The 115343-nt window shown below is 69.9% G+C and carries 99 protein-coding genes and 9 pseudogenes (2 of these 108 only partly in view); 53 read left to right on the forward strand and 55 right to left on the reverse strand.

The features are described 5' to 3' along the window. A protein-coding gene (locus ACN20J_RS01975; RefSeq protein WP_419664986.1) for a fatty acid desaturase family protein crosses the window boundary here: on the forward strand, nucleotides 1-45 show its end. Its footprint begins 1074 nt before the window's first position; 45 of the gene's 1119 nt are visible here — the last part of the coding sequence; its start codon lies off the left edge, out of view; its stop codon occupies nucleotides 43-45. A gap of 286 nt (nucleotides 46-331) precedes the next feature. Here the strand turns inward: ACN20J_RS01975 and ACN20J_RS01980 are convergent, their stop codons facing one another. Together ACN20J_RS01980 and ACN20J_RS01985 are read right to left on the reverse strand one after the other, a co-directional pair. Next, on the reverse strand, nucleotides 332-523 hold the full coding sequence (locus tag ACN20J_RS01980) for a helix-turn-helix transcriptional regulator (RefSeq protein WP_189845163.1): 192 nt from the start codon (nucleotides 521-523) through the stop codon (nucleotides 332-334). Next, a complete protein-coding gene (locus ACN20J_RS01985) occupies nucleotides 520-918 on the reverse strand; it encodes a hypothetical protein (protein WP_419664987.1) in 399 nt (132 codons plus the stop codon). Before ACN20J_RS01985 ends, ACN20J_RS01980 begins: the two co-directional genes overlap by 4 nt. Nucleotides 919-1402: 484 nt before the next feature. Between ACN20J_RS01985 and ACN20J_RS01990 the strand changes: the two genes are divergently transcribed. From ACN20J_RS01990 to ACN20J_RS02000, 3 genes are all read left to right on the forward strand, one after another. After that, nucleotides 1403-2581, forward strand: coding sequence for an NAD(P)/FAD-dependent oxidoreductase (locus tag ACN20J_RS01990; protein ID WP_419664988.1), 1179 nt, complete (start codon nucleotides 1403-1405; stop codon nucleotides 2579-2581). A gap of 72 nt (nucleotides 2582-2653) precedes the next feature. Continuing rightward, nucleotides 2654-3547: an RNA polymerase sigma-70 factor gene (locus ACN20J_RS01995; protein WP_362302783.1), complete on the forward strand. Its 894-nt coding sequence runs from the start codon at nucleotides 2654-2656 to the stop codon at nucleotides 3545-3547. A 290-nt stretch (nucleotides 3548-3837) separates the two neighbouring features. Next, the gene (locus ACN20J_RS02000; protein WP_419664989.1) at nucleotides 3838-4020 is read left to right on the forward strand and encodes a hypothetical protein; all 183 of its coding nucleotides are present in this window, start codon (nucleotides 3838-3840) and stop codon (nucleotides 4018-4020) included. Between the two features lie 745 nt (nucleotides 4021-4765). Here the strand turns inward: ACN20J_RS02000 and ACN20J_RS02005 are convergent. Together ACN20J_RS02005 and ACN20J_RS02010 are read right to left on the reverse strand one after the other, a co-directional pair. Continuing rightward, a complete protein-coding gene (locus tag ACN20J_RS02005) occupies nucleotides 4766-5389 on the reverse strand; it encodes a hypothetical protein (protein ID WP_419664990.1) in 624 nt (207 codons plus the stop codon). A gap of 385 nt (nucleotides 5390-5774) precedes the next feature. Continuing rightward, nucleotides 5775-6138 (reverse strand): annotated as a pseudogene (locus tag ACN20J_RS02010) (IS481 family transposase); the annotation flags it as partial. Between ACN20J_RS02010 and ACN20J_RS02015 the strand changes: the two are divergent. Continuing rightward, nucleotides 6119-6301 (forward strand): annotated as a pseudogene (locus ACN20J_RS02015) (ISL3 family transposase); the annotation flags it as partial. The pseudogenes ACN20J_RS02010 and ACN20J_RS02015 overlap by 20 nt on opposite strands. Nucleotides 6302-6512: 211 nt before the next feature. Here ACN20J_RS02015 and ACN20J_RS02020 read toward each other — a convergent pair. After that, nucleotides 6513-6875, reverse strand: a pseudogene (locus ACN20J_RS02020) (ABC transporter ATP-binding protein); the annotation flags it as partial. A 197-nt stretch (nucleotides 6876-7072) separates the two neighbouring features. On the opposite strand from ACN20J_RS02020, the gene ACN20J_RS02025 reads away from it, so the two are divergent. The 3 genes and pseudogenes from ACN20J_RS02025 to ACN20J_RS02035 all read left to right on the forward strand — a co-directional run bounded on the left by ACN20J_RS02025 (nucleotide 7073) and on the right by ACN20J_RS02035 (nucleotide 9330). Beyond that, the gene (locus ACN20J_RS02025) at nucleotides 7073-7339 is read left to right on the forward strand and encodes a hypothetical protein (RefSeq protein ID WP_419664991.1); all 267 of its coding nucleotides are present in this window, start codon (nucleotides 7073-7075) and stop codon (nucleotides 7337-7339) included. 452 nt (nucleotides 7340-7791) lie between these two features. Then, nucleotides 7792-7947, forward strand: a pseudogene (locus tag ACN20J_RS02030) (Fic family protein); the annotation flags it as partial. A gap of 162 nt (nucleotides 7948-8109) precedes the next feature. After that, the gene (locus tag ACN20J_RS02035) at nucleotides 8110-9330 is read left to right on the forward strand and encodes a metallophosphoesterase (RefSeq protein ID WP_419668814.1); all 1221 of its coding nucleotides are present in this window, start codon (nucleotides 8110-8112) and stop codon (nucleotides 9328-9330) included. Between the two features lie 197 nt (nucleotides 9331-9527). Here ACN20J_RS02035 and ACN20J_RS02040 read toward each other — a convergent pair whose 3' ends face one another. Beyond that, nucleotides 9528-9782, reverse strand: a complete 255-nt coding sequence (locus tag ACN20J_RS02040) for an IS110 family transposase (RefSeq protein ID WP_259334229.1) — start codon at nucleotides 9780-9782, stop codon at nucleotides 9528-9530. Between the two features lie 421 nt (nucleotides 9783-10203). Here ACN20J_RS02040 and ACN20J_RS02045 point away from each other — a divergent pair, with 421 nt between their 5' ends. Further along, a complete protein-coding gene (locus tag ACN20J_RS02045) occupies nucleotides 10204-10335 on the forward strand; it encodes a hypothetical protein (protein ID WP_259334228.1) in 132 nt (43 codons plus the stop codon). A 104-nt stretch (nucleotides 10336-10439) separates the two neighbouring features. Further along, nucleotides 10440-11807: a hypothetical protein gene (locus ACN20J_RS02050; protein WP_419664992.1), complete on the forward strand. Its 1368-nt coding sequence runs from the start codon at nucleotides 10440-10442 to the stop codon at nucleotides 11805-11807. Here the strand turns inward: ACN20J_RS02050 and ACN20J_RS02055 are convergent. Continuing rightward, on the reverse strand, nucleotides 11789-11959 hold the full coding sequence (locus ACN20J_RS02055) for a GAF domain-containing protein (protein WP_362302715.1): 171 nt from the start codon (nucleotides 11957-11959) through the stop codon (nucleotides 11789-11791). The genes ACN20J_RS02050 and ACN20J_RS02055 overlap by 19 nt on opposite strands. 48 nt (nucleotides 11960-12007) lie before the next feature. Continuing rightward, entirely contained in the window at nucleotides 12008-12469 is a 462-nt protein-coding gene (locus ACN20J_RS02060; RefSeq protein WP_419664993.1) for a hypothetical protein, read from the reverse strand. 332 nt (nucleotides 12470-12801) lie between these two features. Between ACN20J_RS02060 and ACN20J_RS02065 the strand changes: the two genes are divergently transcribed. Further along, nucleotides 12802-13071 (forward strand): hypothetical protein, encoded by a 270-nt coding sequence (locus ACN20J_RS02065; protein WP_419664994.1) that lies wholly within the window; start codon nucleotides 12802-12804, stop codon nucleotides 13069-13071. An 80-nt stretch (nucleotides 13072-13151) separates the two neighbouring features. On the opposite strand, the gene ACN20J_RS02070 is transcribed toward ACN20J_RS02065, so the two are convergent. From ACN20J_RS02070 to ACN20J_RS02080, 3 genes are all read right to left on the reverse strand, one after another. Then, a complete protein-coding gene (locus ACN20J_RS02070; RefSeq protein ID WP_361922951.1) occupies nucleotides 13152-13799 on the reverse strand; it encodes a DUF6338 family protein in 648 nt (215 codons plus the stop codon). Between the two features lie 7 nt (nucleotides 13800-13806). Continuing rightward, on the reverse strand, nucleotides 13807-14052 hold the full coding sequence (locus tag ACN20J_RS02075) for a hypothetical protein (RefSeq protein WP_419664995.1): 246 nt from the start codon (nucleotides 14050-14052) through the stop codon (nucleotides 13807-13809). Nucleotides 14053-14152: 100 nt separating this feature from the next. Continuing rightward, the gene (locus ACN20J_RS02080) at nucleotides 14153-16831 is read right to left on the reverse strand and encodes a CHAT domain-containing protein (RefSeq protein ID WP_419664996.1); all 2679 of its coding nucleotides are present in this window, start codon (nucleotides 16829-16831) and stop codon (nucleotides 14153-14155) included. 415 nt (nucleotides 16832-17246) lie between these two features. Between ACN20J_RS02080 and ACN20J_RS02085 the strand changes: the two genes are divergently transcribed. The 10 genes and pseudogenes from ACN20J_RS02085 to ACN20J_RS02130 all read left to right on the forward strand — a co-directional run. Then, nucleotides 17247-18962, forward strand: a complete 1716-nt coding sequence (locus ACN20J_RS02085) for a dynamin family protein (RefSeq protein ID WP_419664997.1) — start codon at nucleotides 17247-17249, stop codon at nucleotides 18960-18962. After that, nucleotides 18959-19768: a C39 family peptidase gene (locus ACN20J_RS02090; protein WP_419664998.1), complete on the forward strand. Its 810-nt coding sequence runs from the start codon at nucleotides 18959-18961 to the stop codon at nucleotides 19766-19768. The genes ACN20J_RS02085 and ACN20J_RS02090 overlap by 4 nt, the downstream gene beginning before the upstream one ends. 2 nt (nucleotides 19769-19770) lie before the next feature. Beyond that, complete coding sequence (locus ACN20J_RS02095) at nucleotides 19771-20442, forward strand: hypothetical protein (RefSeq protein WP_419664999.1); 672 nt, start codon at nucleotides 19771-19773, stop codon at nucleotides 20440-20442. After that, entirely contained in the window at nucleotides 20426-21022 is a 597-nt protein-coding gene (locus ACN20J_RS02100; RefSeq protein WP_419665000.1) for a hypothetical protein, read from the forward strand. Before ACN20J_RS02095 ends, ACN20J_RS02100 begins: the two co-directional genes overlap by 17 nt. A gap of 6 nt (nucleotides 21023-21028) precedes the next feature. Beyond that, complete coding sequence (locus ACN20J_RS02105) at nucleotides 21029-23341, forward strand: dynamin family protein (RefSeq protein ID WP_419665001.1); 2313 nt, start codon at nucleotides 21029-21031, stop codon at nucleotides 23339-23341. Next, entirely contained in the window at nucleotides 23338-24555 is a 1218-nt protein-coding gene (locus ACN20J_RS02110) for an Hsp70 family protein (protein ID WP_419665002.1), read from the forward strand. Before ACN20J_RS02105 ends, ACN20J_RS02110 begins: the two co-directional genes overlap by 4 nt. Continuing rightward, the gene (locus tag ACN20J_RS02115) at nucleotides 24548-25009 is read left to right on the forward strand and encodes a hypothetical protein (protein ID WP_419665003.1); all 462 of its coding nucleotides are present in this window, start codon (nucleotides 24548-24550) and stop codon (nucleotides 25007-25009) included. Before ACN20J_RS02110 ends, ACN20J_RS02115 begins: the two co-directional genes overlap by 8 nt. Nucleotides 25010-25189: 180 nt before the next feature. After that, complete coding sequence (locus ACN20J_RS02120) at nucleotides 25190-26824, forward strand: serine/threonine-protein kinase (protein WP_419665004.1); 1635 nt, start codon at nucleotides 25190-25192, stop codon at nucleotides 26822-26824. Continuing rightward, on the forward strand, nucleotides 26821-27519 hold the full coding sequence (locus ACN20J_RS02125; protein ID WP_419665005.1) for a hypothetical protein: 699 nt from the start codon (nucleotides 26821-26823) through the stop codon (nucleotides 27517-27519). The genes ACN20J_RS02120 and ACN20J_RS02125 overlap by 4 nt, the downstream gene beginning before the upstream one ends. 90 nt (nucleotides 27520-27609) lie before the next feature. After that, nucleotides 27610-27897 (forward strand): annotated as a pseudogene (locus ACN20J_RS02130) (IS5/IS1182 family transposase); the annotation flags it as partial. A 111-nt stretch (nucleotides 27898-28008) separates the two neighbouring features. On the opposite strand, the gene ACN20J_RS02135 reads toward ACN20J_RS02130, so the two are convergent. From ACN20J_RS02135 to ACN20J_RS02145, 3 genes and pseudogenes are all read right to left on the reverse strand, one after another. Then, on the reverse strand, nucleotides 28009-28746 hold the full coding sequence (locus ACN20J_RS02135) for a dienelactone hydrolase family protein (protein WP_419665006.1): 738 nt from the start codon (nucleotides 28744-28746) through the stop codon (nucleotides 28009-28011). A gap of 229 nt (nucleotides 28747-28975) precedes the next feature. Next, entirely contained in the window at nucleotides 28976-29965 is a 990-nt protein-coding gene (locus ACN20J_RS02140; protein WP_419665007.1) for a DUF6215 domain-containing protein, read from the reverse strand. 73 nt (nucleotides 29966-30038) lie between these two features. Next, a pseudogene (locus ACN20J_RS02145) lies at nucleotides 30039-30226 on the reverse strand (IS5/IS1182 family transposase); the annotation flags it as partial. Between the two features lie 123 nt (nucleotides 30227-30349). Here ACN20J_RS02145 and ACN20J_RS02150 point away from each other — a divergent pair. After that, nucleotides 30350-30958 (forward strand): DJ-1/PfpI family protein, encoded by a 609-nt coding sequence (locus ACN20J_RS02150; RefSeq protein ID WP_419665008.1) that lies wholly within the window; start codon nucleotides 30350-30352, stop codon nucleotides 30956-30958. A gap of 147 nt (nucleotides 30959-31105) precedes the next feature. Here the strand turns inward: ACN20J_RS02150 and ACN20J_RS02155 are convergent, their stop codons facing one another. From ACN20J_RS02155 to ACN20J_RS02170, 4 genes and pseudogenes are all read right to left on the reverse strand, one after another. After that, the gene (locus ACN20J_RS02155; protein ID WP_361902680.1) at nucleotides 31106-31459 is read right to left on the reverse strand and encodes a hypothetical protein; all 354 of its coding nucleotides are present in this window, start codon (nucleotides 31457-31459) and stop codon (nucleotides 31106-31108) included. A 42-nt stretch (nucleotides 31460-31501) separates the two neighbouring features. Continuing rightward, nucleotides 31502-32299 carry a maleylpyruvate isomerase family mycothiol-dependent enzyme gene (locus ACN20J_RS02160; protein WP_419665009.1) on the reverse strand — a complete coding sequence of 266 codons (798 nt, stop codon included), beginning with the start codon at nucleotides 32297-32299 and terminating at the stop codon, nucleotides 31502-31504. Nucleotides 32300-32622: 323 nt separating this feature from the next. Next, nucleotides 32623-33489 carry a GNAT family N-acetyltransferase gene (locus tag ACN20J_RS02165; protein WP_419665010.1) on the reverse strand — a complete coding sequence of 289 codons (867 nt, stop codon included), beginning with the start codon at nucleotides 33487-33489 and terminating at the stop codon, nucleotides 32623-32625. 58 nt (nucleotides 33490-33547) lie between these two features. After that, nucleotides 33548-33899: pseudogene (locus ACN20J_RS02170) on the reverse strand (IS630 family transposase); the annotation flags it as partial. On the opposite strand from ACN20J_RS02170, the gene ACN20J_RS02175 reads away from it, so the two are divergent. Further along, complete coding sequence (locus tag ACN20J_RS02175; protein WP_419669103.1) at nucleotides 33861-34070, forward strand: hypothetical protein; 210 nt, start codon at nucleotides 33861-33863, stop codon at nucleotides 34068-34070. The pseudogene ACN20J_RS02170 and the gene ACN20J_RS02175 sit on opposite strands and share 39 nt — an antisense overlap. Nucleotides 34071-34328: 258 nt before the next feature. Further along, entirely contained in the window at nucleotides 34329-35231 is a 903-nt protein-coding gene (locus tag ACN20J_RS02180) for a phosphotransferase family protein (protein WP_419665011.1), read from the forward strand. A gap of 356 nt (nucleotides 35232-35587) precedes the next feature. Here ACN20J_RS02180 and ACN20J_RS02185 read toward each other — a convergent pair whose 3' ends face one another. From ACN20J_RS02185 to ACN20J_RS02195, 3 genes are all read right to left on the reverse strand, one after another. Further along, nucleotides 35588-36400, reverse strand: coding sequence for a DUF2461 family protein (locus ACN20J_RS02185; RefSeq protein ID WP_419665012.1), 813 nt, complete (start codon nucleotides 36398-36400; stop codon nucleotides 35588-35590). Between the two features lie 395 nt (nucleotides 36401-36795). Further along, nucleotides 36796-37629, reverse strand: a complete 834-nt coding sequence (locus ACN20J_RS02190) for a PIG-L family deacetylase (RefSeq protein WP_361922906.1) — start codon at nucleotides 37627-37629, stop codon at nucleotides 36796-36798. Between the two features lie 659 nt (nucleotides 37630-38288). Continuing rightward, entirely contained in the window at nucleotides 38289-38657 is a 369-nt protein-coding gene (locus ACN20J_RS02195) for a VOC family protein (protein ID WP_189845834.1), read from the reverse strand. A 63-nt stretch (nucleotides 38658-38720) separates the two neighbouring features. On the opposite strand from ACN20J_RS02195, the gene ACN20J_RS02200 reads away from it, so the two are divergent. Together ACN20J_RS02200 and ACN20J_RS02205 are read left to right on the forward strand one after the other, a co-directional pair. Then, complete coding sequence (locus tag ACN20J_RS02200) at nucleotides 38721-39173, forward strand: MarR family winged helix-turn-helix transcriptional regulator (protein WP_419665013.1); 453 nt, start codon at nucleotides 38721-38723, stop codon at nucleotides 39171-39173. A 159-nt stretch (nucleotides 39174-39332) separates the two neighbouring features. Further along, nucleotides 39333-39953 carry a hypothetical protein gene (locus tag ACN20J_RS02205; protein ID WP_419669105.1) on the forward strand — a complete coding sequence of 207 codons (621 nt, stop codon included), beginning with the start codon at nucleotides 39333-39335 and terminating at the stop codon, nucleotides 39951-39953. A 10-nt stretch (nucleotides 39954-39963) separates the two neighbouring features. On the opposite strand, the pseudogene ACN20J_RS02210 reads toward ACN20J_RS02205, so the two are convergent. The 4 genes and pseudogenes from ACN20J_RS02210 to ACN20J_RS02225 all read right to left on the reverse strand — a co-directional run. After that, a pseudogene (locus ACN20J_RS02210) lies at nucleotides 39964-40163 on the reverse strand (hypothetical protein); the annotation flags it as partial. Nucleotides 40164-40195: 32 nt separating this feature from the next. Further along, a pseudogene (locus ACN20J_RS02215) lies at nucleotides 40196-40320 on the reverse strand (IS5/IS1182 family transposase); the annotation flags it as partial. A gap of 185 nt (nucleotides 40321-40505) precedes the next feature. Next, nucleotides 40506-41129, reverse strand: coding sequence for an NADPH-dependent F420 reductase (locus ACN20J_RS02220; protein WP_419665014.1), 624 nt, complete (start codon nucleotides 41127-41129; stop codon nucleotides 40506-40508). A 35-nt stretch (nucleotides 41130-41164) separates the two neighbouring features. Next, nucleotides 41165-41899, reverse strand: coding sequence for an SDR family NAD(P)-dependent oxidoreductase (locus ACN20J_RS02225; protein ID WP_419665015.1), 735 nt, complete (start codon nucleotides 41897-41899; stop codon nucleotides 41165-41167). Nucleotides 41900-42042: 143 nt separating this feature from the next. Between ACN20J_RS02225 and ACN20J_RS02230 the strand changes: the two genes are divergently transcribed. After that, on the forward strand, nucleotides 42043-42654 hold the full coding sequence (locus tag ACN20J_RS02230; RefSeq protein WP_419665016.1) for a TetR/AcrR family transcriptional regulator: 612 nt from the start codon (nucleotides 42043-42045) through the stop codon (nucleotides 42652-42654). A gap of 104 nt (nucleotides 42655-42758) precedes the next feature. Here ACN20J_RS02230 and ACN20J_RS02235 read toward each other — a convergent pair whose 3' ends face one another. After that, nucleotides 42759-43256 (reverse strand): hypothetical protein, encoded by a 498-nt coding sequence (locus ACN20J_RS02235; protein WP_419665017.1) that lies wholly within the window; start codon nucleotides 43254-43256, stop codon nucleotides 42759-42761. Between the two features lie 715 nt (nucleotides 43257-43971). Here ACN20J_RS02235 and ACN20J_RS02240 point away from each other — a divergent pair. Next, complete coding sequence (locus ACN20J_RS02240; protein WP_419665018.1) at nucleotides 43972-44469, forward strand: peptidylprolyl isomerase; 498 nt, start codon at nucleotides 43972-43974, stop codon at nucleotides 44467-44469. A gap of 98 nt (nucleotides 44470-44567) precedes the next feature. Here the strand turns inward: ACN20J_RS02240 and ACN20J_RS02245 are convergent, their stop codons facing one another. After that, a complete protein-coding gene (locus ACN20J_RS02245) occupies nucleotides 44568-44963 on the reverse strand; it encodes a VOC family protein (RefSeq protein ID WP_419665019.1) in 396 nt (131 codons plus the stop codon). 322 nt (nucleotides 44964-45285) lie between these two features. Here ACN20J_RS02245 and ACN20J_RS02250 point away from each other — a divergent pair, with 322 nt between their 5' ends. Beyond that, nucleotides 45286-45588 carry a hypothetical protein gene (locus ACN20J_RS02250; RefSeq protein ID WP_419665020.1) on the forward strand — a complete coding sequence of 101 codons (303 nt, stop codon included), beginning with the start codon at nucleotides 45286-45288 and terminating at the stop codon, nucleotides 45586-45588. Between the two features lie 75 nt (nucleotides 45589-45663). Beyond that, nucleotides 45664-46098 (forward strand): hypothetical protein, encoded by a 435-nt coding sequence (locus ACN20J_RS02255; RefSeq protein ID WP_419665021.1) that lies wholly within the window; start codon nucleotides 45664-45666, stop codon nucleotides 46096-46098. Between the two features lie 182 nt (nucleotides 46099-46280). On the opposite strand, the gene ACN20J_RS02260 is transcribed toward ACN20J_RS02255, so the two are convergent. Next, nucleotides 46281-47057 carry an IclR family transcriptional regulator gene (locus ACN20J_RS02260; protein WP_362000430.1) on the reverse strand — a complete coding sequence of 259 codons (777 nt, stop codon included), beginning with the start codon at nucleotides 47055-47057 and terminating at the stop codon, nucleotides 46281-46283. A gap of 388 nt (nucleotides 47058-47445) precedes the next feature. Here ACN20J_RS02260 and ACN20J_RS02265 point away from each other — a divergent pair, with 388 nt between their 5' ends. The 6 genes from ACN20J_RS02265 (at nucleotide 47446) to ACN20J_RS02290 (ending at nucleotide 64259) form a co-directional block, all read left to right on the forward strand. After that, nucleotides 47446-50385: a BTAD domain-containing putative transcriptional regulator gene (locus tag ACN20J_RS02265; protein WP_419665022.1), complete on the forward strand. Its 2940-nt coding sequence runs from the start codon at nucleotides 47446-47448 to the stop codon at nucleotides 50383-50385. Between the two features lie 647 nt (nucleotides 50386-51032). Next, on the forward strand, nucleotides 51033-53024 hold the full coding sequence (locus tag ACN20J_RS02270) for a S8 family serine peptidase (RefSeq protein WP_419665023.1): 1992 nt from the start codon (nucleotides 51033-51035) through the stop codon (nucleotides 53022-53024). A 1-nt stretch (nucleotide 53025) separates the two neighbouring features. Continuing rightward, the gene (locus ACN20J_RS02275; RefSeq protein ID WP_419665024.1) at nucleotides 53026-55041 is read left to right on the forward strand and encodes a S8 family serine peptidase; all 2016 of its coding nucleotides are present in this window, start codon (nucleotides 53026-53028) and stop codon (nucleotides 55039-55041) included. Beyond that, on the forward strand, nucleotides 55032-59648 hold the full coding sequence (locus ACN20J_RS02280; RefSeq protein ID WP_419665025.1) for a DUF6603 domain-containing protein: 4617 nt from the start codon (nucleotides 55032-55034) through the stop codon (nucleotides 59646-59648). Before ACN20J_RS02275 ends, ACN20J_RS02280 begins: the two co-directional genes overlap by 10 nt. Nucleotides 59649-59778: 130 nt before the next feature. After that, nucleotides 59779-60975, forward strand: coding sequence for a Kelch repeat-containing protein (locus ACN20J_RS02285; protein WP_419665026.1), 1197 nt, complete (start codon nucleotides 59779-59781; stop codon nucleotides 60973-60975). Beyond that, nucleotides 60972-64259: a hypothetical protein gene (locus tag ACN20J_RS02290; protein WP_419665027.1), complete on the forward strand. Its 3288-nt coding sequence runs from the start codon at nucleotides 60972-60974 to the stop codon at nucleotides 64257-64259. Before ACN20J_RS02285 ends, ACN20J_RS02290 begins: the two co-directional genes overlap by 4 nt. 26 nt (nucleotides 64260-64285) lie before the next feature. On the opposite strand, the gene ACN20J_RS02295 is transcribed toward ACN20J_RS02290, so the two are convergent. Beyond that, nucleotides 64286-65479, reverse strand: coding sequence for an RNA-guided endonuclease InsQ/TnpB family protein (locus ACN20J_RS02295; RefSeq protein ID WP_419665028.1), 1194 nt, complete (start codon nucleotides 65477-65479; stop codon nucleotides 64286-64288). A gap of 152 nt (nucleotides 65480-65631) precedes the next feature. Between ACN20J_RS02295 and ACN20J_RS02300 the strand changes: the two genes are divergently transcribed. Together ACN20J_RS02300 and ACN20J_RS02305 are read left to right on the forward strand one after the other, a co-directional pair. Then, nucleotides 65632-70917 carry a hypothetical protein gene (locus ACN20J_RS02300; protein ID WP_419665029.1) on the forward strand — a complete coding sequence of 1762 codons (5286 nt, stop codon included), beginning with the start codon at nucleotides 65632-65634 and terminating at the stop codon, nucleotides 70915-70917. Next, nucleotides 70910-72781, forward strand: a complete 1872-nt coding sequence (locus ACN20J_RS02305; protein WP_419665030.1) for a hypothetical protein — start codon at nucleotides 70910-70912, stop codon at nucleotides 72779-72781. The genes ACN20J_RS02300 and ACN20J_RS02305 overlap by 8 nt, the downstream gene beginning before the upstream one ends. A 699-nt stretch (nucleotides 72782-73480) precedes the next feature. Here ACN20J_RS02305 and ACN20J_RS02310 read toward each other — a convergent pair. After that, entirely contained in the window at nucleotides 73481-74446 is a 966-nt protein-coding gene (locus ACN20J_RS02310) for a hypothetical protein (RefSeq protein ID WP_419665031.1), read from the reverse strand. A 102-nt stretch (nucleotides 74447-74548) separates the two neighbouring features. On the opposite strand from ACN20J_RS02310, the gene ACN20J_RS02315 reads away from it, so the two are divergent. After that, on the forward strand, nucleotides 74549-75085 hold the full coding sequence (locus tag ACN20J_RS02315; protein WP_419665032.1) for a hypothetical protein: 537 nt from the start codon (nucleotides 74549-74551) through the stop codon (nucleotides 75083-75085). A 93-nt stretch (nucleotides 75086-75178) separates the two neighbouring features. Here the strand turns inward: ACN20J_RS02315 and ACN20J_RS02320 are convergent, their stop codons facing one another. The 5 genes from ACN20J_RS02320 to ACN20J_RS02340 form a co-directional block, all read right to left on the reverse strand. Next, on the reverse strand, nucleotides 75179-76252 hold the full coding sequence (locus ACN20J_RS02320) for a hypothetical protein (RefSeq protein ID WP_419665033.1): 1074 nt from the start codon (nucleotides 76250-76252) through the stop codon (nucleotides 75179-75181). 264 nt (nucleotides 76253-76516) lie between these two features. After that, entirely contained in the window at nucleotides 76517-77359 is an 843-nt protein-coding gene (locus tag ACN20J_RS02325) for a DUF6461 domain-containing protein (RefSeq protein ID WP_419665034.1), read from the reverse strand. A gap of 334 nt (nucleotides 77360-77693) precedes the next feature. Further along, nucleotides 77694-78638, reverse strand: a complete 945-nt coding sequence (locus ACN20J_RS02330; RefSeq protein ID WP_419665035.1) for an NADP-dependent oxidoreductase — start codon at nucleotides 78636-78638, stop codon at nucleotides 77694-77696. Nucleotides 78639-78735: 97 nt separating this feature from the next. Continuing rightward, nucleotides 78736-79311: an NAD(P)H-dependent oxidoreductase gene (locus ACN20J_RS02335; RefSeq protein ID WP_419665036.1), complete on the reverse strand. Its 576-nt coding sequence runs from the start codon at nucleotides 79309-79311 to the stop codon at nucleotides 78736-78738. A 49-nt stretch (nucleotides 79312-79360) separates the two neighbouring features. Continuing rightward, complete coding sequence (locus ACN20J_RS02340; RefSeq protein ID WP_419665037.1) at nucleotides 79361-79828, reverse strand: cupin domain-containing protein; 468 nt, start codon at nucleotides 79826-79828, stop codon at nucleotides 79361-79363. Nucleotides 79829-80112: 284 nt separating this feature from the next. Between ACN20J_RS02340 and ACN20J_RS02345 the strand changes: the two genes are divergently transcribed. The 4 genes from ACN20J_RS02345 (at nucleotide 80113) to ACN20J_RS02360 (ending at nucleotide 82146) form a co-directional block, all read left to right on the forward strand. Continuing rightward, nucleotides 80113-80616: a MarR family winged helix-turn-helix transcriptional regulator gene (locus ACN20J_RS02345; RefSeq protein ID WP_361902482.1), complete on the forward strand. Its 504-nt coding sequence runs from the start codon at nucleotides 80113-80115 to the stop codon at nucleotides 80614-80616. Between the two features lie 340 nt (nucleotides 80617-80956). After that, nucleotides 80957-81124, forward strand: a complete 168-nt coding sequence (locus ACN20J_RS02350; protein ID WP_419665038.1) for a hypothetical protein — start codon at nucleotides 80957-80959, stop codon at nucleotides 81122-81124. Nucleotides 81125-81192: 68 nt separating this feature from the next. Continuing rightward, nucleotides 81193-81774 (forward strand): YdeI/OmpD-associated family protein, encoded by a 582-nt coding sequence (locus ACN20J_RS02355; protein WP_419665039.1) that lies wholly within the window; start codon nucleotides 81193-81195, stop codon nucleotides 81772-81774. A 69-nt stretch (nucleotides 81775-81843) separates the two neighbouring features. Further along, complete coding sequence (locus tag ACN20J_RS02360) at nucleotides 81844-82146, forward strand: hypothetical protein (protein ID WP_419668815.1); 303 nt, start codon at nucleotides 81844-81846, stop codon at nucleotides 82144-82146. Between the two features lie 186 nt (nucleotides 82147-82332). Here ACN20J_RS02360 and ACN20J_RS02365 read toward each other — a convergent pair whose 3' ends face one another. The 5 genes from ACN20J_RS02365 to ACN20J_RS02385 all read right to left on the reverse strand — a co-directional run bounded on the left by ACN20J_RS02365 (nucleotide 82333) and on the right by ACN20J_RS02385 (nucleotide 84820). Beyond that, nucleotides 82333-82938: a dihydrofolate reductase family protein gene (locus tag ACN20J_RS02365; RefSeq protein ID WP_419665040.1), complete on the reverse strand. Its 606-nt coding sequence runs from the start codon at nucleotides 82936-82938 to the stop codon at nucleotides 82333-82335. A gap of 149 nt (nucleotides 82939-83087) precedes the next feature. Then, nucleotides 83088-83465 carry a fic family toxin-antitoxin system, toxin component gene (locus ACN20J_RS02370; protein WP_362303023.1) on the reverse strand — a complete coding sequence of 126 codons (378 nt, stop codon included), beginning with the start codon at nucleotides 83463-83465 and terminating at the stop codon, nucleotides 83088-83090. Beyond that, a complete protein-coding gene (locus tag ACN20J_RS02375; protein ID WP_189844351.1) occupies nucleotides 83465-83704 on the reverse strand; it encodes a hypothetical protein in 240 nt (79 codons plus the stop codon). The genes ACN20J_RS02370 and ACN20J_RS02375 overlap by 1 nt, the downstream gene beginning before the upstream one ends. Nucleotides 83705-83801: 97 nt before the next feature. After that, nucleotides 83802-84203, reverse strand: a complete 402-nt coding sequence (locus ACN20J_RS02380; RefSeq protein ID WP_419665041.1) for a PPOX class F420-dependent oxidoreductase — start codon at nucleotides 84201-84203, stop codon at nucleotides 83802-83804. 14 nt (nucleotides 84204-84217) lie between these two features. Beyond that, a complete protein-coding gene (locus ACN20J_RS02385; RefSeq protein WP_419665042.1) occupies nucleotides 84218-84820 on the reverse strand; it encodes a TetR/AcrR family transcriptional regulator in 603 nt (200 codons plus the stop codon). Between the two features lie 110 nt (nucleotides 84821-84930). Here ACN20J_RS02385 and ACN20J_RS02390 point away from each other — a divergent pair, with 110 nt between their 5' ends. After that, nucleotides 84931-85869 (forward strand): oxidoreductase, encoded by a 939-nt coding sequence (locus ACN20J_RS02390; RefSeq protein WP_419665043.1) that lies wholly within the window; start codon nucleotides 84931-84933, stop codon nucleotides 85867-85869. A 5-nt stretch (nucleotides 85870-85874) separates the two neighbouring features. Here ACN20J_RS02390 and ACN20J_RS02395 read toward each other — a convergent pair whose 3' ends face one another. Genes ACN20J_RS02395 through ACN20J_RS02405 form a run of 3 tightly spaced genes read right to left on the reverse strand, consistent with a single transcriptional unit; the run spans nucleotide 85875 to nucleotide 92906 of the window. Beyond that, on the reverse strand, nucleotides 85875-86822 hold the full coding sequence (locus ACN20J_RS02395; protein ID WP_419665044.1) for an ABC transporter ATP-binding protein: 948 nt from the start codon (nucleotides 86820-86822) through the stop codon (nucleotides 85875-85877). Continuing rightward, entirely contained in the window at nucleotides 86815-89694 is a 2880-nt protein-coding gene (locus tag ACN20J_RS02400) for a hypothetical protein (RefSeq protein ID WP_419665045.1), read from the reverse strand. Before ACN20J_RS02400 ends, ACN20J_RS02395 begins: the two co-directional genes overlap by 8 nt. Continuing rightward, nucleotides 89691-92906: an FtsX-like permease family protein gene (locus ACN20J_RS02405; RefSeq protein WP_419665046.1), complete on the reverse strand. Its 3216-nt coding sequence runs from the start codon at nucleotides 92904-92906 to the stop codon at nucleotides 89691-89693. Before ACN20J_RS02405 ends, ACN20J_RS02400 begins: the two co-directional genes overlap by 4 nt. A gap of 264 nt (nucleotides 92907-93170) precedes the next feature. Here ACN20J_RS02405 and ACN20J_RS02410 point away from each other — a divergent pair, with 264 nt between their 5' ends. Both ACN20J_RS02410 and ACN20J_RS02415 read left to right on the forward strand, forming a co-directional pair. Then, nucleotides 93171-93566, forward strand: a complete 396-nt coding sequence (locus tag ACN20J_RS02410) for a GNAT family N-acetyltransferase (RefSeq protein ID WP_419665047.1) — start codon at nucleotides 93171-93173, stop codon at nucleotides 93564-93566. A gap of 173 nt (nucleotides 93567-93739) precedes the next feature. Further along, nucleotides 93740-94804, forward strand: coding sequence for a LacI family DNA-binding transcriptional regulator (locus ACN20J_RS02415; protein WP_419668816.1), 1065 nt, complete (start codon nucleotides 93740-93742; stop codon nucleotides 94802-94804). Here the strand turns inward: ACN20J_RS02415 and ACN20J_RS02420 are convergent. From ACN20J_RS02420 to ACN20J_RS02435, 4 genes are read right to left on the reverse strand one after another with little or no spacing between them, the layout of a single operon-like run. Further along, nucleotides 94767-96158 carry a glycoside hydrolase family 32 protein gene (locus ACN20J_RS02420; protein ID WP_419665048.1) on the reverse strand — a complete coding sequence of 464 codons (1392 nt, stop codon included), beginning with the start codon at nucleotides 96156-96158 and terminating at the stop codon, nucleotides 94767-94769. The two genes, ACN20J_RS02415 and ACN20J_RS02420, sit on opposite strands and share 38 nt — an antisense overlap. After that, complete coding sequence (locus ACN20J_RS02425) at nucleotides 96155-97036, reverse strand: carbohydrate ABC transporter permease (protein WP_419665049.1); 882 nt, start codon at nucleotides 97034-97036, stop codon at nucleotides 96155-96157. Before ACN20J_RS02425 ends, ACN20J_RS02420 begins: the two co-directional genes overlap by 4 nt. Before the next feature lie 13 nt (nucleotides 97037-97049). Beyond that, a complete protein-coding gene (locus tag ACN20J_RS02430) occupies nucleotides 97050-98045 on the reverse strand; it encodes a carbohydrate ABC transporter permease (RefSeq protein ID WP_419665050.1) in 996 nt (331 codons plus the stop codon). Next, entirely contained in the window at nucleotides 98042-99451 is a 1410-nt protein-coding gene (locus tag ACN20J_RS02435) for an extracellular solute-binding protein (protein ID WP_419665051.1), read from the reverse strand. Before ACN20J_RS02435 ends, ACN20J_RS02430 begins: the two co-directional genes overlap by 4 nt. Nucleotides 99452-99674: 223 nt before the next feature. Between ACN20J_RS02435 and ACN20J_RS02440 the strand changes: the two genes are divergently transcribed. Then, nucleotides 99675-101264 (forward strand): glycoside hydrolase family 32 protein, encoded by a 1590-nt coding sequence (locus ACN20J_RS02440; RefSeq protein ID WP_419665052.1) that lies wholly within the window; start codon nucleotides 99675-99677, stop codon nucleotides 101262-101264. A 308-nt stretch (nucleotides 101265-101572) separates the two neighbouring features. On the opposite strand, the gene ACN20J_RS02445 is transcribed toward ACN20J_RS02440, so the two are convergent. Then, on the reverse strand, nucleotides 101573-101728 hold the full coding sequence (locus tag ACN20J_RS02445) for a hypothetical protein (protein WP_361996445.1): 156 nt from the start codon (nucleotides 101726-101728) through the stop codon (nucleotides 101573-101575). Nucleotides 101729-102369: 641 nt separating this feature from the next. Here ACN20J_RS02445 and ACN20J_RS02450 point away from each other — a divergent pair. After that, nucleotides 102370-103275, forward strand: a complete 906-nt coding sequence (locus tag ACN20J_RS02450; protein WP_419665053.1) for a hypothetical protein — start codon at nucleotides 102370-102372, stop codon at nucleotides 103273-103275. 73 nt (nucleotides 103276-103348) lie between these two features. Then, nucleotides 103349-103831, forward strand: coding sequence for a hypothetical protein (locus ACN20J_RS02455; RefSeq protein WP_189844338.1), 483 nt, complete (start codon nucleotides 103349-103351; stop codon nucleotides 103829-103831). 404 nt (nucleotides 103832-104235) lie between these two features. Here ACN20J_RS02455 and ACN20J_RS02460 read toward each other — a convergent pair whose 3' ends face one another. Together ACN20J_RS02460 and ACN20J_RS02465 are read right to left on the reverse strand one after the other, a co-directional pair. Beyond that, a complete protein-coding gene (locus tag ACN20J_RS02460) occupies nucleotides 104236-104778 on the reverse strand; it encodes a pyridoxamine 5'-phosphate oxidase family protein (protein WP_361917832.1) in 543 nt (180 codons plus the stop codon). A 227-nt stretch (nucleotides 104779-105005) separates the two neighbouring features. Then, the gene (locus ACN20J_RS02465) at nucleotides 105006-105545 is read right to left on the reverse strand and encodes a GNAT family N-acetyltransferase (RefSeq protein ID WP_419665054.1); all 540 of its coding nucleotides are present in this window, start codon (nucleotides 105543-105545) and stop codon (nucleotides 105006-105008) included. 326 nt (nucleotides 105546-105871) lie between these two features. On the opposite strand from ACN20J_RS02465, the gene ACN20J_RS02470 reads away from it, so the two are divergent. Further along, on the forward strand, nucleotides 105872-106558 hold the full coding sequence (locus tag ACN20J_RS02470) for a DNA alkylation repair protein (RefSeq protein ID WP_419665055.1): 687 nt from the start codon (nucleotides 105872-105874) through the stop codon (nucleotides 106556-106558). Nucleotides 106559-106757: 199 nt separating this feature from the next. Here ACN20J_RS02470 and ACN20J_RS02475 read toward each other — a convergent pair whose 3' ends face one another. Continuing rightward, nucleotides 106758-107486, reverse strand: a complete 729-nt coding sequence (locus tag ACN20J_RS02475; RefSeq protein WP_189844334.1) for a TetR/AcrR family transcriptional regulator C-terminal domain-containing protein — start codon at nucleotides 107484-107486, stop codon at nucleotides 106758-106760. Between the two features lie 90 nt (nucleotides 107487-107576). On the opposite strand from ACN20J_RS02475, the gene ACN20J_RS02480 reads away from it, so the two are divergent. Then, complete coding sequence (locus tag ACN20J_RS02480) at nucleotides 107577-109166, forward strand: MFS transporter (protein WP_419665056.1); 1590 nt, start codon at nucleotides 107577-107579, stop codon at nucleotides 109164-109166. 592 nt (nucleotides 109167-109758) lie between these two features. Beyond that, nucleotides 109759-110379, forward strand: coding sequence for a response regulator transcription factor (locus ACN20J_RS02485; RefSeq protein ID WP_361996454.1), 621 nt, complete (start codon nucleotides 109759-109761; stop codon nucleotides 110377-110379). A 207-nt stretch (nucleotides 110380-110586) separates the two neighbouring features. Here the strand turns inward: ACN20J_RS02485 and ACN20J_RS02490 are convergent, their stop codons facing one another. Beyond that, entirely contained in the window at nucleotides 110587-111369 is a 783-nt protein-coding gene (locus ACN20J_RS02490) for a crotonase/enoyl-CoA hydratase family protein (RefSeq protein WP_419665057.1), read from the reverse strand. 208 nt (nucleotides 111370-111577) lie between these two features. On the opposite strand from ACN20J_RS02490, the gene ccrA reads away from it, so the two are divergent. Further along, a complete protein-coding gene (gene ccrA / locus ACN20J_RS02495; protein WP_419665058.1) occupies nucleotides 111578-112924 on the forward strand; it encodes a crotonyl-CoA carboxylase/reductase in 1347 nt (448 codons plus the stop codon). A gap of 66 nt (nucleotides 112925-112990) precedes the next feature. On the opposite strand, the gene ACN20J_RS02500 is transcribed toward ccrA, so the two are convergent. The 3 genes in view from ACN20J_RS02500 to ACN20J_RS02510 are tightly spaced (at most 57 nt apart) and all read right to left on the reverse strand, a layout consistent with a single transcriptional unit that may run on beyond the window. Beyond that, complete coding sequence (locus ACN20J_RS02500) at nucleotides 112991-113788, reverse strand: class I SAM-dependent DNA methyltransferase (protein ID WP_189844329.1); 798 nt, start codon at nucleotides 113786-113788, stop codon at nucleotides 112991-112993. Between the two features lie 14 nt (nucleotides 113789-113802). Then, the gene (locus tag ACN20J_RS02505) at nucleotides 113803-115149 is read right to left on the reverse strand and encodes an aspartate aminotransferase family protein (protein ID WP_189844328.1); all 1347 of its coding nucleotides are present in this window, start codon (nucleotides 115147-115149) and stop codon (nucleotides 113803-113805) included. A gap of 57 nt (nucleotides 115150-115206) precedes the next feature. Next, nucleotides 115207-115343, reverse strand: partial view of an amidohydrolase family protein gene (locus tag ACN20J_RS02510; protein ID WP_419665059.1) — the 3' end only. Its footprint extends 850 nt past the window's final position; the window shows 137 of its 987 coding nt (coding positions 851-987); the start codon falls outside the window, past its right edge; the stop codon is at nucleotides 115207-115209.

Here is a 115343-nt window from a genome sequence, read left to right on the forward strand (position 1 = left end):
AAGGTCAAGACGCCGGACCGCGAGCAGGAGCTCGTCGCGGCCTGAGTCCCGGTATCGGTTCAGATCTCCCGGCCGTACCGGCGGCACCGCCAGGTCCGGTGGGACCCGCTACGGACGTGGGCCGGCCGCGGCATCAGACCGTACGACACGCGATCCGGGCAGCCCGGTGTCCGGCTGCGCTGCCTGGACGTGTACCAAGAGCCCGGCACACAGCCCACCGCGAGGTGCTGCAGTGCGCCGACTCACCCAGCAGGCCCTCACCATCCGCGAACGCAAGTCCGCCAGTTTCCGGGTGGCCCCCGACGTCCTATTGATCCGAAACGCTTTGGGTTCATTCGTCGAGGAAGAGCTCTTCGATCCTCAGGTCGAAGAGCTTGGCGAGACGGAAGGCGAGGGGAAGGCTTGGGTCGAACCTCCCTGTTTCGATGGCGTTGATCGTCTGCCTGGACACGCCGGCATGCTGAGCCAGGTCGGCCTGCGTCCAACCCCGTTCGGAGCGAAGGTCCGTGATGCGGTTCTTCATCGGTATCGGATCTTGCCGACGGCGAAGGCGATCATAAAGACGACTCCCATGAGCGCGGGGAGGACGGCGATATCGACATCGCGGGCGACGAGGCTGGCAGCGTCCGCAACGACGTAGGAGAATCCGACGACCCAGCCCACGCCGAGGGTGACCGCCAGCGCATCCTGCATGATCTTCCGTTGCAGCTCATCGAGCGCGCGGAGAAAGCCCGTGAAGGCGACGATCCAGCCGACGCCGACGGCGAGATTGACGGCAACGGCGGCCCAGCTCGCCACCTGCTGTGGCGGATCCCATAGGAGTCGCGGGCCGAACTTGGCCAGGGCAACCGTCGCCGCCCAGGCGAGTGTCCAGAGCACGAGCCGAGCGCTCGCCTTGATCTCGTTGCGCGCTTGCACGGGAGCCCCCTTCGGCGCGATGTCAAGTGTACTTGACACGCTAGGAGGCGCCCCGCCGTGATGTCAAGTGTGCTTGACATCGAGCGCCGTCTGGCTGGCCGTACTGATCAGAAGCGCACTGGGTTCATTCGTCGAGGATGTAGCGCACGCGTGGGCTCGGAAGTGGCCTGGACGCCTGCCAGTCTGCGACGTCGAGGACCTGGCGCTGGAGTTGCTCGCGGAGTCCGGCTTCCTCGGGGTGAGCGGGGTGTCGGAGCGTCGGATGCGCGCCGGCTTGAGCGGCAGTCGGAGCCTGTACTCTCCGGCGTCCTGCACTGCCTCGGCCGACCCGGTACAGCGAGGCAACCGACGGGTTCTTGGCGGCACACCAACGGCGCACCTGGTGTGATGTGGTTCACATTGGCGACCTGTCACGTCCGGTGCGGGCTGCTTGTCCCATGGGCGTCACCGACACAGAAGTCGGTGCCCGACCTTGGGAGACGCCATGAACACCAGCCACCGCATCGTCGTCCTCGGCGCCGGCTACACGGGCTTGTTCAGCGCCATCCGGCTGGCCCACCGCACCCGCCGGACCCGCGTGAAGATCACCCTGGTCAACCCCTCCGGCCGGTTCGTCGAGCGGCTGCGGATGCACCAGATCGCCGCCGGACAGGAGCTGGCCGACCATCGGATCCCCGATCTGCTAGCCGGGACCGGCGTCACGTTCGTCCAGGGCGCCGCCACCGCCATCGACCCCGAGGCCCGGCAGATCGCCGTCGACGGCGCCGAGACCCTCGGGTACGACACGCTCGTCTACGCGCTGGGCAGCTCGACCGACACCGGCAAGGTCCCCGGCGCCGACACCCACGCGTTCACCCTCAACACACCGGAGACCGCCGGTCGGTTCGCCACGCGCCTCACCGAGGTCGCCGTGTCCGGCGGCACGGTCACCGTCTGCGGCGGCGGCCTGACCGGCGTCGAGGCGGCCACCGAGATCGCCGAGAGCCACCCCGGCCTGGACGTCACGCTGATCAGCCTGGACGAGCCCGGCGCCATGATGGGTGCCAAGGCCCGCGCCTACCTCTACGGCGCGCTGGACCGCCTCGGCGTCACTCTTGAGACCGGCGCCCGCGTCACCAAGGTGCTGCCCGACGCCGTCGAACTGGCCGACGGCCGGCTCGTCCGCTCCGACGCCTGCCTGTGGACCACCGGCGTCAAGGTGGCGCCGCTCGCCGCCGACGCCCAGATCGCCACCGACGACCGCGGCCTCATCCTGGTCGATGCCACCCTGCGTTCGGTCTCGCACCCGGAGATCCACGCCATCGGCGACGCCGCCGCCGTCCGGCTGGCCTGGGGACAGATCCACGGCACCTGCCAGAGCGGCCTGCCCACCGCCCAGTACACCGCCGACACCATCGCGCGGCTCGTACGCGGCAAGGCCGTCAAGCCGTTCCGCTTCGGCTATTTCCACCAGCCGGTCAGTCTCGGCCGCCGTGATGCCGTCATCCAGTTCACCAAGGCCGACGACACCCCCCGCCGCATGCACCTCACCGGCCGGAGCGCCGCCGCGTACAAGGAGATGGTCAGCGGCAGCCCGCTCACGACCTACCGGTTCAGCAAGCGCATGAACGTCACCACCATCGTCTCCAAGGGAGGCCGCGCCACCCGCAAGCCCGCGGCATGACGGGCGCATCGGCTGCCGGCGCCATGATCTCTGGCCTTGCCGCCCTGGTTACGGCGCTGGCAGCATGAGCCGATGGTCGACGCCAGAGACGAGCAGGACCCGTATCTCGAACACCGCAGGCTGCTGTTCGCCACCGCCTACCGCATGCTGGGCAGCGTCACCGACGCCGAGGACGTCCTCCAGGACACCTGGCTGAGTTGGAACACCGCGGACCGCGACACGGTCCGCCACCCCAAGGCCTACCTGGTGCGCACGGTCACCAACCTCTCACTGAACCGCCTCACCTCCGCACGGGCGACCCGCGAGACCTACGTCGGGCCATGGCTCCCCGAGCCCCTGCTGACCTCCCCCGACATCGCAGCGGAGTCGGAACTGGCCGACAGCGTCTCCACCGCGATGCTCGTCGTCCTGGAAACCCTCAGCCCCGTCGAACGCGCCGTCTTCCTGCTCCGCGAAGTCTTCGGCTACTCGCACGCCGAGATCGCCGAGACCCTCGAACGTCCCGAGCCGACGGTCCGCCAGATCGCCCACCGCGCACGGGAACACGTCCAGGCCCGCCGCCCCCGCTTCGACGCCGACCAGACCCGGCGCCGCCAGGTCACCGCCCAGTTCCTGGCGGCCTGCTCGGGCGGCGACCTGAACGCCGTCATGGAGCTGCTCGCCCCCGATGTCACCGCCTGGTCCGACGGCGGCGGCAAGGTCACCGCCGCCCGCCGCCCCCTCCACGGCACCGACCGCGTCGCGCGCTGGATCGTGGGTTTCCTGGCCAAGCCCGAACTGGCCGCCCTGACCATGGAACCGGCCGTCATCAACGGCGAGCTCGGCGTCCTGGCCACCCTCGGCGGACACACAGTCGGCGCCCTCTCGTTCGACCTCGTCGACGGCCGCATCCAGAACCTGCGCTTCCAGGTCAACCCCGAAAAGCTCAGCGGCCTGACCCCCGACAACAGCTTGGCGCTCCCCTGAAGCGTTCGAGCCTGGAGCATTACCGCCGGGACCCTGGACCGGGACGAACCGTCCAGCGAGAGCGCAGCCCGTCGCTCACGACGCCGAAGGCGCCCTTGACGGAGCCGAGTCCTCCCGAACCCCTTCACCAGCGGGCGAATCGGCCCCAGTGGACAAAGGCAAACGGCCTGGGCAGTGCAGAGCATCGCCGGCCGTTTTCAGGACTCTGTCCACGGCTCCGTGAAGTTCATGGCTGGGTGAGGATCCGGGTGCGGAGGAGTTCGAACGAGGCTCGGCTGTACATAGCTCGCTTGGGTGTTTCATCAGCCCGGGCTACGGTCCTGCAGCAGGGCGAGGGGCTGAGCGTGGCGCAGGTCGCGGAAAAGGTCGCGGAAGCGGAACGGCGTGAGCGGGAAACCAGACAGCAGCTGGACTCCCCCGCCGCCAACCGCGGCCCGTACGACGGCGACCCGCAGAACCTCGCCGAACGGTGAGTGGCGCACCATACCGAATGGCGCCGCATCACCGCCCTGATGGACGGTCAGGACTGACCGGTCTATTCCCCCTCTACTCCCCGGAACGGGACGTCCAGGGCAGCACGTGGGCTCAGGAGCGCGACGCGCAGCTGGAGAGCGCCCTCGCCCGTCGTGCCGAAGGGCAGAAGGAGCAGCAGGACGCGCGATGAGCTGAACGGCGCGGGGGTGGCTGCCCGCCGACACCAGCCGACGACTACGCGCGATGGCCGCCCGCACCGGCCTTGAGCCCGAGCAGGTCCTCGCCCAACTCGCCCACCGAGTCCGCATGAACGACGACAGCACCCTGACCGTCGACACCTTCACCCCACACTGACTGAGCCACCCCTATGTCGCGAGTTGGCGAGTGCGAGTCAGTCTGGGCAATGGTCGCCTGACGGCGCGAGACCGGCCGCGCTCACACGGCCGGTCTCCACTGGCTCTGCCGGGTGTCCCGCCGACCTGGTCGGTTGTCATCACCCACAAGCGTGACACCGCGCCGTCAGGCTCCGGGAGATCCCGCGCTGGGAAGCCGGACAGGTTCGCATGGGCCCGGACCGGTTGGTGAAGACCGGCGCAGGCCCACCACCTCAACTGCGTATCTGTTGACCGTGAGCGTCGTTGCAGGGCACGACGGCCCCCGCCCCGGGGCCTGCCCGGTACGGGGCCGTCCTTCCGACCTCCGTGGCGAAAAAAACGGCCCCGGCCCTTTCCCGGGGCCGCCCGGTCAGTACAGCTTGTTGACGGCCGTGGTCGTGGTCTTCTTGAAGGCGGTCACGGGCGCATTCTTGAAGTCGCCCATCTGCCCCCACTGAACGACGGTGACGGTCCTGCCGTCCCGCCCGACCGACAACAGGGCGATGTCGTTGGCGCCCTGGGATGTCTCGGTGTGCAGGCCGCGGACGCGGGCGCCCTCCTCTACCGGCAGCTTGCCGTAGTCCCGGCTCTCGGCCTCGACGTCGGGCGAGGAGGCCTCGATGCGGTCGGCGCAGGTGCGGATCAGGTCGTCGTAGTGCTTCGCCAGGGCCTTGGCCAGGGCGGCCGTGCCCGTCACGACGGTCAACTGCACGGCGCTGGTGTCCAGGTCGGTCCGGAACTCCCGGTGCCGGTAGTCGTAGTCGAGCACGCCCTCCGTGCTCACGCAGACGCCGAGTGCCTCCGGGAACCCCTCGGTGACCGGCCCGGCGGTCCAGGACGACGTCGGGTGCGGCGGCAGCTGGGACGCCGAGAGGAGCTTGGGCACGGCGGCCTTGGGCGAGGCGCCTGCGGCCGGTGCCGTGAGGACCGTGCCCGCCGCGAGGGCGGCGACGGTGAGTGCGGTCAGAGCGCTCGTTCGGATGCGCATGGACATGAGGGTTCCCCCGTGAATGAGTGCGTGGACGTGGATGCCGCGGCGAGGCCGGCTGGTCAGCCCGGGCCTGGTCGGTGCGACACCAAGAGCATCAGCCGTCACAGCGGCCGAGCGCAACAACTCACGGCCGATCAGACACGATGGAACCATCCCAGCCCATCTGACCTGCAGATACATGGGGTGCCTGGGATACCGTCCCGGGCACGGTGAGGTCGTACGAGGACGAAAAAGGCCTGAGTCGGCATACGACGACGGCGAAACCACCGGCGAAGTGACCGAGTTCGCGGCGCTGCCGCGGGGGCCGAAAGGAGCGCACGACCCGGAGCCATGGCTCACTCGCCCGCCGTCCGAGCATGAACACCTCGACGCTGCTCCCGGACGACAGGCCGCCGCCGTCGGGGATGCGGCCGAGTTTCTTGACGTCGACGTGGATCAGTTCACCGGGCCGGTCACGTTCGTAGCGGCGGATGGTTTGTCCGGTGGGGCCGTCCAGGAAGCCGCCGAATCGGCTCAGGCCGTGCCGGGTGAGGATGCGGTGCACGGTCGAGGCGGGCGGGCGGGCGGGCGGGCCAAGGATCGGGTCCAGGCGTGCGGGTCCGATTGTGCGGGTGTGCCTCAGCCGGCAGACGCGGGCTCCCGGTTGCGGCAGTGGTGCCGTGTGGTGTCGTGCGCGGGCGGCTGGAGCAGTCGAGGAGTCTGCTCTCGCCCTCGGGTCGCCGGCGCCGGATCCACTTGTGTAAAGCCGCCCTCAGCGAGGTGAAGGCACACAGCACCTGCTGGTCCGCAGTGCTGGACGCGCCGATCCACGACGGGCGCCGCGCCCAATCCACCTTGGAACGCTGGCACCAGGTGCACGGCCTGCTCGAGAAGGGGGTGGGCCTGCTCGAATGCGCCCGCCGGTTGCAACTCGCCCCAACACTGTCGACCACCGAGAATGAGACGGGACCCTTCACTGGACAGACCCCGTCCGCGACTACCTGCAGCAGCGCCGCCCCGGCCCCGACCGAGCGCCTCGGCTGGCCGTCCGTCAGGTCACCGCCTGGCTGACCCGCCACCCCGACCGGCTCACCCGGGACGACAAACTGCGCGGACTGCGGCGAATCCTGGCCTGGTCATGCAGTTGTCACTGCGCGGCCTCCCAGGGCGCGGCCTCCCAGGCCGTCCACAATCCGGCGTACACACCACCGGCATCAACCAGCTCTCCGTGGGTGCCGGTCTCGATGATCCGACCGCGCTCCATCACCATGATCCGGTCGCAGGTTGCTGCTTGGGAGAGACGGTGCGCGACCACGACTGCGGTGCGCCCGGCGAGGACAGCATCAGCAGCGCGGTCGAGCTGTCCGGCGTAGGCGGAGCCGGCCTCGGCGGTCGCTTCGTCGAGGATCACCAGATCGGCGTCGGCGAGCAGCAGGGGGGCGAGGGCGAGTTGCTGCGCCTGTGCGTCGGTGAGCGGGTGTCCGCCGACACCCCGCAGAGTGTCCAACCCCGCACCGGTCGCAACATGGCCGACAACCTCCTCGGCGTCGCACGGGCACTGTCCGTGTCGCCGTTGCGGGCCGTGGTTGAGGAAGGCACCGATGACCACCGAGGCCCTCACCTCCGCCCGCGGCCTCCGCTGCGGCTGCCGACTCCGCCCCGGCCCGGCCCGAAGGCCAAGCTCGCGCCTGATACGACCACCGGTACGTGTGGATCCGCGACCAGAGCTACGCCCGGCAGGCGGCCGCCGTCGACGCCCCCGACCTGCTCGATGCGGCCGTCCGGCTCATCAGCGAGCAGCTCTCGCCGACGGTCCGCGTCTGGCCCCCGCCTACACCGTGCACGGCAACGCGGTGCCGGAGCAAGGGGAGTTGGACGGTCGTCGCTGAGCGTCTGTGCGCTGGGATCCTCCGTATCAGCGGCTATGCCGACATCGAGCCGCAGGGCCCTCTGGGCAGTCCGGACGGGAAGTAGGACGTCGTCGTGCGGCGGGACGGCTGGAGGTACGTCGCAGCCGTCTACTTCCCCACGACGGCGAGTGCCTTCGCTGCGACCAGAAGAAGGTACAAAGAAGATCTCCGTGGCGTTAGGGCGAACATGCGGATGGATTCATCTTCCCTGTGAACCAGCATCTGAGCGTCAGCGAGCGCGCGGAGCTCCCCGCGCTCGGCGGGCCCTACGACGAGATCTTCAACGTAGAACGCATACGGGCCGCCCTCGATGACCCCCCGGGGGGTTACTGGCTGCGCTTGGAGTTCCTGAGGCTTCCCATGAGTCCCGAGGAACAGGTCGCGTTCTTCAACACCGACCAGCAAGACCGGATCCAGCGCTTGCTGCGCAACGAGCTGCAGGACGAGGAGATCGCTGCACGGCTCCCGACCGTGGCCAGGCTCGACAGCTCACTACTCGCGCTGCTCCACGCCGCCATGTTCGAAGATCTCCTCTTCCCGGAGAGAGGCAGCCTGCTCGTCGGGCCGCGGAGCCGTGGCAGCCGGGAGGTCGTTCTCCGCACGCCGGCCGGGTTCCACCACGAGTTCGTCTCGATCATGCCGTTCCCGGACGGCAACGGTCGTCTGGCCAGGACTATCCTCGATCAGGCGGCCTTCGAACTCTGTCGCAGAGGCGTCGCCTCCGACCTCACAGCCGATCGGCCCGCCTACTTCAAGGCGCTGCGAGCCACCGACACGGCTGACGAACCCCCTGGTGGAACGTTTGCGTGCGGCTCTGACTTAAGGAGGGGAAGCGTGACCGACACCAGCGAAGTCCGATCCGACGACAGGGCAGCGCACGAGACCCAGCGAACCCGGCTGCACCGTCTGATGCGCTACCTCCCCCTGATCGCCCCCGTCCTGCTGTGGGCCGTGCCCTGCTGGGTGCTCCTGTACAGCGGCCAGCACTGGCCACTGCCCGTCGCGCTGGTCGGCACCGCCCTGTTCGTCCTCGGCCTCGTGGCCATGCCACTGGCGATGGGGCGCGGCCACGGCCGGCGCCAGCAGGACTGGGCGGCGATCATCGGGGACACCCTGCTGGGCGCCAGCTGGGTGCTGTTCACCTGGTCCGTTCTGCTCGGTGTCCTGTTGCGGATCGCCCTGACCGTCGCAGGCGTCGGCGAGAGTCAGGACCGGGCCCGGATCGTCACGTGGGCCGTCCTCGGCACCACCGCCGTACTGCTCGCCTGGGGCTACGCCGAAGCCCGACGCGTGCCACGCGTGCGCCGCCTCGACGTCCAACTCCCGCGCCTGGGTGCCGGGTTGGACGGCACCCGTGTCGCCCTCATCACCGACACCCACTACGGCCCACTCGACCGCGCCCGCTGGTCGGCGCGAGTGTGCGAGACGGTGAACTCACTGGAAGCCGACCTGGTCTGCCACACCGGCGACATCGCGGACGGCACGGCCGAACGCCGCCGCGCCCAGGCCGTCCCGCTAGGTAACGTGCGGGCCACCCAGGCCCGGGTCTACGTCACCGGCAACCACGAGTACTACAGCGAGGCCCAAGGCTGGGTCGACCTGATGGACGAGTTGGGCTGGGAGCCACTGCGCAACCGCCACCTGCTGCTCGAACGCGGAGGCGACACCCTGGTAGTCGCCGGCGTGGACGACGTCACCGCCGAATCCTCCGGCCTGGCAGGCCACCGCGCCCACCTCGCCGGAGCCCTGAACGGCGCCGAGCCCGACCTGCCCGTCCTACTCCTTGCCCACCAGCCCAAGTTCGTCGACCGGGCGGCAGCCGCCGGCATCGACCTCCAGCTCTCCGGCCACACCCACGGCGGCCAGATCTGGCCCTTCCACCACCTGGTCCGCATCGACCAGCCCGCCCACGCCGGCCTGAGCCACCACGGCACCCGCACCCTCCTCTACACCAGCCGCGGCACCGGCTTCTGGGGCCCGCCGTTCCGCGTCTTCGCCCCCAGCGAGATCACCCTGCTCGTACTCCGCTCCCCACACCTGCCCACCTCGCCGTAGCACCGGATGGGCCGGCACTCTCGCCTGGAGTTGCTACTCTCTCGACAGCTTCGCTCCACTGACGCGACGGAGATCGTGACGGGCAACCGGGTCTCGAAAGCGACCATGTCCGCTATCACACACAGCACTTATGAGCGGGGTCCTGGCCCTAGCTGTCCGAGGAGGTGGAAGACCACCCGGCCCGCATAGCGCTTGAGTCAACGGACGATTTCGCGGCGGGGCTTACCCTCCTTGATCCGGCGCTCGTAATAGTCCTGGGTTCGCCGGTCGACCCGCAGCCGGGTGAACACGAGGCGATGCAGCGCGGCATGGGCCTGACGGTCGCCACCACGGTTGAGGCGACGGTACTGCTGACGTCCCGAGGAACGCGCGACAGGACTCACCCCGCACAACGCGGCGAAGGACTCCTCACTGTCCAGGCGTTCCGGGTTGTCCTCCACCGTGATCAGCAAGGTGACGGCCGTGTCCGGACCGATCCCCCCACATCGATCAGTTGCGGGGCATGACATTTCACGAGGCGGACCAGACGAGCGTCCACATCCCGGATCTGCTCGGAGAGCTCACCAACCCGGCAAGCCAGCAGACCCAGCGTGATCCGAGAGTCCCTTCCAACCTCACGGTGCTGACCGCGAGTTGGACAGTCCTGTGCCCCGACGAAGCTCCTGTCAGACGGGTTCTCGACCAAGATCACCAGTGTCCGCCAGGAGCTTCGTGTGCTTGTCCACCCGTCCTCGATTGATCTGTCGCGTCGAATCTTGCGGTTGTCGGCCGGACAATTGTCAGCGCGCCGGGTGGAGATCGGGACGTGGTGCCGGAGCCTGCCAGCCGGCCGCCAGGCCGTGCCAGCCGTGGCTCACCTGCGGGGCGCGGCAGATGTGCGAGGCGATGGACCTGGAGATCACGCCCAACAGCATCAACAACACCCGCCTGAAGCTCAAGCGGCTGACCGAGCGCGGAATCCTGGTCGAGACCGAGCAGGGCTTGTTCACCCAACCCTGGCCGTAGCCGCCCGGCGGCCCCCGACGAGCCTGACTACTCCCGTTGAAACGCGGCCTACCTCACACGTGCGGCCGGCTAAGGGCTGGGTTGCCGTCGGGCATGCTTCGGCCATGGACATGCCCGACAATCTGTCTGAGTCCGAGCAGCGTGTCGTGGCGGGGGCCCGCCAGGAGATGGTGGTCGACTTCCGAACCGACGACGCTTACGGCCTAAACGAGGCGGATCAGTGGAGCGAGGACCGTCGGGTCCGCGCCGTAGTGATTGCTGCCCTGGTGTCCGGCGCGGACGCACTCAGCCGATTCACCCTGTGCGGGGTAAGGATCACCGGCGACCTCGACCTGGCCAACGCACGACTCCAGACCTCGCTCCTGTTCGAGCACTGCGTGTTCGACGGCAAACTGTTGCTGGCCGAGGCAACCACCCGCAGCGTCAGGCTACGCGGCTGCTCGCTCTCCCACGTAAACGCGGCTCGTATCATTCTCGACGGGGAACTGGAGGTCGCGGGCTGCCGACTGGACAAGCTGTCGCTCTACGGAGCGCGAACGGGAGACGTGGAAATCTCCGGCTCGACGTTCACCTCCCCGAACGTCGCGGTACAGGGTGATCTCGCCGCGATCGACGGCGCCTTCTACTGCCACGATGCCGTCATCGACGGACAATTACGGTTGCCCGGTGCTCACATAAAGGGCTACGCGGAGCTGGACGGCTCCACAATCCGCGGCGGGGTCCTCGCCAGAAACCTCGAAGCCGAAAGCGGCATGTACTGCCGCCTCGGCTACAACGCCGACCGTGCCGTGTGCGCAATCGAAGGCGATTTCGACTTACGTGGCGCACGGATCAAGCGCGAACTGCGACTCGACAACACCCGCCTCACCGTGCTGGATCTACGCCAGGCACAGGTCGACAGCCTGTGTGACGACCCGGCGCACTGGCCACGGGAAACCAGGCTCGACGGTCTGCGATACGAGGACCTGGCGCCTCGCCTCCCGGCACCGGCACGACTTGACTGGCTCTCCCGGGGCCGGAACAACTACCAGCCCCAGCCCCTCGAACAACTCGCGGCGCACTACCGGCGAATCGGCCACGACGAGGACGCCCGGCGTGTCCTGCTGCACAAGCAGCGCGAGCGCCGCAGGACGCTCGCACCACCTGGCCGTACGTGGGGCCTGATCCAGGACCTGCTCGTCGGCTACGGATACCGACCATGGCTGGCCGGCCTCTGGCTCCTGGTGCTGCTGGCCGCGGGCAGCGCGTTCTTCGCGGTCACGCCTCTGAGTGCCGCCCGCGACGACCCGCCGCCCTTCTCGGCACCTGCCTACACGTTGGATCTCCTACTGCCGGTGGTGAACCTCGGCCAGGAGACCGCGTGGAGCCCGCATGGCCCGGGGCAGACAGTCGCCTACGGCCTAATCGTCGCCGGCTGGATCCTCGCCACCGCGGTGATTGCTGGCATCACACGTCAGCTGGTCCGCCCTTGACGGCTACGCAGCTTGCCGATCGGCCTGAGCAGGTTGACCTCGTAGCGTGCGAAGCGGCGCTCGGTGCGGTCGGCCGCGTAGAGCACTCCGATGACGGTCCCGCGCAGACGCAGGGACACACAGAGGATGGCGACCAGGCCCTCCTCGGTCACCGCCTCGTCGATCTCGCGCGTATGCCGGAACCGGCGTCACCCAGGTAACTACTGCTGAAGTAGGGGCGAGGCGGTCTGTACCACGAGGCCGCCGAGTCCCGCTCCAAGGGGCATGAGCAGATGCTGGAACTCCGCCGACACCGAACCATTCGTCTCGCGCACGTACGCGTGGCCGCGCTCCGGGTCATACAGGGCGAGGTAGGCGGTGTCGGTGTCGAGCAGTTTGCGTGCCCGGCGCACGATCGCCTCAAGGACGGCGTCGACGTCACGCAGGGCCACCAGGTCGCCCACCGTCTCGTACAGGGCGGAGAGTTCGGCTTCCCGGCGACGGCTCCTGTCCAGTGCCGCCCGCACCCGTAGCGCCAGAAGTATCGACCGCTCAAGGGCGGCGACGGTCTCGGCGCTCGCCCCCAACGCCCGGTCAGCGATGATCGGTTCCTCGAACTCGGCCGAAGGCGCGTCGCGCGCGAGGAACTCCAGGAACGTCCGGTCGCTCTCCTCCGAGGTCACGTCGCGAACGTACTGCCACGCGTGCGGCGCGGGACGGCGGTACCGCACGTGAAGCAGCCGGGTGCCGTGTAGGTCATCCACATTGCCTTTCGGCCAGGCGGGATTGACGATCGTCGGCATCGCATAGCTGGGTGACCAGCCCTGAACGCCCATACGCCTGTACGCAGATACGAGGCGACGTGATGGCAACGGCGCCGCCGCAGGATGAGGACCGGACAGCGAGCAGGGAGAACTGGCTGGCGCGCATGGCGCTGCGTTTCACCGCCTTCACGGAGAAGTGACTGCCCGATGCGCTGGGCTTCGTCCTCATGGGCCTCAGCACGGGGCCGTTCTTGTCCGTCGACTTCGCCCTGTCCGTGCGTGTCCTGCCCGACAAGGACGACGCGGCCAAGGATCTCGCGATCTTCAACGTCGCCAGCAAGCTACCCGAGTCACTGGTCCCGTTCATGGGCCCCGCGCTGCTGGCGCTCGGGGGCTACACCGCACTGTTCCTCTTTCTGGGTGCTGCCGGCCTGCTCGGCGCCCTCGCATGCTTCCGGCTTCCCGAAGTCGGACGAGAACACGAGACAAGCCGCTGGAGCGCACCGATCACCCGCAGCTGAACCAACCATCAGCAGATCAACTGCATCCTCCTGATCGACCAGACCCGCAGGCGAAATCCTGGCCACCGAGGAACTCGGCACTAACTCCTGCCCTGGGTGCGTGCCGTGGTGATCTGGATCAGCCGGATGTGGCCGCCGGGGATGATGATGTAGTCCGCTTCGCACGGCTCGGGTTGGCCCTCGTCGGCCGGGTGGATCGAGATGGGGTGGTGGAGGGCGACGTCGCGATAGTAGGTGTCCTTCTCATGGGAGACCATGTGACAGCAGCCGTTGACCCGTGTGCCGTCGTCCATCAGGACCTCGACCTCGGGGTCGGCCTCTCCACGCGGTGACTTCAGGAGCTCGGACCACACTGTGCCCGGGGTGTTGGACCAGTTGCTGCCCCCGCTTCGTCGCCCGCGCAGTTCTCCCAGCGCGAGGCAGACCAGCGCGCTGAGGGCGAGGGTCAGAATGCCGGATCGCACCGGTTCCCACGGGTGCGCACGGGCGTAGGTCTCACCGGAGACGGCCTCGTCGAGCGTGGCGAGGCCCGGCACGTACTCGGCGAGGACGAGGACACCCGCCGCCGTGCCGAGCGTCACGAACGTGCCGACGGCGAAGAGTTCGGCGATCTCCCGGGCGGCGCCGGGCCGTTCGCGCAGGCCGTGCCGCTCGTAGCGGACGAGGTAGAGGTAGCCGGGGACGGCCGCGAACAGCAGAGCGGCGAGTCCGGCGAGGTTCGACGGCATGCCTGGTTCACCCGGCCGGCGGGGGTGTGGGCGGCCTCGACCGGATCGGTGAGCGGTCCTCGGGGGTCCAGGGGCTCTTGGCGCTGCCCATCGGATTGTCCGGGTCCGACTGGGAGTCCTCGTCCAACTCGTCGCACAGTGCCTGCGCCAGCTCTTCGGGCAGGAAGGGCGACAATGCCGAGACAGGCGGTGGCTCCGACTGTGGGTGTGCTGCGGCTTCCTGTTGAGGCGGCTGCTGTGGTTCGTCCTTCATCGTCGTCCTTCCGACGTCCGACAAGTCTCTCGTCCGAGGAGCGAGCTCAGTTCCTGCGGCTCGTCCGTCATTGGGTGTCTCCCGTGGGTCGCTCCTCGCGTCACCGTGCTCCGTAGGCGGTGATTCCGGCCCAGTTGCCCGTCTGCCGCGGTGAGTCGTCGTTGTCGAGCAGCGCCACCGCGGCTCTTCGGGCGGCTTCCAGCGGGGCGCAACCCGCCGCTCGGTGGGCGAACCACTGGAAGGAGTGGTGGATCGCGAGCCTCGGCCACACCGGGACCGGGCTGGCCAGGACGAAGGCGGCTCCCGCCTCGTGGAACGCGTGGACCAGGGAGTTGGCCACGTCCCCGGCGAGTTCGAGCGGTTCCGGCTCCCGTGGTGCGGGGCCGGCGAGCGCTCCGTGTCCGCCGCTGTGATCGGCTCGGGTGCGGAAGCTGGTGCTGCACGCGGTCAGGACGACCTCCTCGTGGCGCATGCGTCCCATGAGGACCTCGCCGGTCTCCAGGTCACCGTCGGCCAACTGCACACCGGTCTCGAAGGGGGTCCCGGGGCTGCGTACACCGTGTGTGGCGACCTGCAGCACGGCCGTCCGTCCGGGGCGCGGCGGTCCCGATTCCAGCAGGCCGCGCAGGGCCGCGACAGTGGCGGCAGGGCCGGTGACCGGTTCGCCCAGCATCCTGTCCGGGCCGAGTGCCTTGGACAGGATGCGGACGGCACGGCCCACTTGGGGGAACAGCGCGCTGCCGTCGGCCAGTTCGGTGACACCCACCAGGGTGGCTTCGATCGGGCCGTCGGGGCGATGGTCCAACAGCGGCACGCAGGACAGGTTGGGGACGACGCCGAGCGCCGTGTCCCGTACCAGGTGGCGGCCCCGGTGGCGCACCACCGTCCAGGGCAGGGCGTGCAGGCGGCCGTGCGGGGACAGCAGGCAGGTGCCGCTGTCCGCGATCTCGTCGGCGACGGCGGCGGGGACCAGATCGGCGAGGCCGACACCGTGCCGGCCCCAGAAGTCCAGACGGGCGGGATCCGGTGGATGCCCCGAGTCGATCTCCCGGTGGTACGCGTCGAGAGCGCGGCGAGTGGCCTCGCTCGGTCGGCAGGTCTCCGAACGCAGCCTCCCGTCGGGCGTGGCCAGGAGGGTGAGGAGTCCCTCGGGGCGTTCGTACAGACTCAGGGCCACACAGCGTCCCGGCCTGCTGCCCGGGGCGCCGGTCGGATACTGCGCCAGGAAGTGGGTGAGACGGTCGGGGTCGAAGGGCGGGTCGTCCCTGATGAGGTGCCAGCGTGGGTCGACGGCACGGATCCTGATGAGCAGTTCGGCCCGTTTCCCGCGCAAGTGGCCGGCGTCCTCAGACCGGCCCTGTCGCTCGGCCTGCGCGATGTCCCCGGTCAGGTCGGCGAAGGCGGTGCGGTCCCGGACGGCCCGTGCCTCCTGACCGTTCGGCGCGCCCGACCGGTTCAGGGACAGCCGTGCGGAGAAGGCACGCGCCTTGAGCAAATCCGTGACAACGGCGGCCAGCCCCGCGTCGCCGCTCCGCTCCGCGAATCCCAGCACCTCCTCGAACAGCGGTCTGCGAAAGCGCAGATGGAGCGTGTCGAAGCGGTGGCCCAGGGAGACGCGCAGCACCCGGTCCAGGTCGGTCACCGTCAGGCGGTAGTAGCGTGCCGCCCCTGCCTGATCGCCGAGGGCCTGGTGACTTCTGGCTTGTTCGGTGTGCAGGGTCGCGGCGGCGGAGGAGTCGGGGCGCGCGGTCAGGAACTCGGTGCCCCGGTCGCACCAGTCGAGTGCATCCTGATGCCGACGAGACAACCGAGCAGTCTCGGCGCGCATGGCGCAATACGTGGCTCCGCGGACCCGCCGCAGATGTGCCCGCACCGAGGCCATGTCCCTTTCGTAGGCGCTCTCGAACAACGGGGCCACCCGGTCCAGCCGCCGGCATGCCTCTTCCACCGCTGCACGGTCCAGCGCGCACCGGGCCAGCTGGAGGTGTCCCACCGCTTCGAGTCCGGACGCCGTGTACTGCGGCATGAGCATCACATACACCCGTTCCGCCTCCTCGGGACGGCCCGTGTCCCGTAGGGCGCCCGCCTTGGTGTCCAGTACGCGGTGGTACACGGTGGACGCCTCCAGCAGACGGGCGACGTCCACCGGGTCACCTCCCCGGGCGAACTCCGCCTCGATACGGCGTTGTGCCTCGGAAGCGGAGTCGGGGATCGGCCCGTCCGGGAGCAGAGCGCGGAGTCCGGCCTCCAGCGGGGCGAGCACCTCCAGGGCGGTGCGGGAGTCATAGAGCTGGTGGAGGGCCTCCGCCCGCAGAGCCCGCAGGTCTCCGTGCGGAGTGGCCGGGGCGGTGGCCGGGGACGCGTCGTCGTGCCGTGGGGGATCGGCCCGGTCCACGAGGGCCAACGCCTCACTGGCCCGGCCTTCCCCCAGCTCGTACTGGGCCCGGCCCGCCAGGTAGTGGCGCAACTTGTCCGGCCCCACCAGGGGGGTGAACTCCTCGGCTGCCGACCAGTGTTCCCTCAGCCGACGGTGGGTTCGGGAACCTTCCTGACAGGTGGTCGGTTCGCGGCCGTAGGCGTCCAGCAGCATGCCCGCGATGCCGGACTCGCCCACGGTGACCGATGACGAGTTGCCGTGCTGTCGGAGGGCCGCGAGCGTCTGTCTGCCCTGGGCCGTCAGTTGCTCGAAGAGCTGTCGGGTCGGCAGTCCGGCGTCGGCCGCCCGCCAGTACGCGATCGACAGTTCGCCGCAGCGCGCGGCCAGGCTCTGGAGTTCCACCGTTCACGTCCCCCGCCGTGTCGCCCCGGCTCCCCGGGGCGACCACCGTACGGCCGTGGGAGGCGGGGAGGGAACCGTCACGAGGTGCCGCCGGGCGCACGTCCGGTACCGCGCGCTCCACTCCCTGCACTGCGCGCCCCGTATTGCCAGCAGTTGTCGCCAACCCCTCCCCGACGGTCCGCCCGACTGCCACTCTGAACGGGTTGGCGCCGGGGCCGGGCAACCTCCCCCGGGGCGACATCGGGGGATCATCGGGGGATTCTCATGGCACACGCACGCCCCATTTCAGGCCGGCGCACCGCCACACCGCTCGTCACGACGGACCGCTCACATCGCGCACCGAGCCGAGCTCCTTCGAGGACCGAAGGTGCCGCCGGGTGGCCTCGCGTACCGGTTCCGGAGGCGGGGTGACGGCATGGCGAGTCTGCCGGACCCCGTGGCGGCACCGCACGACGAGGTGTTCGCACGGATTGGCCATGCAATCGACCAGGACGACCCGACCGCGGCCGAGTTGCGGACCGTGGTGCGCAACGCGCGGGCCCGGATGGCGCAGCCGATGCGGGTCGCCGTCGCGGGTCGGCTCAAGTGCGGCAAGTCCACGCTGGTCAACGCGCTCCTCGGTGAGGAGGTCTCCGACACGGGGCAACTGGAACTGACCTTCAACGTCTGCGAGTTCCACCACAGCGATCGCCCTGGTCTCATCGTCCATTTCAAGGACGGCAGACCCGCCGAGAAGTGGCCCCAGGGATCGCTCTCCCGACTGACCGCGCGCTCCGCCGACGGGCTGAGGCTGCTGCGCTCCGTGCGGAAGGTGGAGGTCGGTCGTCCCAGTCCGCTGCTGCGCCGCTTCCGGCTGATCGACACACCCGGTCTGGCCAGCGTGCACGGGACCGACTCGCAGAACACACTTTCCTTCCTCGGCATCGACGACCCCGTGGAGCAGGACGAGACCGCTCGCGTGCTCAAGGAGCTGGGCCAGGACGCGCGTTCGGTGCACGCCGCGAGCGCCGCCGAGATGGACCGGGCCGACGCCGTCGTCTTCGTGTTCAGCCGGGGGCTGGGCCGGGCCGACCAGCAGGCGGTGGAGTCCTTCGCGGGGGCCTACGGGGAGGTGGTCAGCCCGTTGAAGGCGTTCGGCGTGCTCTCCCGGAGCGACCAGTACTGGCCGCCCATGGGCGAGACGGGCCCCGACGGGATGCCGGCGGACCCCCTCGACCACGACGCGATGGCGACGGCCCGGCGGATGGCGGACTCCTATCTCCAACGGCCCGCCGTACGAAGGGTGTTCCGCACGGTCGTCCCGGTCTCGGGGCTGCTGGGAACGGGGGCACAGTGCATGCCGTCCGACGAATTCGGGCCGCTCGCGGAGCTGGCAAAGGTGCCACCGCGGCTACTGGCGGACCGGATGGAGGACGTCCAGATGTTCTGCGTGAGGGACTACCCCGAGCTGCCTGTTCCGGCCGAGGTGCGCGCCGCGCTGGTGGACCGACTGGGCGCGTGGGGGGTCTTCCTGGCCTGCGGATTGCTGCGGGACGGCCTGGCCGAGGACGCGGTGCGGCAACACCTCCTGGAGCGCAGCGGAGTCACCGAACTGCGGGAGCTGGTCCTGCGTCACTTCGGCAATCGGTCCTCCCTGATCAAGCTCGACCACGGACAGCGTGAGATCGCCGAAGAGGTCGGCCGGCTCCGGGCCGGCGCCCAGCGGGCCCGGCAGCGGCCGCCCGCCGTGGCGGACCGCGTGGCGCAGGTGTTGGAGGGCATGCGCGTCACCGACTCCGGCCCCTCCGAACTCGCAGCGCTGAGCGCGTACTACGGCGGTCGTCTGACCCTGACGGAGCAGGAACAGGCACAACTGCTGGAGGTCACCGGAGAGCACGGGACCAGCTGCGCGGCCCGGCTCGGCCTGCACCCGGGCACCGGGGTGGACGTGCTCCTGACGACGGCGCGAGGCCGCATCGCCCACTGGGCCGCCCTCGCCGGAGACCCGCTGCTCGACCGGCCGACACTCACCACGGCACGCGTGGTGCTGCGCTCCTACGAGCGTGTGGCGACCCTCGTCGAACGTGCGCTGGTGGTCCTCTACGGCGAGGAGGCACCGGGCGGACACGACGGTGAGAGGAGTACATCTTGAGCTGGGACATGTACGATCCGGGCGCCGATCCGGGGACGGACCCGACAATCGATCCAGGGTTCGACCCCGCTGAGATCACGGACCCGACGGCCCTGGCGGATCCGGCCGGTCCGACGGATCCCACCGGCCTGGCGGACCCGGCGGATCCTTACAGTGACCCCGCCGCGACACCGGTCACCGCTCCTCCTGCTGGAGACGTCCCCGACCTGCCCAACTTCGACCCCGCTCAGAGTGATCCCACCGCCGTGGTCGGCAGTCCGGGCGAGGCCATGGAGGTGTGGCAGCAGCACACCGGCGAGAACGGCTGCGCGATCGGCGCGCAGGGCATGGTGCTGGAGTACCTGACGGGCCAGCGCATCAGCGAGGAGCAGCTCACCTCCGAGGCGGCCGACCAGGGATGGTTCGACGGGTCGGGCACAGCACCCGCCGACCTGGGCAATCTGCTCGAACTGCACGGCGTCCCGGTCCAGCAGGTGGAGGACGCGTCCATTGAGCAACTCGAAACGGTGCTCGCGGACGGCGGCGCCGCCATCGTGGGACTGGACGCCGACGAGATCTGGGCTCAGGGACACGACCCGAACGACGACAACGTCGGCGACATGCCGGGCATGGCGGGGCAGGACGCCAACCACGCCGTGTGGGTCACCGGAATCGACAACACCGACCCCGCCAACCCGATGGTGGTGCTCAACGACTCCGGCCATCCCGACGGCCAGGGACTGGCGGTCCCGCTGGACGAGTTCATGGGTGCCTGGCAGGACTCGGGCAACTACCTCGTCGCCGCCGGCTCCCCGCAGGGGGTGTGACCATGACGCGCGACAACGCCGAACGGGACATGGGCAGCCGCGAAGACCTGGAAGATCTCGCCGCCCGGTGCGCGTCCTGGCTCGTCCAGGAACGTGACCGCATGGAGCGGGAACTGCGCTCCGCGTACGAGGAGTCGTACGACGTGCCGCACGCGAGGTCCGAGCAGGTGGCGCGCCCGGCACCCATCGCCCCAACGCGCCCGTCGACGGCCCGGCCGTCCGCCCCAGCGGTCGCGGCACCCCTCATCGGACTCCTGGACCGGCTCGCCGAGCTGCCCACAGCCCCCGACTCCCCGGACTCCCCCGGCCGCGGGACTCCCGACCCGGTACTGGCCTGGGTGCGCCGCACCGTGCTGGCCGCACTGGCGGCCTCCGATGTCACCCCGGTCGACGACTCCGGCCCGGTGGACCCGGCCCGGCACAATGTCGTGGCCACCCGCGACGACCCCTCGGGGCGGCACCACGGAGCCATCGCGGAGACGGTCCGCCCCGGCTACGTGTGGAGCGGGGCGCTGCTGCGCCACCAGGAGGTCATCGCCTACGTACGGCCCGAGCAGCGGACCGCACCGAACAGGGCTCCTGAACTTCCTCCGGCACCGGGTTCGGACCCGACTGGGGAGCCGGCTTCGGAACCGAACGAGGAAGGTGGCCCACCGCATGACATACCCCACTGATCCCGGTGCCCGCCTCACCACGGCCTCGAGTCCCGATGTGCCCCGCTCCGAGGCGTTGAGCCGGGAGCTGCGCCGCTCACCGCTGTTCCACCAGCTGGTCCCCATGGAGTCGGGCATCGGCTGGCCGCTGCCCGTGCCGGTTCTGCAGGATGGCGTGCCCCGGGTCTACATGAGGCTGCCGCTGTTCGTCCTGCGCCCGGATCCGGCAGGCGGTGCCGACCTGTTCCCGCCGTTCGCCACAGTGACGCTCGACTGGGCGACGGGACGCCTGGTCGAGTACACGGATCTGCGTTTCAAGGAGCCGCACCGGTCGCGTGCGCAGTGGTCGAAGCCCGTCGGCCGCTTCCCGCACCCGGCCGTCGAGGGACTGACCACCGCCGCCTACCGGGAGCTGCGCACCCACCTCTTCGGCCTCTACGACGAGTTGTTCCACGAGCTCGGGCGCGGGCGGCAACCCGATGACGGCTGGGCCGGGCAGTTCGGTCAGCTGCTGGGCCGGCTGCTGGAACCGTCCCTCACGCCCTACTACCGGCAGCTGGCGCCCAAGTTCCTCCGCCGGCACCTGTCCGACGAAAGGTGAACCACCATGCGGGACAACGCCTTCACCCGCCTGCGCGCGGACGTCCTGGCCGCCTTCCCGAGGCTCACGGAGACGATCTCCGGTGAACTGGGCCCCCGCCAGCGAGAGTTGATCGACCAGTCCCTGGCCCGCCTGGACCAGGGGACCTGCCACATCGTGGTCGTCGGAGAGTTCAACCGTGGTAAGTCCTCGCTGCTGAACGCCCTCGTGGAACGGCCCGGGCTGTTCCCCGTGGACGTCGACGTGGCCACGTGTGTGGTGTCCACCCTCGGCTGGGGCCCGCGGGAACAGGCTGTGGTGCACATGACCGATGCGGGGGCCACGGACGGCAGCGGTACCCGTCAGGTCCGCATCGGGCTCGACCGCCTTCCGGAGTTCGTCACCGAGCAGGGCAACCCGCGCAACCACAAGCAGGTCCGGCTGGTGGAGATCCAGGCCCCCGTCCCGCAGCTGGAGACCGGGCTGGTGTTCATGGACACGCCCGGTTTCGGCAGCGTCAACTCCGAACACACCGCAGTCACACACGCCTTCCTGGAACGCGCCGACGGCCTGGTCTTCGTCTGCGACGCCATCGAGCCGCTCGCCACCTACGAACTCGACTTCCTCGACCGGGCGCTCGCCAGGTGCGAGGTCGTGGTCACCGTGGTCACCAAGACCGACAAAGTCCGCGATCCCGTCCCGGTGGTCACCGGAGCCCGCGAGAAGATCGCCGTACGTACCGGCCGGCCCCCGGAACGTCTGGTCGTCGTTCCCGTCTCCTCCTTCCGTAAGCTCAAGTGGCTCCGGGACCGTACCGACGACCAGTTGCTCGCCGACTCCAACTTTCCCGAGCTGGATCTCGCACTGTGGGAGGGGCTGGCCACCACCTGCGGTGCCGTGCAGCTGCGCCGGGCGCTGGACGCGCTCGGCGATGCCGTCACCACGGCGGGCTCCCCCGTGGTCAACGAGCTGGCGGCGCTGGAGTCCGACGCGTCACTGCGGCGGATCCGCCAGGAGGTGACCGAAACGGCCGACCGGGTCAAGCAGTTGTCCGCGGGAAGCGCGCAGTGGCGTACGGAGCTTCGCCGCCGCTTCGACCAGGACACCCGGCCGGCCCGCACCGCGCTGCAGTCGGCTTTCGACGCGGGGCTGCGCGACTACCACGAGAAGGTGAACGCGGGTGCCGACCCCGTGGCGGACGAGGTGGTCGGCCAGGTCACCTCCGACATGCTCAAAGCGCTCACGGAGGCTCATGACCGACTGGCCACCGTCGCCGTCGCCCTGATGGAGGAGTTCGCACAGCACACCAGCCTGGAACTCACCTCGCCCCAGGCTCCCAAACCGCCCTTCACGGCCGCCGTTTCCGTACCGAGCGTGCCGCTCAACGTGCGCCCCGCCCGGTTCTTCGACCAGTTCCGGGCAAGCTGGTCCACGGGCATGGCCGGCGTGGGTGCGGGCGCCGCAGTCGCTTTCGTGGAGCCCTTGAGCGGGCTCGCCGTCATGCTGGGCCTGGGCACCATGGGATTCGTCCACGGCGTCCGCAACCACCGCAAGGATCTGCACGAGCGTGCCGAGAAGGAACGCAACGCCCGGCTGCTCCAACTGACCACGCAGGAGTTCGGCGTGCTGCGCCGGCAGGCCACGGAGTCCTTCAACCAGGCCTTCGGAGACATCGCTCAGGCCCTGACTGCGGAACTGAACGGCCAACTGGCCGCGCAGCAGGAGTCCCTGGCCGAGTCCGGCCGCCGGCTCCAGGAGGCCACCGGTCGCACCAAGGCGGAACTGACGCGGCGGCGCGGCGAGTTGCTGGCCCGTCAGCAGACCTACCGGAGCCTGCAGGGCGAACTCGACCGCTTGCGGGCCCGGGTGGAGCGACTGGCGTCCGCACCACCACGGCACTCCCTCCCGGCATCGCGACGCCCCGACCTGCCCGGCCCTGACGCGTCAGCCACAACTCCGGCACCCGTCGGCCCGGCCACGACGTCCACGGCCAAGGGCGCCGCCGCCGGCGTAGCGGCGGAGATCGCTCTCGGTGTCACCGCGGAAGCCGCCCTGGCTGCGGCCGACGGCACCGGGAAGAACTCCCCGGCCGTCGAGGCCGACGCCGTGGGGACGGCCTCCGCGCCGGATGCGGGGACCCTCGAGCCGCAGAACCCGGAGGCGCTCGCACCCTGGACCCCGCACACCGCCGTACCCCAGGAGACGAACTCCGTCGAGCCCCAGGACCCAGCCGTCCACGCTCCCACCACACCGGCCGACGACCTCGGCACCGATGTCGTGTCCCCATCGGCCCAGGACTTCGGCGCCTCGTTCGACCCCGACCTCTTCGACGCGCCATGACCGGCGACGGTGGCCCGACAGGGCCGGTCTACGGGATCGACTTCGGCACGTGGTCGTCCGCGCTGGTCGTCCTGCGCCACGGCCATCAGCCGCTGCCGGTACGCGATCCGGTGAGCCCGTACGGCGCCACGTCGGTGCGCAGCGCCGTGTGTCTCCTGCCCGACGGATCCGTGGTGGTGGGCCAGGCCGCGCAGAACTCGCGCCTGCAGCGTCCTGACCGGTTCCGCGCGGAGTTCAAGCGAGAGTTCGGCGAGCCGTATCCGCACCGGCTCGGGGAGCGCGGATTCACGACGGCGCAGCTGACGACGGAAGTCCTCGGCTTTCTCGTCCAGCAGGCCCGGGCGGCCGTCGCCGCCGCCCCGTCCCGGGTGGTGATCACCGTTCCGGCCACCTGGGAGGGCAGTCGGCACACCCTGATGGTGGGCGCCGCCGAGGCGGCGGGACTGCCGCCGGAGATCGTCGAGATCCAGAGCGAACCGGTGGCGGCCACCGCGTACGCCCTGCACGACCACGGGCTGGACCGCGACCGTACGGTCCTCGTCTACGACCTCGGCGGCGGCACGTTCGACCTCGCGGTGGCCCAGGGCACGAGGGAGGGGTTCACCGTGCTCGGCGCCCCCGGAGGGCTGCCCGACGTCGGCGGAATCGCCATCGACCAGGCCGTGCTGTCCCTTGTACGGGAGCGCTGTCCCGATGCGGTGGACAGCCTGCGTCGGGCAGCCACCCGCTCCGACGATCCCGGAACGCTGCGGCGCGCGATCATGCTGGCCGAGGCCTGTACGACCTTCAAGCAGCAGTTGTCCGTCTCCTCCGAACACTCGGACCTGCTGACCATGCTCGATCCGCCGACGGAGGTCACGTTGACGCAGGCGGACCTGCGGGAGGCCGTACGGCCCCTGCTGTCGGAGACGGTCGATGAGTGCGAGCGGGTACTCCGGTCGCAGGGGCTGCGCTGGGAAGACCTCGACCTGATCGTTCCCGTCGGCGGCAGCTCCCGGCTTCCGATGGTGGGTGACCTGCTGGCCGAACGCTCCGGGCGCACGGTGCTGTCCGTCTCCGAACCCGAACTCGCGGTGGCGACCGGCGCCGCCTGGCTGGCGCGGGGCACCGCGCCGGTGGCGGCGCCACAACGGCCCCTGCCACCGAAGGTCAGATCACTGCTGGAGGCGGGCCTGACCGACCGCATGGTGAGGGAGGCCGCAGGCCATGCCTGACACCGACCACGCGCCGGAGGACGCCTTCGAACTGGCCACCCACTGGCGGCGGCTCGTCAACGACTGGGTGCGGCGCCAGCACCGCCCGTACGAGGTCAACGCGTCATCGGTCACCATCGAGTTCGACCATCCCGAGGCCGAGCGGAAGATCCAGCTCGACTTCGCGGCGACGAGCAACGACATGCTGTTGGTGATGGCCACCGACGACCGTTACCTCAAGGACGACCAGCTGGCCCTGGCGGCCGCAGCCGCGAACGCCTGGAACATCGAGTGGTACGCCCCCACCCTGTCCGTCTACAACCTCGACGGCGAGCAGCCGCCCTACCTTCTCGGCTTCCGTGCCCTCCCGATGGCCTGCCGGATCACGCAGAGCGCGTTCCGCGCCATGGCCGACCAATGGCTCGGTGAATCCCGGGCCCTGTTCACCTGGTGCCACCGCGAGTGCGGCCTCTGAGCGGTTGCCGGGCCGCGCACACAGTTCCTCGGCCGCGACCGAGGAATCCGCCCGACATGGCGACGGGGGGGGTTGCCCCACCGCAACCGACATGGCCGAAAATGTGTCTCCCATCGCGTGGCCCGAAGCTTCCGAGCCTCACCGAGGCTCCGGGACCACGACGGCCCTGAGGGGATGCGGATGAACACATGGGCAGTTCCTGGATACACCGAATCGCTGGAGCTGGGCTCCGGGGCGAGCGGCCGTGTCGTCCTGGCCGTGCACGAAGGGACCGGCATCGCGGTCGCGGTGAAGTACCTCAGCGAGTCGCTGCACACCCGCCCCGGCTTCGTCCACGACTTCCGCGCGGAGGCACGACTGCTCGCCGGCCTGAACAGCCCGTATGTCACCGGGTTGTACGAGTACGTCGAGAGCCCCGACGGCGCCGCCATCGTGATGGAGCTGGTGGACGGTGTGTCCCTCCGTTCCCTGCTGACCAGGCAGAGTCCGCTGGAACCCGAAGCCGCACTCGTGATCCTCAAGGGCTCCCTGCTCGGCCTGGCCGACGCACACCGGCTAGGTGTGGTCCACCGCGACTACAAACCGGAGAACGTCCTCGTCACTTCCGACGGCGCGTCGAAGCTCGTCGACTTCGGCATCGCGGTGACCACGGGTGAGAGCGCCGGAGTGGCCGGAACACCCTCCTACATGGCCCCGGAGCAGTGGACCGGTGCGCCCGCCTCACCCGCGGGCGACGTGTACGCGGCGACAGCCACCTTCTTCGAGTGCCTGACCGGCCACAAGCCGTACCCGGCCGACAACCTCGCCGAACTCGCGCTGCGGCACGTCGACTCGCCCGTCCCGGCCGATGAGGTTCCCGAGGCGGTGCGGTCACTGGTCCGTCGCGGCCTGGCCAAGTCGCCCGAGGAACGTCCCTCGCACGCCGCGGCGTTCGTCGCGGACCTGGAGGCGGCGGCCGTCGCCGGTTACGGCCCGGAGTGGGAGGAGCGTGGCCGCGGCAGGCTCTCCGCACTCGCAGCGCTACTGGTGCTGCTGCGCCCCTCGGCCCGCCCCGGCCCGGAGTCCACCACGGACACCGCCCGCACCGTCCTGCGCCCGGGAGCCGGCGGGGGCGGTGGACGGGGCCACAGGTGGCGGCCCACTCGCCCGGGCGTGCTCGTGTCGGCTGCGGCCGCGCTCCTGGCGATCGTTCTGGCGTATGGCGTGCCGCGGAACGACGGCCAGGCGGCCGAAGCGTTCGCCACGACCAGTGCACAGCCCGGAGCAGGGTCGGGGCCCACCTCGCCGACCTCGTCGGCCGACCCCACCGGCGCAGCCGAGTCCTCGGCATCCCCCGGAGCAACCGGCCCCTTCTCGTCCGGCTCGCCGAGCTCGGCATCCGACGGCCCCTCGGCATCTGCCTCGGCCCCGACCGAAGAAGCCACGCCGCCCAGCGGAGGGACGGCCACTCCCGCCCCGACGACCGCGTCTCCCACCGCGCCCGCCGCGCCCGCGGTCAAGGACGTCGCCGTGTCCGGCTTCCGCCAGACAGGCCCCACCACGGGTACGACGACCGTCTCCGTCACCACCGACGGCACCGGGCCGATCTCCGTGACCGTGTCCTGGTACACGGGCGACACCAGTGGGCAGCTCGGCACGCCGGACGGAACGCCCCAGACCTTCGACCGCAGTGGTGCCACGCAGTACACGTTCACTGTCGACCACACGTTCCAGGGCAAGGGCTGCTACTGGGCCGTGCAGGCCACGACAGCTCCCGCGTCCGCCGACGGCGGCGCCTCACAGCAGCTCCTGACGAGGGGGTGCGACATCCGTTGACTCCGACCAACGACCGCACCACCCCGCCCGGCAACGGCTCCTGGCCCACTCCGCCCGACCACACCGCCGACGCGGACGCGGAGTACAGCGCCACCGTCCTGGGGAGTCACTGGTTCCAGAGACCCGAGCAGGACACCACGCCGGAAGCGGACCGGACCGCCGTGGCACCGCCCACGCCGGAAACCCGGCCCGACCGGGTCGAGGGAACGGTCCTGCGCTTCGGCCCCGGTGTGACCGCCGCTCTCTCGCACCGTTCAACGACCCCGCTGTCCGCCGCCGTGCCGACGCCCACCCGGCGTCCGCGAGGAGGTCTGCGCCGACACGCCCTGCCGGCGCTGGTGCTGCTCCTGGTCATCGCGTTCCTCGCCTGGCAGCGTTCCGGCACCGGCTTCACCGCGGACCGGGTGACCGTCACCACCCGCCAGACGACGGTGGAATGCGACAACACCGCGGACATCGTCGGAGTGATCAACACGAACGGCCGACCGGGCACCCTGTCCTACCGCTGGGTCCGCAGCGACGGCACGACCTCGGCCGTCCTGCGCGAGGTGGTGCCCGGGGGCCAGATGAAGGCACGGGTACATCTGCTGTGGACGTTCCGGGGCGAAGGCCGATACCGGGCCCAGGCCGAGTTGCACGTCCTCTCCCCCAGCCGCCACACAGCCACCATTCGCTTCGTGTACGACTGCTCCTGACGGCGGGGAAGAACCGGGTGCGGTTGCCGTACTGGTCGGGTTGGCGGTCACGATCGATGTGATGTCTGCCTTCCGAACGGCGGACCGTCGCTCCGGCGTCCACCTCCGCTTGCCCGTCCGGTCTGGGCCGACTTGGCCTACGCGCGGACCCTTGTGGCCTGGGCCAAGTCCTTCCTCCACCTGACGATCAAGACCGTGAGCAGGCCCAAGGGCGCCAAGGGCTTCGTGATCTTGCCGAGGTGTTGGGTGGTGGAGAGGTCACTGGCTTGGTTGTCGCATGCGCGTCGGAAGGTGCGCGACGACGAGACCCGGCCTGAGCACTCCGAGGCGATGCCTACCCTCGCCTCGATCACGCTTGTGACCCGCGGGCTCACCCGGCCCGCCGTCCAGTCCAACGCAGTCATGCCCCGATCTGCCGAACCCGTCCAGCTGCTTGAGGCGTCCCAGGCATGACGCCGACCCAGCCTGGTGCCGGCATGTTCGCCTGGGTCATGCGCCCAGATCCTCCGTCACGGGCAGGCACTCGGCGAGCAGGTCGACGACGTCGCGCCAGGCTCGCTGCGCGTGCCGCGGGTGGTAGCCGACGCCGGGGACCGTGGGGTGGTCGACCGGCGGATGGTGGAAGGCGTGCAATGCGCCGCCGTAGACCGTGAGGCGCCAGTCGACGCCCGCGGCCTGCATCTCAGCGGTGAACGCGTTGCGTTGCGCGGGCGGCATGATCGGGTCTTCCGACCCGACCCCGGCCCACACCGGGCAGCGAATGCGCGCTGCCTCGCCCGGTCGGCCCGTGGTCTGTGCGTTGACTGTCCCGATCGCGCGCAGGTTGACGCCGTCGCGCCCGAGTTCCAGCCCGATGGCGCCCCCGGTGCCGTAGCCGACGGCGGCGATCCGGTCGGAATCGGTCCGCGGTTCGGTCCGCAACACGTCGAGCGCCGCATGTCCGATGCCCCGCATCCGGTCGGGATCGGAGAGCAGTGGCATGCAACGGGCCAGCATCTCCTCGGGGTCGCTCAAATAGCGCCCGCCGTGGAGGTCGAAGGCCAGCGCTATGTATCCCAGCTCGGCGAGAGCATCGGCCCGGCGGCGCTCGACGTCGCTGAGCCCCATGCCCTCTGGTCCGAGCAGCACCGCGGGCCGGCGGTCGACACCGGCCGGGAGCGCGAGGTGCCCGATCATCGTCAGACCGTCGGCCGGGTACTCGACCGTACGCGTCGTAATCGTCGTCATGAGACTGGACTGTAGTGATCGTCGAGCCCGGTGCGGCCGCTGTTCTGCCGCTGGCAGAGCAGCTCGGGTATCCCCCTGAAATACGGCGAGGGCTCACAAGAACCGTCACCGCCTGAAGATGGGATCTGAAGCAGCAGCCGAGGACAGGGTCATAGACTCGCGCGCCCAGCAGGGACAGGGCGGTGCTGTTGTCCTCGGTCTTGCCGAGGAAGCTGTACTCCGCGTCTCGTCAGGCAGGCCGTTCGGGGATCCTCGGAAGAACCCGTTCAGCGATGTCCAGGAGAACGCTGTCGTCAGGGAGGGCTCCTGACTTGCTCCACACGACGATGTCGCAGTAACCGCCCCGGTCATTGCGGTCCAGCGCCACGGTCAGCGTCCTGGCCAGGGGGCCCTGTTCGACCGGTCCGCCGGATCCGCCACTGCCGAGATCGATCTCGATCTTCATGGTGGGAGCCGAGGAGAAGACCGCGGGCCGACCGACAGCCGTAAGCGTCTTGATGTCCGTCTCGTCCCCGAACTTCATCAGCTTCACGTACTGGTCGGTCGTCAGCTTGTTGTAAGTGGCCGAGACGTTCACGGTGTACGTGTCGAACGCGACCTCGGCCTCCGGATTGGCGACCCTCTCATCGGTCAACGGGGCGGTGTTGTTGGTGCCGGAAGCAGTGGTCGCGGTCTCTTCAGGCGTTCCCAGGAGCTTGGCCAGGTCTGGCCGGTTGAGCGTCTTGCACAGCTCTTCGCCGGTCACGGGCCGGGGCGTCTGCTTGTAGACCTTCGGCAGCTCCTCGTGTGTCCCACCCGAACACGAGGCGGGCTGCGGGGTGCTGACGTCGGACGGCATCACGCGTGGGGCCACCCACAGCACGGCCCCGAGTGCCCCGAACACGGCCACGGCCGCAACGGCCTGACCCCATGCGTTGTGGTCCTTCTCCGCAGCGACCGGGCCGGGACGCGGCCCCGTTCCGGCCTGGGCCACAGCATCGGCCGCCGCCCCGTCCGCCGAGGCTGCCGGACTCGGGTTCCGGCGTGCGCGCAGGGCCCGGACCACCACGTGGATGCGTATGGCTGTGAACACGAGGAACACCACGCCGAGACCGGCCGCGACCCATTCGTGATCGTGGACGGCGAGATACATGATGCGTACACCGAGAACCGACCCGACTGCGATGAGGAGGGGTTCGCGGACCCAGAACGGCAGGAGACGGATGAGGAAACCGAGCATCCGGCGATCTCACCAGGTCAAGATCGAATTCGCTGTGATGGAAGCCACAGTTCCGGGCATGTGCAGGGCCTACTTTGAGGGCCGGGACACTGGCGGAGGCGATCGGGCAGGGCGGCCGGTCCGCCCCGCCCCGCGAACCGAGTTCATCCAGGACCAGGCGGTGGAGTTTGGCCCGCACCCGGGCCTCGGTCCACTCGGTGAACCGGCGAACCGGCGAACGGCGTTGACGCCCGACAGAGCGAATCCGGGTGGGAGTTGGTTTCAGCTCGGGACTCGACTCGCAGAGCGCCGTCAGGCATGCCACCAGCCACTGATTGGCTCTCGACCGGGAACAGCGCGCCAGGAAAACTGTGGACTTCTGATGCTGCGCTTGAGGGAGTTGTGATGCAGGTCGCCGTGGTCACCTTCGACGGGTTCAACGAACTCGACAGCTTCATCTCTTCCGCGCTGATCAACCGATGCCGTAAGGACGGCTTGGAAGCCTTCATCACGACGCCGACGCCGGTGGTCACGTCGATGAATGGCGTCGAGGTGACCGGGCAGCGCCCGATGGAGTTCGTGACCGAAGCCGACGTCGTGCTGATCGGTAGCGGGGTGAAGGCGCGAGAGGTGGTCACCGACGACAGGCTGCTCTCCAGGCTGCCGCTCGACCCGTCACGACAGCTGATCGGTGCGCAGTGCTCCGGCGCGCTGGTCCTCGCCCGTCTCGGGTTGCTGGAGGGTATGCCGGCTTGCACGGACATGAAGAGCCGAGCCTTTGTCGAAGCCTGCGGCGTCACCGTGCTGGACGCGCCGTTCCACGCCGAGGGGAACATCGCTACAGCGGGAGGTTGCCTGGCGTCCCAGTACCTCGCCACGTGGGTGATCACCCGAATGCTCACGGAGGACGCGGCGCGCGCCGTCATCGACTACGTGGCTCCGGTCGGCGAAAACCAGGACACTGTCGAGCGGGCAATGCGTGCCGTGCACTCGAGTGTGGTTGCACTGCGCTGACGCCTCTAGATCAGCATGTCGGGCCGCTTGCGATCACGACGACGATTCTTGAACGCATTGAGGCCGTGGCGTCGTCCGGGGTACGCGTGAGCCATGGACGCGGCGAACAAGGCGGGGCCAGGACACGCTGTCCCCGCTGGTTGCCCGTCAGCTTGATTTCCTCTGCGTTGTTTCGGTGAACGCCAGCCCTTGCAGGGCGAGTTGTTGCGTTTCGTACCGGCCTTCGGTCGTGGCCTCCACGTCGAACCCGTGCACGATCTGCGGTGGGTAGCCGATGAGTTCGAGCGCCCGGCTGGGCAGCGCCTGCCGGGACGCCTCCTCCGACTCCCACAGCAGAACGGCTCCCCACCGGTTGGTGTCCGGATCGGAGAGCCACATCTTGAAGCGAAGTCCGGGTACCTCGGAGAACGCGGCGACGGATTCCTCACGCAGGTACTCACGCATGGACTCGATGGTCTGTCCGGAGGCGGACAGGTCCCACCAGACAATGTCGGCACGCATGGCGCTCCTTCCTCTCGAGAACGGAATTCGGCTGTCGGCCGGTCAGGTCACGCTGCTACGGGGTGATTCAGGCAGTTCCTGCGCTGTTCGGGCCGGGATCGGCGTGCCCCACACCCCTGCCCGGTGACGAGGTCGCAGGCGGTCATGGCGCTGGAGGGTGGGGGCCCAGGGCCCGAGATCAGGCAGTTCCTCCGCCGCCGCTGGTGACACGACCGGCGTACGTCCGGCCAGCCAGGCCGCCAGGTCGCGCAGGCCTCCGGTGACCACCGTGCCCGGCGGCCCGTCGCCGACGGACCACTGGCGGCCCACGTCCTCCGCACAGAGGCGTGCGCCTGCCGGAAGGCGGCCGAGGAGGAAGTCGATGGTGTGTGCGGCCAGGTCCTCGGGCCAGTCGTCCGGCCGCACGCCGAGTTCCAGATCGACCATGTGGATCCATACCTCGCGCCAGCGTGCGAAGACAGTTGCGGCGAGGTTCGCGTTGCGGAACGTCACCGGACGGCTCCAGTCCACGTCGGTGGCGCGTGCCCAGGATGCCTCCAGCCCGGCCGTATTCGCGGCGAGCTGCGCGCGGTGCTCGGCCGCGCTGCGGCCGGCTGTCGTCTCGATGATCGCGTTGCGTTCGTCGACCCCGCCGTCGTAGCCCGCGACAAGTTCACCGCGCAGGGCATGTTCCGCAAGACGGGCGAACATCCTCGCGTTGTCGGTGAGATGCGCGAGGACGTGGCCGCGAGACCAACCCGGAAGGGCGGATGCCTCGACGACCTGCTGGTCACTCAGGCTGGCCACGAGCCTCTCCAGTGTCCGGTGGGCCTCGATCACAGCTGCGACAGGGGGTTGCATGGCTCTCCGTCCTACAGGGCCGGGGTCTGGTTGAGGACTGCAGGGGCCTGGGCAGCGAGTTCCTTGAGTGGCTCACCGCTCAGCCGACATACCGTCCACTCGTTGGCCGACGGTCATGTACGCAGTACCTCGTTGGTATGCGCGATGCGCCATGCGGATGACGGATGGAACCGCCCTCGCCAGCCGGACTCCCCCGGAGTTGGAGCAGTGGATGTCCGGTCGAGCCGAGAACGGAGCACCTCGTACGGCCGCCGTACGAGGCACTGCGGCATGGTGAGGAGGTCCGGAGACCCCTGCCTCTGACCTTCCGGATCCGCTCTACGTCAGGCCTTCCGGATCCGGTCGGCGATCTCCGGCCTCACCGCGAACCCGGCCGCCTTGTATGTGGCGACGCCGCCGACGTTGGAGCTCGGCGTGCACACGCGCACGCTTGACGAGCCCATCTCCCGCAGTGCGGCCGCCCCGGCGACGGTGATGGCCCGGCCGTAGCCACGGCCACGGTGGTCTGCGTGGACGCCCATCGGCTCGACCAGTCCCGGTTTCCCCGGGCCGGCCGACCAGACCGTCACCACCGCCGCCGGGTTGCCCTGATCGTCGTAGACACCCAGGCATCGGGCGTCGGCGTAGAACGGTGCCGCGGACATCTTGTGCCGGTACTCGCGCGTGGAGTTCGTGGGGTTGAACGCGGACCGCAGGACATGGGCGAAGTCCTGTGCCTGCTCCCGGCCGATCTCCTTGATCCGCACACCGGGGTCCTCCACCTCTTCGGCGAGGTCGCGGAACAGCGGCGTCCACGGCTCGTCGACTCCCCAGCCCTCCTTGGTCAACAGGTCGTGGAGCAGCAGGCCCTGCGGCGCCTCGATGGATACCGCTCCTTCCGGCAGCACGCCACGCTCGGGCAGCGAGAAGTCCTCGATCAGCCGGCGCGCCAAGTCCTCGTCACGGAAAGCGTCGGGAGCGACCGTCATCCGCACGAGCGTCGGCAAATCCAGCATCCCGACGGCGAGGATCCGTCCGTTCCGGCTCCAGGTCCGTACCGCCGCGGCCGTCTCGGCCGTTCCGAACCGGTAGTTCCAGCCGATGTCCCCGGGATGCAGTTGCATCGGTGTTTCGTCGTGCTGCCACTCCCGCAGCGCCGCTATAGCCTCGCGCACTCCGTCGGCCGTCGGCGTCCTCAGCACAATCGTCATAGTCGGGATCTGACACTCCCGTTTCGGTGGCGTGCAACCGATTAACTGTCGAAGCGCTTCAGGGTGATGGCGGCGGGAGGTCGATGGCGAGTCCGGTCCCTGCGAGGAAGCCATCGAGGGGCGTCGGGCCGGTACTGGAGGCGCTTGAGTCGGTTGCGCACGAGCGCGGCGAGTCGGTCGAGGGCAACACTGGAGAGGTTCGCGAGGCTGTGTTTCACGTAGGCACTCGACCGCGTTCAGTTCGCGTGCGTAGGCGGGCAGGGTGAACGCCGTCAGCCAGGCGCGCGCCTCGGTCAGGTCACGCATCTCTTGTGGGAAGCGCGGGTGTTCAGGCGGGCCCACACGAGCACGATCGGTGCCTTGAGCAGTTGGTGCACGCCGTCGACGCCAGTCAGCTGCCCGGCCTCACCGGCTTCGCCCTCCACCCCCACCGCGACTTCGACGCTGTGCCCGCCGGACTCACCCTGGACTGGAGCTCTGGTGCCACCGAAGGCGCCGTGAACCGCATCAAGAAGATCAAAAGGCAGCTCTACGGCCGAGCTGGATTCGAACTACTCCGCAAGGTGATCCTGCTTCAGTGACCGCCGGTGACGGCTCCCAGCGATCACTTCCAGTGTCCGCGGACGGGGTCTTTCCAGCTGTGGCCATGACTCGATGCGGGTGCCTGAACGGTGACTGCGGCAGCTGCGAGACGTGCCGCTGAGCCAGCACGAGGAATAGAGCAGGGTTGCCATCGCCTTCAAGGAAACGCTTTGCGCGTGCCGCCGTCCGGATGCTGGGGTGGCACGGTGACCGATCACTATGGTGCGGCGGCTGTCCGGCCGTTGACCCTGGCTTGGGTGAGCCGGTACCTGGAGGCCGGTGAACGGGTCGTCGGAATCGAGGCTCTGCACGGCGGCATCACTGCCGAAATGCGGCGGCTGACCGTCGGCACGCGGGACGGAGGCACCCGTGACCTGGTGCTGCGGACCTTCGTCGACGTGAAGCACGCCGAGGACTGGCTGAACGGGGAGGCCGGCGCGCTGACCCTGCTCACGGGGACCGGCGTGCCGACTCCTGTACTGGTCGCGGCTGATCCGACCGCCGCGCAGTGTGAGTATCCGTCGCTCCTCATGACCCATCTGGCGGGCCGGACCGTCCTCGACGACGAGGGACTGGAGACGCGCGTCCCTCTGCTGGCCCGTCAACTCGTGGCGATCCACGCGTTGCGACCCGCCGAGCGGCCCCGGAAGTATGTGGCGTTGGCGACCGCAGACACCGTCGTGACTCCGAAGGGCGCCGACACGGCCGCATGGGCCGCGGCGATCGACGTGATCCGCAAGCCCGCGCCGTCCTATCAAGGGCGATTCCTGCACCGGGACTTCCACCCCGGCAACGTACTGTTCGAGGTGCCGGCCCAAAGTCTGGCAGGTCCCCGGATCACCGGCGTCGTCGACTGGGCAGCGACCTCCTGGGGCCCGGCGGATCTCGATGTGGCGCACTGCTCAACCAATCTCGCGCTGCTGCACGGCCCGATGTGGGGGCTGCGGTTCGCCGAGGCGTACGAGGAGGCCGGCGGGGTGCTGGCCGCGGCCGCGAGCGAGCGGCTGTACTGGCGGGTGCGAGACGGGCTGGCGTTCTCAGAAGAAGTGCAGTTGGTGTCGCAGCCGTGGCGGGAGGCAGGGAGAACAGAGCTGACGACGCGAGCCGTGGAGAAGCGGCTGGATGCCTACGTCACCGCCCTGATGGACGCGCTGGGCTGAGCCAAAGCGGTCCGCCGACCGCGACGAAGCACGTCGGCTCCTGGCCTCGGGGGTGAGTTGCCTGCGCGCACTACCGGCCCGAAGTCCGGCTGCACATCATGGACTTGGCCAACCGGCGGGAAGCTGGCCGCATTCAGTTCTCCGAGGGGATGCGGGCGGCGAACTCCCGCCCCAGGCGGTCCGCGTCCGGCGAGAGGGGCCCGTCCTCCCTCCTCCCGGGCGATCGCCTGCAGCAGGCGGAGCAGGTCCTGCGCATCACCTTCTGCGCGCGGGGGCCACGCGGCCCGGCTGTGCTTCCTTCCGTGCCGCGCGGCCCGGGTGTGCTTCCTCCCGTGCCGCGCGGCTCCCGCGTGATGTCAGGCGGTGCGCTTCACGTGGCGGACCAGCCACGTCAGCAGGTCGTCCAGGTCGGCGGCGGCCGAGAGGACCCGGTCGAGAGCCTCGGGGGTGTGCAGCCACTCCTCGCAGCCGAGGGGACGGGCGGCGATCAGCGAACGGTGGCGCAGCATCTCCGTACGGGGGTGGTCGGTCGGATAGCCGCGCGGGGGTCGTTTCATCACGTCCCCAGAGATGTCGTAGCCCTTCTTCCGCACGTCCTCGACGATGGCGGACAGTTCGCGGCCGCTCCCCTCGGAGGCCACGGCTTTGCGGAACATGTCCACGTGGCCGGGATCGGGGTACCACCAGGCGCCCTGGATCCGCAGGCCGTCCAGGGAGAACCGGAGACCGATCTCGATCTTGCGGCCGAGCCGGATCACCGCGCTCTGGTTCTGCCACCACCAGGAGTTGGTGCGGTAGTGCCAGACGGAGAAGTCCTCGTACCGGGGGTCGGTGTCCGCGACCTCGTTGAGCAGGGCGATCATCGGCTGCCGGACCAGGCGTTCGCGGTCCGCGCGGTAGTGCTCGCGGGTCGCGTGGGTCGGTTCGCCCTGGAGCTGCCACAACACGTCCATGGCCTGCTCCGGCCAGCCGGTGAACTGTCCGCACATGCGCGCAGAATAGCCCACCCATAGTCCGCGGGCGGGGTGTGAGACGGGCAGGGAGGCGTAGCCCCAGACGTGGTGGGAGGTGTGGCGTCGGGGCTCGCCGGCCAGTTCGATGTGCCGGGCGCGACGGGTGAGTTCGTCGACGTACGCGGAGAGTGCGCGCAGCGGGACGCGAGACCCCACAACTGTGTGGGGTCTGGCGGTTGGTGTCGGAGACCGCCCTCGTGACCTGCTGCTTCCTCCGTTGCCTTACGGCCTGTCGGACATCGGAGCCTCAGCTTCGTGTCACTCCCCCGGCGGTCTGTCCTGATCGGAGCAGACCGCCGGGGATAGGACCTGGACTGTCGCGCGCCTTCCGAGTCAGCAGCCCGCAGGTCTCCCCCACCTGTGCGGTGCCAGCTGGTTCAGGGACGAGCACGGTGTCGGAACAGAAGTGTGGGCACACGTCGACGCCGTCGGCGAGGGCCTGGGCGCGGACTGCCGGAACGTAACTCGCGTGGACAAGCCTGCGGGTGTGTGACCCGCTCGATCGCGCCGTGCAGCCGATGAGCCTCCCCCCCGTCGGCCGGTCGGGAGGCTCAGCGCAGTCCGGCGAAGAGATCGTTCTCGGGAATGGCCGCGTCGGTGGCGTCCTGGACACGTACGAAGGTCTCCATGCCCATCAACTCGCCGAACCTCTCCTTGCCCATCTTGAGGAAGAAGATGTTCTCGCCCTGACTGGCGTGCGCGGCCAGCGCGTCGAACTTCTGGCCACTGAATGCGGTGGTGTCCACCCACGTGGTGATCTCATCGTCGGGGAGGCCGATCTCGGCCATCGCGGCGGCCTCGGCAGGGTCCGGCTCCGGCATGTCCGGATGGAACTCGCGCATGATCTCGCCGAACCGCTGCATCCCCGAGCGGGGCATCGTGGTCCAGTACACCTTCGGTGCCAGCTCGGTCATCTCCAGCGCCGCCATCGTGATGCGGTGGGCCTGGATGTGGTCGGGGTGGCCGTAGAAGCCGTTCTCGTCGTAGGTGACGACGACATCGGGTCGGTAGTGCCGCATGAGTTCCGCGAGTCGGGCCGCGCCTTCCTCCACGGGGGTCTGCCAGAAGGATCCGGGGGCGTCGTTGCTCGACCAGCCCATCATCCCGGAGTCCGCGTAGTCGAGCATCTCCAGATCGCTGATCTTCAGGACGTCACAGCTCTCCTGAAGTTCTTGACGGCGCATCAAGGCGACGGCTGAAGGATCGTGGCCGGGATCGCCCGGCTTGACACCCCCCGGACCATCACCGCAACCGCCGTCGGTACAGGTCACGAGGACCGTGCGGATGCCTTCCGCCGCGTACCGCGCGAGGACCCCTCCGGTTCCGGTGGCCTCGTCGTCGGGGTGAGCGTGTACTGCCATGAGCGTCAAGGGCCGGTCAGTCATCAAAACAGTCCTCCAGCGGATACGTCTTGGTCCAAGTAGCGCGGCGGGCGTACCGCCATGCAGGAGCCCGGACACTGGTGGGGCGGACGACCTTGTGGTCTCCGTGTTCCCCGCCTGTGCGGTGCCGGTCCCTCGGTCGATGCAACCGCGTCGGCCGGACCGGATGTTCCCGGCGCGGCAGCTTGGCCTTCGGGCGTCGGCGTTCAACGCGCACGAGGTACAGGCGCGACGCGACCTGCATTGTCCCGTCCGATTCGAGTTGGCAGCCGCAGCCGGTTGGAAACCTTCATCGACGCCATCGATCTTCTCCACGCCAGCGGGGCGGCGCATCGGCATCCTCGGCTCCACGGATGCGGACGTGCAGGATCGTTGCCCGCCGGCCGAGCGGGACGTGCGCCGGTCGGTGGTCGGCGAAGTGCGCTGTCGCGCGGGGCGCCCCCAGACGGCCGCAGGCATGGCACCAGTTGTCAGGGGCGACCACTCGACCGAACAGCACCGCGTACTCGGGGTGCAGTTATTGGCCGGCCTCTTCCAAGCCGAGGCCATCCAGGCGGCGGAACGTCGTCAGATCAGCCGGGCAGAAGGTGGCGTCACGCACGCGCCTCGGGCGCAACCGGCGGACTTCTGTGATCGGTGATCATCCGGTGGCGTCTGGCTTATCAGGCGCGGTCGTGGAGGGTGACCTGGTAGCCGTCGGGGTCGGCGAAGGTGAATGTCCGGCCGAAGGGGCCGTCGACCGGTGCGGAGACGATGGTGTGACCGTCAGCGACGAGAGCATCGTGGATGGCCTGGACGTCGGTGGCGTGGAGCCAGATCGCGGCACCGATGCCGGGCTGGGCGACGGATGCGAGATCGGTGCCGGGAACGACGTCGCGCAGTGCGAACGCGATCGGCTTCGTCTCGAAGACGACGGCGTGCGGAGGTCCGGCTTGCGAGCGGACGAGTCCGAGGTACTGCTCGTAGAACGCCTGCGAAGCGTCGAGGTCGCGCGCCTGGAGCGAGATGAAGTCGGGGCCGGTGGCGGGCATGATGATGCTCCTTCTTTTCGTGTCAGCTTTCTGACACAGGTCAACGTATGTCAGAATGCTGACATGAATCAAGACGGTGTCGACCTGGAGACATCACTCGGCTACCTGCTGAAAGAGGCGTCGAGCGTCCTGCGCGCAGCCATGGAGGAGGTGCTGCGGCCGCTCGGGATGAGCGTGACGCACTACTCCTGCCTCGAACTGCTGGCTCAACGCCCGGGCTTGTCGAACTCCGAGCTCGCGCGCGGCGCGTTCGTGACACGGCAGTCGATGAACGTGCTGCTCCAAGCCCTGGAACGAGACGGCTACGTCACCAGGCCGGCGGAGGCACCCGTCGGGAAAGCTCTTCCCACGCGGCTCACGCCTCGCGGCCGACGGAGCCTGGCGAAGGCGACCGTCGCGGTCCGGTCCGTCGAAGTCAGAATGCTGGCCGGCATGACCGAGACCGAGCAGTCAGGCGCGTTCCGGATCCTGCAGAGCATGATCCATTCCCTGCGCAACGGCAACGACAGCGCATAGCCCGCGCCCCGCGCCGCGCCGCGCCCAGACAGGAGTGCAGCCGAGCGTGGAACCGCGATCGTGACCGTTTGCCAGGTGAGATTGGACGGTCAGGTCCCAGTCGGCACTGTTGCGGACTCGGACGACTGGATGTCAGTACCCGGTGATAGGGCTATGGCCATGGACACCGAACCCGTTTCGCCATCTGCCGATCTCCCTGCCGAGGTTGCCTTCAGGCTCGGATGCCAGGCTCTCGAAACGCGGGAGCAGGACGCCCGCGAGCTGTTCGAGGAAGCAGTTCGCGGTTCGGGCCCACAGATGCTCTGGCGCGTGGCCCAGGCCTGCCTGGAGACCGATCAGAGCGCGTACTGGATGCGCCGGGCCGTGGTTACGGAAAGCGAGCCGGGCGGCATCACGGTGGACCCGGGCGTGCTACCCATCCTTGGGGGCAACGGCGAGGCATTCACCCAGCACTGGAAAATCGCCGTCCAGTCGGACGACCCGGCCCAGGCGATCGAGGCACTCAACGCTGCGGAACTCCGCCTGCCCTACGTACTCGAAAACGGCCGCGAGCTCTCAGAGGAGGACGCCGACTACGACACTGCCGACTACGACTTCTACCGCCCCAACTACACTGCCGTCGACGTCACGGTCCCCTGTGTGTGGATGGACTGCAAGGGCGGGATGTTCCCCCACATGGCCCGGACCGCACTGCGCATAGTGGCAGCCGAACTGCGCAAAGCCGGGGTACGCCAAGCGCACCTCTTCACCCCTCCCGCAGAGGATCTTCCAGCGAGCTAGCAGTAGCGGCGATCCGGTCCCGCGCGCGGGAGAACGCGGTGCCCGTCGTCCACGTCGTCGGCCGTTGCAGCCGCTCCAGCTCCGAGAACCGGGAGCCCTCAGGCGTGTTGAACTCGCCACCAAGTCGCCGGGCGACGCGGGGCCCGCCCGGCGAGCGGACCCTGCGACGCCGGCGTGCAGCCGCTTGTCGGCAACCGAGCGGGCCCGTGACGGTGGCGACCTAGGCGTGGGCGGTGCCGACGGATCCCGAAGCAGGCCGCGATCCGAGCGAGGGTGTCGTGGCGGTGCAGGTACACCAGCATGACGAGTGCAGGCCGGTGCGGCGGGAGGCTGCAGCGCCTGTCACCTCATGGGTGACGATGAGCATCGTGACCCACTCGGCCAGGGCGTGCGGGCGGTCGAGTGCGGTAGAGCAGGGAACCAACAGGGCTCCTGTGCCGGTGGGTTGAGACCTCGAACACCTCCCTCACAGCGGGCCCGACCACCCGACCATGGGACGTGTGAAACCAAGCTTCATCGGCGAGTCCTTTCGGTGATCCGCCAACCGCTTGCTCAGACGGGAAGTCCGGTAACACCGAGGGCGAAGTCCAAGTTCCCCACTCCGTGGTTGGCGAGGCCCACCGTGACCACGCCCGCTCCTTCCAGCCAGTGCGCCATTTTCAGGCCGCCGACGTCCAGCGGGCGCAGCCCGAGGCTCTCGATGAACGTCTCCACACTTGCCTTGGCCTGCGCGTTGTCGCCGGCGATGAAGACGTCGGGCCGACCCTTCTCCAGGACATGACGGAAGACGGTGTTGAACGCTTTCACCACGCTGGCGCCGTCCGGGGCCGTCTTGGCGACTTCCTGTGCGATCGAGGTCTCATCGCGGTGGGCCAGACCGTCGAACGTGGAATTGAAGGGGTTGCTGATGTCGATGATGACCTTGCCCGCGAGAGCGTCTCCGTATTGGGTGACGGCCGGCACGACACCGTCGTACAAGAGGGCCACGATGACGATGTCCCCGGCCGGGGTGGTGCCCCATTCTCCCGTCGTGGCGCCGCCGCCGAGAGCCTTGGCCAGGTCGGCGGCCTTGGACTGATCGCGGCCCATGACCTCGACGGCATTGCCGCCCGCCACCGCCCGCGCGCCGATGGTGCGGGCCATGTTCCCGGTGCCGATGATGCTGATGTTGCTCATGAGATGTCTCCTGCCCTGGTTGTGAGTTGTCCGGTTCAGACGGCGGTGGTGCCGCCGTCGGCGACGAGTTCCATGCCGTTGACGTAGCTGGAGTCGTCGGATGCGAGGAAGAGGGCAGCGGTGGCGATTTCGTCGGGGCGGCCCATCAGGCCGCGGGGGATGAGGGACTCGAACTGGCGCTTGGTGGCCTCGTCGAAGAGTTCTTCCTGCTTGGCGGTGGCGACCTGGCCGGGGGTCAGGACGTTGACGCGGATGCGGCGGTCCTTGAGCTCGTTGAGCCAGACGCGGGCCCAGGCCTGCTGGACGGCCTTGCTGCCGGCGTAGACGCTCCAGCCGGGGAAGGCGCCGAGGGAGGCGTTGGAGCCGGTCATGAGGATGGAGCCGCCGTCGTTGAAGAGCGGGAGGGCCTTCTGGACGGTGAACAGCGTGCCGCGGGCGTTGAGATGGAACGCGGCGTCGAAGTGGGCTTCGGTGATCTCGCCGAGCGGGGCGGGCTCGCCGCCTCCGGCGCTGGCCCACAGCACGTCGAGGCTTCCCTTCTCCCGCTTGACGGTGTCGTACAGGCGGTCCAGGTCGTCCAGGTCGGCGGCGTCGCCCTGGACGCCGGTGACGTTGCGGCCGATCTGCCTCACGGCCTCATCCAGGGCGTCCTTGCGGCGGCCGGTGATGAAGACGTGCGCCCCCTCGTCGACGAACAGCTTCGCGCCGGCCAGCGCCATGCCGGTGGTGCCGCCGGTGATGACCGCGACCTTGCCGTCGAGCTTTCCCATAGTCACTCCCTTGGGTCGGTGGTGCCGTGCGCACCTGGGGTGACGGCGTTATGTACACCGCCCTGTGTGCTTACGGTATGGGGCGGGCGGCCCGGGCGCAACTATGTACACCGGTCGTTACCCGGCTCAGGTACCATGGGCCCATGACGGAGTTGGAGAAGGGCCCCAAGGGCAGTCGCCGCGGCCGGGGTGCCCGCGAGCGCATCCTCAGCGCGTCCCAGCAGCTGTTCCGCGAGCAGGGCATCAACCGCACCGGCATGGACCAGCTTTGCGCGACGGCCGAGGTGTCCAAGCGCACGGCCTACCAGCACTTCAGCGGCAAGGACGAACTCGTCGCCGAGTACCTGCGCCGGTTCGACCCCTCCGTTCTGTCCGGCGTGTTCGACCGCACCGACCTCACGCCCCGCGAACGGCTCCTCGCCGCCTTCGACATCCCCGCCACCACCCCCCTGTGCCCCTACATCGCCGCCGCCGTCGAACTCCACGACCCCGAGCACCCCGCATCCCAGTACGCACGCGACTACAAGAAAGCCGTCGCTGCGCGGCTCGCCGACACCGCCCGCGAAGCCAGCGCCGCCGACCCCGAACAGCTCGGCGAGCAGCTCGCGCTGCTCATCGACGGCGCGGCGGCCCGCACCCGGGTCCTCAACGCCGACGCCTTCCCCACTGCCGCCGCCATCGCCGCCGTCCTCATCGACAACGCCATCCCCGCCACAGCCGGCGATGACCGGCGACGGGACGAAATGGCAAGTTGACTCGGCACTCCGCGGCCGGGCCGGACGCGCTGCCGGTCGTGCGGCTGCACCCACTGGTGAGCAGGACACTCCCGGCGTCGGTGGCGGCCGACCAGCCCCGGTGGTCAGCGGGTGCGGCGCTCCAGCAGCTGGACCGTCAGCTTGTGCAGCCGCTCGGTGTGCACCACCGTGAACCGTCCGGCCAGCGCCGCGGCCGTGCTCGCTCTCATGCCGGAACGCGTACCGCCCGCCGCAGCCGACACCCGCCACAGGCGCCGACCGCCGGCCAGGCAGGCAGCGGGCACGTCGCACTCGACTGCCGTGTACCGGCCGGACTGCTGGGGCGTCAGCTTCATCAGGACGTCCTTGGGCCGGGCGCCCTCGCGAAGCTCGTACGCCATGGCCCTGCGCGCCCCGAAGTCGCCGTTGCAGACGATTCCGTCACCGGGGCGCTGTCCGGCCGTCACGATGCGTCCCGCGGCCGCGTAGTCGGGCTCGCCCGGGAGATCCTGACGGGCCGTCGCGACGGCGGGCAGCACTCGGCAGTCGCCCGGATAACGGTCCACGAGCGCCCGCACATGGGTCCAGGTGTTGTGCAGCACCTGGATCGGCTCACCGCACACCGCAGGAACACATCGACCGAGGGGTAGGTCGCGGGGCGCCAGTCGCCCACGAGCCGCCGATTCCGCGCGACGTCGAAATCGCAACTGAACAGGTTCACCCGGAGCGAGTTCACGTAGTAGAGCACCGTGAATGTCAGCAACGGGGCGAACATCCACAACAGCGGTGTGGAGGAGGCCAGTCTGAACTGACTCAGAGCCAGGCAGCCCATGCTGACCAGCGAGCTGATGGTCAGCACTGGCAAGCGGCGTTTGGCATAGGCGTATTTTTCGGCGTCCGTCGGTGGTGCGGGCAGCAGACCGGGCGGCACCGGCTTGCCCGCCGTGGGACGGAAGGGCAGTTGCCGTCTTGTCCCGGGGCCCACCACCCCGGCGGCCTCAATGGAGCTCATCCGGATCTCCCAGACCGCCCGCCCCGCACCGAACGAGGCGACGTGCCGGGAAATCTAGGTCGGGTGCCACGGGCCATCGCAGTGGCACGGCGAACAAGATCCACACTTAACTCGAAGCATTGGAACGCTTACGCGAAATGCCACATAGCAATGAAAATGCCAACAACTGAATTTGAGACTCAGTAGCAGCCCCGACAAGCAGCCTCCGCTTGTTGCGCCGCCGGCAGGCCAACCACGCCGCCTTCGGAGCCTCGGAGTTTGGTCTTCATGGCGGGCGAACCAGGGCGGGTCCAGGCCAGCACGCAGCACCGTGACAGGATCCCTCCATGTCTACCAACGTCTTCTTCGACATCAACATCGACGGCAGCCCCGCGGGCCGGATCGTCTTCAAGCTGTACGACGACGTCGTCCCCAAGACGACGCAGAACTTCCGCGAGCTCGCCACCGGCCAGCACGGCTTCGGATACGAGGGCTCCGGCTTCCACCGCGTCATCCCGGACTTCATGCTCCAGGGCGGCGACTTCACCCGCGGCGACGGCACCGGCGGCAAAAGCATCTACGGCCAGAAGTTCCCCGACGAGAACTTCAAGCTCAAGCACGACAAGCCGTTCCTCCTGTCCATGGCCAACTCGGGCCCCGACAGCAACGGCTCACAGTTCTTCATCACCACCGTGCTCACACCCTGGCTCGACGGCAAGCACGTAGTCTTCGGCGAAGCCATCGACGGCCAGGACCTCGTGAAGAAGATCGAATCCCTCGGCTCACGATCCGGCGCCACCCGCGCCAAAATCGAGATCGCCTCCTCCGGCGTTTTGGAGAAGTAGCGCCTCCGCCCCGGGCGGCGGGACCGACTCGACGCAGGCTGTCCGGCCGCGCGTCCGCCCGCTCCGCCCGGGGCCACCCGAGTCAGGCATCCCTCGGCCTAGTTCTGCGGTGACAGGGTGCGGAGGACGCAGAACTCGTTGCCTTCGGGGTCTGCCATGACCACCCAGTTTCGGTCTGGGCCCTGGGCCACATCCGTCCTGGTGGCGCCGAGGCCGAGCAATCTGGTCACCTCGTCCTCGGTGCCGGCGTCGATCGGGCTGACGTCGAGATGAAGCCGGTTCTTCGCGGTCTTGCCCTCGGGCACCTGGATGAACAGCAGGGTGGGCGGCATCTGGCGGGACCGAACGTCCTCGGCGGTCGGCACCCAGGAGCCGATCTCGACCTTGCCCTCACTCCGGTCGATCACCTTGAAGTCCAGGACCTCGCACCAGAAGGCCGCGAGCCTCTCCGGATCGTGGCAGTCAATGGCCAACTCGGTGAACCTACTTGTCACGACTCTCCCAGATAGTGCGGGCGGGGCTCAGAGTATTGGCCATGCCGAGGGGCAGTTCGCGGACGCGTCACGCTCCCGGTTCTCCCACATCCGCGACAGCCGCCCGCCGAGGGCAACGCAGGACGGCCTGAAGCCGACGTCCAGGTGAACCCGCAACCCGGACAAAACCACCTGCTGCCACAGCCACGTAACAGAGGCCGCACAGATACAACTCCCGCCTCACCTCGCCGGTCGCACCCGATGTGTCGCACATATGCGCCGCGGCGGAACCGGTGCCGCCCGGCGCAACTCCTCCAGTCCCGACCCAAGTTGGAGTTGCCCCGTGCCCAGAACATCCCTGCCGACGCGGCTTGCCGCCACCGCCGCGCTCCTGCTCGCCGCAAGCGCCCTGTCCGCGCCCACCGCCTCGGCGAAGCCCTCGGACGCCGCCCCCGGCGACGCCTACACGCTGACCGTGAGCACCAACCCGACCAGCACCGACTACGACAACCGCCGCGTCGACGTCACCGGCACGGTCACCAGGGCCGACGGCACCCCGGCACCCAACATCCCCGTCACCATCCAGGAGGTCGTCCGCTTCACCACCTGGAATCCGTGGGGCGACCCGATCGACCCCACCTACTAAGAGCCGCGCGACCTGGGCAAGCCGGTCACCGACGCCAACGGGAAGTTCACCATCGCCGACGTCGACATCGACCACGTGACCGGCAGCAGCCTGCTCAACGTCCAGCACGAAGTGCAGATCACGGCCCTCTACGACGAGGACGGCGACCTCAACACCCCGCAGGACGGCTACTACGCGGACACCACCGTGGCCGCCAACGCCAAGTCCAGCTCCGTCACCTACAAGGTCAACAAGAAGAAGGTGAAGGCGGGCGACATCCTCACCGTCCAGGGCAAGGTCACCCTCCCCAAGGGCGTCGAGCCCCAGGGCACCGAGGTCTTCCTGCAGACCTACTGGGAGCAGGAGTACGACGTGAAGACGACCGCCGAGGACGACGGCTTCTTCGTGATGTCCGTGCGCGTCTCGGGCTACGACGACACCTTCGAGCTGCGCACCGCTCCGACGGACCTCTACGTGGCGGGCGCGCACCAGCCGCTCCCGATCACCAACACCTCGCTCCCCCGCAGGTAACCCTCCAGACGGCGGGACTTCGGACCCAAGCGCCGTAACCCCCGGAAGACGGAGGCGAGTTCGGCCGCTGTTGAACCAGGAGACTCCCGGTTCAACAGCGGCCGGACCTCACGCTCCACGAGATCACTCACAGCGCCAGTTCCATGGCGGCGCACCAACGCCGTCACACTCGGCGAACTGGTTCACCGGCCGCGCAGCGCCGCGCTGATGGTCCTTGCCGTTTGCTGAACGGCGCCCGCGAGCCGGTCCAGGCTGTGAGCCGGATCCGTCACGACGCACAACGACGCCAGCGGGACACCTCCCGGGCCATGCAACGGTGCCGCCACACAGCACACACCCGCCACCAGCTCCTCCCGGTCGAACGCAACCCCCCGGTCCCGGATCGCCGCCGCCTCCCGCTGCCAGGACGCGGGCAGCGGACCGAGCGGAAGCTGAGGACTCGCCCCGGCCACCAGCACCTTGCCGGCCGCGGTGAACCACGGCCAGGCCATGTCGTTGAGCAAGGGTCCGAACACCTCATCGGTCTCGCAGACGGTCCAGTCCAGGACCAGTGTCTGTCCTTCCCGCAGCACACTGAGCCCCACCACCGCACCGGTGGCGCGCGCCAGGCGACGCGCCGGCTCCCGCGCGGCGGATCGGAGCCCGGGATGCGGTTGCCACCCCTGCCCGAGCCGGAACAGCCGCGGGCCCATCCGGTAGCCTCCACGACATCGCTCCACGGCGCCCAGTTCGACCAGTTGTTCCAGCAGCCGGTACGCGGTCGTCTTCGGCAGCCCGCACTTCGACGCCAGCTTGGTCAGTCCGGCCTCTCCGGCGCGCTCCACTGCTCCCAGCAGCTCGAAGGCGCCCTCCAATACGCTCCGCCCACTGCCGTCCGGCGACGACTGCGACCGGACTGCGACGTACCCGGACCCCGGTTCGGACGGCCGATCCAGCTGCCGCACCGATAACTCACCCATCTCCATTGCTGTCGCCCCCCGTTGTTCGTTCAAGCCCATCTCCCCCAATACCGCCTCACGCGCGGCCGATGAGCGGACGGCCCCCGCCGCCCGTGCTCGAACCGGCCGTTCTCCGTCCCGGCACTGCTGCCGCCCCACCGGCTCGTGAACGCATCCAGCGCGGCAGTCGGGTCCGTGGACACCGGCCCGACGGGAGAAGGGATACGAAGCCGATCCGGACTTGTGCGCGGATCGCCGCCCGAGTGGGGACACCAACTGTGCCTGGACACCGACTGTGCATATTCAGACTGAAGTCCGGGTGTGGGTCGGGACGTTGTCGATAGGTTGTCGCCCAGCACCGGCATGTGCGCAACAGGTGAAGCAAATCTGCACGGGGGGTGCGGACGACGTGGTGGAATTGCGACTTCTCGGTCCGGTGGAACTGTCGGTACGGGGCCGCACCGCGGAGGTCGGACCCCCGCAACGCCGGGCCGTGCTGGCGGCGCTGGCCGTGGACACCGGCCGGCCCGTCGCGGCAGACGTACTGGTCAAACGGGTCTGGGGAACGGATCCGCCGGACGGGGCACGGCGCGCGCTGCATGCCCACATCACCCGGATCCGCAGGCTGTGCGAAGAGACCGGTGACGCGGGGGACGTCCGGTTACGGCTGGTGCGCCGATCGGGAGGATACGTTCTGGAGGCCCGCCCGGACCGGGTGGACGTACATCGGTTCCGGCAACTGGTCGGCCGGGCCAGAGCGGCGGGGCGGGCGGACGAGGTGCGGGCGGCGGCCCTGCTGCGCGAGGCGCTCGGCCTGTGGCGCGGGGAGCCACTGGCCGGACTGGGCGGGCAGTGGGCGGCGCGCGTGCGCGAGGCATGGCGGCGGCAACGCGTGGACGCTGTCGTCGGATGGGCCCACCTGGAGTCGCGCGTCGGCGATCCCGCCACCGTGGTCGGCCCACTGACCGAACTGCTCGGCGAGTACCCCCTGGTGGAACCCCTGACCGAGGCGCTGATGCAGGCGCTGCACGCCGCCGGGCGCGGCGCGGAGGCGCTGGACTGCTACGCGACCCTCCGGCAACGGCTGGCGGAGGAACTGGGCGCCGACCCCGGTTCAAGACTGCGGGAAGTACACCAGGCGATCCTCCAGGGAGACCTGCCCGGACCCTCCCCATGGCCGACGCCCCAGGTACCGGCCGCCGCAGCTCCCACCGCCTCTCCCCCGCCTCAACCTCCGTCGGCAACACCGTGGCCCGCGGGGACCCCCGTACAACTGCCCATGGGCGTACGCGGATTCACCGGCCGCGGTAAGGAGCTCGACCGGCTCGAGGAGGTCCTCGCCTCGGCGGCGGACCAGCCGTCGGCCGTGGTGATCTCGGCCGTGTCCGGCACCGCGGGGGTGGGCAAGACAGCGCTGGCCGTGCACTGGGCGCGCCGGGCTCAAAACGCCTTTCCCGACGGGCAGTTGTATGTGAATCTGCGCGGATTCGATCCCGGCGGATCGGTGGTGAGTCCGGCGCAGGCCGTGCGCGGGTTCCTGGACGCCTTCGGGGTACCGGTGTCCCGTGTCCCGGCCGGCCTGGAGGCGCAGACCGGGCTGTACCGCAGCCTGCTGGCGGGACGGCGGGTGCTGGTGGTGCTGGACAACGCCCGCGATGCCGAGCAGGTACGTCCCTTGCTGCCGGGCGCACCCGGATGCCTGGCGCTGGTCACCAGTCGGAGCCGGCTGACCGGACTGGCCGCGGCCGAGGGGGCCCAGCTGCTGACCGTCGGTCTGCTCGACCCCGATGAGGCCCGGGAACTGTTGGCCGGGCGGCTGGGCGCGGACAAGCTTGCGGCCGAACCCGACGCCGTGCGGGAGATCGTCGCCCGGTGCGCGGGGCTGCCGCTGGCGCTGGCGATCGTGGCCGCCCGCGCCGCCGCCCAGCCGGGTCTTCCGCTCGCCGCGCTCGCCGCAGAACTGCGCGGGGCCGACGGCCGTCTGGACGCCCTGGACGGCGGCGAGGCGACCAGTCAGGTGCGGGCGGTGTTCTCCTGGTCCTACCAGGCGCTCAGCACCGACGGCGCCCGGCTTTTCCGGTTGCTGGGCCTGCACCCCGGACCCGACGCCTCGCTGCCCGTCATCGCCGCCCTGGCCGGGCTGCCTTCGCCGCGGGCCCGTGTCCTGCTGGCCGAACTGATCCGCGGGCACCTGCTCACCGAACACGCCCCGGGCCGGTACACCTTCCACGACCTGCTGCGCGCGTACGCGGCCGAGCTGGTCGCCACGCACGACAGCGACGACGTCCGTCGCACCGCGGCACACCGGATGCTCGACCACTACCTGCACACCGCCCACTCGGCCGATGCCCTGCTGACTCCCCGGCCCAACCCGGCCCCTCTGCCGCCCGCCCGGCCGGGCGCCGCCCCCGAGGCGCTGTCGGACCACCGGCATGCACAGGCCTGGTTCACCGCCGAGCACCCCGTGCTCCTCGCCGCCGTGGAACAGGCTCCCGCCGCCGGCTTCGACGAACACACCTGGCGGCTCGCCTCGGCCCTCACCACGTTCCTCGACCGGCACGGGTACTGGCGGGCGCTGACCACCGTCCACACCGCCGCCCTGGAGGCTGCGCTGCGCCAGGGCGAGAAGGCAGGACAGGCCGACGCCCACCGGGGTCTCGGGCTCGCCCTGGACCGGCTGGACCGTCCCGACGACGCCCGCGCCCACTACCTTCTCGCGCTGGACCTGTTCGGTGAACTCGCCAACCACGGCGGGCAGGCCCGCATCCACCAGCACCTGTCCCGGATGTCCGAGGCCCTGGGCCACCACGAACAGGCACTCGGCCACGCCCGCCACAGCCTCACCCACCACCGGGCCGCCGACGACCGGGCCGGCCAGTCCGCCGCCCTGAACCACATCGGCTGGATCCTCGCCCAACTCGGTGACCACGACAAGGCCTTCGTGCACTGCCATCAGGCCCTCGACCTGGCCCAGGAGACCGGGGACCTCAACGGGCAGGCCCACATCTGGGACAGCCTCGGCTACATCCACCACCATCTCGGCCGGTACCCCCAGGCCGTCGACTGCTACCGGCAGGCCGTCGACCTGTTCCACCAGACCGGCGACCGCCACAGCGAGGCCGCCGGTCTCCTGTGCCTCGGCGACACCCACCACAGCGCCGCCGACACCGACGGGGCCCGCGCCGCCTGGGCCCAGGCCCTGACCGTCACAGGCGAACTCGGCCTCCCGGACACGGATCCGCTGCGCACCGATCTCCTCCAGCGCCTCGGCCGCGCCGCCGCGGACGCCGAGCGCCTCCGTTCCGGGCCGCCCCGTGCCCCGCACCGGTCACGGTCGGCATCGGCCTGAGGCAGCACCCCGAACGCGGAGAGCCATGGTCCGGTCCGCTGAACGGAACAGGACACGACAGACGGCATCCGACGGACCAACCTGTCCGTCAGACGACCTCGCATCGCGGGAGGGGATGCTGGTCCGCGGCCCGGCGAGTGCGGGTACGTCGAGCAGACGCGTGGCAGGCCGACAGCCGGCGAGCGAGTGGCACTGCGCTGCCAACGGCTTCACGGCGGTGCCCCATGCCGCACCGCCCCGTTCCCGCTTCGGGCACCGCCGGGTCCGCTCGGCCCGCCGAGGAGCGGTGAGCGTCCGTCCCACCCAGGACATGTCAGACCGCAGAAGGAGGAGGGGCCGGTGGCGCAAGTCCAGAACATCGACCTTTTGCTGTTGCCGCACGCCGATCTGCACAGTTGCACGCTCCGGCAAGCACAAGCCGGTCCTCGAACTGGACGTGAAGTGCCGTTCCTTCACCGACCCGGCCCAGAAGGTCCACGCCCTGGACTCCGTCCTCGACCCCTTGAACTTCATCGTCGAATTCGGTTTCTCCGCGCCGCGCAAGGAGCCACCGCACCGGCTCGGAAACCCGCCTCAGGCCGCGCCGGCGCGGCGGCCGGAAGTCCCGACGCCGCCACGCCCGCGCGAACCGGAGAGGGGCTCATACCGTGACCCAGCCACAGGACTTCCGGCTCATGATCGGCGACGAGCCTTTCGACCCCATCCAGGTGCCGGCGGCAGCCGAAGGCCTCGCGCCGGCCAGGAAGCCGACGATCGTCCAGTTCTCCGCTCCCCTCAACGGGCCCGACGCCGACCGTCTGAAGGCCGCGTACGGCGTGAAGCTCGATCGGTTCATCCCGAACCTGGCGTTTCTCGAACGGCTCGACGACGCGACCGTCGCGAGGATTCGTGCCGATTTCCTGGTGCGCTCGGTCATCGCGCTCGCCCCGGCACTGAAACTCGCGTCCTGGCTCCCCGCCACCGGCACACCGCTCAACCTGATCGCGACCCTGTTCGCCGACGCGGACCTGACCGCCGTCGGCGCGGAATTGCGTGCGCTGGGCGCGCGCGATGTCGTACTCACCGACGGCCGGCCTCTCGGCAGCGAACAGTACGCCTCGTTCGCCCTCGACGACCGGGCCGTACTGCCGCAGGTCGCGGCCATCGACGAGGTGGTGTTCGTCGAGCCGGAGCCGGAGCGCGAGGTGACCGACGTCCCCTCGGCCGAGGTGTTCCAGTCGGGACGGACCGGAGGCCCGGCCGACGACACGATCTGGCGGCCCGGGCTGCACGGCGGGGTCCAGATACCCGGGCTGCACGGCGAGGGCCAGATCCTCGGACTCATCGACAAGGGCCGTCTCGACCTGAACCACTGCTTCTTCAATGATCCCGAAGAGTCCAAGGCGAATGAAGACCACCGCAAGGTCCTCGGCATGTTCGACCAGAACGATATCGAGGCACACGACCACTTCATGTTCGTCGCCGGCATCGCGGTCGGCGACAAACGCGGCGCCGACGGCAAGAGCACCCTTCACGCGAACCGGGGCGGCGCGTACGAGGCCAAGATCGTCTGCAACAGCATGGGCGACCTGTTCCCGCCGATAAGTCGTAAATACGTGGAGTTTCTCGACAGAGGGAAGAAGGCAGGGGCGTTCATCCACAGCAACAGCTGGTCCGCTGCGGTCACGGCCTACAACGCCGACGCGGTCGACGCGGACAGTTTCAGCTTCAAGAACGAAGAACACCTGATTATCGCCGCCGCGGCGAACACGACCGACGGGGTCTCGGGCAATGGCGCGCCCGGAATCGCGAAGAACGCGCTGTGTGTCGCCGCCGCTCAGGCTTTTCCCAATCACCTGACCTTCGGCAGCGGAAGGAACGGGCCGACCACGGACGGCCGGCGCAAACCCGATCTCATGGCGGTGGGCGCGGGCATCCAGTCCGCCCTCCTGAACCCGACGACCCCACCCGGCGTGTACTGCGACATCGGCCTCCCGAAGGGCCCCACGCTTGCCGCCACGAGCTGGGCGACAGCGAACGCCGCCGCCGCGGCCACGCTCGTGCGTCAGTACTTCACAGAGGGGTGGTATCCCAACGGGAAGAAGGAACCACATCGCGGCGTCAAGCCGTCCGGCGCCCTGATCAAGGCGGTGCTGCTCAACTCGACGGTCAACATGACGGGCATCGCCGGCTATCCGTCCAACACCGAAGGCTGGGGGCTGATCCAGCTCGATCGCACGCTCTCCTTCGAGAAGGATCCGCCCTCCCCCCGCCGTCTGTTCGTGAAGGACGTACGGCACGTTTCCGGGCTGACGCTGATGACGAGTGCCACGTACCGCTATTTCGTCAGCAACAGAACCGAGCAGCTCAAGATCACGCTCGTGTGGACGGATATTGCCGCGACCAAAAATTCCACACAGACGTGGCGGAACGTCATCAGGCTGGAAGTCGAGGACGCGCTGGGTGTCAAGTACCTGGGGAATGACATCGATCCCGCCAACGGTGTTTCCAACGAGGGCGGAAGAGGCCCCCAGGACTTCGTCAACAACGTCCAGATGGTCATCGTCGACAACCCGTTCACGGGCCCTTGGAAGATCACGCTTCGAGGAAGCCTCGTGTTCGAGAAACAAGGCTACGCGCTGGTCGTGTCGGGAGGATGACATGAACGCACCCGGCACCGCGCCCCAGTCACCGGACTTCCGCCTCATGATCGGCGACGAGCCGTTCGACCCCATCGAGTCACCCGTACCGGACGCGGGGCTCGCGTCGGCGAAGAGGGCGACCATCGTCCAGTTCACCGCCTTGCTGACCGAACCCGACGTTGCTCGGGTGAAGGCCGCGTACGGTCTGGTCCTCGATCGGTTCATCCCGAACCTGGCCTTCCTGGAGCGGCTCGACGACGCGACCGTCGGCAGGCTGCGTGCCGACTTCCTCGTGCGGTCGTGCGCCGCGCTCGATCCGGCGCTGAAACTCGCGCCGTGGATTCCCGCCACCGGCACACCGCTTCGGCTCATCACGACCATGTTCGACGACGCGGACGCCGACACCGTGCGATCGGCACTGGGCGCGGCCGGCGCCCGGGACGTCCGGCTGATCGACGACCGCCCGGCCGGCAGCCACCTCTTCGCGGAGTTCGCTCTCGACGACCGTGCGGCTCTTCCCCTGATCGCGGCCATCGACGAAGTCGTCTGGGTGGAGCCCGATCCGGATGCCGTGAATTTCAGTGTGAAGGCGGCGCAGACGATCCAGTCGGGCGCGCCCGGTGTGCACGGCGGCACGATCTGGGACAAGGGCCTGCACGGCGAGGGTCAGGTGATCGGCATCATCGAGCAGGACGGGACGATCGACCTGAACCACTGCTTCTTCGCCGACGAGCCGAACGTCCCCGGCCCCGGTCACCGCAAGATCCTCTCGCTCACCAAGAAGAACGACACCAAGGTGAACGAGCACGCCATGTTCGTCGCAGGCATCGCGGCCGGCGACGACCGGGCGAGCCTGGGCACCCACCAGCACCGGGGCGGGGCGTTCGCGGCGAAGCTCGTCGTCCGCACCCGCGACAACCACCTCCTGAAGATGCTTGAGGACGCGAAGGAGAAAGGCGCCACCATCCACAACACCAGCTGGGGGCTCGTCGGCGTCTTCAGCTATGACAAAACGGCGCGGGACGCGGACGATTTCAGCTTCCGCAACGAGGAGCACGTGGTCGTCGCCGCCGGCGCCGGACTCCGCGAGCAGGACAACACACCACCCGGGATCGCCAAGAACGTGCTGTGCGTCGCGTCGGCCAAGGCCTTCCCCCTCCAGATGAACGACGGCGACGGGCTTCCCGGGCCAACGAGCCCCGACAAGCGCCGCAAGCCCGAGATCATGGCCGTCGGTGCTGGCATCAGCTCGGCGCTGGTGAACCCCGCGTCGCCGTCCGGACCCTACTGCCTGACCGGCGACCCGCAGGTGTTCGGAGCGGACGCCACGAGCTGGGCCGCACCGAACGCCGCAGCCGCGGCCGCGCTCGTGCGCCAGTACTTCACGGAGGGGTGGTACCCCACCGGCAAGAAGCGGCCGGACCGCAGCCTGCGGCCGACCGGCGCGCTGATCCGGGCGATGCTGCTCAACTCGACCGTCGACATGACCGGTCGTCCCGGGAACCCGAGTCCCTTCGAGGGCTGGGGACTCATCCAGCTCGATCGCACGCTCTTCTTCGATGGCGCTCGCCGCCGGGTGGACGTGCACGACGTCCGGCACAGCGCCGGCCTGCAGCTCAGGCAACGGCGCACGCACACAATCGACGTCGACAGCAACACCGAACAGCTCAAGATCACGCTGGTGTGGACGGACGTTCCACCCGCCGAGACCCTGCATACCCTGCCGGCGCGGAATCTCCTGAGGCTGGAGGCCGAGGACCCCGGGGGAATCGCCTACGTCGGCAACGACATCAACTTTCCCACCGGATTCTCGAGGCCGGTCGGGTCCGACCCGCCGGGCGCACCGGATCTCCGCAACAACGTGCACATGGTCATCGTCGAGCACCCGCCGGTCGGCAAGTGGAAGATCACGGTCGAGGGGACCCTCGTCTTCGGAAAGCAGGGTTACGCGCTCGTCACGTCCGGGGCTTTGAAGTCGGCGACTCCGCTACGGGCCACCCCGACCGTCGAACCGGGAGCGAAAGAATGGCACTGACCGTCGAATCGCTGATGCTTGAGATGGGGCGGGCGTTCGCGCCGCTCGAACAACGCTTACGTGGCGGCGAGATTCCGCTGTTGTTCGCCGAAATCGGGCTGCCCGCACCTGACGTGGTCCTCGGCGCGCAAGCCGTGCAGACCGCGATCGGGGACACCGCGACCGCGCTGAGCGCGCTGCCGCGCGTGGTGACGGACCTGGCCGCGGCGATCGACTCACGTGACACAGCCCGCATCGCGACGGCGGTGGCGGCCGCGGCACAGATCATCAAGTCCGTCACGACGGCGATCGACGTCGTGTCCACGGCGGTCAGGGCGGCGGCGCGGACGGCCGGACCACGGCAGGCCGAAGTCGAGGCGTTCGCCGCGGAGGTGGGGCAGCGGTTGCTCGGCTTCGCGCTGGCGACCTACCTCGAAGACCAGAAGCCGATGGCCGCGTATTCACTGGAACTGCTCGGTGTCCTTGAGTCGACTCCCCAGGCCGCGACGCCGGCGGCGCCCGCGCACGTACGCCGCGTCCTGCGGTTCGACCGGCTGAACGCGCTGCTCCACGATCCCGTCGACGTCCTCGCGCAGCTCTATCGCTGGGGCACGCCCGAATTCGACTGGGATCTGCTGCTGCGCCGGTTGGCGATCTTCCTCGGCGCGGTCACGAACTTCGCGTTCGTGCAGACCGGGCCACCGCCGTTCCTGCGCGTCGCGGCGGTCGACATCGGGGCCACCGACGACCCGGTGCCCGGCGTCCAGGCCCTGCTGCGACTGGCGGCCACCGAGGGACTGGACCTGGTACTGCCGATCGGCGACACCGTGGCACTCACCGTGACGTCCGACGCGGCCCTGGCGGAGAAGGCCGCGGTCGAACTGCTGCCGCCCGCCGATCTCCGGGTCGTCCCGCCGTCGGCCGAAGTCCGGGGCGGCGTGCAGTTCGGCTTCCAGGCCCCGTACGCCGCCGGGGCGCCGCCGATCCTCGTGCTGGGCACGGCCGGCGGCTCGCGGATCGAGGCGCGGCTGCTGCGCGCGACAGCGGGCGCCGACCTCGAATGGAACGCCACCGAGCAACGTGCGGACGGCGAACTCGTGGTGGAAGCAGCCATCGAGGGCGGCAAGGTCGTCCTGAACCTCGCCGACGCGGACGGGTTCCTCAGTACGATCCTGCCCGCCGGCTCGATCGAACTGGACGTCGACCTCGCGCTGGTGTGGTCGTCCGCCACCGGGCTGCGCTTCAAGGGCGCCGCCGGGGCGGAGGTCGACATTCCGGTCGATCTCGGCGTCGGTCCGGTGACCGTCACCAGCCTGCACCTCGCGCTGTCGCTGGCCGGTGGGGGCATCGCATTCGAAGCGTCAGGTTCGGTCGACGCCCGGCTCGGCCCGGTCTTCGTGACGGTCGAACAAACCGGTGCCGTGCTGCGGTTGTCGCAACCGGACAGCGGCGGCAGCCTGGGACTCGCCGACTTCTCTCTCGGGTTCAAGCCCCCCTCGGGGGCGGGCCTGTCGATCGACGCGGGCGGGATCTCGGGGGGCGGGGTCCTGTCCTTCCACCCCGAGCGGCGAGAGTACTCGGGCGCGCTGGAGCTGGAGTTCGCGGACTTCCTGGCGCTCAAGGCCATCGGGCTGATCACGACACGGCAGCCGGACGGCTCGCGCGGTTTCTCACTGCTGATCGTGCTGACCGGCGAGTTCGGCAGCGGGATCCAGCTGGGGTACGGGTTCACCCTGCTCGCGGTCGGCGGTCTCATCGGACTGAACCGTGGGATGAATCTGCAGGCGCTGGTCGAGGGCGTACGGACCGGGTCCATCGAATCCGTGGCGTTCCCCCGGGACGTGATCGCGAACGCGCCGCGGATCCTGTCGGACCTCAACCGGTTCTTCCCGCCGGAGCAGGGCACGTTCCTCATCGGTCCGATGGCGAAGATCGGCTGGGGCACGCCGACCCTGGTGAGCATCTCGCTGGGTGTGATCATCGAGATCCCCGGCAACATCGCCGTACTCGGTGTGCTGCGGGCCGCGCTGCCCACCGCGGACCGGGCGCTGCTGGTCATCCAGGCCCAGTTCGTCGGCGCTCTGGAACTGGACAAGTCACGACTGTGGTTCTTCGCGCAGTTGTTTGAGTCGCGCATACTGACCATGACTGTCGACGGTGGCATGGGCGTGCTGGTGGCCTGGGGCGACAACCCTGACCTGGTCGTCACCGTCGGCGGGTTCCACCCGGCGTACCGGCCGCCGCCGCTGCCGTTCCCGATCCCGGACCGGCTGTCGGTGGACCTGCTGAACCGGCGCAACCAACTCATCCGGGTGAGCGGCTACTTCGCCATCACCAGCAACACCGTCCAGTTCGGGGCCAAGGCCGAACTGAAGCTCGGTTTCAGCGCCTTCGGCGTCGAGGGGCATCTCGGCTTCGACGCGCTGTTCCAGTTCTCCCCGTTCCGGTTCGCCATCCACATCTCCGCCGATGTCACGCTCAAGGCGTTCGGGGTCGGCGCGTTCGGCATCGACCTGGACTTCCAGCTGGAGGGCCCGGCGCCGTGGCGGGCGCACGGGCGGGGTTCGATCGGGTTCCTGTTCTTCTCGGTCTCCGCGAACTTCGACATCACCTGGGGCGAGGAGCGGGACACCACGCTGCCGCCGGTCGCGGTGCTGCCGCTGCTGGCGGCCGAGATCCGCAAGACCGAGGGCTGGGAGACGCGGTTGCCCTCCGGCGGCAACCGGGCGCTGGTCACTCTCCGGCAACTGCCGGACACCGACGACCTGGTGCTGCACCCGCTCGGGACACTGTTCGTCCGGCAGCGGGCACTGCCGCTGAACGTCCGGCTGGACCGGATCGGCGGTCAACGGGCGAGCGACGGACGGCGGTTCAGCGTCGCACCGGTGCCGGACAGCGGGCTGGAGCGTCTGTCCGACACCGGCGACCGATTCGCGATGGCGCAGTTCCAGAACATGTCCGACGCGGCCAAGCTGTCCCGGCCGTCGTACGAGACACAGGACGCGGGTCTTGAACTGACCGCTGCCTCCGGCACGTTGGCGTCGGCCCGGGTGGTGCGCCGCAGCGCCCGGTACGAGCTGCACATCATCGACAGCGGGACGGCCACCTCACCGGCAGCCGCGCAGCGCCGGAACGCCGTGCCGCGCGGGGCCGTCGCGGCCGCCACCGGGCCCAAACGGTTCCACAACGTCAGCGGCGCCGTGTTCGACGAGCTGCTGAGCGGCAGCAGCACCAGCCGCGCCGCGCTGTCCAAGCGGCAGGCGCGGCTGCGGCAGCCGTTCGCCACCACTGACACGGTGCGGGTGACCGAGCAGCGGTTCGTCGTCGCCTACGTCAAGAGCAACCGGCAGGCGTTCCCGCCCGGTTCGCTGGGCCGGCCGTCACGGGGCGCCGCGGCGACCTTCCGGAGCCTGACCACCGCGCAGGACGCGCTCGCCGACTTCGTCGAGGCCGATCCCGGGCTCACCGGCCGGCTGCACGTCATCCCGGCGTCGGAGGCCGCCGCTTCACCGGCCGTCCCCGGCACCTGGTCCGACGCCGGCCTGCTGCCGGAGCCCGCCTCCGAGGTGGACCTGATGCCGCTGACGAACGGCCGCATCCTGATCGCCGGCGGGACCGGTCCGGCCGGGGCGCCGCTCGCCGCGACCGCGCTGTTCGATCCGACGGCCGACGCGTGGTCGTCCGGTCCGCCGCTCGCCACAGGGCGGCGGCTGCACACCACGACCTCGCTCGCCGACGGCCGGGTGCTCGCGCTCGGCGGGCGCACCGCCACGGCCCCGCTCGCCACCGCCGAGGTCTTCGACCCGGCCTCCGGCACCTGGACACCGATGCCCGCGTCGATGAGTACGGCCCGGTACGGACACTCCGCGACCCGGCTGAAGGACGGCCGGGTGCTGGTCGCCGGCGGCAGCGGTGTGCGCACCGGCCAGGACGACGGCGCGCTCGCGTCGGCCGAGCTGTTCGACCCGGCCACCTCGACCTGGGCCGCGGTCACACCGATGACCGACGCCAGGACCGGCCACCAGGCCGTACTCCTGCGTGACGGCCGGGTGTTGGTCGTCGGCGGGGCTCTGCCCACCGGGCACGACCGGCAGAGCGCACTCGCGTACTGCGAGCTGTACGACCCGGCCACGCGGACCTGGACACCCACCGGCAGCCTCGCCGAGGCCCGCAAGGGTCATCAGGCGACGGCACTGCCCGACGGCCGGGTCCTGGTCACCGGCGGCGACCCGGTGGTCGCCCCCGACGGCACCCTCGATCCACAAAGCCTCGCCGGCGCGGAGCTGTACGACCCGAAGACCGGGGAGTGGACCGCGGTGGCGAGCATGCCGGGCGGCGGTCGCAGCGGGCACCGGAACCTGTTGCTGCGGTCCGGGGTCGTGCTGGTCATCGGCGGCACCGGCGCGCCGGAACGCACGGCCGGCTACCGATCCGTCATCGCCTACAGCCCCGAGGACGATGCCTGGACCACGATCGGCGGTCTCGGTCTCGGCCGGTCCGCCCTCGGCGCGGTCGAACTGGCCGACGACCGGGTGCTGGTCGCCGGCGGTGTGGCGGCGGCCGGCGCCGCCGCCGAGAGCCTCGACGCCGTCCAGCACGCAGGAACCGGCGAGGTGCTCATCCCATGACCCGGCCCCGCACCGACGCGACCGCACCTCTGCCGACGGCATTCGCCCTGCCGGTCGTGACCGCGACCGCCCCGGCAACCCGAACCGACCGGACAACGACGGCCATCGTCACAACGGAGGAACCGACACCATGACCACACCCACCGTGGCAGCCACCGGGGCATGGACGGCCGCCGACGACCTGCCCACGCCCGCCGCCTGGTACGGGCAGCACGACGGTGCCGTACTGCTCGACGACGACAGCGTCCTGGTCACCGGCGGCGCCGACGCCGCCTCCGCAGCGCTGGACAGGACCGCCGTGTACGACCCGACGGCCGACGCCTGGCAGCCGGTCGACAACCTCGGCACACCACGGCAGCTGCACACGATCACCCGGCTGGCCAACGGCAAAGTACTCGTCGTCGGTGGCCTGACCGGCTCGTCGGCGGCCGGGACCGGCCTCAGGTCGGCCGAGCTGTACGACCCGAACACGCACGCCTGGACCACGACCGGCAGCCTGACCACACCCCGCTGGGGCCACAGCGCCACGCTGCTGCCGGACGGCTCGGTCCTGGTCGCCGGGGGCAGCACGGTTCGCTCCGGCCGGACGACGACAGCGCTGCGCTCGGCGGAACGGTACGACCCGTCGAGCGGCAGGTGGTCCCCTGCCAAGGACATGACCGACGCCCGGACCGGACACACCGCGGTGCCACTGGAGGGGGGCGTTGTGCTGGTGGTCGGCGGTGTCGCTCCGGTGGGCACCGCCGACGACCCCGCGCTCGCCTTCTGCGAGTTGTACGACCCGCAGGACCGGTGGGCGCCGACCGGCAGTCTCCTCCGGGCCCGCCACCGTCACCAGGCCACCCGGGTCTCCGACAGCACGGTGCTGGTCACCGGCGGCACCGCGCCGGGATCGCCCGGCGCCGGTCCCTACGATCCGTTCAGTCAACGCGGCGCGGAGCGGTACGACCTGGCCACCGGTGTCTGGACGGCGGTGACGGAGATGCCGTCCGGGCGGGCATTCCACCGGGCGGTGCGCATCGGCCCCGGACAGGTACTGGTGGCCGGCGGGGCGGCGAGCGACCGGGACGAGGCCGGATACCGCAGCACGGCGCTCCACACCATCGGCCAGAACGACACCGACGTGTGGGCTCCCACCGCGGGCCTGGCGGCCGGCCGGTGGGCGTTCGCCGCCGTCGTCCTGTCCGACGACCGAGTACTGGTCACGGGCGGGGTGGCCCGCTCCGGGCTGGCTGCCGCCGACCCGGCCGTCACCGAACTGACCGCGGTCACCGAGGTGTTCACCATCGACGACGAGACCATCCCCGTCGCCGGGAGTGAGTCATGACCGCGAACGCCTACTCCTTCCTGCCCTGGCTGCGGACCGGCATCGCCACCCGGATCACCGCCGATCCCGGAACCGCCGAACGCGCCAGCATCCCCGTCACGCTCCGGGTGACCGGGGACGCCCTGCCTCGCGGCACTCTCGTCCAGGACGTGTCGCGTGACGTCCAGTTGTACGGTCCTGGGGACGTCGTCGGGGTGGATCCGCGGGCGATCTCGCGGACCGAGCCACGGCCGGGCGTCACCAACGTGGAGCCCAACTACCTGGCCCACATCGAGTTCTCCGACGAGGACTTCCTCTGGCGCTACAGCCCGGCGGCGTCCGGCAGCGGCACCAAGCGGCTGGCTCCCTGGCTGGCGCTGATCGTGCTCGCCGCCGCCGACCCGGGCGGTGGCGAGGCCGAGTTCGGCGAAGCCCCGGGCGGCGGCCCGCTGCCGGCCATAACCGTGACCGACCCGGCCGGCACGCTGCCGCCCCCGGACCAGCTCGGCGCCTGGGCGCACGTCCACGTCAACGGGTCGCTGGACAACCCGGTCGCCTCGGACAGTACGGTCGCCGCACTGGCCGCGCTGGGCGAGGTGCTGCGGACCAACGCGGACAACGCCTGCTCGCGGCTGATCTGCCCGCGTCGGCTGCGGCCGGACACCTCCTACGAGGCGTTCCTGGTACCGGCGTTCGAGACCGGGCGGCTGGCGGGGCTCGGTCTGGACCCGGGAGTGTCGCCCGGCGCCCTGTACTCCAGTTGGGGACCGCGCTATCAGAACCGGCCCGCCGAGGGGCAGTTGCCCTACTACCACCGCTGGTCGTTCAGTACCGGGACGACCGGGGACTTCGAGTTCCTGGTCCGGCTGCTCCAGCCGCAGCGGCCGGACCCCCGGGTCGGGCGCCGCGACCTGGACGTACACCAGTCGCCCGGCCTCGGCCTCCCGGCGATCGAGACGCCGCCGGAACTGGGCGGCGTACTGCCGCTGGGCGGCGCGCTGAAGGTGCCGGAGTTACCCGGGGCCCCGGTGGACCCGGCGGAGAACTGGGACAACTTCCTCGACGTACCGCCGCCGGCACCTCCCTACCCGCACCCGTTCGAGCAGGCGCTGGCCGACCTGGTCAATCTGGCCGACGACTACCAGGACCGCACACCGGCGCAGGCCCACGCCGCCGTCGCCCTGGCCGGCCCGGCGACGGCGCTCGCCGACGCCACGGCGACCGCGGCGGCCCCGGGGCCGGACCAGGAGGATCCGGCCGGCGACTGCGGGGCCGACCCGATCATCACCCCTCCGCTGTACGGGCGTTGGCACGCGCTCACCTCCCGGCTGCTGACCGACCGGGACGGCACGCCGATACCGGCGCCGGCGAACCACAACTGGGTCCACCGGCTCAACCTGGACCCGCGGTTCCGGGTCGCCGCGAACCTCGGCGCACAGGTCGTCCGCGCACGCGAGGAAGAGCTGATGGCCGCCGCCTGGGCACAGATCGGCGACGTACTGGTGGCCAACGGCCGGATCCGCGCCGCGCAGCTCGCCCGGGAGGTCGGGCACGTGCTGCAGACCAGGCACCTCGACCCGCCGCAGGGCGGCAGTCCGGCGGCGCTGGCGGCAGCGCCCGTGGCCGCGTCCGGGCGGTCCCTCACGCTGACCGCGCCGGCCCACTCCCGGCTGACCACCACCACGGCCGACGAACCCGACACTCTCGCGGCCGGGCTGTCCGCGGACCCCACTTCGAAGGTCGCGGTCGGGTTCCGGGTGGCGACCAGCCAGGTCGCGGCCACGCCGGTGTCATCGACGATGCGGCGGATCACCCGGCCCGGAGCGCGGCTGATGCGGTCGCTGCAGTTCTCCGAGGACCGGCCGCCGGCGGCACTGCTGGCGCGGATGGACGCGGCGACCGACCCGGTCACCGCCGCCGTGGCCAAGGGGACTCCGGGAGCGCTGATCACCCCCGCGCGTCTGCGAGCCGTCCTGCACCCGGGCGGGGGCAGCGGCACCGACCCGGTCGGAGCCCTTCCGCGCAGCCCCGACTTCGTGCTCCGCGCGCTCGACGACCCGGTCGCCCCGCACCCCGGCGCGACGGACAGCGCCGAGGCCACTCGCTTCAAGACCGCCCTGCGCGAACTGCACCAGGGACTCGACACCGGCACGGCCGTCGGGCAGACCGGCTTGCGACGGAGGCTCGGCGTGGTCTCCGCCACCACCGCGGTACTCGCCGGCCTGCGCGCCGACGAGACCGTACCGAAGACGCTGCTCGGCTCGGTCAGCCTGCCCGAACGGCTGCGGCCGTTCGCCGCCGACTTCACCGAGGCGATGGCCTACCCGGTCTTCGACCTGCCGACGTACCAGCCGCTGCTGGACCTCTCGGTCGACGCCCTGGTGCCGAACCTGAACCTGCTCCCGGCGAACTCCATCACCCTGCTGGCGAACAACCGGGAGTTCATCGAGTCCTATCTGGTCGGGCTCAACCACGAGATGGCCCGCGAGCTCCTCTGGCGGGAGTACCCGACCGACCAACGGGGCACGCCGTTCCGGCAGTTCTGGGATCCGGCGGCCACACTGCCCACGCCGGGCGAGAGTGCAGAGCAGCGGCGCGAGCGCGGCTACGACGTGCCGCCCATCCACCGCTGGTCGCCGGCCACACGACTCGGCGACAACGACAACCGGCGGCCCGGCGGCCCGCCCCAGAACGGCCCGCGCCCGGACGACCTCGTCCTCGTCGTCCGCGGCGAGCTGCTGAAGAAGTACCCGACGGCGGCGATCTACGCGCACAAGGCGCAGTGGCCGCCCGGCCCCGACGGCCGGCCCGACCCCACCCAGCAGCGGGAGCTGGTCGAACTGCCGCCGGACGGAACGCCGTCGCCGGAGCAGGTCCTGCTGCCCCTGTACGAGGCGAAGGTCGAGCCGGACATCTATCTGCTCGGGTTCGATCTGGACGCCGCGCGGGCGCTCGGCCACGCACCGGACGACGCCGGCTGGTTCTTCGTGCTCAAGGAACGCCCCGGCGACCCGCGGTTCGGCGTCGACGACGGACCGCCGACCCATGTCGAGGTCTGGAACGACCTGACCTGGGACGACGTCGACCCGCACCGGCGGGGATTCCTGGAGCTGGCCCCGGACGTCACCGTCGCGCTGGCGAACTTCGACGGCTCCGAGGACGACCCGGAGAAGCAGGAACAGCGCGCCGAGGACGAGAACCTGCCGCTCTGGTTCGCGGGCCTCGGCTCCGCCGACCTGGCGTACATCCTCTTCCAGGTCCCGGTCCTGGTGGCCGTACACGCACAGGAGATGTTGCCGCGTTGACGCTCTTCCCCCTGAAGGGGGGATTCTTACGGCTTGCGCCGTGAGACTTCCTGTTTCATCGCCGACTGCCCGCCCGGAGTACTCCGTTGAGGTCTTACACCAGCTCCACAGGCTGCAACCGCCCGTCCGGCGGCCAGAAGATTCTTCGCCGCGTTCACGTCCCGGTCGTGGGTCGTCCCGCAGTCGCACGTCCAGGTGCGGACACTGAGCGGCATCGTGTCCTGCACGGTGCCGCAGGCCGAGCACAGCCTGGACGAGGGGAACCACCGGTCCACGGCGATCACCTCGCGCCCGTACCAGGCGGCTTTGTACTCCAGCATGCTCCGGAACTGCGACCAGGCGGCGTCGCTGATCGCACGGGACAGAGTCCGGTTCTTGACCATGGTGCGCACGGTCAGGTCCTCGATCACGAGCGTTTGGTTTTCACGCACGAGCCGGGTGGTCAGTTTGTGCAGGCCGTCCCGCCTGCGGTCGGCGATCCGGGCATGGATCCTGGCGACCTTGTGCCGGGCCTTGTTCCGGTTCGCCGAACCCCTGGTCTTCTTCGCGAGGTTGCGCTGAGCCTTCGTCAGGCGAACGCGGTCCCTGCGCTCGTGGCGCGGGTTGGTGACCTTCTCCCCGGTGGACAGGGTCAGCAGGTGGTCCAGGCCCACATCGATACCGACCGCGTTGCCGCTGGTCCCAAGGGGCGTGACGGACGGGTCGTCACACAGCATCGAGACGAACCAGCGGCCCGCAGCGTCCTGCGACACCGTCACCGTCGAGGGCTTCGCCTGCACGGGCAGGGGCCGGGACCACACGATGTCCAGCGGTTCAGGCATCTTCGCCAGTGTCAGCTTCCCGTCACGGAACCGGAAACCGGACGTGGTGTACTCCGCCGACTTCCTCGACTTCCGCCTGGACTTGAAGTGCGGGTACCGGGCCCGCTTGCCGAAGAAGTTGGTGAACGCCGTCTGCAAATGCCGCAGCGTCTGCTGCAACGGCACCGACGACACCTCGTTGAGGTAGGCCAGTTCCTCGGTCTTCTTCCATGCCGTCAGCATGGCCGAGGTCTGGTTGTAGTTGACCCGTTCCTGACGCGTCCACGCCTCCGTACGGGCCGCGAGCGCCAGGTTGTAGACCTTGCGAACGCATCCGAAGGTGCGCGACAACTCAGCCGCCTGCGCATCACTGGGATAGAAGCGGTACTTGAACGCCCGCTTCACGTGGTTCACGGTCACTCTCACAAACTAGCGGGTTCACAAGTAGGGGCAAAACCTGCTGCTGAGGGCACTGGGATCCGCCCTGGCGGCGCATCCCAGCTCGTTGCCCTGCTCCGCAGGAGTCCGTTTCCTCTCCGCCCTGAACGGCGGAGTATCCACGGAGGAATCCGATGACCGCTCAGCTCAGTGACGACTTCCCGGTGCTGCTCGGCCCGGTCCGGATCGAGACCCGGTTCACCGCGACCGAGCTGCTCGTCAGGGTGTTCCCGGACGACTGGCAGGTAGACAAGTTCGAATCGCGGCCCACCGAGGCCGAGATGGCCGCGCTGGACGCGTACTGGACCGCCCGCTGGGCCGCGGGCGGTCGGGCGGAAGCCCTGCGGGCCGCCTGGCAGGAACTGGTCGGGCGGGTCCCGGCGGGCAGGGCCACCTGGCTGCTGAAGACCCGTACGCCGGCCAACCCGGCCGAGGAGCCCGCGGGGGTAGCAGCCGGCACCACCGTGCTGGTCGTCCGCGGTACCGCGGCTCCGACCCCCGGCGACCGGCAGGCGGCGATCACGTACTGGACCGCGGTCTGGCGGGCGCACGGCGACCGTAACCGGCTGCGACAGGCGGACGCCGCGCTGCTCGCCGCCGTGGACACCGAACCCGCGAAGGCCATCCGGGGCCGCCGCCCGTCCGGCATCGACGCCTCCGCGGTGAACCGGAGCGACGAGGTCACGGTCGCCTTCCTGGTGCTGCCGCCCCCTGCCGCCGCCGGCCTGGCGCCCGAGTCCTGGACGCAGGCGGCCCGGGCCCGGCTGCTGCCCGACCGCTTCCGGGTACTGGGCTATGTCGGCGGTGAGCAGGTGCTGTCGGCGATCGGCGCCACCGTGCCGGCCACACTGCCGGTGAGTCCGGATCCGAACGCCACCGACCAGATCCGCGTGAACGAGCAGACCGGGGCACTGCACGTACCGGAAGAACTGCGCTGGCTGACCGACTTCGACCGGGCCGTCGCGGTCGGCATGGGGCTGCGGATCCCGCTCGACGACCGCACCCGCAACGGGGTGGACCGGCTGATCGTGCTCGGTCTGCGCGAGCAGTCCACTCCGCAGCAGGCCGGCGCCGACCTGGCCGCCCTGATCACCCGGCAGTTGCGCAGCCCGGACGGGTTCGGCCTGCTGCCGCAGGGCACACCGACGAACAACTCGGAGGAGACACCGGCCGGGCAGGACGCCGAGGAGGAGGCCGACGCTGCGCTGCGGAGCACGGACGCGGCGGCCTTCGCCGCGGCCACCGGCGACTGGACCACCCGTACCGACGGACAGCGCTTCGCCGAACTGCTCGGCCTCGACCCGGGCGTACTGGCCGGGATGCCCAACGCGGACGGTACGGACCAGCGCGACGCCCGCGCCGCGAACACCGCGCTGTGGCCCGCCACTTGGGGATACTTCCTGCAGACCGCGATGCGTCCGCTCCTCGGTCCGGCCGCGGTCGAGGCGACCCGGGACTTCTTCCTCCGCTATGTCTCCGGCCGCGGCCCGCTGCCGGCCGTGAAGATCGGGCGGCAGCCGTACGGGATCCTGCCGACGACCGCGTTCTCCCGGCTCGCCTATCCGGCCACCGCGACGCACCGCCAGGCGCTGCACCGGGTCCTCACCGCCGCCGGTCAGGACTGGAGTGCGGCGGCGCAGCAGGTGCCGCGTCTGGGTGCTCCCGTGGACGATGAGCAACCGCCGCCGGACCCGCACCAGCTGCTGCTGGACATCCTCGCCCTGCACCCGACGTCGGCCGAGTACCACCAGCGGTACGCGCAGAGCGTCGAGGACCTCTTCAACCGGGAGAACCTGGGCGGTCTCGGCCGGACCGTGCTGCCCGCGCTGGACCGGCTGAACCTGCCCGGGCCGGTGCGGACGCTGCTCGACCGGTTCGGTGCCGCCACCGGCCCGGGTCGGGATCCGGACCTGCTGCGGCGGCTGTTCACGGACTTCCAGCAGCCGCTGACAGCCCCGCTGGTCGACGACCGCCCGCTGTCGGAGACCGACCCGGTCCGGACCTACACCCCGGACGAGCGGAACTATCTGCGGTGGCTGGCCGACGCGGCCGGCACCGACCTACACACGGTCCGGCTGGAGCTGGGCTTCACCGGTGACGTACGGCCGGCCGCGCTGTTGTATCTGCTGCTGCGGCACGCCGTGCTGCTCGGCTGGGCGGACACCGCGCGCGGCCTCGTCGCCGCGGCCGGCGGCGCGGGTCCGGCCGATCTGTCCACCGCGGACCCGGCGTTCATCCACGTGCGGATCCCGGCGCCCGGCCAGGTGCTGGAGAGCGAGAGCCGGTTCCGGCTGCTGTACTCCCCCGCCCCGGCCGTCACCGGGAACCCCGAGCAGCTGCTGGTCGACTTCATCCCGGCGCTCCTCGATCAGAACGGGACCGGGGGCGGCCCTGCCACGGCCACGACCGCGCTCGCCGAGCAGGTCGAGGCCCTGAAGCAACTGGCCGGCCTGCCGACGGCCCGGCTGGAACGGGTGCTGGCCGAGCATCTCGACCTGGCCACCTACCGGCTCGACGCCTGGCGGCTGGGCCAGGCCACCGAGCGGCTGGCCGAGCTGCGGTTCGGCCCCGGCGGCACCGGGACCGCCCGGCCAGGCCTGCATCTGGGCGCGTACGGCTGGCTGGAGGACGTCCGGCCGAGCACGGCCGCACTCACCCCGGTCACGCTGACCGGTCCGCTCGCGACGGTCTTCGCCGGCAACTCGCCGCTGCTGCACGATCCCGGCAACGAGGGCTTCGTACACGCGCCGTCGCCCGGCCATGCCCGGACCGCGGCCGTGCTGCGGGCCGGGTACGCCGCCAACCGCACGCCCGACAACCCGGGCGCGTTCGCGGTGAACCTCAGCTCGGAGCGGGTCCGGGGCGCGCTGACCATCCTGGACGGGCTGCGGCAGGGCCAGTCGCTCGGCGCGCTGCTCGGCTACCGGTTCGAGCGCGGCCTGCACGACCGGCACGGCCAGGCCGAGGTGGACCAGTTCATCTCGGCGCTGCGACTGCGGTTTCCGCTGCTGGCCGGGAAGATCGCGCAGACCGCGGCCGATCCGCAGGCCGGGCCGGACGACATCGGGCAGGTCGAGGCCCGCAACGTGATCGACGGGCTCGCCCTGGTCCGGCACCTGACCCGTGAGGGCGTGTCGCAGATCTACCCCTTCGACATCGTCGGGCTGCCTCCCGCCGACTCGGGGCAGCTCGATGCCCTCACCGCCGAGGCGGCCCGGCTGCTCGACGACAACGACGCGGTCGCCGATCTCGCCGTCGCCGAGTCCGCCCACCAGGCTCTCGCCGGCAACGTCGAGCGTGCCTCGGCGACCCTGGACGCGTACGCCAAGGACGGTCTGCCGCCCGAGCCCGCGGTCGTCGAGACCCCGCGCAGCGGGACCACGCTGACTCATCGGTTCGGCCTGCGGCTGCGGGCGGGGCGGCACCCGGACCACGGGGACCCGCCGCGGGCGCAGGCCGAACCGGCCGTCGACGACTGGCTGTCGGGCCTGCTGCCGTCACCGCGGTCCGTGGCCGCGCGGGTCACCTGGACCGATCCGGTGGGCGGCGGCGTTCGCCACCGGGATGTCACCCAGGACGACCTCGACCTGGCTCCGATCGACCTGCTGTGGGCGGTGCGGCCGGCCGGGGACGCCGCGATGACGGACCTGGACGACCGGATCATCGGCGCAGTCGTCGATGACGATGACGACGACGGACCGCGTCCGGACCGCGAGTTGACCATCCGCTACACCGAGCGGATCAAGGACAAGATCACCTTCTTCGAGCTGTCCCCTCTGGTCGCCGCGCTCCGGACGCTGCTCACGACGGGCCGGCCGCTGCGCCCGACCGACCTGGTGCCGGCCGCCGGCACCGCCCCGGTGGACCGGACCGCCGACGACGCCGTGTCCCTGCCCCGGGAGCGGCCGGCCGCCGTCCGCTCCTCGCTGGCGGACCTCGCGGAGGAGGTGGACGACTTCCTTCAGGACCTGCGGCGGCTCTACCCCGCCGCGCCCGCGCCACCGCGCCGGGGCGACGTGCTCGACCGCATCGACACACTCCTCAGCCGGTACGCCGGGCTGGTCTCCACCGCGGCGGGCTTCGGCATGGTCCGCAGCGGATGGGGCGAACTGGCCGCCTGGCGCCGCGGCGTCTACACCGGCGTACTCACTGCCGTGGCGGCCACCGCGGACCGGTTGGCGCGGGCGCTCGCCGACGCCGACGCGATCCTGGCGCAGTACGACGCACTGCCCCGGTCCACCCCGAACGCCGAGCGGTACCGGATACTGCGGCAGGCGGAGCGGCTGCTGACCACCACGCCGGTCGCCGTGCCGCAGGATCCGCCGTCCAGGTTCCTGTCGGACCTGCAGTCCAAGCGGCGCGGCTTCGCCCGCCGTCTGGAAAACCTGCGGAAGCAGGCCCAGACGAAGGAGAGGTCGCTGAGCGGCCTGCTGGACGAGGTCTCCCGCCTGCTTCCGCTCACCGACATCGACCCGGTCGGGCTGGATCTGACCGACACCCAGGACCGGGTGGTCGCGTTCGGACGGGAGCTGCTGGACCGGGCCGGTGCGCTGCGGAGCGAGATCACCGGCCGGCTGGCCGCCGGCGCCACCGCGCTGGCCGACTACGACAAGGCCGCCCCCGGGCCGGACCAGGTCCGGTCCGGGACCGAGGCGCTGCGGGCGATGCTCGGCGCCGACGTTCTCGTCGTACCCGAGTACACGCCGTCCGGCGCCCTCGCCTCCGACCTGCGCAAGGCCTTCCGCGACCGCGAGGCACTGGTCGGGCACCTCACCCGGCCGCCGGTGGCACGGGACTTCCCGGTCGACGACTGGCTGCACGGGATCGCCCGGGTGCGCGACATGCCCCGGCAGTGGGAGCGCGCCGTGCTGCTCGCCGACGCGCTCCGGGGCCGCGACGGGCTGCTCGACGGCGGACCCGACGGTGACGATCCGCAACTGGTGCCCGTCCAGCTGCCGTACCGCGACGACGACCACTGGCTGGGCATGGAGTTCGCCACGGGAACCAAGATCACCGAGGATCGGTTGCTGTTCACCGCGCACTACGTGGACCAGCCGTCGTCGGGGAACGACCCGCAGTGCGGTGTGCTGTTCGACGAGTGGACCGAGGTGATCCCGGCGGACCGCGAGACCACCGGGATCGCGGTGCACGCAGACAGCCCCGACTCCGAACCTCCGCAGGCGATGCTCCTGGTCAGCCCGCCCGTACGGACCGGCACCTGGAACGTCGACGACCTGCTGGCCGCGGTCAACGAGACCTTCGACCTGGCACGGACCCGGCTCGTGGAACCGCACCACCTGGACGGCAGCGGATACGCACAACTGCTGCCGGCGACGCTGATGTCGGCGACCCGGCAGCCGATCACGATCAGCACCGATCTCGCTGTCGCCAACGAGCGCTGGAAGGCAGACCATGACTGAGACCCGCATCCAGGATCTTCCCGGCGCGATGAGCCGGCGCGACCATCCGACGGTCGGAGTGTGGAACAGGCTGGAGGGCCGCCCGCGCACCACCGACTTCGCCCGCGCGCTGCGGGTGGAGGTACGCGACCCGCTGTGGATGCTGGCCCGGCAGTGGCAGCTCGGCGAGTTCCGGGGCACGGACGGCGGGTCGCCGGTGACCGCGACGTACTCGGTCACCGCGAGCCCGCCAGGCCGGTTCCGGTCCGACACCGGCCCGGACGACGTGCCCGGGCCTGCCGGGCCGCTGCCGCCCGACCGGCCGTTGGAGGCGGTCGCGGAACGGCGGAAACTGCCGTTCGCGTTCGGCGCCGAACCGATCTCGTTCGACCTCCGGCTGGCGCTGGGCCGACGCTGGCTGAAACTGCTGGCCCGGTCGTCCGAACTGCGGTCGCGGCACTTCGGCGAGCGATACGTCGAGTTGTACCCGATAGCGCTGCCCGACCCCGCGAATCCGGCGGACTCCGCACGCGTCGCGCATCCCGAGGTGTGGGCCGCCACCCAGGCGGTCGCCGGCCGACGGCTGGACGGATATCTGCTCTACCTGCACCTGAAGGGCGGCGGTCAGGCGGCCGACGGCATCGACGCGCGCGGCCAGCGCAACGAGTTGAACAGGCTCGGCCCCCGGCTGACCGGCTGGTTCGACGACCTGATCGACCAGCCGTCCGGTGCCACCCCGCAACGGCCGGAGGGCGACTCGACCTGGGACCCGCGACGGCTGGAGCACCGCTTCTCGGTTTCCGCCGCCGTGCCGGCCGAGGGCGAGCGGGTGCTCACGGCTCCGGAGTACCCCGGCGGCGAGCTGGACTGGCACGCGTTCTCGGTCACTCGCGGCGGCTCCCTCGGCGGCACGGCCCCGGCGCCCGCGCCGATCAACCGCACAGTCTTCCCCGCACCGGTCCGCTTCTCCGGCATGCCGCTGCCCCGGTGGTGGGCGGTGGAGGACGGCCGTACGAACTTCGCGGCGGTCACCCCGGACAGCACCGACCTGGCCCGGCTGATCTTCCTGGAGTTCGCCCTCGTCTACAGCAACGACTGGTACCAGCTCCCCTGCGATCTGCCGGCCGGTACCTTCGCCTCGATCCAGGGCCTCGCGGTGACCGACGTCTTCGGGCAGCGCCGCTGGATCACCCCCGCCGACCGCGGCGGCGACGGGCAGAACCGGCAGCACTGGTCGATGTACACCCTCAACTCCCTCGGTTCCCTCGATGACGAACCGGCCGACGAGGCCGGTCTGTTGCTGCCGCCCGGTACGCCGAAGGTCGCGACCGGTCCGGCGCTGGAGGACGTCGTGCTGGTCCGCGACGAGAGCGCGAACCTGGTCTGGGGAGTCGAGCAGACGGTGCGGCAGGCGACCGGCGAGGGCCGAAGCGGTGACGAGGCCGCGGCCGAGACACTGGCCTTCCGCCGTCGCCTGCATCCCCCGGACGGCCCGGACGACCCCCACGCGCCCGTCGCCGCCGCGTACCAGGTGATGAGTTCCGTCCCGGAGAACTGGATCCCCTTCATCCCGGTGCACGTCCCCGGAGACAACCGCGCCGTCCAGTTGCAGCGCGCCGCCATGCCGAGCGAGGTCGACGCCACGCCGGTCCGCCCCCGCACCACCCTGCTGCGGGAGGGCCTGGACGCGGGGTGCCCGTATTTCGTCAACGAGGAGGAGGTACCGCGCTCCGGCACCCGCCTCACCGTCGCCTACAACCGCACCCGGACCAGGACGGGCCGCGTGGTGCTCTGGCTCAGCGCCCACCGCACCGTCGGCCGCGGCGAACGCTCCAGCGGCCTGTCCTTCGACCTCCTCACGCCACCTGCAGAGCCGGGCACTTGACAGGACCGCTGTCGTCGGCCCGTGGCCTGCGGGAGGCGGACGGCTGAGGACGGCTACAGGCTGCTCAGTTCTGTGACGGCAGCCTCGCCGCGTCACTGTCCGCGCCCTGCTCCCGCGCGCCGTCCGAGCGGACAAGCCTTTCGGCACGGCTCATTCGGGCGGCTCGGGACGACGGGTGTGCGATGGCCCGGGTCGACGGTCCCTCCTCGGGGAAGCAGCGTCTCGTGGGCGCTCATGCCCCCTTCGACGGCGGCGCCGCTGAAGCAGCAGTCGACGGATCACGGCGCAGCCACCCGGTCAGGGCGGTGGCGCCCGCAGCACTGCCCACGCTGATCCGTACTTCGCTCATCCACGCTCCCCCGAATCGCGCGTTCACCACCTGAAAAGCCAGGGTCCCATCTTCCCCGTGGACGGGGAGAGTTCTGCATCTGCTTCACCCCGCCGACTGGCGACATCACGCCACTTCCGTGCCAGTGCCACCGATCGCGCCTGGCCCGCCGCGATGGCCTCGCGCGTGTAACCGTCTTGCTGGTCCGGCTCCGGTCTGCTTGACGAAGATTGCTGGTCCGGCTCCGGTCTGCTTGACGAAGATTGCTGGTCTGGCTCCGGTCTGCTTGACGATGACTGGATACAGGCAGGGGGCGGCAACCCTTCGGCACAGTCCACGCCTGGTCCTCGGGCAGAGTCCTGTTCGTCGTCTCAGCCGAACCGCAGGATGCGTGGGGCGAAGGTGCCCTCGGGGCCGCCGGCGCGGCCGACCGACCACACCGTCGTCGTGCCCGGCACCGGCGCCAGTCGCAGCACCGAGGAGTCTCCCTCCCCGGCCACGGCCGGTTCGCTGTACTCGGTGAACGACTGTCCGTTCCAGGCAAGGAAGTCCGGCCCGGGGACAAACGGTGGGTTGCTGCCTGGCGGGCCCCACTTCTGCGAGCGGGCGACCGAGATCCAGGCCAGCGCACCGGACGTGGCGGGCGTCAGTGAGCTGATCGAGCCGAAGTCGGTGGGCACCGTCACGTGGCTCCACGCCTGCCCGTCGAAGCGGACCAGCAGCGGCGGAATCGGCCGGCCCGGTGGGCCACCGACGAACCCGGCCGTGCCGCCCGCCCAGACCTCCGTCGGCGAGACCGCCAGCACACTGCTCACGGTTGACCGCGGGAATCCATCCACGATCGTCTGTTGCCACGCCTGCCCGTTCCAGTGCGACACGGCAGCACCCGAGTCGGTGGCGCCCGCGGCCCAGACGTCGTCGGCCGCCAAGATGTGCAGGCCGGACACGGATCCCGGCGGCACCGGCACGTCCCGCCAGCCACGGCCGTCCCAGCGCAGCAATACCTGCACGCCGTCCCGCGAACCGATCAGCCAGGTCTCACCGCCGCCTGCGACGGCTTTGCTCAGCACGACACCGCGCGGAGGCCGACTCTCGTGCCAGGAGTTGCCGTCATGGCGGAGCAGGTGGGCACCCCCCGCCGAGTCGCGGCCGACCGCCCAGACCGCGGTCGGTGAGGTCGCGGCGATGGACAGCAACTCGCCCTGCCAGCCGATCCCCGGCAGGCTCTGGCGCTGCCACGCGATTCCGTCCCAGCGCAGCACCAGCGGGAAGCCCGGCGCCTCGCGACCAACGGCGTCGGCACCCACCGCCCACGCGCGGTCCGGGCCGAACGCCACGGCCTCGTTGTGTGTGTGTGTGTGTGTGTGTGTGTGTGTGTGTGTGTGTGTGTGTGTGTGTGTGTGTGTGTGTGTGTGTGTGTGTGTGTGTTTTGTGTGTGTGTGTGTGTGTGTGTTTTTTTTTTTTTTTTTTTTTTTTTTTTTTTTTTTTTTTTTTTTTTTTTTTTTTTTTTTTTTTTTTTTTTTTTTTTTTTTTTTTTTTTTTTTTTTTTTTTTTTTTTTTTTTTTTTTTTTTTTTTTTTTTTTTTTTTTTTTTTTTTTTTTTTTTTTTTTTTTTTTTTTTTTTTTTTTTTTTTTTTTTTTTTTTTTTTTTTTAGCGCCCCCGCCCGCGCGCGCGCACCCCGCCCCCCCCCCGCGCGCGCGCGCACCCCCCCGCCCCCCCCCCGCCGCGCGCGCGCGCGCGCGCGCGCGCGCGCGCGCGCGCGCCCCCCCCCCCCGGCCCCCCGGCCGCCCCCCCCCCCCCCCCCCCCCGGCCCCCCAGCCGGGCGCGCGCGCGCGCGCCCGCGGCCGCCCCAGACGCGGTTTTTTTTCCCCGCGCGCTTTCCGTTTTACCCCACCGCAGCGCCGCCTGCGGGCGTACCTGTGCCGGGACCGGAACGTGATGCCAGGACAGGGTCTCCGCCGCGGCCGAGGACATGACGGCCATGATGGTCAGGGCGCCCGCGAGGGCCGCGACCAAGAGTCTGCGTGCCGTAGGAAGTCGGCGTGCCGTAGGAAGTCGGCGTGCCATGGTCAGCCTCCCAGCCGCTCGCTCATCAGGTTCGGTTTCGAGCCGTAGATCTCCACGGTCCCGAACGACAGCAGCGAGGACCCGGCCCTCGCCAGTGCACGCGGCTTGACGTCGATCGCGTTCGTGCGCTCCGGGCCGTAGGAGAAGGTGGTGCGGGTGCCGTCCACCCGTGCGTACTTCGACTGGAACGCGCGGTCGCTGCGCACCGGCAGCCACAACGCGCCGTCCGGGCCGCGCACCATCGCCTCGGTGTAGGTGTCGCCCAGCGGTGGGTAAGTGGTGCGCCAGGCGCGCCCGTTGAAGGTCATCAAGTAGGTGCGGGCCACGCCGTCGGTGTACTGGCTGCCGCCGATCGTGACCCGGCCGGACGGTTCGAGCAGGATCGTGTGCACGTTGCTGTTCGGCGGCAGCAACACCTGCGCGTCCCGCCATGCCGTGCCGTCCCAGCGCAGGACGGTGGTCCCGGTGCTGGTGTCCGCCCAGGCCCAGGTGTCGGTGGCAGTACGCGCGGTGATCCCCATCAGGTACATCACACCGTCCGGGGTGGCCTGTGTGGTCCAGGTGGAGCCGTCGTAGTGCAGCACCTTCAGCCCGGTGTCGTCCTCACCGACCACCCACGCGGCACCGGGCACCGCGGTGAAGTCCTGGTAGGTCCACAGAGTCTGCGGCAACGGAACGGCACTCCACCCTCCCGCCGAGCGGCGCAGGATCTCCCCCGCCCCCGCGCTGTTGTGGAAGATCCACACCTCCTCGCCGACGAACTGCACCTTGCCGAGCCACCCCAGCTCACCGACGCCGGGGAAGGTGATGTCCCGGCTCCACGCCGCGCCGTCCCACCGGTACAGCATCGGCCTCAGTCCATCAGCGGCCTGCTCGTACCCCGTTGCCCACGCCTCGCCCGGCCCGCGGGCGGCGAGATCCAACACGGTCACCGGCGGGGCCGCCGCCGGCACCGGAAGCGCAGACCAGCTCGGCCTCGCAGCCGCGGACGCGGCCGGTGTCGCAGCCGCAGCCGGCGACACCACCGCGGCACAGACGATCACAAGGCAGGCAATGACCGCACGGAGACCGTTCATGAGACCCCCCAGAACGCGAAGGCCGCACAGGCTATTGGCATGCACACACCCGCGAACAGACGACATTCGGCCGACACGGCTGCGCACGGTCGAGGTTCGTGCGAAACCGGGCCATGGCGGGCCCGTTCCGGCAGCTGAGGGCACCGCGTCCTCGCCCCGCTCAGGCCGGTGAGCGGAGCGAAGTCATGAGGAAGGCGGCTGGTTCAGCCCAGAGCCTTGTAGAGGGCGGCGAGTGCGCCGGGGCACCCTCCACGCGCCCGCTCGCTACTCACCCGTCTCATGTTCCGAACGATCCATGGCCGACGGCTCGTTGCGGGTGATGACGACCGGCGCGTTTACCTCCGCCCGGGCGCGGTCCGACGCCGTCGCGATCTCCTCGTAGGTCCATTCCCTGTACAGGCGCTCCCCGTTGGCATCGGTGATGTCGATGACCACACCGGTCCATTCCTCGGCGGGCTGTTCGGGGACAAGTCCCAGTTCGTACGTCGCGCCCTGGAGGAGGGATTCGGTGACGCGTATGCCGGTGAGTCTTTCGGCCAGAGCGAGGACCGCCGCCTTCCGGTCGACGTCCGGGGCGTTCTCGTCGTGCTCTCCCCCGGGAGTCAGGGGGAAGCCGACTTCCCGCAGCATGGGAACCAGCTCATCGGGCGTGTTGCCGTCGCGCGACGAGGGGCCCTCGAACGTCGTACGGAGCTCACCGTCCTCGAACCAGTGGAAGAGGTGGATGGGCTTGCCGCCGTTGGTCGAGTGGGCCACGACCCGGCCGCCCTGCGACAGCGCCTCCACGCACGCGCCCGCGATCCCCAGGCCCCCGTCGAAGCCGAGGACGAGTGTCCAGTCGCCGTTCTCGCCCGGAGTGCTGAAGGCGCCCGCGACGTAGGACTCGTCCCAGTAGTCGTGGTCCACCTCGGCGCGGTGGGCGTCATCCGCCTCGATCAGCCCGGCCGTTCCCTCCCCGGTGCCGCGCGGTTCCGCCGCCATCGCGCGCAGCACCTCGCGCGGGGTCCGCCCCTGAATCAGTGTCAGGGTGTATCCGCTCTCCATCGCGTGGCGGAAGAGCGGCGAGGTGCGGATCCAGGCGTAGTCGTGCGCGGTCACCGAGTTCATACGGCGCAGTGTGCCCGATACCCCTGACAATGCCCGGTGCAAGCCGGTTCTCACAGCTGGATCTGGTCCTCGGGTCGCGCCGATTCCATGTCAGCAACATGACCTTGTCACGAGCTCTTCGAAGCAAGGAGAGGATGTCTGACGTGGTGAGTATCGACCGGGTTCGGCCTGGTCAGCAGTCGCCCTATTCGCACGGACAGACGCCGCGCCGCGATGTCCCCCACTGCCGGTGGTGTGGCGTCCGCCATCGCGCCGGCCATCGGGGCCAGCACCTCGGCGATTTCGGGATCCAGACCGAGTGCCATGGCCCTTTCCATTCGGTGGAGGATCGGCGTCAAGCGACAGGCGGGACGACGATGACCTTGCCGTGCACCGCGCCTTCGGCGGCCCGGGCGTGGAGCGCCGACAACTCGGCCAGCGGCACCCGCTCGGCGACGTCGACACGCAGCTCCCCGCGGTCGACCAGCGCTACGAGCCGCGCCAGTTGGTCGGCGTCGCTGCGGACGAACAGGTCGATGCCGCGCACGCCGCGCTCCTCGTCGGACGGCGCGGGCATCCACACCGTCGTGTTCACCACGACCCCGCCCGGACGGACCAGCGTGACGAGCGCGGCCAGCTCGGCCGGGTCGACCGGCGCGAGGTTGAGCACGACGTCGACCGGCTCGGTCACCGCCGTGGTCACCCCGGTGGTGGTGTGGTCGATGACCTCATCGGCGCCGGCCGACTTGACCGCCTCGCTGCTGCGCGGGCCGGCCGTGGCTATCACGTGGGCATCGGCTCCCTTGGCCAGTTGCACGGCGTAGCCGCCGACCGCTCCGCCGGCGCCGTTGATCAGCACGCGCTGCCCGGCCGTCAGCTTGCCGTGGTCGAACAGCGCCTGCCACGCGGTGAGGCCCACGATCGGCAGTGCGGCGGCGTCTGGCAGCGGGACGCTCTTGGGAGCCGGCGTCAGGACACCGGCCGGCGCGAGGACGTACTGCGCGGCGGCGCCGTTCCCGTCCATCGGCAGGAAGCCGATGACGTCGTCGCCGACCGCGATGCCGTCCACGCCCTCGCCCAGCGCGTCGACCGTGCCGGCGACGTCGATGCCGGGAGTGTGCGGCAGCACCACCGGGATGGGGCCACGCATGAAGCCGCCACGGATGTTCCCGTCGACGGCGTTGAACGACGTCGCGGCGACGCGGATCCGGACCTCACCGGCCCCAGGGACGGGCTGCTCCACGTCCTCATAGCGCAGGACGCCGGGGTCGCCGTACTCGTGGAAACGTACTGCCTTCATTTCGGTTCTCACCTTCATTGCGATCCACATTGCTTCGAATTCGAAGCAACTGTTGCCTACGCTACCTCTGCTTCGAATTCGAAGCAAGTGCTGTCGGCTACTGCCGGTGCGAGCGCATCGCCGCGGCGAGTTCGGCGGCGGCCTGGTCGATGCAGGCGCGCAGCCGCGCCGCGTCACCGTGAGCCGTGGCCCGCCAGTCGGCGGGGCACGCGACGACGACCGTGGGCACGGGGTCGGCGTGCACGTCGGTCAGGCACCCGCGTATCACCTGCGCAACGTCGGGTGACTGTCGGCCAGTGCCGCTGTTGAGCGCGAGCAACACCGGCATGCCGGAGAGGACTCTGCCCCCGAGGGCGGCGAGGAACGAGTCGAACACCTCGTTCGGGGACGCGGTGAGTACCGGGGTCGCCACCACGAGCCCGTCGGCCCCCACGACCGCCGCGATCGCCTCCCGCAGATCGAGGCTTGCGCGGCCCTGGGCGGTGTGCCGGGCGAGGTCGGCGGTCGGCCGGTGCAGCTCCAGCACCTCCACCTCGGCGCGCGCACCGCCCGCCGCCAGTGACCGGCACACAGCCTCCGCGACCCAGTCCGCGAGCAGGCGAGTCGGATGCGGATGGCCGACACCGGCGCTCACGACGGCCAAGGACACCGGACTCCACGCGCCGGTGCTCATCCCGGCATCGTGCTCATGACTTGCCCCCTGCGGCCGGGCTGTGGTGCCGTCACCGGGGAGGGCCGAGGATGACATTGCCGGACCGTTCCGCGGCTTCGGCGAGCAGCTGCGCGGGGATCTCGAAGCCTTCCGGTCGTGGCTCACGAAGGTCACGGCCCGCGTGGCGGAACATCTTCTCCAGCGCTCCGGGAGTCGAGATGAGCAGTAGGTCTGCCTTCTCGGAGGTGATGCGGTAGGCGTGCGGAATGCGCCGGGGCAGGAAGACGATGCCGCCCTCCCGCAACTCGTGCTCCTCGTCGCCGGCCCACACCAGCGCCGAACCGGACAGGAGCAGGAAGACCTCGTCCTCGTTGGTATGCACGTGGAACGGCGGCGCTTCGCCCTTGCTGACGTCGAAGCGGCCGACGGTCAGCTGCCCACCGGTCGCCTCGGCGTCGAGCAGGACGCTGAAGAGACTCCCGCCGATCCACTCGAGTTGCTGCTGGTCCTCACGTTGTGCGAGGTAGGGGATGCTCATGGCCGGTCCTCGGGATCCGTGGGCGGCGGCGCCGTCCTGCTTTCCGCAACCCTGCGCCGCGCCACTGCCCGATCTCCATCTTCTGCGGTGCTCAGTCGGGCCCAACACTGCCCACACCGTGCACTCACGAGGTCACGACATCGGGCCCATGGGACCCGCGTCCGCCCAATCCACCCGACAGGGACAGCACCGGAATTCGCGGGGCGGTCAGTTCCATCTCCGCCTCTGCCGGCTGCTACGGCGGCACGCCACACTCTTCGAATTCGAAGCAGTAGACTCCGGTCATGCCTGATTCACCGCCGTCGCTCGACCCCGTGCAGCTCGGCGCCTACTTCGACCTCGTCGAGGTGGCCAGCCTGCTCCGGCATGCGGTCGAGCAGCAGCTGCGCGAGACCGGTGATCTCAGCTACGTGCAGTTCCAACTGCTGGCCCGCCTCGGAGACTCGCCGACGGGCAGCCACCGCATGACCGACCTGGCCGACGGCGTCGTCTACAGCCGCAGTGGCCTGACCTACCAGGTAGGCCTGCTCGAAAAGGAGGGTCTGGTCGTCCGTGCCCCCTCACCGGAGGACGACCGGAGCATCACCGTCACCATCACCGATGCCGGGCGCGAGCTGCTTGCGAAGGTGCTGCCAGGTCACGTCGAGGTGGTCAGCGGCCTCCTGTTCGAGCCGCTTTCACGCGACGACGCCAAGGCTCTCGCAGGCCTGCTGGCGCCGGTGCGCGACCACATGCGCTCGACGCCGCCTCGCTCGGCCGCGCCCCGCCGCCGCAAAGGCGGAGCATAAGGACTCGACAGGCGTCGGAGCCCCGGAGACCGCAGCGGACCAGGACGAGCATGATCAGTCGGGCGGCAGGGTCGGTCCCCCGGTCGAGGTTCGCGGACTGCTCGACCCGGCTCATGATGTGCTCGGCGAGATGGCGGGCCGGCCGCGGGCCGTCGCCGATGAAGAACGGGGCTGAAGAACGCGGCGCTGAAGACACGACGGAATCCAGAGAGGAACCTGGATTGGGAGCGGCGGGCCTGGCGGGCCGACTGGCGCAGGCTCGAGCCGGAGCCCTGGTGGGCAGAGAGCCGGAGCGGGCGGTCCTCGACCGGATGCTGTGGGCGCGGCGGACGCTCCACTCGTGGCGTACATGTACGGTCCCGGCGGCATCGGCAAGTCCTCTCTGGTGCGCTATGCCGCCCAGCAGGCCGAGCTCACCGGCCGCCGCGTGGTGCACGTGGACGGCCGGTTCCTCGACGCTGATCCGCGCCGGCTCGAGGAACTCGCGGCCCCGGCGTGTGCCGCTTGAGCAGGTCACCTGAGCAGTGCGCTCGAGTAGGTCAGATTCTGTCCTACCGGGCCTCTAGTCTGCGGTTTATGCAGAAATACGAGGACGGCGTCGAGATCCTTGTCCCCTCGAGCCCGGCCGAGCTTGAGGCTTGGCTCGACGCGTATCACGGGGAACGGACCGCGCTCTGGGTGAAGATCGCCAAGAAGCACACCGGCATCCCTTCGCTCACCTGGGACGAGATGGTCGACACGGTGCTGTGCTTCGGCTGGATCGACGGTTTGCGGCGCGGCTTTGACGACACGTACTTCCTGCAGCGCACGACACCCCGCCGCCCCCGCTCCGCCTGGTCGCAGGTGAACGTCGACAAGGCCGAGGCCCTGATCGCGGCAGGCCTGATGCGTCCCCGCGGCCTCGCCGAGATCGAGGCGGCGCGGGCGGACGGCCGCTGGGAGACGGCATACGCCTCGCAGAAGAACGCCACCGCGCCGCCGGATCTCGTCGAGGCGCTCGACGCGAACCCGGCCGCGCGGGCGTTCTACGAGACGCTCAGCAAGTCCGACCAGTTCGCCCTGTACCTCCGCCTGGTCACCGCCCGCACCGAGAAGACCCGGCTGGCCCGCCTGGAGCGGATGGTGGCGACGATGGCGAGGTCCGAGCGGCCATCATGATCAACCGCTCGGCCAACGCGCAGATCAAGGACATCAAGGCCAGCGGAGACTTACAGAGAGCTTCAATAGCTGACGTTCACACTCAGCTGCCGCAGGGGCATCGCCTCGATGGCCGCCTCGCTGGACCGGCTGGACGCACTGGTTTTCACCGGGGAGATCGGCGAAGACCAACCCGAGGTACGCGAGGAGATCTGCTTGGCCCTGACTGTTCTCGGTATTGGAGGCGGGCTGCTCGTCCCCGAACTGGACGATTTGCTGCGGGAAGGCCTCCGACGCATCGATCGGGCGGGGAGTGGTGTCCCGGTCATCGTGGTCGCAACCGGCGAGACACAGCAGATCGCCGCCGAGACCCGACGGGTGCTCGGCATGTGACTGGCCAAGGAAACTGCCGACACATCCACACTTGCCTGGCCCGCGCAAAGAACCGGTCCTGTACCAGGACAGCACGGGGAGTGGCGACGCCTATCCTGCACGCCGCCCCCGTCCGGTCACGGAGCTCGAGGGCCATGCGCCCGCATCAGACTCCGTACCACCCCTTCGACGCCCCTTCGACGCCCTTTAGTAGCTGTCGTAGCTGGGCTTGCCGTTCGGCCGGTAGGTGCCGACGATGGTGCCGCCCTTCGTCGTCGAGACGCTGACCGGCTCCAGCGCAGCGGGGATCGCTCCGTCGGCGAACAGCCGTTTGCCGGTGCCGATGATCACCGGATGGATGGTCAGCCGGTACTCGTCGACGAGGCCGTGCCGCATGAGGGTCTGGGCGAGGTCGCCGCTGCCGACGACGTTGATGTTGCCGCCGTCGGACGCCTTCAGCTTGCGTACGGCATCGACGGTGTCGCCCTCCAGCAGCGTGGAGTTCTGCCACTCGACGGACGTCAGGGTCCGAGACGCCACGTACTTGTGCATGCTGTTCATCCGATCGGTGAACGGGTTGTCGGGATCGGCGGTCGGCCAGTACGACGCGAAGATCTCGTACGTCTTGCGGCCGAGCAGCATCGCGTCGGCGGGCTCGTACCAACCGGCGATGGCCGCGCCGACCTCGTCGTCGGTCACCGGTTTCTGCCAGCCGCCGTACTCGAAGCCGCTCTCGGCGTCCTCGTCCGGACCGCCCGGCGCCTGCATGACGCCGTCCAGCGTCAGGAACGTGCAAACGATGATCTCGCGCATGGTGCGCTCCCTTCGTCGAAGGGTAGACGGCACGACCGCCGGAAACTCATCGGTGGAACTTCCTCGACGCAGTGCTAAGGCCGTCGTTTGGATCAGCCCGGCTGTGAGATGCGGTATCTCAGTCCGTCACACCAGTGAGGCAGACCCGATCAGGTGACCTGGGGCCAAGTACGCAGCAAGGCGGCGATCCTGGCGGCAGTGCAGGCGGGATCACGCAGCATGTCGCGGAGGGCGACGGCGTTCTCGCGAGTGGGCTTGACCGGGATCCCGGAGGCCTCCAGGTACATCACGCCCGTCGCGGCGGCCACGGCCATGTTGGAGCGCTCCAGCCAGCGGCAGCGCCCGAGGATGTGCACCAGCGCGGCGGCGCGGGCGTAGGGGCCCTCATAGACAGGTGTTTCCAGCAGTTCGGCCCGGTGACAGGCAACCGCAGCCACGGGGACCCCGTAGTCGTCGGGGGCGGGATCCGCCGCACCCGCGACTTCCGCAACCTGCAGGATCCAGGGGACATCGATGTACAGGTCCATCAGGCGGCGTGAGCCCCCGATGAGCGACGGTCGGCGTCTTCGACGTCGTCGAAGACCGCCTGGTGCTCGTCGAGGAAGCGCCTCGCCGCGTCCACGCCTCGTTGACGCAGCCCGCCGACGTCTTCTCGCACGAGAGCAGCGATGTAGTCGCCGACGCTCATGCCGCGATCCTTGGCCCGGGCCGTGGCCAGCTCCGCGATCTCGTCGTCGACGCGCCAGCCCTTCTGTGACTTCGCCATACCCGGATGGTAACAGCTGGTACCAGAAGACGACCGGCCCCGCAGTTGCGAGAGCGCCTCGTCGTGGACGCAGACCTCGTCCTGAGGTGTGCGCTGCTCATGTGCTGATCGCGATGGCGACGAGTCGGCGTTCGCGGCGCGCGATCCGGTCGATGAGGTGCACGAGGCGGTACATGAGGAATCGTCGCTTCATCATTACCTGGACACGGGCGGTCTCCGCGGGATCCAAGAGCCGCGCGGTGGCCGCGACGGTGGGTGCGTCGGCAGGAACGGTGCCCTTCATGTCGCAGGGGGCGATGGTCACTTGCGGGTTGCCGCGGATCCGCTTGGCCTTTCCGGAGTCCGGCGGTGTCAGCGCGTAGAGGGTTCCGTCGTGCACGAGACTGCCGACGGGTGTGGGAACCGGTTGTCCGTTGCGGCGGAAGGTGGTCAAGCTGACGTGCTTGCCCTTGCCGATGCGGTCGAGAGCCCGGTGTAAATCACTGCGAGTGGTGGACATGGAGGTCTCCGAAGCTAGTGGGCGTGCCGGCCGGCGAGGGCGCGGGCGGCGCGCGCAGCCTGCTCTTCGACGGAGGAGCAGGTGTTCCAGGGGACGGGCAGCATGTCCTGCTGCTGGAACAGGGCCAGTCCGTGAGCTGCCGCGGCGACCTGGACGAGCAGCTCGAACGCCTCGTCCGGTTCAGGGGCGATCTCGCTGGTGACGGGCATCAGGTCGTCATGCAGGGCGCGTCCCGCCTCGGCCAGTTCGGGGTGCCGGCTCTTGTCCAGGCCGGCCAGGAAAGTGATGTCGAAGAGGGCGCGCTCTTCGGCGGCGAACCGTACGTAGGCGACGGCGAAGGCCGCCAGCTGCTCGGCCGGGGCCGTGTGCGCGGCGAGCGCGGTGCGGTAGCGGCTCCGTTGCTCCTGGTAGCCCTTCAGGGCCAGCGAAGCCAGCAGGGCCTCCCGGTCGGCGAAGTGCTTGTACGGAGCGGACACGCTCACCCCGGCCCGCCGGCAGGCCTCGGCGAGGGTGAATCCGTACGGACCGCGCTCGCCCACCAGGGCGAGCGCGGCCTCCTCCAGCGCATTGGGCAGGTCTCCGTGGTGGGTTCCGGTGGGACGCCGTTTGACTGCCATGGCTCCAAGGTTAACACTATTTACCAGAGGTAAATGGCATTCACCATTGCGCGGAGTCGCCGCCCTGCCCCCTCAGCGGCCGAGCTCGCGCACGACACCCGGAGGAACCGATGACCCATTCGAAGCCCGCGCGCTGGACAGCCCGCGACATCCCCGACCAGCACGGCCGCACCGCCGTGATCACCGGCGCCAACACCGGCATCGGCTTCGAAACGGCCAAGGCGCTCGCCCTGCGCGGCGCATCCGTGGTCCTGGCGGTACGGGACACCGACAAGGGCAACCGAGCGGCGGACGAAATCACCCTCGCCGCACCGGCGGCGCAGGTACGCGTCCAGCGGCTCGACCTCAGCTCACTCGCATCGGTCCGCGCCGCGGCAGAGGAACTGCGCGGCACCTGCCCCCGGATCGACACGCTGATCAACAACGCGGGCTTGATGTACACCCCGCGCAGCACGACCGCGGACGGCTACGAGCTCCAGTTCGGCACCAACCACCTGGGGCACTTCGCTCTGACCGGACTGCTGCTGGACCTGCTGCCCGCTTCCCCCGCCTCCCGTGTGGTCACCGTCAGCAGCGCGGGACACCGCATGGGTGGCCCGATCGATCTCAACGACCTCGACTGGCGGAGACGCCCCTACGACCGGACCGCCGCCTACGGGCACTCCAAGCTTGCCAACCTGATGTTCACCTACGAACTCCAGCGCAGACTGCCCGCAAGCGGCCCCCTCGCGGTCGCCGCCCATCCGGGCGGCGCGGACACCACCGGCTCCCGGAGCGCGATGTCCCACTCCTCCCCTCTCACACGCACGGCCTTCGCGGCGATCCGGCCGCTGCTCCTCCAGTCGCCCGAAATGGGGGCCCTGCCCGTACTGCGCGCCGCGACCGACCCGGACGTACGCGGAGGCGAGTACTACGGCCCACGCGGCTTCCAGCAGAGCAAGGGCCACCCGAAGGCGGTCCGCTCCAGCCCCCAGTCCTACGACGCGGCCCTCCAACTCCGCCTGTGGTCCCTCTCGGAGGAGCTGACCAGCATCAAATTCCCGTTGTAGAGCCATCACAGATCGGGACCGGGGTCAGGCGCCTGTTCGGTGCGGTCGGGCCACACCCCCACGTGGTCCGGTTCCTCGGTCAGGCGGACGCGGCCGCTCAGGCCGTAGCGCTCCACGTAGTCCCGGGGCAGTTGGAGGCGGCCCGCGCGGTCCAGGACCGTGTACTCCTCCGCTCCCCCGCCGCCCGGCCCGCGCAAAGTCTCCGTCGAGGTGCGGCCGTCGCGGATGCGGACCGTTCGGCGGACCTGCCCGGAGACCAGGGGGTCGTGGGTGACCACCAGGACGGTGGCACCCAGTTCTTCGTTGGCGCGGCGCAGCGCGGCGAACACCTCCTCGGCGCTGGCGGTGTCCAACTCACCGGTGGGCTCGTCGGCGAGCAGCACCTGCGGGGTGTTGGCCGTGGCGACCGCGACGGCCACGCGCTGCTGTTCGCCGCCGGAGAGTTCGGCAGGCCGCCGGTCGCGGCAGTAGGCGACACCCAGGACGTCGAGGAGTTCGGCGGCGCGTGCGGCACGCTGACGGCGCGGCACACGTACGTACTTCATGGGCAGTGCCACGTTCTCCAGGGCGGTCAGATAGGGCAGTAGGTTGCGGCCGGTCTGCTGCCAGACGAAGCCGACGGTGCGGCGGCGGTAGCCGAGCCGCTCTCGCCGCCCCAGCGCGAGCAGGTCGTGCCCCGCGACCCTGGCGCGGCCCGCGGTGGGCAGGTCGAGTCCGGAGAGGATGGACAGCAGGGTCGACTTGCCGGATCCGGACGCGCCGACGAGTGCCGTGCACTCGCCCTCCTCGACCACCAGGTCCAGGCCCTGGAGGGCTTGCACCTCGACCTCGTCGGTGCGGTAGACGCGGACCAGGTTGTCGCATACGACGAGCCCCTCGTCCGCCTGTGGGCGGACGGACTCGCGGGCTCTGTCCTCCAGTTGGCGCAGGTCGCCGGCGTGAGGGTCAGTCACCGTTCCTCCCCAGTCGCAGGACCGCGCCGAGCCCGCGGCGCCGTCCGATCCAGGTCTCCACACCCACCGCCACCACGACCAGCATGCCCAGGCCCGCGCCCAGAGCAGCGGTCAGCAGCAGGTCGGGGTGCGGTGTGGGGGCGGCGGGTCCGCCCGTGAACTCCCGCAGGTCCAGGGCGGGGCCGAGCAGCGCGGGCAGTGTCAGGCCCAGCGCGGTGCCGCCCGCCACCGCCGCCACCACCATCGGCAGCAGCTGCAGGAAGTGCAGTCCGGTGGTGGCCCGGCCGCCCAGGCCGAGCGTGCGCAGGTAGGCGGTGGTGCGGCCGCGCGCCTCGGCGGACAGCAGCAGTTCAAGGACCAGCGCCAGCAGGGCCAGGAGCACGGCGAGTGCGGTGCACGTGGTGTGCGCGGCCCGCAGGACGCTGATCATGCCGTCGGCCGCGGCGTCGGCCTCTTCCTCGGAGCGGATACGCAGTTCACCTACGGCCGTGTCGTGTCCGGCGCGCGGCACCAGGGACCGCAGGGTCTGTACGTCCAGGTGTGGGCCGTACAGCAGCAGCGAGGAGCCCTCGTAGTCGCTGGCCCCGATCGCCGTCAGGTCACGGTTGTCGGCGAGCAGCAGTCGTTCTCTGGACGGTGTCGTGCCGCGGACCGGGCCCAGTGCCGGGTCCTGGAGTACGTCGTCGGGGAGGGGGCCGGCGACGCGCAGGTCCATTTTCCTGCCGTGCAAGGTGACGGTGAGCCGGTCGCCTGCGCGGGCCCCAGTGGCCAGCACCCGGATGCCCGTACCGGACCGCGGGCCGGTGAGCCCGGCGGCGTCCAGAGCGCGGGCCGCGGGCGAATGGGGCGCTGCCGCCCGCAGACGAGCGCCGTCGATGCCGACCAGGCTCGCGATGCCGTACCGGCTGCCGCTCGTCGCGCTCGTCGGGTCCACGCGCAACTGCCGGACACTGACGGTCTCTCGTACCCCGCGCACCTGTGCCAGCCGCTCGGCGACGGCGGGACTGCGTTGTGCGCCGAGGTAGGAGGCGTCCGCGCCGACCTGCCATCCGGCAGCCTCACGGCGCCCCTCCGCCAGTGTCCCGGCCACGAAGCCGCCGAACACCGCTCCGGCCAAGGTCACCACCAGGACCAGCAGGGCGAGAGCCCGGGCGGGCGCTTCCTTCGCGGCCCGGGACAGCGCGATCAGTGCCACCACACCGCGCCGCCGGGCCGACATGCGCGCCAGGATCCGTACCGGCAGCGGATAGCAGCGCACCAGAACAGCGACGGTGGCCAGTCCCAGCAGCGCAGGCACCGCGGCCAGCAGCGGGTCCGGCCCGGCCTCGGCAGCCGTGCCTCTTGTCCGCAGCGCGGCGACACCGGCCGCGGCCAGGAGCAGGACCACTGCCTCGGCAGTCAGGCGGCGGCCCGCCGAGAACGGGGCAGACCCGTCTCCGGTACGCGCGGAACGGTCGCGCAGGGCATGCCAGGTGAGAGCGGGCAGCAGCAGCCAGACCAGCCCGGCCACCAGCAGCGCCTGCCCGTAGGCGGGCGAAGGGCCGGGCAGCGACCGGGCGGCGGCGATGCCCGCCACGAGCCCGAGCAGCACAGCCGGCGCCGTGTGGACCGCCCTCGCCAGCGCCAGTCCTGTCGCGGAGGCGCCGCGGGCACGCTGCAGCCGATGCGCGTCCAGGCTGCGGCGCACCGCGAGCAGCGCCGTCACCGCGGCGGCGAGCAAACCGACGACGAGCAGGGACGCCAGCGCGAAGGAGATCACCACACGGCCCTGGCGCCATTGCCGGCCGAAGTCGGTGAGCGCGTCGGGAAGATGCGTGCTGTGCTGCAGGGTGGAGGCCGGGTGCGGGCCGATCTCGCAGAACATGCCGCCGAAGTCGGCGATGTCACCGCAGAAGACGGACCGCGCGTCGTCCGGGTATCGCACCAACAGCCGCTGCAGTTCCCCCTGTCCCTGATCACCGGCGAACCGTGCGGCGGTCCCCTCATCAAGATCCAGGCGCATTCCCCACGTGACCGTCAGCACCGCCCCGGCCTGCGCCTGCAGAGCCGTGACGGTACCGGGTGCGACCAACGCACGGGCCTCCCAGTCCAGCCCGGCAGCACTACGCGGCGGAAACCTCGAAGGGCCCGCCAGCAACGGCACTTCATGCCACAACCGGTCCCCACCCTCAGCGCTGGCGGCCTTCGCGCCGCCGCTCGTGGCATCAGCGCCCTTGGTGCCGGCCCCCTCCGCGTCGCCGCCATTGGTGCCGACGCCGTCCGTGGTGAAGAACCCGACGACCACGGCGGTGGCCTGGACATTTTCCAACGCGCCGGGGCTGAGCGGGAGTTTCTGCCCCAGCCGCAGCTTCAGCGCGTCGCGAGTCCGGGTGGAGACGGCGATCTCGACCCGCTTACCGCTCCGGGCAGGCGGCCTCCCCTCCACGTAGGCCCCGCGGCCCGGCGCGTCGGAGGCATACACCAGGCCCAGACCCGCCTCCCCCGCTCCCACAACGGTGCGCAGGAACGGCAGCTCCACCCGCGTCGAGTCGTGCACGAGGCCGCCGTTCAGGGCATCGGGAGCCGCGTTGGCGATCACCTCGGTGACCGGGAGCAGGTCCTCGGCCAGGTCACTGGCCCAGGCATCGGCGTCCGCGCTGTCCGCCGGCTCGAACCGCGCGCTGAACAGAATGCCGGGCTCCACTTGTTGCTCCTGCTCCAGCCGCGAGGCCAGAGCCCGCCCGGCGAGCCGGTCCAGGAGTCCGGGACCCGCGGCGGCGACCGCGGTGAGCAGCGCCACCAGCACGGCCAGGCAGACCAGCAACGGCACATCGGCGCGCACCTCGCGCACAGCAACCCAGCGCAGCGGCCGTACCGATCGCCTCACCTTCACCGGTCCTCCCCCGCGCGCAGCACCCGCGCCAGATCGACCCGCCCCAAAAAGCGGGCGGCGACCGTCACGACCGCGCAGATCACCAGCGTCGTCGCCCCCGCCGTGAGGGCCACCCGCGCCCAGGGCACGTCGGTGAGCAGCCCCGGGTAGACCGGCCTGCCGGTGTCATCGACCGTCACCACCGGCATCACCAGTGCGGCCAGCACGGTCCCCAGCACCGTGCCCAGCACCGCCGCCACCGCGGCCAGCACCAGTTGCTCCGTCCACAGATACGCCGCCAACTGCCCACGCCGCACACCCAAAGCCCGCAGCAACGCGAACTCCCGCGTCCTGGCCCGTACCGACAGTGCCGTATGCAGGGTGAAACCGACGACCGCGAACGCGGGCGCCAGGACCAGACACAGGGTCAGTGCCCCGCGTGCCCCCTGACGCAACGGGTCAGCGGCCAGCCGAGCTCGCATCTGCGGCACGTCGACAGCCGTACCCAGACGGGGATCGGCACGCACAGCCCTGAGCGCGGCCGTCGCGTCTCCGTTCTCGGCGGCGACCCACCAGGCGGACTCGGCAGCAGGCAGGGTTCCGCCGAGCACGAACTGGGCGGCCAGCGCCCGGGAATCGGCCAGCAGCCGCGGCCGGTCACGGTCCGCTCCCGGCACCGCATCGATCTTCCCTACGATCTTGATGCGGGCGGTGCCTCCACCGGCGCGCTGGACCGTGACCGTGTCCCCCACCCGGGCCACACCCGAGGACAGCAGCGTGCGGTCGGCCAGCGCGGGCACAGGCGGACTCCCCTTGGCGCGGTCGGTGCCCAACCGCATGCTCCAGGTCGGGTACTTGAGCGTGGTGTCCGGCCCGCGCAGCACCGCGTCCAGGAGCGTGCCGGGCGCCGACCGGTCGGAACACAGCACCGGCCCCGGAGCAGTGCCCGGCAGCCGACGCGCCTTCGCATCAGGGCATCCGGCGATCTTCCGGTCCGGGGCGTCGGTACGCAGATCGTGCCAGGCAGAAGGCCGGGTGAGGCTGGGTACGCGGTCGACGGCGAGATGGTACGTGCGCCGTACCCTCTCGCCGGTCATGCTCACTCCGAGCTGGACGATCCGTGCGCCTTCGCCGGCGACCGGGACCTTCAGGCGCACGGTACGGGCCTCACCATCGGTGTCCTTGAGGACGGCCTCGCTCGCTCGGGTGAGACCGTCGGCGTCGATGAAGTGCACGGTGAGCGTGAGGGGCACCGGGGTGCCGGGCCCGTCGGCGGACAGCCGCACACGCAACGGGAGTTCACCCGCCGCACCACTCAACGGCAGCCCGTGGACGGGAATGTTCCGGCCCAACGGAGCGACCAGCTCGGACACCGGCCGGTCACTGAGGTCGGGACGCAGGGCGGGGGCTGGGCCGCGTGCGGTGTTGACACCGGTGACGGTGACCCAGCTCTGGCCGAGGTATCCGTTCGCCTCCACCACCGGAGTCACCGCCCCGGCGCCCGGCAGTGCGCCGTACGCGGCGCGCCGCTCGGCGGTCGCGAGCCGCTCGCCGGGGAGGATCCGCAGGTCGGCGCCGACTCTGAACACCGCCTGGTCGTGGTCGCCACGGTCCAGGATGGCCAGTGCGGTGCTGCTCAGCGCGGCGACGGCCAGGGCGAGTGTCACCAGCAGCGCGGGACCGGCGTGCCGCGCAGCACGCCGCGCGATCTGCCAGCCCCCCAGCGGCAGGACCAGTCCGGTGCCGCGCCGCGCGAGGGGATCCGCGATCCGCGCGGCCAGCGGCAGCGCCCGCAGCACCAGCAACGCCGCCGCACACGTCATCGCCACAGGAGCCAGCACCAGCACCGGGTCGACTCCCCCACCGGTGACCGGCGAGCGGTACTGCCGCAACTGCAGCCAGCCCAGCATCGCCACAGCGGCCAGCGCCACATCCGCACCCAGCCGCTGCGCCCCCGCGAACCGTCCCAGACGCAGCCGGAGTCTGCGCACCGCCTGCCGGTCCCGCACGGTCCGTATGGTCGGCCACAGCAACGCCGTACCGTGCACCACGACAGCCAGCAGTGCGGCCACCCAGCCCGCCGCCAAGGTCGCCGTCGCCGGCACATCGCCGGGAATCAGACCGGCCCCGTCCAGAAGACGCAGCAGCGGACCGGCAAGGAACGGCGCGGCCACTCCCGCCGGCACCGCAACCACCGCCCACTGCAACGCCGTTGCCACAGCCAGCCGTAACGTTCCGGCACCCCGCGCGGCGAGCAACGCAAGCTCGGCACGACGGTGCTCGGCGAGCTGACGCGCAGTGAGCACGAGAGCAGCCACAGCCAGGGCAGCGAGCAGCGTCGCCGGAATGTAGAGGCCTGCGCGCGCCACCGCGATCGGCGTTGTCAGGTCGTCGAGCGCGTTGTCGAGCGTGGACCTGGCCTTGAGCTCGGCCGTGGGCGGAGCACCGCGGAAGACGGACAGTGAAACGTCACTGCCGCCGAACGCGTCGGCACGCCGCTGCAACGGCCCGATGTCACCGAGCCCAAGCCCGCCGACGTCCGGCACACCCAGCCACAGCGCATCGGCGTCCCTGGTCAGATCCGGCACCGCGGCAAGCGCATCACGCGACACCAGCACCATCGACTCGGCCGACCTGAAGGTAGGACTCAGGCTTGCCCAGACGGCCGGGCTACGGCCGCCCACCCGGTACAGCCCGGCCACCCTCATCCGGACCTGCCGACCGCTGTCGGGCTGCACCCGCAGTTCGTCCCCGGGCCGCACCGCCAGTTCCGCGGCGAACACTTCACTCACCGCGGTCTCGACCACCGCCCCATCACCACCGCCCGCCCGCGGCCAGCGCCCCGCCACCAACTCGGCATGCCGCTGCGGCTGCTGGAGGGCAACGAGAGTGACGACAGCGTCGTCCCGCCTGCGGCCGTCCGCCTCGGTCACGCTGAGTGCGGCGGACCGGCTGGCCGGGACCCGTAACGCGGACCAGGTGTGATGCGGCACGCCACCGAAGGCGCGGTCGACAGCAGCGCGTACGAGACCATCGACTTCTCCCGCGCCGCGCGGCCGGTACGCTCCGGAGACCTCGACCACCGCCCCCGGGTCACGGGCCAGCCGCCGCTGTATCCCGCCCTCGACGGCCTTCTCGGTGAGCGCCGCGAGCGCGGCCAGTACGGTGGCAGCGAGCAGCACCGCAAGGCCCGCGGCGCCCAGTACCAGGCCATGGTGCGCGGTTCCACGCACTGCGGTAGGCGCACGTCTCCCGCTCAACTCGCCGGTCTCCCCCCGTACGACCCGCCACAGTATGGGTCCGTTCCTCCGGGACCCGCAATCGTCCGGATCGACCCGGCGAAACCGCCATTCATGCCCAACGGGGACGAGACCTGTGCCCAACAGGGCTTGAACCGACCCCACACATCAAGCCCGATCCCGCTCCGGCACCTCGTCGGCCTCGCACCCAGGCATTGGCATTGGCACGGCCAGCAAGACGGACATTACGATCGGGCGGTGACGATCAAGTACGAGTGGCGGGGTGACTTCGGCAACGCTGCCCTCAACGCGCTCCACGCTGACGGCTTCGGCCACCCGGTCGCTCGGACCGACTGGCGAGAACGACTCGAACGCCACAGTCTCGGCTGGGTCTGCGCCTGGGAGGACGGCTCGCTGATCGGCTTCGTCAACGTCGCCTGGGACGGGGGCGTCCATGCCTTTATCCTGGACACAGTGGTCGCATGGCATCGCCGGGCGAGCGGTATCGGTGCCGCCCTGGTCGCGACCGCGGCCCGCGAAGCCCGTACTGCGAAGTGCGAGTGGCTCCACGTCGACTTCGAGGAGCACCTGCGTTCGTTCTATTTCGACGCCTGCGGCTTCAAGGAGACGACAGCTGGTCTCATCGCTCTCTAGCTCCGTGGGCCAAAGACGTCACCTTCAGCGAGGGCGCCAGTCGGGGGAATCCGGTGATCACATCGGACACCCACGCCGCGACGCCCTGAGGATCTCCCGTGTGCCGTGGCGCTCCCCGCGGATAGGGTGGACGGAGATCGACAGGGACGGGCTGGGTGAGGGCGGCGGACGGCGTGGGCGGTGCCGAGGAGAGCAGGAACACGGGCACCGGGCGCCCGACGTCACGGGACGTCGCCCGGATCGCCGGCGTGTCGCACACCGCGGTGTCCTTCGTGTTCAACGGCCGCGCCGAGGGCAACCTCTCACCCGCCACCCAGGAACGCATCCGGCAGGCCGCGGCCCAGCTGGGCTACCGCCCCGACCCGGTGGCCCGGGGTCTGCGCCGCCGCCGTACGGCCGTGATCGGGCTGGTCACCGACGAGATCGCGTCCTCGCCGTTCGCCGGCCGGCTGCTGCGCGGCGCCATGGAGACCGCCTGGGACAGGGACCATCTCGTCCTCACCGTCGACTCCGGCGGTGACCCGGCCAAGGAGGACGCGGCCGTCGCGGAACTGCTCAACCGGCGCGTGGACGGCATCATCTACGCGGCCATGTCACTGCGCCGGGTCCGCGTCCCCGAGGGCCTGCGCCGCACCCACTCCGTGCTGGCCAACTGCCTGCCCGAGGACGACTCCCTGCCCGCCGTGGTCCCCGCCGAGCGCGCCGGTGGCCGTACCGCGGCCCGGCTGCTGCTCGGTGCGGGCCACCGCCGGCTCGCCGTGATCGGCGGTCTGGACGACATCGCCTCGGTGGAACGTACCCGCGGCTTCCGGGACGCGCTGCGCGCCGAGGGCGTCACCGTGCCCGCGGAGTGGATCGTGCGCGGCGGCGGGGAGATCTCCGCAGGGTACGCGGGGGCGCTGCGCCTGCTCGACGGGGTCGAGCCGGGCCGTCGCCCCACCGGCGTCCTGTGCTACAACGACCGGGTCGCGGCGGGCGTCCTGCACGCCGCGACCCGGCTCGGCATCGACGTGCCCGCCGATCTGTCGGTGGTCGGCTACGACGACCAGGAGCACATGGCCGCGTTCCTCACCCCGCCGCTCACCTCGGTCGCGCTGCCGCACCGGGCGATGGGCGAGGCGGCGACCCGGCTGCTCCTCGACGCCATCGAAGCCGACCGTACGCCGCCCGCGACCGTCCGGCGCCTGGCCTGCCCTGTGGTCAGCCGCGCCTCCGTGGGTCCGGCGCCCACCCGGTGACCCGGGCACCGGGCCCGTCGACGACCAGCTCGGCGATGTCACCGGGGCGCCGGTAGACGCGCTCGGTGACCATGGCCCGTTCCGCGACGAAGAGTTCGAGGAGCGAACCGTCGACGAGCAGCCGGAGTGCGAGTTCCGGCGCCTTCGGCACCTGCACGGTGATCGGGGCGGAGCCTTCCCTGCCGGTCCGGGGCCAGGCGCCGCGGTCGAGGACGACGGTCCCCGAGGCAGGGTCCGCCCGGACGGTCAGCTCCCGGCCCGACGCGTCCCGCAGCAGGCTCACCGTGGTCGGTTCGCGTGCGGTGACCGTCAGGTCGTACGTGTATGGAAGCGGAACCCGGCCCGGGGCGGTGACGAACGGCTCGGCCGGGCGCAGCAGGTCGAGTTCCGGGGCCGGACTCACCCGCAGTGAACCGTCGGGGTGGACGTCGACGACCCGTGGCGCGGTGAGTACACCTGCCCATCCGGCCCGGTCCACCTCCTCCTGCGGGCGGGCCTCCCACGACCAGCCCCACAGCAGTGCGCGGTCCGGCTCCTGGAGCACGGCAGGAGCGTAGAAGTCCCGTCCTTGGTCAAGTCGGCCGCCTGCACGTGGCACAAACCTCAACGCGCCCTGGCCATCGGTCTGCAGACGGCCCGTCAGATACCCAGTGGAGCAGGGGTCTCCGTCCCATAGAGACACCAGGAGTACGTGGTCGCCGCCTGCTGTCTCGTACAGGTGCGGGCACTCCCAACCCACCGACTTGTCGCCGAACGCGCCCGCGGCCACCGGGTCCTTGCCCTCCAGCAGTACACCGGCGAACCGCCAGTCGGTCAGGTCGTCGCAGTCGTAGAGCAGGACCGACGGTGTGCCGTCGGCGTGCCCGGCGCCGACGAGGGCCCAGCGCCTGTCCGCGAGGCGGAAGACGAACGGGTCGCGGAACATCACCACGTCCAGTCCCGGCGGCGGCCCTGCCACCACCGGCGTCGGCAGCGGCTTCCACTCGGTCAGCCGGTCGTCGTCCGGGTCCGCCGCCCGGGCCAGGCAGATGGTGCCGAGTCCGGTGTGGGCATGGTCGACTCCCGTGTACACGGCGGTCGGTGTGCCGTCGTCGTCGGTCACGCAGCCCGACCAGCAGCCGGCCTCGTCGGGGCCGCCGGGTGTCGGGGGGAGCGCGATCGGGTGGTGCTCCCAGTGCGCGAGGTCGGTGCTGGAGGCATGACCCCAGTGGACGTTCGCGTGCACCGGTGCGTCTGGGTTGTGCTGGTAGAAGAGGTGGTAGCGGTCCCGCCAACGGAACGGCCCATTGGGGTCGTTGATCCAGCCGGCGGGCGGACGGACCCTGAAACGCGGCGCGTTGGGGTCATTGCTCAACGGTTGACTCCTGCGGACGTGATGCCCTCGCGCAGAGGGCGCTGGCCGACGACGAACACGGCGACGGCGGGAAGCATCGAGAGCACGACCCCGGCCAGGACGACCGAGATGGACCCGGTGCCGAGGTTGCCCTGGAGGGAGACCAGACCCAGCGGAAGCGTGTAGTTCTGGCTGGAGGTCTCCAGGATCAGCGGGCGGAAGAACTCGTTCCAGTGGTAGTTGAAGGCCAGTACGCCGACGATCGCCAGGCCGGGTGTGGCCAGCGGCGCGTACACCGAGCGGAAGATCCGCCAGGGCCCCGCGCCGTCCAGCATGGCCGCCTCGCCCAGGTCCTTCGGCATACCGAGGAAGTACTGGCGCATCAGGAAGGTGCCGAAGGCGGTCGGGAAGGCCGGGATGATCAGTCCGAGGAGCGTGTCGGTGAGGCTCATCGACTTCAGCACCAGGAACACCGGCACGATGGTGACCTGCAACGGCACCATCATGGTCGCCAGGACCAGGCCGAAGAGCGGCTTCTTGAAACGGAACTCCAGGCGCGCGAAGGCGTATCCGGCCAGGCCCGCCGTGATCATCTGGCCGACGGCGATCAGCGCCGTCACCAGCGTGGAGTTCAGGGCTAGCAGCCACACGTCGATCTGTTGGAAGACCCCCCGGTAGGCCTCGGTCGTCGGGTGCGTCGGGATGATCTGCGGGGGCAGGTCGAAGGACTGGGCCGGAGTGCGCAGTGAGGTGGCGACGGTCCAGATGACCGGGCCCAGCGTCAGCAGGGCGCACACGGTCAGTGCGGTGATCCGGGCCCAGGGGGCGAGTGAGTGACGTGCGCGACTCAGAGTCGGGGTCGCTTTCAGGGGCGGGGTTGCTTGGCTCAAAGCGCTCATGCGGCTCACCGGCTCACTGGTAGTGGACGAAACGCCGGCTGAGCCGGAACTGGAGGGCGGTGACGGCCATGATCAGCACGAAGAGCAGCACGCCCACCGCGGATGCCTCGCCGAAGTCGAGCTGCTCGAAGGCCCTCTCGTAGATCACCATCACCACGGTGCGGGTGGCGTCGCCGGGTCCGCCGTCGGTGAGGACGTAGGGCTGTTCGAAGACCTGGAGGGCGTTGATGATGCCGACCACCGACGCGACGAGCAGTGTCGGCGACAGCAGCGGCAGCGTGATGCCGAGGTGCTTGCGCAGGCCGGTCGCGCCGTCGAGGGCGGCGGCCTCGTGGATCTCCTTGGGGATGTTGTTCAGACCGCCGACGAACAGCAGGAACGAGAAACCGAACTGCTGCCAGACATAGACCAGGATCACCGTGGCCATCGCCGCGTGCTCCGAGGTCAGCCAGGGCACGGGCGCGACGCCGACCAGGCCGATCAGCCAGTTCACCACCCCGAAGTCCTGGTTGAACAGGTACTTCATCACCACCGAGATAGACGCGGCGGACAGTATCAGGGGGAAGAAGAACGCCGAACGGAAGACCGACCGCAGCCACACCGGCATCCGCCCGTTCAGCGCGAGTGCCAGCGTCAGCGCGATCAGCAGTTGCAGCGCGACCGCGAGGACCATGAAGAGGAGCGTGTTGCGGAAGGAGACCAGGACGGTCGAGTCCGTGAAGGTCGTGCGGTAGTTGGCGCCGCCGGCGAAACGGGGCGGGTCGATCACGTTCCAGTGGAACAGGCTCAGCACGATGGACCCGATGATCGGCACGACCGTGAAGACGACGATGCCGACGACCGTGGGCGCCAGGAACAGTGCGGCCAGCAGCCGGGCGCCACGGTCGCGGACGGACGGCCGCACTGCGGCGGCGGGTGGCGTGGCGGACTGCGGACGTACGGCCCGGACCTGGGAGTTCGGATCCTGGGAGTTCGGGACCTGGGAGTTCGGGACCTGGGTGTTGGTCATACCTCACGCTCCATGGCCTGCTCCAGGTCGCCCTGCATCCGTCGCAGCGCGGGACCCACCGCACGCGGCGAGGCCAGCGCGGTGCCGGTGTGCTTGAGCAGGACGTCGGTCACCTCGGCGACCTGCGGGGGCGCGGGGATCGGGCCGGTGTCGGGGAACCGGTCGAGGGTGTCGTAGAAGACCTGCCAGTGGGCCGGGCCGCTCGCGGCGTAGCGGGCGGCGTTCAGCGTCGAACGCCGGGCCGGGGTGGTCTGGTTGCCGCGGAGCAGCCGGGTCATGGTGTCCTTGCGGGCCGTGTACTTGATGAACTCCCAGGCGGCTTCCTGCTTCTTCGAGGTGCGCAGCAGCGCGTAGCCCGCTGCGCCGAACTGGTGGCGCTGGGTGCGCCAGCGCGGGAAGTACTGCACGTCGTAGTCGGCGGCCCGCATGCCGGCCAGCTGCAGGCCGCCCGCCCAGAAGCCGCCCGCCGGTGTGACGCCGACGCGGCCGGTGGAGAACACGCCGACCAGATTGTTGCCGTTGCCGCCCTCGGGCCGGCTGCACAGGTCCTCCTGGACGAGGGAGGCGAGATAGTCGTACGCCTCCTCCACCCGGTCGGATGTGGCCTGCGGGGTCGTCCAGCGGAAGCCTCCGCCGCGCCCCTTTCGGTCGGCGGCCGGGTAGAAGGTGTCCCACAGCCAGGAGCCTCCGGGCGCCTTCGACTCCTTCAGCAGGTTCGTGCCGTTCGCGAAGAGCCAGGGCACCACGCCGCCCCACAGCCGGTTGGTCCAGAAGTACGGCGTGAAGTGCGCGCCGCCGGAACGCTTCAGCTCCCGCAGCAGCGCGGTGAAGTCGTCGCGGCTCCAGTCGGCCGCCGGGAACCCCGCGCCGGCCCGCTTCAGTACCTGCTTGTTGAGGTACATGTCGGCGGCGTTGAACTCCACGGGCAGCTGGTAGAGGTTGCCCTCGTACATCATCGACTCCACCAGCGAGGGGTGGACGTCGGCGAAGTACTCACGCAGCTCCGCCGCGTCCCGCCGCACCCAGCGGTCCAGTGACACGCCGAGTCGCTGGGCGAACAGCTGCACGCCCTCGGTGGCCACGTACACGAGGTCGGGGGCGGTGCCCGCGGCGATCTGGGTGAGGATCTTCGCGAAGAAGTCCGACCAGTCGACGGCCTGCACCGCGTTCACCCGCAGCGGGATGTCGGGGTGTATCCGGTGGAAGCCCTTGGTGAGAGCGTCGACGGTGGCCGGGTCGAAGGCGGAGCCGAGGGTGGCGACGACGAGGGAGCCGTCGTCACGGCCGGGGATGTCGGCTCCCGTGAGCCGGTCCCAGCTCGCGGCGGTACCGGCCAGGGCAGCTGCTCCGGCCCCGTATGCGCCGTACCGCAGCAGCGTGCGGCGGGGGATGTGCGAGTCAGTCATCGAACGGGCCTAACTCGTGTTAGTTCAGGGGTGATGACCCAGATGATGGGAACCGGGCGGCAGACCTGTCAAGGGTCGGGAAGGCTTGACCTTTAACGAGTTAGGTCTACAGTCCTCGTTCATCTGAGCCGATTCTTCACGCCGTCCGCGTTGTGAGCCGCACTCGCGTGCGTGACGCGCCGCCACAGGCCCTCATTGGCCGCCACGAGAGGAACGATGTGCCATGCCCGGAACGTCGGGGATTTCCAGGAGATCACTGTTCGCGGGATCGACAGTGGGCGCCGCCGCCGCGCTGCTGCCCACCGCAGCGGCCACGGCCGCACCGAAGCCCGAGCCCGGGGCTACGGCCAAGAGCAGGGCCAAGTCCGCGACGAGCGGGGCGAGTTACCGCGCCGGGTACCACTTCACGGTCCCCGACCAGTGGAAGAACGACCCGCAGCGGCCCATCTGGATCGACGGCGAGTACCGCTACTACTACCTCTACAACGCCGACTACTTCACCGGCGTCGTCGGCACCGCTTGGCGCCTGGCCACCACCAGGGACCTGGTCTCCTTCACCGACCGCGGGGTCGCCGTGCCCAAGGACACCACGGTCAACGGCGATCTCTGGTCGGGTTCGGCGGTGGTCGACACCGACAACACGGCCGGGTTCGGCGCGGGTGCGGTGGTCGTCATCGTCACCATGTCCCCCGGCGGCGGCACCGACCAGCAGGAGCAGTTCCTGTACTACTCGACCGACGGCGGTCTCACCTTCGACAACTACGGGACCGACCCCGTCCTGCCCAACCCCGGCGTCGCCGACTTCCGCGACCCCAAGGTGATCCGCGACGAGGACCGGGGCCGCTGGGTGATGACCCTCGCCGAGAACGACAAGATCGGCTTCTACCACTCCGAGGACCTCAAGTCCTGGACGTACGTGAGCGGTTTCGTCCACGGCGGCATCGGCGTCCTGGAGTGCCCCGACCTGTTCCGCATCACCGCCGGCGACGGCACCGCGAAATGGGTGCTCGGCGTGAGCGCCAACGGGAAGAGCTCGGGGCTGCCCAATACGTACGCCTACTGGACGGGTTCCTTCGACGGCAGCGCGTTCACCGCCGATGCGAGTGACCCGCAGTGGCTCGACCACGGCTGGGACTGGTACGGCGCCGTCACCTTCGAGAAGCGGGAGGCGCGCGGCGCGGTGGACGCGGCTGCCCGGTACGCGATCGGATGGGTGAACAACTGGGACTACGCCGACACCACCCCCACCATCGACTGCGACGGCTTCAACGGCACCGACTCCATCGTCCGCGAGATCACCCTGAAGAAGGCATCCGGCGGCACCTACTACCTCGCCTCCCAGCCTGTCGCCGGCCTCGACTCGCATGTCTCCCGCACCGTGAACCTGGGTGACGTGACCGTGGACGGCACAAAGGTGCTCGACTACACCGGCATCTCCTACGAGGTGACCACCGAGATCACCTGGTCCCAACTCACCGGCGCCGGCCTCCAGTTGAGGCGCTCACCCAACGGCGGTCGGCACATCGACGCCGGTGTCTACGGCGACTACACATTCCTCAACCGACGCAACACGGTGAACGCCGACACGTCCGGCAAGTGGCAGGAGAGCCACACCCCGTTCGCCCCGTCCGCCGGCACGGTGAAGCTGCGCATCCTGGTGGACCGCACATCGGTGGAGATGTTCATCGACGACGGCCGCTACGTGCACACCAGCCAGGTGTTCCCGTACCTGCTGGACACCCGGCTCGCGCTGTTCACGATCGGTGGCAACGCGGTGTTCCGCAACACGGTGATACGCGAGTTCTCGGTGTGAGACAGGCCAGGGCGCGGGTGTGAGGCCTGCCAGGGGCGCGGGTGCACACCGTCCGCGTGAACCCGATCGGCGACATCGGCAACGCCGGAACGGGCCGCCCGGTTCTGGAGGCATCCGCCGCGGGCAAACACGAGCACCGTTCGCAAGCCGACGGGACCCTCCCGCGCGGCGCCTGCCTGGCTCCGTGGGGACTGCTTGAGGCCGTGTCGAGGCCGTGTCGAGGCCGCAAGGGCAGGAACAGGCGGTGGTGCTGTGGTCGATGACCATGCTCATGAGTGGTCGCCGGGCCGGACGCCGACCGGCCGGATTCAGGCGGCCGGCACCGCGAGCGCGGTGAACGCTCCCGGCCGCAACTGGTGTGCCCACCCTCGCTCCACCAGGCGTTTCGTCTTCGCTCGCAGCCCCACGGCCTTCGCCGGGACGGCCTCCAGTCCCAGCGCGACGGACCGTTGCCGGCAGCGCATGTCCTCCCGGCCAGCTTCAGATGCCAGCACCGACAAGATCGGCTAGTAGTCCGGCGCGAGGCTGTCGCCGCCATGCCCGTCTCTCGCCGGGGCATCATCGAACCCGTCACCGCGCTTCCCGTCGCGCGATCTCCTCCCGGACCCTCTTCTCCCCGGCCGCCGGCAGACCCAGCACCGACGCCACCAGCCACCTCAGCAGGCGCCGCGAGCAGGCTTGACCACGCCCATCTCCCCCGTCGACGACGGGAGTTCATGCCCGCCCCGCCCAAAGCAGACGATCACGTTGGGAAGGCGGAGGTTTCTCAGATCCGACACCTGACATCTGTCAGGACCGGCGCGGTCGGCACCCTCCTAGCCTTGCGGGGCGCAAGCACACCCCTCGTCACTCCAGCCGCAAGGAGCGCCATGTCGCTGTGCACCCGTACGGCCGCCACGCCGAACGCGGCCGCTTCGTTCGTCGGTATTGCCGGACTCGCGCCGACGGCATCAGCCGGCGCGCCGGCCCACCGGGGGCTGCTGCCCATGTCCGCCGCGAGACCACGGGGTTGACGCGCGGCGGACCACCTCACCGTCGCCCTCCCCCTCGGTGGCCGCCCTGGCCCGCACAGCAGTCCCGTTCACACCCAACGCGAGAGGACGTCATGCGCAAGGCCGTGATCAGCCTGCTCCTTGTGTCGGCCGTCATCACCGGCTGTGGCAGTGCCCAGCACACTCCGCAGAGCTCGGCGTCTCCGTCGGCCGGAGGAGCCCGGCAACTGACCGATGCCGAGGAGCTGCGTATCTCGGACGCACAGCAACGGTTGATCGGCACGTGCATGAGACGCCAGGGTTTCAAGTACTGGGAGGCCGAGCGGCTCAGCCTGGAGGAAAGCCGCACGCTCGGCTATGTGTTGGACGATGTCGGCTGGGCCCGCAAGCACGGATACGGCAGCCGCATCGAGGCCAAGGAAACGGCCGCCCGGGCTTCCAACCCCAATCTCGCCTACCGCAAAAGCCTGTCCGAGCAGCGGCGCCAGTCCTACGACGAAGCTCTGGACGAGGGGATCGACGCACCGGTGATCGCCGTCGAGATCCCCGGCGGCGGTACCTTGCGCAAGCGGATGGGCGGCTGCGTGGCCAAGTCCGAGAAGAAGCTCTACGGGGATCCCCGGGCCTGGTTCCGTGCGGAGAAGGCCGTCGGGCATCTCCGATCGCTCTACGTTCCCCGGGTGCTGGCCGACCAGCGGTTCTCGGCAGCGCAGAACGCCTGGTCACGATGTATGAAGCGGGCGGGGTACGCCTACAAGGACCCGGGTGCGTCCCGGCAATCAGCGGTGGCGCAGGCTTCCCGGTCGGCTGAGCCCAAGGCCTTCGAGGCCGAGCGGAAGCTCGCCGTGGCGGACGCCACCTGCGCCCGGGACACCGACCTCCGCCCCATCGGCGAGGAGCGCGAGAGCCACTACGTCGCCCAGTTGCGCGACCGCTACGGCGAAGCCCTCGACACGCACAGCCGGTTGCAGCACCAGGCGCTCGACCGCGCCAAGAAGATCGTCGGCCCACGCGCCTGACGACCCGTCACCTCCACAGCTCACCCGTGGAACCACATGCCTCATCCCAGAGGCGGACACCAAGGAGTACGCCATGCGCAGACCAGGTACAGCCGCTGTCGTCATCGCCCTGACCTCCCTCGGACTTCTGGCACCGACCACCTCCGCCGGGGCGGCGGCACAGGAATACCGCTGTCAGCAGGAGTGGCCGGGCCGTGACGGCAACGTGAGGGCTTGGACGGACTACGGCTGCGACGGGAACCTCCTCGGCGTGACTCCGGGAGACGATCGCTTCTGGGGCGATTCGAGCGGCGCGTTCCAGTCGATCGCCTACAAAGAGGCGTCCTCTGTGATGAACAGCGGGTTCGTCGGGGGCAAGGACGTCGTCGCCTTCTACTACGACAAGGACTACCAGTATCAGAACGGCTACGTCTGCCTCGCTCCGGGAGAGCTCTGGGCCGACAACCTCACGGACAATTACTTCACCAACAGGCCGGGGCAGGTCGTGAACGACCGCATCGGTTCGCACCGGTGGGTCACCGCATCCGAATGCGGGGCGGGCAGCTGGCTCACCTGATCGGAAGGCACCGGATCCCGGCACACGCAGGAGGAGTCCGCGGTCGCACCGCTTGCCGACGACGCCGGTCGGCCCCAGACCCTCGCCTGCTGCGGCCCGGTGCCGCACGCCATGCGCCAGGCACTGTTCTGAGACGCCTTCCGCATGTCGATCACGGGATTGAACTGGTTGAACAGGGTTCCTGATGGCGTGATCGCGCGGGGACCGGAGCATGAGAGCAGGGCCTCTTGGCTGGTCGGGGATGCGAACCGGACCGACCGCCAGGAGGCCCTGTTGCCGCAGTCTCTCGCGTCGCGAAGCGCATAGTCAGGATCTCCTTTCATTGGTGGCGGCCAAATGGTCCCGGCCGGGTGGTGGGGACTTCTCCGGTCGAGGCTGGATGACTCGCTCCATGCGCCGGAGGGTCATGACGTCGACGTTCCTGGCTCGTCGGACCGCGCGCCGTTGCCACTCTGCTGCTGACGTTCCGCACGCTGCTGGACGAGTTCCTCGACTGCGCTGGGCAAGGTCGTCTCGAAGTCGATCAGCTTGGCCCACGTCGGCGTCATCACGATGCGGACCATGCCGTCGTAGAGCGAGCGGACCTCGGCCTCCCACTCGACCCGTTGCTCGGCCGTCATCCCGTAGGAGCCGTTCATCTCCAGGTACTCCTCGGGAATGCCCTCGACCTCGTCGAGTTCAACCGTGCCGCGGACGAGCAGGATCTTGGGCGGATGCACCTCGGTGTCGATCGTGATGGCGACGGCCGGGTTCGCACGGAGCGAAGCCAGCTTCGGGGCGTTCTTCGACGTGCACATCACGGCCTCCTTGCCGTTCCAGGCGAAGGCGATCGGGATGTTCCGCGGTGTCCCGTCCTTGGCCACATAGGCCAGGCGGCAGAGGTCACGAGCCAGCAGCTCCTGGCTCAGCGGGCGGTTGAGGATTTCGGTGATCCGGTCGTTCGTCATGGCGTGCCTCCCAAGGCTGAGCGACCACGGTGGCCGCTTCTGCCTCTGGGACGGAGTCACCACGCCGTTCTCGACATCCCCGCCGAACTTTTCTCCCGCCGACCTGACGGACATGTGTCCGTCAGGTCGCGTAGACGGTGCCGTGACCCGCTCGGAGCGCCCAGCAGCAGGCGCGGGTCACTTGAGTCGTTCGGTAGGCGGGGCGTACCGGCGGTTTCGTCACGAATTCAGGTGGACGGCGTGATCGGGGACCACTTGCCGAGCCACTGCTCGGCGCCCCAAGCCTCGAACCGCTCCACCTCGGTAAACCCCAGCTTCGCCGCGAGACGCATCGAGCCGGCGTTGGCGGTCTGGGTGGTGAGCACCACCGACTCGCCGGGAAGGACGCGGCCGATCCAGCCGAGTGCCGCCGCGCAGGCCTCGGCGGCGTACCCGAATCCCCACGCCCGCGGCAGGAACAGGTAGCCGAGATCAGCCTTCCCCACAGCAGCCGGGCGGCATCGCCCCATTGCTCTCCTGAGCAGGATCTGGCCGATCATCGACCCGTCGAGTTCAACGACGAAACTTCCGGGCCACCGCTCGGGTACCTCAGGCATCTCGCGCTCAAGCTCGTCACGTGGCCGGGGACCACCGAGGTACGTGTGCACCTCTGGCGAGGCGAGCATCTCGATGAACGCCGCACGATCCCGCGATTCGGGCTCACGGAGCACCAGGCGCTCGGTCCTGATCGGCTCAGGCGGCCAAGCCGCGAGTCCCAGATCTTCCATCCACGGCACGTTAACAGGCGGTCGAACCACCCGAACGGGAAACGCTTGGCCTCGGCCCACGACGCAGGGCGGCACACACATGCGGCCAAGTACACCGACAACCCTCACCCCTCCTTGGCCGCGCTGCGTCGCCATCTCACCTCCGCCTATCCCGGCCGCCCCGACAGCGACATCTGGGTACCGGGCTGGAGCCACCCCCTGCAGCCCGCACGTGCCTGACCACCACCCTCAGGCTGCAGGGACAGCAAGATTGCCGAACCGGCGTGTACGACAGGAGGTCGGCCCGTCGTAGGCTGAATCCCGCTCGTGATGGACAGGAGGCTGAGGTGGCCGAGACGGCTGTGACCGGGACGACGGTGGCCGAGGTGATGGCCGAGCTGGCCGCGCTCGAGGACCCGAAAGCACGCGAGGTGAACGAGAAGCACGGTGACGATCACGGTGTGAACCTCGGCAAGCTGCGTGCGATCGCGAAACGGCTGAAGACGCAGCAGGAACTCGCGCGCCGGCTCTGGGACACGGGTGATACCGCGGCGCGACTGCTGGCGCTCCTGATCTGCCGCCCGAAGGCGTTCGAGCGTGACGAGTTGGATGTCATGTTGCGCGAGGCGCGCACTCCCAAGGTGCATGACTGGCTCGTGAACTACGTGGTGAAGAAGAGTCCGCACTCCGAAGAGCTGCGTCTGACCTGGTTCGCCGATCCGGATCCAGTGGTCGCGAGTGCCGGCTGGGCGCTGACCACCGAACGCGTGGCGAAGAAGCCCGAGGTACTCGACCTCTCAGGGCTGCTCGACGTCATCGAGGCGGAGATGAAGGACGCCCCGGATCGCCTGCAGTGGGCGATGAACCACTGCCTGGCTCAGATCGGGATCGAGCACCCCGAGCACCGCACCCGCGCGATCGACATCGGTGAGCGCCTGGAGGTACTCAAGGACTACCCGACCTCCCCGGGCTGCACCTCTCCTTTCGCCCCCAGCTGGATCACCGAGATGGTGCGCCGACAGCACGACAAGTAGGAAGGTTCGCGCTCGCGCACAACCTGCCGCTGCTCCCTACGAACGAGGTGTCCCGCCTGGAGAGGTGAGGCGGGACCTGTCCGCTGATGGCGGCCTCGACGTGTTCGCGTTCGCCGTCGTGCCTGCCTTCGAGTGCCGCGAGCCGGGTCCGCCCGTGTGGCAGGCGTTGCGCCCCGCCGTGGCTACTGAGAACCGCGCGTCACGAACGCATTCGCTCCAGGCCGGAGATCATGCAGTCCAGCCCTTCCCGGAAGCGGCTCTGGGTACTGGTCGTGGCACTGCGGTTGATGTAGTCGGCCAGCGACTTCGGATGGTCCTGCACCGCCGCGTCGAGGTAGGGGCCCAACCGGGCCGCCCACTCCTCCTCGTTCTCGGCCCGCCGGTTGGACATCGTCTGCCAGGACGCCTCGGACAGGGCCGCACCCACGATGTAGTAGTAGATGGCCGCCAGTGCGGAGTCGAGCTGCTGGGGGGTGAAGTCCGCGCGCTCCAGGATCTCGATGATGGCACTCGTGTGTGCCAACGCCCGTGGACCCACCGGGGGTTGCCCACCCATCAGCTCGATCACCCACGAGTGGCGCAGCAGCACTTCGAACAGACCGATCGCGCCGCTCTTGATCTCGTCCTGCCAGTCCGCCGCGTCGGTTCGGCTCGGCGGATCGGGGAACACCGCGTCGACGGCGAGCTCCAGGAGGTCGTCCTTGTTGGGCACGTGCCAGTACAGCGACATGGGTGCGGAGTTCAACGACGTCGCCAGCTGACGCATCCGCAGGTTCCGTACGCCTCCTTCGTCCAGGAGCCGCACTGCGGCCTGCACGATCTGTTCACGGCTCAGGGATGGCTTCGACGGGCTCTTCTTCGTCTCGCGAAGCCAGATGGAGCCCTGTCGCCCCTTCGGTGTGGTCTCTCGCCCAGAAGTCTCAGTCACGGCTCTATAGTACCGCAGGCTCGTACATTGTACGATCCTGCGGTATGACGTACGAGGCGGTTGAACGAAGGACATCAGAGGAGGGCAACCATGGAATCGGCGCGCAGCGCGGCCAACAGGTGGACAGTGCTCGGCATCCTGTCCCTGAGCCTCTTGGTCGTCGCGCTGGACCTGACCGTATTGAACGTGGCATTACCGACGCTGAGCACTGAACTGGAACCGTCCTCGGTTCAGTTGCTCTGGATCGTCGACATCTACTCACTCGCCGTCGCCGGGCTGCTCATCAGCGCCGGAACGCTCGGAGACCGTCTCGGCCGGAAGCGCTTCTTATGCCTGGGCTTCCTCATCTTCGGCCTCGGCTCGGCCGCGGCCGCCTGGGCGTCCGGACCGGAGACGCTGATCGCGGCCCGCGCGCTGCTCGGCGTCGGTGCCGCGCTGATCATGCCGTCGACGCTGTCGATCATCCGGAACGTCTTCACGGACCGCAGGGAGCGCACGGTGGCTCTCGCCGTCTGGGCCTCGGTCTCCGCGGCCGGCGCCGCGATCGGCCCCGTCGTCGGCGGCTTTCTGCTGGAACACTTCTGGTGGGGGTCGGTCTTCCTGATCAACCTGCCGATCATGGCGATCGCCCTGATCGCGGGCGTGCTTCTCGTGCCCGAGTCCCGCCACCCCAACCCGCCCCGCTGGGACGCCTTCGGAGCTCTTCTCTCCGTCACCGGGCTCATCGCCCTCGTGTACAGCATCCAGCATGGTGGCTCCAAGGGACTCGACGCGCAGACGATCGGCATCGGGGCGCTGGGGGTACTGCTGCTCGCGGGGCTGATCGTCCGGCTGGTCCGCACGCCCGAGCCGCTCTTCGACCTGGCCCTGTTCAGGTCCCGCGCGTTCTCCGTCGGGGTGGCGTCCGTGGTCCTGGCCATGTTCGGCATGGGCGGACTGATGCTGCTGCTCACCCAGCACTGGCAGTTCATCGGCGGAGCCTCGCCCCTGGAGTCGGGCCTGCGCCTGCTCCCGCTCGTCTTCGCCACCATGATCGGAGCCCCGATCATGTCGCTCGTCGTTCCGCGATACGGCACGCGCTACGCCATGATGATCGGGATGGGGCTGATCGGGGCGGCGTTCTTCGTCCTGCTCAACGTTCAACCCGACACGGAGTACTGGGTGTTCGCGATCGCCCTCGTCGGCATCGGGGCCGGATCGGGCTGTGCCATGACGGCCGCGTCGGACGTGATCATGTCCACGGCTCCCGCCGACTCGGCCGGCGCCGCCGCGGGCATCGAGGAGACATCGTACGAGTTGGGCAACGGGCTCAGTGTGGCGATCATGGGAAGTGTCGCATCGGCCCTGTTCCGCCGGGAGATGGACACGACGGTGGCCGGGGTGGACGACAGGTCCATGGAGGCGTCCCGCGAAAGCATCGGCGACGCCATCGCCGTGGCGGGCACCCTGCCGGGCGACGCAGGGCGGGCGCTGAAAAGTCAGGCCGATCAGTCGTTCTCGGATGCGTTCGCGCTCACCTCGCTCTGCACCGGGATCATGCTCGTGCTGGTGACGGTCGCCATCTACTTCTACGTACCGCGGGCGACAGGGCGCGCGGACTCAAAGGCGGACAGCGATTCCGCCGCGAAGCTGGAGAAGCTCGACCCGGCCCCGGACAACGCACACAGCGAGCACAGCTGAAGCCCTCGCTCTCCGCACGGCCCGGCCTATCAGCCGGGCCGTGCCTGCGTGAGGCGGTGTCCCGGCCCGCCTTCCGCACCGCGACCCGCACGCACTCAACCACCCTCCGGCCACCGGCATTCACGAACAGGCCGTTCCGGATTGCACGGGCCTTCCTCTCCTGCGGCCAGTCTGTCCACGACACCCCGAGTACCTGAGGTACCGTACGAGTTATCGTACAAGGTACGATTGGACGCTGCCGCGAAGAGCGACACTCGTGGCAGTCTCTAGCGAGACGGCCGTCGTCCGTAATCGGTTAAGGGGGAACGACTGAATCCCGTCGCGGAATGTCAGCTACCGGGGGGTTACCACCGGGCACATTCAAGTCGCGTCCACTCATGCGCACCCTGGGCGCACCCCACCGGTTCACCTCACCCGACGCTGACGCGTCAAACCTTTCGGCTCCCCTCCCCAGCCGAAGCCCCCCACTCGTTCGTATGCCGCCCCGAGGAACGGCATGCACGCGGTCAAACTCCTGACGGCCCCGCACTGAGTAACGCCCGCTTCACTCACTCGTGAGGAGTCCTCAATGCAAGCGTTAGGTGTCCTCGTCGTGGACAACCACCCCGTCGTCCGGTACGCGCTGTCGTCGCTGCTGGACGCACGGGCCGCCTGGACAGCTGAGGCGGCATCCGGTGACGAGGCATGGAACGCCATCGTCGCTCGCTGCCCGAGTGTCGTAGTACTCGAAATGGAACTCGAAGGCCGCGCGAGCGGTGCCAAGTTGTGCCAGAAGGTCAAAGCGATGGACAAGGCGCCCCACGTCCTGTTCTTCACCAGCGACAGCTCGCCGAGCGCCGTAGTGGCCGCCATATCCGCCGGGGCCGACAGCTTCCTGCACAAAAGCGTGGGGAGTTCGGAGCTCGTCGACGCGGTTGAGCGGACATCATTCGGCCAGCGGCTGTGGGTGCTGGGAAAGGAAGAAGGCGAGCAGATCGACGTGCGCAGCGTCGCACACGACGGGTTGTCCGCCATCACACGCCGGGAAGAGGAAGTACTGAGCCTTGTCCTACGCCGCTACACCAACGAAGAAATCGCCGGAGAACTCTCCCTGGCACCTCAGACCATAAAGAATCAGGTGAGCAGCGCACTGCGAAAACTGGGCGTCAGCGGCAGACGCGAACTGTTCCGCAAGTACTCCGGCCGAGCCGTGATGACAGCGGCGCGGGGCTGAATACGGTCCTGCAGCCGACCTTTCAACGGCACGCGCCGGACGCTCGGGCAATGCCTGGCACGCACCTCCTGAGCGGCGGCCGTGCGACGGCATTCGGCCCGCCGACGACAAGGCGGGATCGCGAGCCCTGTCCCGGAGAGCCGCCGTCCGCGATCGTCGAGGTCGTCCCGACGGCGGCCCCGGGCATGAGTCCTCCCACGCACTCCCTCATCCGGCCGGCCGCCCCATCACGAAATCACTCGCCCCCTCGCGCGCCGCGGCGGAGTCCAGCAGGGGGCCCAACAGCTCCCGATGTCTGGTGTACTCGGCGGCCAACTGCCCGTCGCGCACCTCCGCGAGGAGGCGCTTGCTCGCCAGGACGCTCGAAGCTCGCTGGGCCGCGATCGTCTCCCCCAGCTCGCATGCCGCGGCCAGCGCCGTGCCGGGCTCGACCAGCCGGTTGACGAGCCCCAGTCCGTAGGCGCGCCGCGCGTCGATCGGTTCTCCGGTGAGCGCCATCTCCATCGCCACGTTCGGCGGAATCGCCCGGGGCAGCCTCAACAGACCGCCGGCCGCGGCCACCAGCCCCCTGCGTACTTCGGGGAGAGCGAACACGGCATCGGCGGCTGCGACCACGAGGTCACACGCCAGGACCAGCTCGAAACCGCCGCCCACAGCCGCGCCCTCGACCGCGGCGATCAGTGGCTTGGCAGGCGGCCGCTCCGTCAGCCCGCCGAAGCCACGGCCGGGGAGGGAGGCCCGCTCGCCGCGGACGAAGGCGGCGAGGTCCATGCCCGCGCAGAACGCCGGTCGCGTGCCGGTGAGCACGCCGACGCTCAACTCCTCGCGCGCGTCCAGCTCTTCGAAGGCAGCGGCCATCCGCTCGGCCATGGCCCGCGTCAGCGCGTTGCGCACGCGCGGCCGGTTGAGCCGGATCACCAGCACAGCGCCGCAGGTCTCGACGACGATGTCGGCGGCGGCTGTTCGCCCGTCCGCGGATTGTCCGCTCACGCTGCTGCCCTTCTGTCGGCACAATGGATTCGGATCAGCCAGACTATCCAGCGAATTCTGCGTGGACCATGCACTGAAAGTACTCAGCCTGTCGGCGAACAAGTACCCCCGATGCCTGTACGAACGGATACGCGCGCGCGTGGAATTCCTGAGAGGCGGAGACGGGGGAATCAACTCCCTTCGCGCCAGGGCGAAGAAGGGACATCGCATGGACGCGTTGACCGAGGCAGTAATGAATGACGCCCCCGCGGCGGAATGGAAAGGGCTCGAACCGCCGGGCGAGTATCTGGCGGCACATCTGCGGGCCACGGACGTCGGCAGCTTTCCGCCCGGAGCGGACCGTGACGTCCGTACGACCATCCACGTCGGCAACGTGCCGATGCCCGAACTGGCGCCGGACGAGGTGCTGGTGGCGGTCATGGCCAGTTCCATCAACTACAACACCGTGTGGTCGGCGACCTTCGCGCCCGTGCCCACGTTCTCCTTCCTCGAACGCCTCGGCCGGCAGGGCGGTTTCGCGAAGCGGCACGACCGGGCGTACCACGTGATCGGGTCGGACGCGGCAGGTGTGATCGTGCGTGCCGGTGCCGGCGTACGCCGCTGGAACGTCGGCGACCATGTCGTCGCCAGCTGCGTCCAGGTCGACGACCAGGAACCGGCGACGCACGCCGACGGGATGCTGGGAGCCGAACAGCGCATCTGGGGGTACGAGACGAACTTCGGCGGGCTGGCCCACTATGCCGTGCTGCGGGCGAGCCAGCTGCTCCCCAAACCCGCGCACCTGACCTGGGAGGAGGCCGCGTCCGTGATGCTCACTGCGGCGACCTCGTATCGGATGCTGGTGAGCGACAAGGGCGCCCGCATCAAGCAGGGTGACATCGTGCTGATCTGGGGTGCCTCCGGCGGACTGGGCGGTTATGCCGTGCAGTTGGTCAAGAACGCGGGCGGCATCGCCGTCGGAGTCGTGAGCTCGCAGAGCAAGGTCGACCTGGTGCGCCGGCTCGGCTGCGATGTGGTGCTCGACCGTGCCGAGCTGGGGGTCGGAGGCGATCGCGAGCTGACGCCGGAGCAGACCGTCGAGCAGGGCAAACGGCTCGGCCGAGCCATCCGCGATGCCCTGGGCGAGGATCCTCATGTGGTCTTCGATCACGTCGGGAAGGCGACCTTCGGCCTCTCCGTCTTCGTCGTCCGGCCCGGCGGAACAGTGGTGACCTGCGGTTCGAGCACCGGCTACGACCACCACTTCGACAACCGCTATCTGTGGATGAACCTCAAGCGCATCGTGGGCAGCCACGCGGCCAATCTCCAGGAACAGTGGGAGTGCAACCGTCTGTTCCGGCTCGGCCTGCTGGCGCCCGTTCTTTCGGCGGTCCATCCACTCGCCCAGGTCGGCGAGGCGGCGCGTCTCGTACAGCGGAACGAGCATCTCGGCAAGGTGGGTGTGCTGTGTCTGGCGCCCAAGCCGGGGCTCGGCGTCACCGATCCGGAGCGACGAGTGGCCCTAGATCCGGAACGGCACAATCCCTTCGCGGCGCTTCGGCAGGCCGCTTCCTGACCGTGGGCCGGGGCCGGAAGAGGCACGTGCCTCTTCCGGCCCCGGCCCACGCCGTGCGCGAGTCCGTCAGGGCTTGCGGTAGACGGACACCGAGTCCCTGCTGTCGTACTGGAAGGCCTCCCTGCGCCAGCCTCCCCAGCGCTCCTCCAGCTCCAGGCCGCCCAGACGGGCCATCAGGTCCTGTTCGGCGGGCCAGATGTACCGCATGGTCGCCGCGATGATCCGGTTGCCCTTCTCACTCATGATCACGTCGGTGCGCTTGATCATCTGAGTGGTGGGATCCATGGTGTTCATCTCGAACCAGGCGAGCCTGGGATGGCCGGCCAGACGTCCGGAGACGCGGAAGGGCTCCGTCATCCCGTAGTCGTTGTGGCGGCCGCGCTGGTAGTTGGACATGTCCGGGACGATGTTCTGTATGACGAGCCGGCCGCCCGGCTTGAGCCGCTTCGCACTGTTCTCCAGGCAGCGCGTCTGTTCGTGCTGGTCCGGCAGCACGAACAGCGTGGCGAGCGCGATGAACACGACGTCGTAGAGCTTGTCGACGTCGACGTCGGCGAAGTTGCCTTCGTGGAGGTCGATGCGGTCCCCGCCGTCTTTCTCCCGGAGCCGCTCCAGCATCTTCGGCGACGCGTCGATTCCGCTCACCCTCACGCCGCGCGCGGAGAGCGGGATGGCCACGCGTCCGGTGCCCACGCCCAGTTCGAGCGCGCTGCCTCCCTTGGCCAGTTCCGCCAGGAAGTCCGCGGCCTCCTCCGCGTCGTCCCTGTTGTCGTCCGGCGTCCAGCTGTCCCAGATCTCGGCGTAGCGGTCCCATTCGGCCGCCGCCTCTTCCTGCCACTGCTTGCTGGTCTTCCGAGCGGTCATGTCGTCACTCGCCTTCATCCCATGGCCTTGGCGAAGCCGGACTCCGGCAGCCGGCCCGACTTCACATCGGTGAGCGCCCCGTCGAGGGCCGCGACTATCTCCGCCACGTCGTCCTCGGTGATGACGAGTGGCGGCATGAGCATCAGATTCGGCACCACCCGCAGGCTGGAGCTGAGAACGCCCCGGCGCTCCAGGGCCATGCGCAGCCTGTTCACCGTGCTCGGCGACCAGGCCTCCCCACCGGGCTCCCCGAAGTCCAGTCCACAGAACAGGCCCTGGCAGCGGAAGCCGGTCAACTCCGGGTGCTGCGCCTGGAGTTTGCCCAGCTCCGCGACGAGGTCGGCCTCGCGTCGGGCCACGTTCGCGAGCACGCCGTCCTCCGTCAGGACGTCGATGACCGCGAGGGCAGCGGCGGCGGCGAGCACATGACCGTCGTTGGTCGAGCCGACGCTCAGCGCGGTGTCCCCCGTCGTCCCCTCGTACAGCTGGTCGTACAGCCGGTCGTGGATGGCGATGGCGGACATCGGTACGTACCCGGAGGTGATGCCCTTGCCCAGCGTGATGATGTCGGGGGTGACGTCGGGTACCTGCTCGGCGCGGGTGAAGTCGCCCACCCTGCCCATCCCGGTCACCACCTCGTCGAAGATGAGATGGATGCCGTGGGTGCGGCAGAACCGCGCCAGGGAGCCCAGGTACTCGTGGGACAGGATGTGCCCGCCCTCGCCGACGATGGGCTCGACGATCACCGCGGTCACCCGCTCGGGGCCGAAGTCGGTGATCATGCGCTCCAGGTCACTGACCCGCGGGTCGGCGCCCGCGGTGAACGGGCCGGGCGCGTGGTGGACTCCCGGGAGCATGGGCCCCGTGTGGTGGTGGAGATACGAGACGCCGGTCACCATTCCGGCGCCGGGCCCCTGCCCGTGGAACCCGTCCCACATGGCGAACACGGCCATCCGCTCGGGCCGCTCCTCCTGGAGCCGCAGGAAGCGGGAGAACTGGACGGCGGTCTCCACTGCCTGAGCGCCGTTGCTGGCGAAGCGGACCCGGTTGATGCCTTCGGGCATGTGGCGGACGAGTGCCTCCGCGCACTCCACGGTGACCTGGGCGGGGCGGCCGTAGCCGTAGCTGTTGCCGAACGGCAGCCGCTCCACCTGTCGCTTGACGGCTTCGAGGACACGCGTGTTGCCGTACCCGAGCGTGACGTTCCAGAGCCCGGAGCGCCCGTCCAGGTACCAGCGCCCGCCGGCGTCACGAACCCGTACGCCGTCCGCTTCGGTCAGCATGTCGTCGGGTGAAAGAGCCTTGAGATACGGGCGCGGCACGCCGCTGTTCCACATGGCATAGTGTGCCGGATCGATCACGGTAGTTCCCTTCCTCTGTGCTGGGGGTGGCGGTGATCATGGATGGTGAGGGTGGGTTCACGGGCTCGGGTGTGCGGGCAGGCCCAACAGTCGGGCCGCGTTGCCGTGGAGCCAGGCGTCCGTCACGTCTTCGCCCAGCCCCAGGGCGGCCACCTGTCCCGCGAGCGTGCCGACCGGGTCGGCGTTGACCCAGG

This window comes from Streptomyces sp. 2-1 (assembly GCF_048564895.1).
Classification (GTDB): domain Bacteria; phylum Actinomycetota; class Actinomycetes; order Streptomycetales; family Streptomycetaceae; genus Streptomyces; species Streptomyces phaeochromogenes.

Coding starts and splice junctions, on each gene's coding strand:
- ACN20J_RS01980 (WP_189845163.1), bottom strand. CDS start 523: ATGAAGAACCGCATCACGGACCTTCGCTCCGAACGGGGTTGGACGCAG.
- ACN20J_RS01990 (WP_419664988.1), top strand. CDS start 1,403: ATGAACACCAGCCACCGCATCGTCGTCCTCGGCGCCGGCTACACGGGC.
- ACN20J_RS01995 (WP_362302783.1), top strand. CDS start 2,654: ATGGTCGACGCCAGAGACGAGCAGGACCCGTATCTCGAACACCGCAGG.
- ACN20J_RS02005 (WP_419664990.1), bottom strand. CDS start 5,389: ATGTCCATGCGCATCCGAACGAGCGCTCTGACCGCACTCACCGTCGCC.
- ACN20J_RS02045 (WP_259334228.1), top strand. CDS start 10,204: ATGTGCGAGGCGATGGACCTGGAGATCACGCCCAACAGCATCAACAAC.
- ACN20J_RS02050 (WP_419664992.1), top strand. CDS start 10,440: ATGGACATGCCCGACAATCTGTCTGAGTCCGAGCAGCGTGTCGTGGCG.
- ACN20J_RS02070 (WP_361922951.1), bottom strand. CDS start 13,799: ATGCCGTCGAACCTCGCCGGACTCGCCGCTCTGCTGTTCGCGGCCGTC.
- ACN20J_RS02075 (WP_419664995.1), bottom strand. CDS start 14,052: ATGAAGGACGAACCACAGCAGCCGCCTCAACAGGAAGCCGCAGCACAC.
- ACN20J_RS02085 (WP_419664997.1), top strand. CDS start 17,247: ATGGCGAGTCTGCCGGACCCCGTGGCGGCACCGCACGACGAGGTGTTC.
- ACN20J_RS02095 (WP_419664999.1), top strand. CDS start 19,771: ATGACGCGCGACAACGCCGAACGGGACATGGGCAGCCGCGAAGACCTG.
- ACN20J_RS02100 (WP_419665000.1), top strand. CDS start 20,426: ATGACATACCCCACTGATCCCGGTGCCCGCCTCACCACGGCCTCGAGT.
- ACN20J_RS02105 (WP_419665001.1), top strand. CDS start 21,029: ATGCGGGACAACGCCTTCACCCGCCTGCGCGCGGACGTCCTGGCCGCC.
- ACN20J_RS02110 (WP_419665002.1), top strand. CDS start 23,338: ATGACCGGCGACGGTGGCCCGACAGGGCCGGTCTACGGGATCGACTTC.
- ACN20J_RS02115 (WP_419665003.1), top strand. CDS start 24,548: ATGCCTGACACCGACCACGCGCCGGAGGACGCCTTCGAACTGGCCACC.
- ACN20J_RS02120 (WP_419665004.1), top strand. CDS start 25,190: ATGAACACATGGGCAGTTCCTGGATACACCGAATCGCTGGAGCTGGGC.
- ACN20J_RS02135 (WP_419665006.1), bottom strand. CDS start 28,746: ATGACGACGATTACGACGCGTACGGTCGAGTACCCGGCCGACGGTCTG.
- ACN20J_RS02140 (WP_419665007.1), bottom strand. CDS start 29,965: ATGCTCGGTTTCCTCATCCGTCTCCTGCCGTTCTGGGTCCGCGAACCC.
- ACN20J_RS02150 (WP_419665008.1), top strand. CDS start 30,350: ATGCAGGTCGCCGTGGTCACCTTCGACGGGTTCAACGAACTCGACAGC.
- ACN20J_RS02155 (WP_361902680.1), bottom strand. CDS start 31,459: ATGCGTGCCGACATTGTCTGGTGGGACCTGTCCGCCTCCGGACAGACC.
- ACN20J_RS02160 (WP_419665009.1), bottom strand. CDS start 32,299: ATGCAACCCCCTGTCGCAGCTGTGATCGAGGCCCACCGGACACTGGAG.
- ACN20J_RS02165 (WP_419665010.1), bottom strand. CDS start 33,489: ATGACGATTGTGCTGAGGACGCCGACGGCCGACGGAGTGCGCGAGGCT.
- ACN20J_RS02190 (WP_361922906.1), bottom strand. CDS start 37,629: ATGACTGACCGGCCCTTGACGCTCATGGCAGTACACGCTCACCCCGAC.
- ACN20J_RS02195 (WP_189845834.1), bottom strand. CDS start 38,657: ATGCCCGCCACCGGCCCCGACTTCATCTCGCTCCAGGCGCGCGACCTC.
- ACN20J_RS02200 (WP_419665013.1), top strand. CDS start 38,721: ATGAATCAAGACGGTGTCGACCTGGAGACATCACTCGGCTACCTGCTG.
- ACN20J_RS02205 (WP_419669105.1), top strand. CDS start 39,333: ATGGACACCGAACCCGTTTCGCCATCTGCCGATCTCCCTGCCGAGGTT.
- ACN20J_RS02220 (WP_419665014.1), bottom strand. CDS start 41,129: ATGAGCAACATCAGCATCATCGGCACCGGGAACATGGCCCGCACCATC.
- ACN20J_RS02225 (WP_419665015.1), bottom strand. CDS start 41,899: ATGGGAAAGCTCGACGGCAAGGTCGCGGTCATCACCGGCGGCACCACC.
- ACN20J_RS02230 (WP_419665016.1), top strand. CDS start 42,043: ATGACGGAGTTGGAGAAGGGCCCCAAGGGCAGTCGCCGCGGCCGGGGT.
- ACN20J_RS02240 (WP_419665018.1), top strand. CDS start 43,972: ATGTCTACCAACGTCTTCTTCGACATCAACATCGACGGCAGCCCCGCG.
- ACN20J_RS02260 (WP_362000430.1), bottom strand. CDS start 47,057: ATGGGTGAGTTATCGGTGCGGCAGCTGGATCGGCCGTCCGAACCGGGG.
- ACN20J_RS02275 (WP_419665024.1), top strand. CDS start 53,026: ATGAACGCACCCGGCACCGCGCCCCAGTCACCGGACTTCCGCCTCATG.
- ACN20J_RS02280 (WP_419665025.1), top strand. CDS start 55,032: ATGGCACTGACCGTCGAATCGCTGATGCTTGAGATGGGGCGGGCGTTC.
- ACN20J_RS02285 (WP_419665026.1), top strand. CDS start 59,779: ATGACCACACCCACCGTGGCAGCCACCGGGGCATGGACGGCCGCCGAC.
- ACN20J_RS02290 (WP_419665027.1), top strand. CDS start 60,972: ATGACCGCGAACGCCTACTCCTTCCTGCCCTGGCTGCGGACCGGCATC.
- ACN20J_RS02300 (WP_419665029.1), top strand. CDS start 65,632: ATGACCGCTCAGCTCAGTGACGACTTCCCGGTGCTGCTCGGCCCGGTC.
- ACN20J_RS02305 (WP_419665030.1), top strand. CDS start 70,910: ATGACTGAGACCCGCATCCAGGATCTTCCCGGCGCGATGAGCCGGCGC.
- ACN20J_RS02320 (WP_419665033.1), bottom strand. CDS start 76,252: ATGAACGGTCTCCGTGCGGTCATTGCCTGCCTTGTGATCGTCTGTGCC.
- ACN20J_RS02325 (WP_419665034.1), bottom strand. CDS start 77,359: ATGAACTCGGTGACCGCGCACGACTACGCCTGGATCCGCACCTCGCCG.
- ACN20J_RS02330 (WP_419665035.1), bottom strand. CDS start 78,638: ATGAAGGCAGTACGTTTCCACGAGTACGGCGACCCCGGCGTCCTGCGC.
- ACN20J_RS02335 (WP_419665036.1), bottom strand. CDS start 79,311: ATGAGCACCGGCGCGTGGAGTCCGGTGTCCTTGGCCGTCGTGAGCGCC.
- ACN20J_RS02340 (WP_419665037.1), bottom strand. CDS start 79,828: ATGAGCATCCCCTACCTCGCACAACGTGAGGACCAGCAGCAACTCGAG.
- ACN20J_RS02345 (WP_361902482.1), top strand. CDS start 80,113: ATGCCTGATTCACCGCCGTCGCTCGACCCCGTGCAGCTCGGCGCCTAC.
- ACN20J_RS02355 (WP_419665039.1), top strand. CDS start 81,193: ATGCAGAAATACGAGGACGGCGTCGAGATCCTTGTCCCCTCGAGCCCG.
- ACN20J_RS02365 (WP_419665040.1), bottom strand. CDS start 82,938: ATGCGCGAGATCATCGTTTGCACGTTCCTGACGCTGGACGGCGTCATG.
- ACN20J_RS02370 (WP_362303023.1), bottom strand. CDS start 83,465: ATGGACCTGTACATCGATGTCCCCTGGATCCTGCAGGTTGCGGAAGTC.
- ACN20J_RS02375 (WP_189844351.1), bottom strand. CDS start 83,704: ATGGCGAAGTCACAGAAGGGCTGGCGCGTCGACGACGAGATCGCGGAG.
- ACN20J_RS02380 (WP_419665041.1), bottom strand. CDS start 84,203: ATGTCCACCACTCGCAGTGATTTACACCGGGCTCTCGACCGCATCGGC.
- ACN20J_RS02385 (WP_419665042.1), bottom strand. CDS start 84,820: ATGGCAGTCAAACGGCGTCCCACCGGAACCCACCACGGAGACCTGCCC.
- ACN20J_RS02390 (WP_419665043.1), top strand. CDS start 84,931: ATGACCCATTCGAAGCCCGCGCGCTGGACAGCCCGCGACATCCCCGAC.
- ACN20J_RS02425 (WP_419665049.1), bottom strand. CDS start 97,036: ATGAGCGCTTTGAGCCAAGCAACCCCGCCCCTGAAAGCGACCCCGACT.
- ACN20J_RS02430 (WP_419665050.1), bottom strand. CDS start 98,045: ATGACCAACACCCAGGTCCCGAACTCCCAGGTCCCGAACTCCCAGGAT.
- ACN20J_RS02435 (WP_419665051.1), bottom strand. CDS start 99,451: ATGACTGACTCGCACATCCCCCGCCGCACGCTGCTGCGGTACGGCGCA.
- ACN20J_RS02440 (WP_419665052.1), top strand. CDS start 99,675: ATGCCCGGAACGTCGGGGATTTCCAGGAGATCACTGTTCGCGGGATCG.
- ACN20J_RS02445 (WP_361996445.1), bottom strand. CDS start 101,728: ATGCGCTGCCGGCAACGGTCCGTCGCGCTGGGACTGGAGGCCGTCCCG.
- ACN20J_RS02450 (WP_419665053.1), top strand. CDS start 102,370: ATGCGCAAGGCCGTGATCAGCCTGCTCCTTGTGTCGGCCGTCATCACC.
- ACN20J_RS02455 (WP_189844338.1), top strand. CDS start 103,349: ATGCGCAGACCAGGTACAGCCGCTGTCGTCATCGCCCTGACCTCCCTC.
- ACN20J_RS02460 (WP_361917832.1), bottom strand. CDS start 104,778: ATGACGAACGACCGGATCACCGAAATCCTCAACCGCCCGCTGAGCCAG.
- ACN20J_RS02465 (WP_419665054.1), bottom strand. CDS start 105,545: ATGGAAGATCTGGGACTCGCGGCTTGGCCGCCTGAGCCGATCAGGACC.
- ACN20J_RS02480 (WP_419665056.1), top strand. CDS start 107,577: ATGGAATCGGCGCGCAGCGCGGCCAACAGGTGGACAGTGCTCGGCATC.
- ccrA (WP_419665058.1), top strand. CDS start 111,578: ATGGACGCGTTGACCGAGGCAGTAATGAATGACGCCCCCGCGGCGGAA.
- ACN20J_RS02500 (WP_189844329.1), bottom strand. CDS start 113,788: ATGACCGCTCGGAAGACCAGCAAGCAGTGGCAGGAAGAGGCGGCGGCC.